95 protein-coding genes, 4 pseudogenes and 1 riboswitch (2 of these 100 running past the window's edge) are annotated in these 115,343 nt (G+C 71.4%); of the genes and pseudogenes, 35 read left to right on the forward strand and 64 right to left on the reverse strand.

Features of this window, described 5'->3' with window-relative positions; genetic code table 11:
* Window positions 1–4,526: the 3' portion of an ATP-dependent helicase gene (locus tag ACFHWY_RS04385; protein WP_416578782.1), read on the forward strand. Its footprint begins 43 nt before the window's first position; 4,526 of the gene's 4,569 nt are visible here — the last part of the coding sequence; its start codon lies off the left edge, out of view; the stop codon is at window positions 4,524–4,526.
* A 17-nt stretch (window positions 4,527–4,543) separates the two neighbouring features.
* Here ACFHWY_RS04385 and ACFHWY_RS04390 read toward each other — a convergent pair whose 3' ends face one another.
* Entirely contained in the window at window positions 4,544–5,119 is a 576-nt protein-coding gene (locus ACFHWY_RS04390) for a hypothetical protein (RefSeq protein WP_416578783.1), read from the reverse strand.
* A 98-nt stretch (window positions 5,120–5,217) separates the two neighbouring features.
* On the opposite strand from ACFHWY_RS04390, the gene ACFHWY_RS04395 reads away from it, so the two are divergent.
* Together ACFHWY_RS04395 and ACFHWY_RS04400 are read left to right on the forward strand one after the other, a co-directional pair.
* Complete coding sequence (locus ACFHWY_RS04395; protein ID WP_416578784.1) at window positions 5,218–6,141, forward strand: SAM hydrolase/SAM-dependent halogenase family protein; 924 nt, start codon at window positions 5,218–5,220, stop codon at window positions 6,139–6,141.
* A complete protein-coding gene (locus tag ACFHWY_RS04400) occupies window positions 6,134–6,376 on the forward strand; it encodes a CPCC family cysteine-rich protein (protein WP_416578785.1) in 243 nt (80 codons plus the stop codon). Before ACFHWY_RS04395 ends, ACFHWY_RS04400 begins: the two co-directional genes overlap by 8 nt.
* A gap of 86 nt (window positions 6,377–6,462) precedes the next feature.
* Here ACFHWY_RS04400 and ACFHWY_RS04405 read toward each other — a convergent pair whose 3' ends face one another.
* A complete protein-coding gene (locus ACFHWY_RS04405) occupies window positions 6,463–7,659 on the reverse strand; it encodes a hypothetical protein (RefSeq protein ID WP_416578786.1) in 1,197 nt (398 codons plus the stop codon).
* A gap of 108 nt (window positions 7,660–7,767) precedes the next feature.
* Here ACFHWY_RS04405 and ACFHWY_RS04410 point away from each other — a divergent pair, with 108 nt between their 5' ends.
* Both ACFHWY_RS04410 and ACFHWY_RS04415 read left to right on the forward strand, forming a co-directional pair.
* A complete protein-coding gene (locus tag ACFHWY_RS04410; protein WP_416578787.1) occupies window positions 7,768–8,568 on the forward strand; it encodes a DNA-formamidopyrimidine glycosylase family protein in 801 nt (266 codons plus the stop codon).
* Between the two features lie 271 nt (window positions 8,569–8,839).
* The gene (locus ACFHWY_RS04415; RefSeq protein ID WP_416578788.1) at window positions 8,840–12,496 is read left to right on the forward strand and encodes a hypothetical protein; all 3,657 of its coding nucleotides are present in this window, start codon (window positions 8,840–8,842) and stop codon (window positions 12,494–12,496) included.
* Between the two features lie 111 nt (window positions 12,497–12,607).
* Here the strand turns inward: ACFHWY_RS04415 and pspM are convergent, their stop codons facing one another.
* The 7 genes from pspM to ACFHWY_RS04450 all read right to left on the reverse strand — a co-directional run bounded on the left by pspM (window position 12,608) and on the right by ACFHWY_RS04450 (window position 18,764).
* Window positions 12,608–13,387, reverse strand: a complete 780-nt coding sequence (gene pspM / locus ACFHWY_RS04420; RefSeq protein WP_416578789.1) for a phage shock envelope stress response protein PspM — start codon at window positions 13,385–13,387, stop codon at window positions 12,608–12,610.
* Window positions 13,388–13,409: 22 nt separating this feature from the next.
* Entirely contained in the window at window positions 13,410–14,276 is an 867-nt protein-coding gene (locus ACFHWY_RS04425) for a PspA/IM30 family protein (protein ID WP_416578790.1), read from the reverse strand.
* Window positions 14,277–14,459: 183 nt separating this feature from the next.
* Window positions 14,460–14,918: a helix-turn-helix domain-containing protein gene (locus ACFHWY_RS04430; RefSeq protein WP_416578791.1), complete on the reverse strand. Its 459-nt coding sequence runs from the start codon at window positions 14,916–14,918 to the stop codon at window positions 14,460–14,462.
* A 126-nt stretch (window positions 14,919–15,044) separates the two neighbouring features.
* Window positions 15,045–15,569: a CinA family protein gene (locus tag ACFHWY_RS04435; RefSeq protein ID WP_416578792.1), complete on the reverse strand. Its 525-nt coding sequence runs from the start codon at window positions 15,567–15,569 to the stop codon at window positions 15,045–15,047.
* Window positions 15,570–15,624: 55 nt separating this feature from the next.
* Window positions 15,625–16,215 (reverse strand): CDP-diacylglycerol--glycerol-3-phosphate 3-phosphatidyltransferase, encoded by a 591-nt coding sequence (pgsA, locus tag ACFHWY_RS04440; RefSeq protein WP_416578793.1) that lies wholly within the window; start codon window positions 16,213–16,215, stop codon window positions 15,625–15,627.
* Window positions 16,216–16,286: 71 nt separating this feature from the next.
* Window positions 16,287–17,783 carry a 30S ribosomal protein S12 methylthiotransferase RimO gene (gene rimO / locus ACFHWY_RS04445; protein ID WP_416578794.1) on the reverse strand — a complete coding sequence of 499 codons (1,497 nt, stop codon included), beginning with the start codon at window positions 17,781–17,783 and terminating at the stop codon, window positions 16,287–16,289.
* A 57-nt stretch (window positions 17,784–17,840) separates the two neighbouring features.
* Window positions 17,841–18,764: an ornithine cyclodeaminase family protein gene (locus ACFHWY_RS04450; RefSeq protein WP_416578795.1), complete on the reverse strand. Its 924-nt coding sequence runs from the start codon at window positions 18,762–18,764 to the stop codon at window positions 17,841–17,843.
* A gap of 90 nt (window positions 18,765–18,854) precedes the next feature.
* A riboswitch (guanidine-III (ykkC-III) riboswitch) is annotated at window positions 18,855–18,922 on the forward strand.
* Between the two features lie 55 nt (window positions 18,923–18,977).
* Between ACFHWY_RS04450 and ACFHWY_RS04455 the strand changes: the two genes are divergently transcribed.
* Complete coding sequence (locus ACFHWY_RS04455) at window positions 18,978–19,292, forward strand: DMT family transporter (protein WP_416578796.1); 315 nt, start codon at window positions 18,978–18,980, stop codon at window positions 19,290–19,292.
* 81 nt (window positions 19,293–19,373) lie between these two features.
* Window positions 19,374–19,601 carry a hypothetical protein gene (locus tag ACFHWY_RS04460; protein ID WP_092373759.1) on the forward strand — a complete coding sequence of 76 codons (228 nt, stop codon included), beginning with the start codon at window positions 19,374–19,376 and terminating at the stop codon, window positions 19,599–19,601.
* Between the two features lie 17 nt (window positions 19,602–19,618).
* Here the strand turns inward: ACFHWY_RS04460 and ACFHWY_RS04465 are convergent, their stop codons facing one another.
* A complete protein-coding gene (locus ACFHWY_RS04465; RefSeq protein ID WP_416578797.1) occupies window positions 19,619–22,066 on the reverse strand; it encodes a DNA translocase FtsK in 2,448 nt (815 codons plus the stop codon).
* 112 nt (window positions 22,067–22,178) lie between these two features.
* On the opposite strand from ACFHWY_RS04465, the gene ACFHWY_RS04470 reads away from it, so the two are divergent.
* Window positions 22,179–22,658: a YbjN domain-containing protein gene (locus ACFHWY_RS04470; protein WP_416578798.1), complete on the forward strand. Its 480-nt coding sequence runs from the start codon at window positions 22,179–22,181 to the stop codon at window positions 22,656–22,658.
* Window positions 22,659–22,771: 113 nt separating this feature from the next.
* The gene (locus tag ACFHWY_RS04475) at window positions 22,772–24,262 is read left to right on the forward strand and encodes a YbjN domain-containing protein (protein ID WP_416579015.1); all 1,491 of its coding nucleotides are present in this window, start codon (window positions 22,772–22,774) and stop codon (window positions 24,260–24,262) included.
* A 53-nt stretch (window positions 24,263–24,315) separates the two neighbouring features.
* On the opposite strand, the gene ACFHWY_RS04480 is transcribed toward ACFHWY_RS04475, so the two are convergent.
* From ACFHWY_RS04480 to ACFHWY_RS04505, 6 genes are all read right to left on the reverse strand, one after another.
* Window positions 24,316–25,500 (reverse strand): S1 family peptidase, encoded by a 1,185-nt coding sequence (locus ACFHWY_RS04480; RefSeq protein WP_416578799.1) that lies wholly within the window; start codon window positions 25,498–25,500, stop codon window positions 24,316–24,318.
* Window positions 25,501–25,669: 169 nt separating this feature from the next.
* Window positions 25,670–27,361 carry a ribonuclease J gene (locus ACFHWY_RS04485; RefSeq protein WP_416578800.1) on the reverse strand — a complete coding sequence of 564 codons (1,692 nt, stop codon included), beginning with the start codon at window positions 27,359–27,361 and terminating at the stop codon, window positions 25,670–25,672.
* A 50-nt stretch (window positions 27,362–27,411) separates the two neighbouring features.
* Window positions 27,412–28,338, reverse strand: coding sequence for a 4-hydroxy-tetrahydrodipicolinate synthase (dapA, locus tag ACFHWY_RS04490; protein ID WP_416578801.1), 927 nt, complete (start codon window positions 28,336–28,338; stop codon window positions 27,412–27,414).
* A 46-nt stretch (window positions 28,339–28,384) separates the two neighbouring features.
* Window positions 28,385–29,128, reverse strand: coding sequence for an FAD-dependent thymidylate synthase (gene thyX / locus ACFHWY_RS04495; RefSeq protein ID WP_416579016.1), 744 nt, complete (start codon window positions 29,126–29,128; stop codon window positions 28,385–28,387).
* 55 nt (window positions 29,129–29,183) lie between these two features.
* The gene (locus tag ACFHWY_RS04500) at window positions 29,184–29,780 is read right to left on the reverse strand and encodes a DUF2752 domain-containing protein (RefSeq protein WP_416578802.1); all 597 of its coding nucleotides are present in this window, start codon (window positions 29,778–29,780) and stop codon (window positions 29,184–29,186) included.
* Window positions 29,777–31,006 carry a winged helix-turn-helix domain-containing protein gene (locus ACFHWY_RS04505; protein WP_416578803.1) on the reverse strand — a complete coding sequence of 410 codons (1,230 nt, stop codon included), beginning with the start codon at window positions 31,004–31,006 and terminating at the stop codon, window positions 29,777–29,779. The genes ACFHWY_RS04500 and ACFHWY_RS04505 overlap by 4 nt, the downstream gene beginning before the upstream one ends.
* A 78-nt stretch (window positions 31,007–31,084) precedes the next feature.
* On the opposite strand from ACFHWY_RS04505, the gene ACFHWY_RS04510 reads away from it, so the two are divergent.
* Window positions 31,085–31,636 carry a GNAT family N-acetyltransferase gene (locus ACFHWY_RS04510; protein WP_416578804.1) on the forward strand — a complete coding sequence of 184 codons (552 nt, stop codon included), beginning with the start codon at window positions 31,085–31,087 and terminating at the stop codon, window positions 31,634–31,636.
* On the opposite strand, the gene ACFHWY_RS04515 is transcribed toward ACFHWY_RS04510, so the two are convergent.
* Window positions 31,535–32,815, reverse strand: coding sequence for a glycosyltransferase family 87 protein (locus ACFHWY_RS04515; RefSeq protein ID WP_416579017.1), 1,281 nt, complete (start codon window positions 32,813–32,815; stop codon window positions 31,535–31,537). The two genes, ACFHWY_RS04510 and ACFHWY_RS04515, sit on opposite strands and share 102 nt — an antisense overlap.
* A gap of 35 nt (window positions 32,816–32,850) precedes the next feature.
* Between ACFHWY_RS04515 and ACFHWY_RS04520 the strand changes: the two genes are divergently transcribed.
* Window positions 32,851–33,432, forward strand: a complete 582-nt coding sequence (locus ACFHWY_RS04520; protein WP_416578805.1) for a GNAT family N-acetyltransferase — start codon at window positions 32,851–32,853, stop codon at window positions 33,430–33,432.
* A gap of 12 nt (window positions 33,433–33,444) precedes the next feature.
* Here ACFHWY_RS04520 and dapB read toward each other — a convergent pair whose 3' ends face one another.
* The 6 genes from dapB to truB all read right to left on the reverse strand — a co-directional run bounded on the left by dapB (window position 33,445) and on the right by truB (window position 40,727).
* Complete coding sequence (gene dapB / locus ACFHWY_RS04525; RefSeq protein WP_416578806.1) at window positions 33,445–34,218, reverse strand: 4-hydroxy-tetrahydrodipicolinate reductase; 774 nt, start codon at window positions 34,216–34,218, stop codon at window positions 33,445–33,447.
* 114 nt (window positions 34,219–34,332) lie between these two features.
* On the reverse strand, window positions 34,333–35,688 hold the full coding sequence (locus ACFHWY_RS04530) for a M16 family metallopeptidase (protein WP_416578807.1): 1,356 nt from the start codon (window positions 35,686–35,688) through the stop codon (window positions 34,333–34,335).
* Window positions 35,689–35,788: 100 nt separating this feature from the next.
* Window positions 35,789–38,167 (reverse strand): polyribonucleotide nucleotidyltransferase, encoded by a 2,379-nt coding sequence (locus ACFHWY_RS04535; protein ID WP_416578808.1) that lies wholly within the window; start codon window positions 38,165–38,167, stop codon window positions 35,789–35,791.
* A gap of 223 nt (window positions 38,168–38,390) precedes the next feature.
* Window positions 38,391–38,660, reverse strand: coding sequence for a 30S ribosomal protein S15 (gene rpsO / locus ACFHWY_RS04540; protein WP_416578809.1), 270 nt, complete (start codon window positions 38,658–38,660; stop codon window positions 38,391–38,393).
* 174 nt (window positions 38,661–38,834) lie between these two features.
* Entirely contained in the window at window positions 38,835–39,764 is a 930-nt protein-coding gene (locus ACFHWY_RS04545) for a bifunctional riboflavin kinase/FAD synthetase (protein WP_416578810.1), read from the reverse strand.
* A gap of 78 nt (window positions 39,765–39,842) precedes the next feature.
* Complete coding sequence (truB, locus tag ACFHWY_RS04550) at window positions 39,843–40,727, reverse strand: tRNA pseudouridine(55) synthase TruB (RefSeq protein ID WP_416578811.1); 885 nt, start codon at window positions 40,725–40,727, stop codon at window positions 39,843–39,845.
* Window positions 40,728–40,869: 142 nt separating this feature from the next.
* On the opposite strand from truB, the gene ACFHWY_RS04555 reads away from it, so the two are divergent.
* Complete coding sequence (locus tag ACFHWY_RS04555) at window positions 40,870–41,190, forward strand: hypothetical protein (protein ID WP_416578812.1); 321 nt, start codon at window positions 40,870–40,872, stop codon at window positions 41,188–41,190.
* Here the strand turns inward: ACFHWY_RS04555 and ACFHWY_RS04560 are convergent, their stop codons facing one another.
* From ACFHWY_RS04560 to rimP, 10 genes and pseudogenes are all read right to left on the reverse strand, one after another.
* Complete coding sequence (locus ACFHWY_RS04560; protein WP_416578813.1) at window positions 41,191–42,543, reverse strand: MATE family efflux transporter; 1,353 nt, start codon at window positions 42,541–42,543, stop codon at window positions 41,191–41,193.
* Window positions 42,544–43,080: 537 nt separating this feature from the next.
* Entirely contained in the window at window positions 43,081–43,290 is a 210-nt protein-coding gene (locus ACFHWY_RS04565; RefSeq protein ID WP_416579018.1) for a DUF6186 family protein, read from the reverse strand.
* On the reverse strand, window positions 43,290–43,697 hold the full coding sequence (locus ACFHWY_RS04570; RefSeq protein ID WP_416578814.1) for a hypothetical protein: 408 nt from the start codon (window positions 43,695–43,697) through the stop codon (window positions 43,290–43,292). Before ACFHWY_RS04570 ends, ACFHWY_RS04565 begins: the two co-directional genes overlap by 1 nt.
* A gap of 63 nt (window positions 43,698–43,760) precedes the next feature.
* A complete protein-coding gene (locus ACFHWY_RS04575; protein WP_416579019.1) occupies window positions 43,761–44,825 on the reverse strand; it encodes a DHH family phosphoesterase in 1,065 nt (354 codons plus the stop codon).
* Between the two features lie 20 nt (window positions 44,826–44,845).
* Window positions 44,846–45,340: a 30S ribosome-binding factor RbfA gene (gene rbfA / locus ACFHWY_RS04580; protein WP_416578815.1), complete on the reverse strand. Its 495-nt coding sequence runs from the start codon at window positions 45,338–45,340 to the stop codon at window positions 44,846–44,848.
* A 143-nt stretch (window positions 45,341–45,483) separates the two neighbouring features.
* Window positions 45,484–45,777 carry a DUF503 domain-containing protein gene (locus ACFHWY_RS04585; RefSeq protein WP_416578816.1) on the reverse strand — a complete coding sequence of 98 codons (294 nt, stop codon included), beginning with the start codon at window positions 45,775–45,777 and terminating at the stop codon, window positions 45,484–45,486.
* 91 nt (window positions 45,778–45,868) lie between these two features.
* Window positions 45,869–48,844: a translation initiation factor IF-2 gene (gene infB / locus ACFHWY_RS04590; RefSeq protein WP_416578817.1), complete on the reverse strand. Its 2,976-nt coding sequence runs from the start codon at window positions 48,842–48,844 to the stop codon at window positions 45,869–45,871.
* A gap of 93 nt (window positions 48,845–48,937) precedes the next feature.
* Window positions 48,938–49,268 (reverse strand): annotated as a pseudogene (locus ACFHWY_RS04595) (YlxR family protein).
* 16 nt (window positions 49,269–49,284) lie between these two features.
* The gene (gene nusA / locus ACFHWY_RS04600) at window positions 49,285–50,328 is read right to left on the reverse strand and encodes a transcription termination factor NusA (RefSeq protein ID WP_416578818.1); all 1,044 of its coding nucleotides are present in this window, start codon (window positions 50,326–50,328) and stop codon (window positions 49,285–49,287) included.
* On the reverse strand, window positions 50,325–50,978 hold the full coding sequence (rimP, locus tag ACFHWY_RS04605; protein ID WP_416578819.1) for a ribosome maturation factor RimP: 654 nt from the start codon (window positions 50,976–50,978) through the stop codon (window positions 50,325–50,327). The genes nusA and rimP overlap by 4 nt, the downstream gene beginning before the upstream one ends.
* 169 nt (window positions 50,979–51,147) lie before the next feature.
* On the opposite strand from rimP, the gene ACFHWY_RS04610 reads away from it, so the two are divergent.
* The 7 genes from ACFHWY_RS04610 (at window position 51,148) to ACFHWY_RS04640 (ending at window position 57,658) form a co-directional block, all read left to right on the forward strand.
* Window positions 51,148–51,654: a hypothetical protein gene (locus ACFHWY_RS04610; RefSeq protein WP_416578820.1), complete on the forward strand. Its 507-nt coding sequence runs from the start codon at window positions 51,148–51,150 to the stop codon at window positions 51,652–51,654.
* Complete coding sequence (locus ACFHWY_RS04615) at window positions 51,651–52,076, forward strand: ferritin-like domain-containing protein (protein WP_416578821.1); 426 nt, start codon at window positions 51,651–51,653, stop codon at window positions 52,074–52,076. Before ACFHWY_RS04610 ends, ACFHWY_RS04615 begins: the two co-directional genes overlap by 4 nt.
* 75 nt (window positions 52,077–52,151) lie before the next feature.
* Window positions 52,152–52,733 (forward strand): PadR family transcriptional regulator, encoded by a 582-nt coding sequence (locus ACFHWY_RS04620; RefSeq protein WP_416578822.1) that lies wholly within the window; start codon window positions 52,152–52,154, stop codon window positions 52,731–52,733.
* 65 nt (window positions 52,734–52,798) lie between these two features.
* Complete coding sequence (locus tag ACFHWY_RS04625) at window positions 52,799–53,539, forward strand: ABC transporter ATP-binding protein (protein WP_416579020.1); 741 nt, start codon at window positions 52,799–52,801, stop codon at window positions 53,537–53,539.
* Complete coding sequence (locus ACFHWY_RS04630) at window positions 53,536–56,259, forward strand: FtsX-like permease family protein (protein WP_416578823.1); 2,724 nt, start codon at window positions 53,536–53,538, stop codon at window positions 56,257–56,259. Before ACFHWY_RS04625 ends, ACFHWY_RS04630 begins: the two co-directional genes overlap by 4 nt.
* A gap of 70 nt (window positions 56,260–56,329) precedes the next feature.
* Window positions 56,330–56,875 (forward strand): nitroreductase/quinone reductase family protein, encoded by a 546-nt coding sequence (locus ACFHWY_RS04635; protein ID WP_416578824.1) that lies wholly within the window; start codon window positions 56,330–56,332, stop codon window positions 56,873–56,875.
* 63 nt (window positions 56,876–56,938) lie between these two features.
* Window positions 56,939–57,658 carry a nucleotidyltransferase domain-containing protein gene (locus tag ACFHWY_RS04640; RefSeq protein WP_416578825.1) on the forward strand — a complete coding sequence of 240 codons (720 nt, stop codon included), beginning with the start codon at window positions 56,939–56,941 and terminating at the stop codon, window positions 57,656–57,658.
* Here the strand turns inward: ACFHWY_RS04640 and ACFHWY_RS04645 are convergent.
* Together ACFHWY_RS04645 and map are read right to left on the reverse strand one after the other, a co-directional pair.
* A complete protein-coding gene (locus tag ACFHWY_RS04645) occupies window positions 57,655–58,371 on the reverse strand; it encodes a VIT1/CCC1 transporter family protein (protein ID WP_416578826.1) in 717 nt (238 codons plus the stop codon). The genes ACFHWY_RS04640 and ACFHWY_RS04645 overlap by 4 nt on opposite strands.
* Window positions 58,368–59,225 (reverse strand): type I methionyl aminopeptidase, encoded by an 858-nt coding sequence (gene map, locus ACFHWY_RS04650; protein WP_416578827.1) that lies wholly within the window; start codon window positions 59,223–59,225, stop codon window positions 58,368–58,370. The genes ACFHWY_RS04645 and map overlap by 4 nt, the downstream gene beginning before the upstream one ends.
* Before the next feature lie 93 nt (window positions 59,226–59,318).
* Here map and ACFHWY_RS04655 point away from each other — a divergent pair, with 93 nt between their 5' ends.
* Complete coding sequence (locus ACFHWY_RS04655; protein WP_416578828.1) at window positions 59,319–59,633, forward strand: STAS domain-containing protein; 315 nt, start codon at window positions 59,319–59,321, stop codon at window positions 59,631–59,633.
* A 12-nt stretch (window positions 59,634–59,645) separates the two neighbouring features.
* Here ACFHWY_RS04655 and ACFHWY_RS04660 read toward each other — a convergent pair whose 3' ends face one another.
* The 7 genes and pseudogenes from ACFHWY_RS04660 to pcaF form a co-directional block, all read right to left on the reverse strand.
* Window positions 59,646–63,296: a SpoIIE family protein phosphatase gene (locus ACFHWY_RS04660; protein ID WP_416578829.1), complete on the reverse strand. Its 3,651-nt coding sequence runs from the start codon at window positions 63,294–63,296 to the stop codon at window positions 59,646–59,648.
* Window positions 63,297–63,464: 168 nt separating this feature from the next.
* Window positions 63,465–64,232, reverse strand: coding sequence for a 3-oxoacyl-ACP reductase (locus ACFHWY_RS04665; protein ID WP_416578830.1), 768 nt, complete (start codon window positions 64,230–64,232; stop codon window positions 63,465–63,467).
* Between the two features lie 57 nt (window positions 64,233–64,289).
* Window positions 64,290–64,628, reverse strand: a pseudogene (locus ACFHWY_RS04670) (aldehyde dehydrogenase family protein); the annotation flags it as partial.
* A 130-nt stretch (window positions 64,629–64,758) separates the two neighbouring features.
* Window positions 64,759–66,123, reverse strand: a complete 1,365-nt coding sequence (locus ACFHWY_RS04675) for a glutamine synthetase family protein (protein WP_416578831.1) — start codon at window positions 66,121–66,123, stop codon at window positions 64,759–64,761.
* 19 nt (window positions 66,124–66,142) lie between these two features.
* On the reverse strand, window positions 66,143–68,299 hold the full coding sequence (locus ACFHWY_RS04680) for a putative bifunctional diguanylate cyclase/phosphodiesterase (RefSeq protein ID WP_416578832.1): 2,157 nt from the start codon (window positions 68,297–68,299) through the stop codon (window positions 66,143–66,145).
* Between the two features lie 4 nt (window positions 68,300–68,303).
* Window positions 68,304–69,122, reverse strand: a complete 819-nt coding sequence (locus ACFHWY_RS04685) for an SAM-dependent methyltransferase (protein ID WP_416578833.1) — start codon at window positions 69,120–69,122, stop codon at window positions 68,304–68,306.
* A 128-nt stretch (window positions 69,123–69,250) separates the two neighbouring features.
* Entirely contained in the window at window positions 69,251–70,453 is a 1,203-nt protein-coding gene (gene pcaF, locus ACFHWY_RS04690; protein ID WP_416578834.1) for a 3-oxoadipyl-CoA thiolase, read from the reverse strand.
* A gap of 106 nt (window positions 70,454–70,559) precedes the next feature.
* On the opposite strand from pcaF, the gene ACFHWY_RS04695 reads away from it, so the two are divergent.
* Entirely contained in the window at window positions 70,560–70,871 is a 312-nt protein-coding gene (locus ACFHWY_RS04695) for a hypothetical protein (RefSeq protein WP_416578835.1), read from the forward strand.
* Window positions 70,864–71,589 carry a DUF998 domain-containing protein gene (locus ACFHWY_RS04700; RefSeq protein WP_416578836.1) on the forward strand — a complete coding sequence of 242 codons (726 nt, stop codon included), beginning with the start codon at window positions 70,864–70,866 and terminating at the stop codon, window positions 71,587–71,589. Before ACFHWY_RS04695 ends, ACFHWY_RS04700 begins: the two co-directional genes overlap by 8 nt.
* A 60-nt stretch (window positions 71,590–71,649) precedes the next feature.
* Here ACFHWY_RS04700 and ACFHWY_RS04705 read toward each other — a convergent pair whose 3' ends face one another.
* From ACFHWY_RS04705 to dxr, 5 genes are all read right to left on the reverse strand, one after another.
* Complete coding sequence (locus ACFHWY_RS04705) at window positions 71,650–75,423, reverse strand: ATP-binding cassette domain-containing protein (RefSeq protein ID WP_416578837.1); 3,774 nt, start codon at window positions 75,421–75,423, stop codon at window positions 71,650–71,652.
* 115 nt (window positions 75,424–75,538) lie between these two features.
* Window positions 75,539–76,378 (reverse strand): GNAT family N-acetyltransferase, encoded by an 840-nt coding sequence (locus tag ACFHWY_RS04710; protein ID WP_416578838.1) that lies wholly within the window; start codon window positions 76,376–76,378, stop codon window positions 75,539–75,541.
* 81 nt (window positions 76,379–76,459) lie between these two features.
* A complete protein-coding gene (gene ispG / locus ACFHWY_RS04715) occupies window positions 76,460–77,632 on the reverse strand; it encodes a flavodoxin-dependent (E)-4-hydroxy-3-methylbut-2-enyl-diphosphate synthase (RefSeq protein ID WP_416578839.1) in 1,173 nt (390 codons plus the stop codon).
* Between the two features lie 9 nt (window positions 77,633–77,641).
* The gene (locus ACFHWY_RS04720; protein WP_416578840.1) at window positions 77,642–78,892 is read right to left on the reverse strand and encodes a M50 family metallopeptidase; all 1,251 of its coding nucleotides are present in this window, start codon (window positions 78,890–78,892) and stop codon (window positions 77,642–77,644) included.
* Complete coding sequence (gene dxr, locus ACFHWY_RS04725) at window positions 78,892–80,103, reverse strand: 1-deoxy-D-xylulose-5-phosphate reductoisomerase (RefSeq protein WP_416578841.1); 1,212 nt, start codon at window positions 80,101–80,103, stop codon at window positions 78,892–78,894. The genes ACFHWY_RS04720 and dxr overlap by 1 nt, the downstream gene beginning before the upstream one ends.
* A 400-nt stretch (window positions 80,104–80,503) precedes the next feature.
* On the opposite strand from dxr, the gene ACFHWY_RS04730 reads away from it, so the two are divergent.
* Window positions 80,504–81,703: a pectate lyase gene (locus ACFHWY_RS04730; protein ID WP_416578842.1), complete on the forward strand. Its 1,200-nt coding sequence runs from the start codon at window positions 80,504–80,506 to the stop codon at window positions 81,701–81,703.
* A gap of 194 nt (window positions 81,704–81,897) precedes the next feature.
* On the opposite strand, the pseudogene ACFHWY_RS04735 reads toward ACFHWY_RS04730, so the two are convergent.
* The 4 genes and pseudogenes from ACFHWY_RS04735 to ACFHWY_RS04750 all read right to left on the reverse strand — a co-directional run.
* Window positions 81,898–82,053 (reverse strand): annotated as a pseudogene (locus ACFHWY_RS04735) (IS5/IS1182 family transposase); the annotation flags it as partial.
* A gap of 292 nt (window positions 82,054–82,345) precedes the next feature.
* Window positions 82,346–84,565 (reverse strand): cellulose binding domain-containing protein, encoded by a 2,220-nt coding sequence (locus ACFHWY_RS04740; RefSeq protein WP_416578843.1) that lies wholly within the window; start codon window positions 84,563–84,565, stop codon window positions 82,346–82,348.
* Window positions 84,566–84,937: 372 nt separating this feature from the next.
* Window positions 84,938–85,135 carry a DUF397 domain-containing protein gene (locus ACFHWY_RS04745; protein WP_416578844.1) on the reverse strand — a complete coding sequence of 66 codons (198 nt, stop codon included), beginning with the start codon at window positions 85,133–85,135 and terminating at the stop codon, window positions 84,938–84,940.
* Window positions 85,125–86,006: a helix-turn-helix domain-containing protein gene (locus ACFHWY_RS04750; protein WP_416578845.1), complete on the reverse strand. Its 882-nt coding sequence runs from the start codon at window positions 86,004–86,006 to the stop codon at window positions 85,125–85,127. Before ACFHWY_RS04750 ends, ACFHWY_RS04745 begins: the two co-directional genes overlap by 11 nt.
* Before the next feature lie 204 nt (window positions 86,007–86,210).
* Here ACFHWY_RS04750 and ACFHWY_RS04755 point away from each other — a divergent pair, with 204 nt between their 5' ends.
* From ACFHWY_RS04755 to ACFHWY_RS04765, 3 genes and pseudogenes are all read left to right on the forward strand, one after another.
* On the forward strand, window positions 86,211–86,465 hold the full coding sequence (locus ACFHWY_RS04755) for a hypothetical protein (protein WP_416578846.1): 255 nt from the start codon (window positions 86,211–86,213) through the stop codon (window positions 86,463–86,465).
* Window positions 86,462–86,708, forward strand: a pseudogene (locus ACFHWY_RS04760) (DivIVA domain-containing protein). The gene ACFHWY_RS04755 and the pseudogene ACFHWY_RS04760 overlap by 4 nt, the downstream one beginning before the upstream one ends.
* Window positions 86,709–86,930: 222 nt before the next feature.
* A complete protein-coding gene (locus ACFHWY_RS04765; protein WP_416578847.1) occupies window positions 86,931–87,062 on the forward strand; it encodes a hypothetical protein in 132 nt (43 codons plus the stop codon).
* A gap of 341 nt (window positions 87,063–87,403) precedes the next feature.
* Here the strand turns inward: ACFHWY_RS04765 and ACFHWY_RS04770 are convergent, their stop codons facing one another.
* On the reverse strand, window positions 87,404–89,143 hold the full coding sequence (locus tag ACFHWY_RS04770) for a cellulose binding domain-containing protein (protein WP_416578848.1): 1,740 nt from the start codon (window positions 89,141–89,143) through the stop codon (window positions 87,404–87,406).
* A 337-nt stretch (window positions 89,144–89,480) separates the two neighbouring features.
* Between ACFHWY_RS04770 and ACFHWY_RS04775 the strand changes: the two genes are divergently transcribed.
* Window positions 89,481–90,767: a LacI family DNA-binding transcriptional regulator gene (locus ACFHWY_RS04775; protein ID WP_416578849.1), complete on the forward strand. Its 1,287-nt coding sequence runs from the start codon at window positions 89,481–89,483 to the stop codon at window positions 90,765–90,767.
* Between the two features lie 52 nt (window positions 90,768–90,819).
* Here ACFHWY_RS04775 and ACFHWY_RS04780 read toward each other — a convergent pair whose 3' ends face one another.
* The 3 genes from ACFHWY_RS04780 to ACFHWY_RS04790 form a co-directional block, all read right to left on the reverse strand.
* Complete coding sequence (locus ACFHWY_RS04780) at window positions 90,820–91,233, reverse strand: RICIN domain-containing protein (RefSeq protein WP_416579021.1); 414 nt, start codon at window positions 91,231–91,233, stop codon at window positions 90,820–90,822.
* An 81-nt stretch (window positions 91,234–91,314) separates the two neighbouring features.
* A complete protein-coding gene (locus tag ACFHWY_RS04785; RefSeq protein WP_416578850.1) occupies window positions 91,315–93,882 on the reverse strand; it encodes a M14 family metallopeptidase in 2,568 nt (855 codons plus the stop codon).
* Window positions 93,883–94,208: 326 nt separating this feature from the next.
* On the reverse strand, window positions 94,209–97,478 hold the full coding sequence (locus ACFHWY_RS04790) for a VWA domain-containing protein (protein WP_416578851.1): 3,270 nt from the start codon (window positions 97,476–97,478) through the stop codon (window positions 94,209–94,211).
* A gap of 229 nt (window positions 97,479–97,707) precedes the next feature.
* Here ACFHWY_RS04790 and ACFHWY_RS04795 point away from each other — a divergent pair, with 229 nt between their 5' ends.
* Window positions 97,708–98,577, forward strand: coding sequence for a YhjD/YihY/BrkB family envelope integrity protein (locus ACFHWY_RS04795; RefSeq protein WP_416578852.1), 870 nt, complete (start codon window positions 97,708–97,710; stop codon window positions 98,575–98,577).
* 94 nt (window positions 98,578–98,671) lie between these two features.
* A complete protein-coding gene (locus tag ACFHWY_RS04800) occupies window positions 98,672–100,270 on the forward strand; it encodes a phytoene desaturase family protein (RefSeq protein WP_416578853.1) in 1,599 nt (532 codons plus the stop codon).
* A 70-nt stretch (window positions 100,271–100,340) separates the two neighbouring features.
* On the opposite strand, the gene ACFHWY_RS04805 is transcribed toward ACFHWY_RS04800, so the two are convergent.
* Entirely contained in the window at window positions 100,341–101,915 is a 1,575-nt protein-coding gene (locus ACFHWY_RS04805) for a Rieske 2Fe-2S domain-containing protein (protein WP_416578854.1), read from the reverse strand.
* Window positions 101,916–102,102: 187 nt separating this feature from the next.
* Between ACFHWY_RS04805 and ACFHWY_RS04810 the strand changes: the two genes are divergently transcribed.
* Window positions 102,103–102,324, forward strand: a complete 222-nt coding sequence (locus ACFHWY_RS04810; RefSeq protein ID WP_416578855.1) for a DUF2631 domain-containing protein — start codon at window positions 102,103–102,105, stop codon at window positions 102,322–102,324.
* Between the two features lie 132 nt (window positions 102,325–102,456).
* Here ACFHWY_RS04810 and ACFHWY_RS04815 read toward each other — a convergent pair whose 3' ends face one another.
* The 8 genes from ACFHWY_RS04815 to ACFHWY_RS04850 form a co-directional block, all read right to left on the reverse strand.
* On the reverse strand, window positions 102,457–103,587 hold the full coding sequence (locus ACFHWY_RS04815; RefSeq protein WP_416578856.1) for a DivIVA domain-containing protein: 1,131 nt from the start codon (window positions 103,585–103,587) through the stop codon (window positions 102,457–102,459).
* 31 nt (window positions 103,588–103,618) lie between these two features.
* Window positions 103,619–104,770 carry a 23S rRNA (adenine(2503)-C(2))-methyltransferase RlmN gene (gene rlmN, locus ACFHWY_RS04820; RefSeq protein WP_416578857.1) on the reverse strand — a complete coding sequence of 384 codons (1,152 nt, stop codon included), beginning with the start codon at window positions 104,768–104,770 and terminating at the stop codon, window positions 103,619–103,621.
* 104 nt (window positions 104,771–104,874) lie between these two features.
* A complete protein-coding gene (locus ACFHWY_RS04825; protein ID WP_416579022.1) occupies window positions 104,875–106,182 on the reverse strand; it encodes a phosphatidate cytidylyltransferase in 1,308 nt (435 codons plus the stop codon).
* A 209-nt stretch (window positions 106,183–106,391) separates the two neighbouring features.
* Window positions 106,392–106,949 carry a ribosome recycling factor gene (gene frr, locus ACFHWY_RS04830; RefSeq protein ID WP_416579023.1) on the reverse strand — a complete coding sequence of 186 codons (558 nt, stop codon included), beginning with the start codon at window positions 106,947–106,949 and terminating at the stop codon, window positions 106,392–106,394.
* 80 nt (window positions 106,950–107,029) lie between these two features.
* Window positions 107,030–107,797: a UMP kinase gene (gene pyrH, locus ACFHWY_RS04835; RefSeq protein ID WP_092373634.1), complete on the reverse strand. Its 768-nt coding sequence runs from the start codon at window positions 107,795–107,797 to the stop codon at window positions 107,030–107,032.
* Between the two features lie 150 nt (window positions 107,798–107,947).
* On the reverse strand, window positions 107,948–108,775 hold the full coding sequence (gene tsf / locus ACFHWY_RS04840; RefSeq protein WP_416578858.1) for a translation elongation factor Ts: 828 nt from the start codon (window positions 108,773–108,775) through the stop codon (window positions 107,948–107,950).
* A 133-nt stretch (window positions 108,776–108,908) separates the two neighbouring features.
* Entirely contained in the window at window positions 108,909–109,889 is a 981-nt protein-coding gene (gene rpsB / locus ACFHWY_RS04845; protein WP_416578859.1) for a 30S ribosomal protein S2, read from the reverse strand.
* A 304-nt stretch (window positions 109,890–110,193) separates the two neighbouring features.
* Window positions 110,194–111,015, reverse strand: a complete 822-nt coding sequence (locus tag ACFHWY_RS04850; RefSeq protein ID WP_416578860.1) for a hypothetical protein — start codon at window positions 111,013–111,015, stop codon at window positions 110,194–110,196.
* Between the two features lie 195 nt (window positions 111,016–111,210).
* Here ACFHWY_RS04850 and ACFHWY_RS04855 point away from each other — a divergent pair, with 195 nt between their 5' ends.
* From ACFHWY_RS04855 to ACFHWY_RS04875, 5 genes are all read left to right on the forward strand, one after another.
* Window positions 111,211–111,570: a YraN family protein gene (locus ACFHWY_RS04855; RefSeq protein WP_416578861.1), complete on the forward strand. Its 360-nt coding sequence runs from the start codon at window positions 111,211–111,213 to the stop codon at window positions 111,568–111,570.
* Complete coding sequence (locus ACFHWY_RS04860) at window positions 111,570–113,087, forward strand: YifB family Mg chelatase-like AAA ATPase (RefSeq protein WP_416578862.1); 1,518 nt, start codon at window positions 111,570–111,572, stop codon at window positions 113,085–113,087. The genes ACFHWY_RS04855 and ACFHWY_RS04860 overlap by 1 nt, the downstream gene beginning before the upstream one ends.
* Window positions 113,084–114,259: a DNA-processing protein DprA gene (locus ACFHWY_RS04865; protein WP_416578863.1), complete on the forward strand. Its 1,176-nt coding sequence runs from the start codon at window positions 113,084–113,086 to the stop codon at window positions 114,257–114,259. Before ACFHWY_RS04860 ends, ACFHWY_RS04865 begins: the two co-directional genes overlap by 4 nt.
* An 81-nt stretch (window positions 114,260–114,340) precedes the next feature.
* On the forward strand, window positions 114,341–115,261 hold the full coding sequence (locus ACFHWY_RS04870) for a tyrosine recombinase XerC (RefSeq protein ID WP_416579024.1): 921 nt from the start codon (window positions 114,341–114,343) through the stop codon (window positions 115,259–115,261).
* A gap of 80 nt (window positions 115,262–115,341) precedes the next feature.
* On the forward strand, window positions 115,342–115,343 hold a 2-nt sliver of the coding sequence (locus ACFHWY_RS04875) for an aminotransferase class V-fold PLP-dependent enzyme (RefSeq protein WP_416578864.1). It continues 1,183 nt past the right edge of the window; a 2-nt sliver of its 1,185-nt coding sequence is all that appears in the window; only part of the start codon is in view: it crosses the right edge, with 2 bases visible at window positions 115,342–115,343; its stop codon lies off the right edge, out of view.

Here is a 115,343-nt window from a genome sequence, read left to right on the forward strand (position 1 = left end):
GTCGGGCGACCCGGGAGTGGTTCGGCGCGGCGTTCGCCGCGCCCACGGCGGCACAGGTCGGCGCCTGGGACGCGGTCGCCGCCGGCCGCCACGCCCTCGTCGTGGCGCCCACCGGTTCCGGCAAGACGCTGGCCGCGTTCCTGTGGTCGCTCGACCGGCTCGCCCGCGAACCCACACCGGCCGACCCGAGGCACCGGTGCCGGGTGCTCTACGTCAGCCCGCTCAAGGCGCTCGCGGTCGACGTCGAACGCAACCTGCGTGCTCCCCTCACCGGCATCCGGCAGGCCGCGACCCGCCTGGCGCTGCCGCCGCCGCAGATCACCGTCGGCATGCGTACCGGGGACACCCCCACCGACGAGCGTCGGGCCTTCGCCCGCACCCCGCCGGACGTGCTGATCACCACGCCGGAGTCCCTGTTCCTGCTGCTCACCTCCGCTGCCCGGGACTCGCTGCGCGGGGTCGAGACGGTAATCGTCGACGAGGTGCACGCGGTAGCCGGCACCAAGCGCGGCGCCCATCTCGCACTCTCCTTGGAGCGCCTCGACGAGCTGCTGCCCGCCCCGGCTCAACGGATCGGCCTCTCCGCCACCGTCCGGCCGCTGGACGAGTGCGCCCGTTTCCTCGGCGGCGGCCGTCCTGTCGAGGTGGTCGCCCCGACAACCGCCAAGACGATCGAGGTCAGCGTCCAGGTACCGGTGGAGGACATGACCCGCCTCGACGAGCACGACACTCCGCAGGACGAGCTGACCGCCCCCCGGTCGGCCTCGATCTGGCCCGCTGTGGAGGAACGGGTCTTCGGGCTGATCCGGTCCCACCGCTCGACCATCGTCTTCACCAACTCCCGGCGCAGCGCCGAGCGGCTATGCGCCCGGCTCAACGAACTCGCCGCCGAGGAGCAGACCGAGGCGGAGCCGGCCACAACCGGTCGGGCCACCCGGCTCCCAGCGGAGCTGATGGCCCAGGCCGGCGCGGTGGCCGGCGTGCCGCCGGTGATCGCCCGGGCGCACCACGGCAGCGTCTCCCGGGAGGAACGCCAGCACATCGAGGAGTCACTGAAGGCAGGGCAGTTGCCGGCGGTGGTGGCTACCTCCAGCCTCGAACTCGGCATCGACATGGGCGCGGTCGACCTGGTCGTGCAGATCGAGGCACCGCCCAGCGTGGCCGCCGGCCTGCAACGTGTCGGCCGGGCCGGGCACCAGGTCGGCGCGGTGTCCCGGGGTGTTGTCCTGCCCAAGCACCGGGGCGACCTGCTCTCCTGCGCCGTAGTCGCCGAGCGGATGGCCGACGCCGCCATCGAGGAGCTGCGACATCCACGCAACCCGCTGGACGTCCTCGCCCAGCAGATCGTCGCGATGGTCGCGCTCGACCGGTGGCGGGTGGACGACCTGGCGACTGTCGTCCGGCGCGCCGCGCCCTTCGCCGAACTGCCCGAATCCGCGCTGCACGCCGTGCTGGACATGCTCTCCGGCCGCTACCCGTCGACCGCCTTCGCCGAGCTTCGTCCCCGGCTGGTGTGGGACCGCACCACGGACGTGCTGACCGGCCGCCCAGGTGCCCAGCGGCTCGCGGTTACCAGTGGCGGCACCATTCCCGACCGAGGGCTGTTCGGTGTCTTTCTGGCCGGCGCGGAACGCGCCGCCCGAGTGGGCGAGCTGGACGAGGAGATGGTCTACGAGTCGCGAGTCGGCGACGTCTTCCTGCTCGGCTCCTCGTCCTGGCGGATCGAGGAGATCACGCCGGACCGGGTGCTGGTCTCCCCGGCCCCCGGGCAGGCCGCCAAGATGCCGTTCTGGAAGGGCGACCAGCCCGGCCGGCCGGTCGAGTTGGGCCGGGCAATCGGCACCCGGGTCCGCACGCTGCTGCGTCAGGGCGACGAGGAGGCGATGGCCACGCTGCGCGCCGCCGGGCTGGACGACTGGGCCGCCGGAAACCTGATGGCATACCTGCGCGAGCAGCAGGCCGCGACCCGTGCGCTGCCGGACGACCGGACGGTGGTGGTCGAGAGGTTCCGCGACGAGCTCGGCGACTGGCGGCTCGCCGTGCACAGCGTCCTGGGGGCCCGGGTGAACGCGCCCTGGGCGTTGGCCATCGGCCGGCGGCTAGCCGAGCGGTACGGGGTGGACGCGCAGGTGATGCCCGCCGACGACGGCATCGTGGTACGCCTGCCGGACACCGCCGACACGCCACCCGGCGCCGACGTGGTGGCGTTCGATCCCGAGGAGATCACCCAGCTGGTGGAGGAGTCGGTCGGCACCTCGGCCCTGTTCGCCGCCCGCTTCCGGGAGTGCGCCACGCGCTCGCTGCTGTTGCCCCGCCGTGACCCGCGTCGCCGCCAGCCGCTCTGGCAGCAGCGGCAACGCGCCGCCCAGTTGCTGGACGTGGCCCGCGAGTTCGCCGACTTCCCGGTCACGCTGGAGGCGGCTCGGGAATGCCTACAGGACGTCTTCGACCTGCCAGCCCTGACCGAGGTGATGCGTCAGCTCGCCGGCCGACGGGTCCGGCTCGTGGAGGTGGAGACGACCCGGCCGTCACCGTTCGCCCGCTCGCTCCTCTTCGGCTACGTCGGCGCCTTCCTCTACGAGGGCGACGCGCCGCTGGCCGAACGGCGGGCCGCGGCACTCGCCCTGGATTCGGCGCTGCTCGGCGAGCTGCTCGGCCGGGTCGACCTGCGTGAACTGCTCGAACCAGCCGTGCTCACCGAGACCGAGCGGCAGTTGCGGTGGCTGACTGCGCAGCGCCGGCCCCGGGACACCGAGGACGTGATCGAGCTGTTGCGGCAGCTCGGCGACCTCAGCGCCGACGAGCTGGCCGAACGCGGCGCGCCCGAGCAGTGGCTGACCGAACTGGCCGCCGCCCGACGGGTGCTGCGGGTCCGCATCGCCGGGCAGGAGCGGTGGGTCGGCATCGAGGACGCCGGCCGGCTGCGGGACGCGCTGGGTGTTGCCCTGCCGGTGGGTGTCGCGCAGGCGTACCTCGAACCCGTGGCCGACCCGCTCGGTGACCTGGTCGCCCGGTACGCCCGCACCCACGCCCCGTTCGCGGCCACCACCTGCGCGGCCCGATTCGGGCTCGGGGTCTTCGTGGTGGAGCAGGTGCTGCGCCGCCTGGCCGCCACCGGTCGGGTGGTCTCCGGCGAGTTCACGCCGGACACGGTCGGCGCCCAGTGGTGCGACGCAGAGGTACTGCGCCTGCTGCGCCGCCGCTCCCTCGCCGCGCTGCGCCGGGAGATCGAGCCGGTGCCACCCCGGGCGCTGGCCACCTTCCTGCCCCGCTGGCAGCAGGTCGGTTCCGCGGCCCGAGGGGTTGAGGCGGTCGCCGCCGCCGTGGAGCAGTTGCAGGGTGTGTCGGTGCCGGCCTCGGCACTGGAACGCCTGGTGCTGCCCGCCCGGGTCGCGGACTACTCCCCCGCGCAACTCGACGAACTCTGCGCCAGCGGCGAGGTGCTCTGGACCGGCGCGGGAGCGATCTCCGGCGGGGACGGCTGGGTCAGCCTGGCGTACGCCGACTCCGCCCCGCTGCTGCTCCCGCCACCGAACGACGCGCTCGCCCGCACGCCCCTGCACGACACGGTGCTGGACGCCCTCGACGACGGTCAGGCCCTGTTCTTCCGTCCCCTGGCCGACCGGGTCGGGGCCACCGACGACGCCGAGCTGACCGCCGTCATCTGGGACCTGGTCTGGGCCGGCCACCTCACCAACGACACCCTTGCGCCGTTGCGGGCCGTGATCGGTGCCGGTGGCGCCCATCGCGCGCGCCCGGGCGTCGCGCGCGGCCGCTACCGGAGGCCGGGAAGGGTCGCGCTGCCCAGCCGCAGCGGCCCGCCGACGGTGGCCGGCCGCTGGTCGCGACTACCGGACCGAGACACCGACGCGACCCGCCGCGCCGCCGCGCTCGCCGATGCGCTGCTGGAACGACACGGCGTGCTGACCCGGGGCGCGGTCATGGCCGAGCAGGTGCCTGGCGGCTTCGCCGCGGTCTACCCGGTGCTGGCCGCGCTGGAGGAGCGCGGCGCGGCCCGCCGGGGATACTTCGTCGACGGACTGGGCGCGGCACAGTTCGCGGTGCCTGGCGCGGTGGACCGTATCCGTGCCCTGGCCGAGCCGGTCGGCGGCGGGCGCGCTCGGGGCGGCGCCACGGTGGTGCTTGCCGCCACCGACCCGGCGAACCCCTACGGCGCGGCGCTGCCCTGGCCGGAGCGGGCGATCGACGCCGGAGACGACGCGGCGCCGCAGCCGGGCACCGGCCACCGGGCCGGCCGCAAGGCGGGAGCCCTGGTGGTGCTGGTAGCGGGTCAGCTGGCGCTCTACGTGGAGCGGGGCGGGCGCAGCATCCTCTCCTTCACCGACGACGAGCAGGCGCTGACCTCAACCGGCAGGGCGCTGGCCGACGCGGTCCACTCCGGCGCGCTGGGCCCGATATCGGTGGAGCGCGCCGACGGCGATCCCGTTCGCTCGTCGCCGCTGCGCGACGCCCTCACCGCAGCCGGTTTCCGAACCACCCCCCGCGGCCTGCGCCTGCGCCCCTGATGGATCACTTCCGCAGTTCAGCGGAGGGTGTCGAGGGTCTTCTCATAGCGGCGGCGGTCGGTGGGCGGCGTCCGCGCCGAGGGGTAGTTGAGCACCACCGTGCCGCTGCGGTACGCGGCGCCATTCCACCGCTCGGCCAGGTCACCGGCGCTGCTCTCGTCCGGGAATACGTACACGGCAACGTCGGTGGTGACGACGAGTTCCGAGCAGCCCAGCCCCAGCCCGTCCGGTCCACACTCCACGGACCGGTCCCGGGGGTCGGCCACCCTGAGCCCGGCGGCCCGAAAGGCCGCGACGACCTCTCCGGCGGTCGGTGCGCCTTCCTGGCGTGGCGGCAGCACCACCGGTGGTGGGCTGGGCGGACGCCGTTCGGTGTCGCCACCGGCGGTCGGGCCGTCCGCTCCCGCTCTGGTAGACGGTGGTGCGTCGGCGGCGCCCGGCCCGGTCGGGTCCACCTCGCCCGCCGACGGGACCGCCTCGGTCGACGCGGCGCCGGCGGGCGAACTCGGTCCCGCCGGCTGCTCCGGGTCACCACCGCAGGCGGCGAGCGTGGCCGTCAGCAGGACGACGACGGGCAGGATCCGATGGCTCACTCCTGGCAGTCTGCCCAACCCACTCCGTCACCGGCAGTAGCCGGTCGGTCAGGCGCAGTGTCGCGTATCCGGCAGGACGACGCGTACGATCCGGTGCCGTGACCAGCAGCGCCGCCAGCAACGCCCGGGGGCCGACCGGGGTTGTCTCGATCACCACGGATTACGGGCTCGCCGACGGGTTCGTGGCGGCCTGCCACGGAGTGATCGCGCGGCTCGCGCCCGAGATGCGGATCATCGACGTGACCCACCTGGTGCCGCCGGGTAACGTCCGCCGGGGCGCGACGGTGCTCGCGCAGACCGTGCCGCACCTGCCGTCCGGGGTGCATGTGGCGGTGGTCGACCCGGGCGTCGGCACGACGCGGCGGGGCGTCGCGCTGGCCACGCCCGGCGGGCTCCTGGTCGGGCCGGACAACGGCCTGCTGCTCGACGCCGCCGAGGCCCTCGGCGGGGTGACCGGCACGGTGGAGCTGACCAATCCGCGTTGGCTGGCGTCTCGGGTTTCGGCCACCTTCCACGGTCGGGACGTCTTCGCGCCGGTCGCGGCCCGACTGGCGCTGGGCGCACCGCTGGCGCAGGCCGGCCCGCCGGTCGACCCGACGACGCTGGTGCGGCTGCCCGACCCGGTGGTCCGGCGAGAGCCGGACGGGTTCGTCGCCGAGGTGCTGACGGTGGACCACTTCGGCAACGTTCAGCTGGCCGCCCCGGCCGACCTGCTGGCCCCGCTGCCGGCCCGGCTCCTGGTGCGGCCGGAGCCCGACCAGCCGGTACAGGCGGCCGACGGCGGGGAACGGGAGTTGGCGGCCGTGCACGGGCGTACGTTCGCCGACGTGCCGGTGGGCGCGCTGGTGGCACACGTGGACTCGGCCGGGAAGGTCGCGCTGTCGGTCAATGGTGGACACGCCGTCGACCTACTCGGGGCAATCCCGGGTACGCTGCTGCGGGTCCGGGTCATGGCCTCCCTCGATGCGGACCCGCGCCACGCGGAGGAAACGTCTACTGTGGAAAGCTGTCGAAGTGGATGATCGCTGGGTTCCCGCCGCCTGCCCCTGCTGCGCGTACCGGACCGGCGGCGGCACCTGTCCGGTCTGCTTCTGGACAGACGACGGCCAGGCCGACGCGGACGCCGACGTGGTCCGCGGCGGGCCCAACGGGGATCTGAGCCTGTCCCACGCTCGACTCAACTTCGCTGTCTACGGCGCCTGCCACCCCCGCTACCAGGAATCGGTTCGGGCACCCCGGCCGGATGAGCTGCCCTGACCCGGCGCTGACCGGACACGAGGGTTACCCGCGGGCGGCAGACCGGGCCGGCGGGGAGGAGCCGGCCCGGCCTGCCGCGGCCCGGTTCAGCAGACCGGCACCGACCCACCCCAGACCGCCGAGATGTACGCGTGGCTGACGAACTGCCCGCTGGTTAGCCGATTCCACCGGTTGGTGGTGCGGTACGGACCGGCGATCGTCTGCCCGGTCACGTAACACTGGAGCGGCACGTTGGCGTGCTGGGCGGCCAGGCCCCGCGTCGCGTAGCCGGTGCCGGGGCCGGCCCGCACGTTCAGCGGGCCGTCGCCGACCACACCACGTGCGCCTGTTCCGGTCCACAGGTACGCCACGTCGACCCAGGCGTTCGTGGTCAGCTGCAACCCGTCCCAGAACGTCCCGTCGGCGAGGTCGACGCCGGCCGGGTTCAGCACCACCCGGCCGAACTGGTCCCGCCCGCCGTTGTAGCCGTTCTGGTAGGCCGCCTGCGCCTGCGGTCTGCCCCGGGGCAGGTCCTTCCAGTTCTCCCGCACCCCGCTCGGGTTCCAGTAGTCGTCGCGGGTGTTCCATGGTCCGACGTCCCAGACGGGCGCGTACTCGCACCGGCTGCCGCTGGTGGTGCAGACCCGCAGGGTGTAGTCGCCGCTGTTGCGCGGGGAGAGTCCCCGGCGCGAGGGCAGCGCCACGAAGTGGTCGCGGGTGCGGACGGTGTGCCCGTTGGCGGTCACCTCGCCGACCAGGCCGATCCGGGTCGCGTACACCCGGTAGGTGAGGCCGGGGGTGGCGGCGGTGGCGGTGACGGTGTCGGCGGTGAGCCGGACGGCGCTGACCTGGGTGGTGGCGCCGTAACGGCTGCCGGTGAGCACCACCCGGGCCTGTACCCGGCGGACCGGCTGGTCGAAGACCGCCGCGGGGACGGCGTCCCGCCACTCGGACCAGCCGATCGCCCGCCAGCCACGGACCTGGACGCTCGCGGTGGCGCCGGATCTGGTGGCGGCGGTGACCTCGGCCCGGATCCGGGTCGCCGGGCGGCGGAGGTTTCGCGGGGCGACCACCAGCATGCCCTCGGCGACCGCGCTGCGCCGGGCCGGCACTCCGGGCGGCCGGGAGTCGGCCAGCCGGAGACCGGTGCGGGTGTACCGCACGTTGACGTCGTCGGCGTCGACGACGGACAGGTCGGCGGCCCAGCGGTCGGCGCGGGCGGCCGACGCGGACGTGGGGTGCAGGGACACGGCGAGGGCGATGGTCAGGGCAAGAGCCAGGACGTGGGTACGGGGATAATTCATCTGCATTCTCCTCAGAACTCCCCGATAATGCCCATATAAGTAGATCGAAGAGAAGCACCGTACAAATGGTGATACACGTGAATCCGCTTCAAGTGGGAGAATAGTGCGGTGCCCGAAGGTGACACCGTCTGGAACACCGCCCGTGTCCTGGAACGCGCGCTGGCCGGGACCCGCCTGACCGGCAGCGACTTCCGGGTGCCCGCACTGGCCACCACCGACCTCACCGACTGGACGGTGCGCGAAAGCGCCAGCCAGGGCAAACACCTGCTGCTCCGGCTGGACGCCCCCGCCGGCACCGGCGAATCGCGATGGACGCTGCACTCGCACCTGCGGATGGACGGCACCTGGCGGGCGTACACAACGGGCGAACGCTGGTCGGCGCGGCCGGCGCATCTGATCCGGGTGGTGCTGCGCGCCCCGGTCGCGACCGCCGTGGGCTACCACCTGCACGAGGTGACCCTGGTACCCACCGCCGAGGAGGGGCGCCTCACCGGCCACCTCGGCCCCGACCTGCTCGGCGTCGGCTGGGATGCGACCGAGGCCACCCGCCGGCTGACCGCCCACCCCGACATCCCGATCGGTGTGGCCCTGCTCGACCAGCGCAACCTGGCCGGCATCGGCAACCTCTACAAGTGCGAGGTGCTGTTCCTGCGCGGCGTCCATCCCCGCACACCGGTACGGGACGTGCCCGACCTGACCGGTCTGGTCACGCTGGCGCAGGCGCTGCTGGCCGCCAACCGGGGCCGGTGGACGCAGAGCAGCACCGGATCCCTACGGCACGGCCAGACCAGCTACGTGTACGGGCGACGGGCGCAGCCGTGCCGGCGCTGCGGCACCGCCATCCGCAAGGAGGACCTGGGCGAACGGGTCACCTACTGGTGCCCCACCTGCCAGCCCGGCGCGCCTTGACCGGCTCGCGCCACCGCAACCTGAAGCCACTGCCGTGGATCTTCCACGTGGCGGTCTGGGCAGGTCCGATGCGGTAAACGGCCCGTCACCCGACCGGACCGGAGTGGCGCGGACAACACGCCGCAGCATCGGCAGATTAGGACGACTGGGCCCTTCCTAACCGACCACGCGCGTCGCATGCTGCGAATGACGGCTCACGGAACGTCACACCGCCCGCCCGCGCCGCCACGTCGCCGGTGGTGGCCGTCATGCCCCGATCCCCGGGAGAGCCATGGCTGTGTTCCGCAGACTCCGGTCGACCTGGCTGGTCCGCGTCACCCGCACCCACGTCGACCCCGACCGCCCGGCCGAGCCCGACGACGACACCGTACCGACGTCGGCACCAGCCCGGGTGCCGGTCCAGGCACCGGCGAGCCCGGAACCGATGCCGGCGAGCCTGGATCCGGCGGCGGCCCCCCGCTGCTTCGGCCCGGTGCCGAACCACGCTTTCAGCCCGCTGCCGGTCCTGGGCGACGACGGCGCGGTACTGGCCGGCACCGGACTGCGCAAGTTCGTCGACCCACTGCCCGGCCTGGGCGCTCTGGGTCAGACCCCGCTCGGCGCCCACCTGCCCGTCGCCGTGCCGGACACCATCACCCACCCCGGCTGCGACTACTACGAGATCGGCCTACAGGAGTACGCGCAGCGCCTGCACCGGGACCTGCCGGCGACCCGCCTTCGCGGCTACCGGCAGCTGAACCTCGGCACTGACGTCGACGGGCACAACACCGTCGCCCCGCCACCACGGCCCTGGCATCTCGGCCCGGTCGTGCTGGCCCGCCGCGGCCGGCCGGTGCGGATCAAGTTCATCAACCAGCTTCCCGCCGGCCCGGCCGGCGAGCTGTTCCTGCCGGTCGACCCGACCGTGCCCGGTGCCGGCGCCGCTCCCCTCGACGGGCCGGCGCCCTTTCCGCAGAACCGGGCGGTGCTGCACCTCTGCGGCGCACACACCGGCTGGATCAGCGCCGGCAACCCCTGGCAGTGGATCACCCCGGCGGGTGAGATCACCCCCTACCCGACGGGCGTCAGCCTGGCCCACGTCCCCGACATGGCCCACCCCGGGCAGGGCGCCACCACGCTCTACTTCCCCAACGAACAGAGCGGCCGACTGCTCTGGTTCCACGACAACACCGTAGGGCTGTCCCGGTTGACCATCCACTCCGGCCAGCTCGCGCTCTACCTGCTCACCGACAAGGCCCAGGAGGGGCTGGTCGGCGAGGGGCTGCTACCGGCCGACGAGCTGCCGCTGGTCTTCGAGGACAAGACGTTCGTGCCGGACGACGCCCAACTCGCCACCCAGGATCCGACCTGGGACCGGGACCGCTGGGGATCGCGCGGCGCCCTCTGGCACCCGCACGTCTACCAGCCCCGGCAGAACCCGCACCGGATCGACGGGCGCAACCCCACCGGCCGGTGGGACTACGGACCGTGGTCACGTACGGCGCCGGGCCTGGGCCAGGACCTGCCCGCCGCCGCGGTACCCAACCCGCACCATGATCCGGTCACCGACCCGGACGAGCCGCCGGAGGTGCCGGGTGTGCCGCACCCGAGCGCGGTGCCGGGCGCGTACGGCGACACCGTGCTGGTCAACGGTGCCGCCTACCCGTACCTGGAGGTGGAACCCCGGCTGTACCGGTGGCACATCCTGAACGCCTGCACCGACCGCTGGCTCAATCTACAGCTGTACCGGGCCGCCTCGGACGCGCCGATGTGGACACCCGACGGCCGGCTGGCCGATGCCGATGCGGGCGAGGTGCCGATGGTGGACGCGGCCCGTACGCCCGGCCGGCCGGTCGGCTGGCCCACCGACGGTCGGTCCGGTGGCGTGCCGGACCCGGCAGCGGCCGGCCCCGAGATGCTCCGGATCGGCAACGAGTGCGGCCTGCTGCCGGCACCCGTGGTGGTCCCGAACCAGCCAATCGGCTTCCGGTACGACCGGCGCGACCCGACCGTGCTCAACGTCGGCGGTCACGCACTGCTGCTGGCCCCCGGCGAGCGGGCCGACGTGCTGGTCGACCTCGCCACGGTCACACCCGGCAGCACACTGATCCTCTACAACGACTGCCCCGCCCCGCTGCCCTGCTTCGACCCCCGGTACGACCAGCACACCGGCGGGCCGGACCGCACCGCCGAGGGCGGCGCGCCGTCCACCCTTCCCGGGTACGGTCCGAACACCCGCACCCTGCTGCAACTGCGGGTGGCGGGAACACCGGCGGAGCCGTACGACCACGACCGGCTGCGGGAACGACTGCCCGCCGTGTACGCGGCCAGCCAACGTCCCCCGGTGGTGCCCGCCGCGGCGTACGACGCCTGCTTCGGCACCACCTCCGGCCCGACCCGGATGCCGGTGCACGCCGCCTCCGTGGAGTTCATGGCGCCCAGCGGTGCCGCACCGGTGAACCTGCCGCTGGAGGTCAAGGCCGTGCAGCAGGTCTTCGAACCCGGCCACGGCCGACTCACCGGCCGACTGTGCGTGGCGCACCCGCAGGCCGGACCGCTGCACGGCGGCGCCATCCCGCTCGGTCCCGCCGACCCGCCGACCGAGGTGCTGCACGTCTGCGACCCGGCCGTGGCGGTCGGCGCGCCCGGCGACGGCAGCCAGCTCTGGCGGGTACGCGGCGCTGGCCGGCAGAGTCATCCGGTGCGCTTCGACGGGCTGGACGTGCAGGTGGTCGGCCGGGTCGGTCGGGACGGCACGATCCGGCCGCCACACCCCGGCGAACTCGGCTGGAAGCAGATCGTCCGGGTGGATCCGGGCGAGGACGTGTTACTCGCACTGCGACCCGAGGCACCGGTCCTGCCGTTCAAGATCGGGGACAGCGTACGGCTGCTCGACCCGAGCCGTCCGGCGGGCACCCGGCTCGGGTCCACACCGGTCAGCCCGGTCGACGGACGGCCGGCGGCCGGGGTCAACCAGTTGGTCAACCTGGGTTGGGAGTACGGCTGGTCGAGCGGGGCGGCCGGCCACCGGGACCAGGGCATGTACCGGCCGTTGGTGGTTCGCGTCTCGCCCCGGGCACCGACCGGGCTCACCGCCGCCCCCGCCCCCGGCTCGGCGACCGCCCTGCCCGCGATCACCCTGGCCTGGACCGGCAACGGCTACGGCATCCGCCCACCGGCCACCAGCCACCTGTTGCAGCGCGCCACCGATGCGACGTTCGCCAACGGGCTGACCACGATCACCGTGGCGGCCACGGCGACCCGCTACACCGACGCGACGGTCACTCCCGGGGTCACCTACCACTACCGGATCCGGACGGAGAACTCGGTCGGCTGCTCCACCTGGTCGAACAGCATCCCCGCGTCGGTTCAGCTCACCGCACCGACCAGGCTGACCGCGGCCATCCCGCCGGCCGCGCCGCTGCGGGTCGCGCTGCGCTGGGCCAACCGGTCCTTCGCCACCGGGATCGACGTGCAACGGGCCACCAACCCGACCTTCACCAGCGGGCCGGGCACCACCGCGATCAGCGTCGGCGACACTTACCTCGACCCGGCGGTCGCACCCGACACCACGTACTACTACCGGGTGCGCACCACCTACCTCGGCACCGCCTCACCCTGGTCGACGGTGGCGACGGCGAGCACCCCGGCCGCTCCCGGCACGCCGACCTCGGTGAGCGTCGCCACCAGCGCACCCGGCCCGGACACCGCAACGGTGGTCCTGGGGTGGGCGGCCAGCACGCCCGCCGGCCAGGGCACCGGCTTCACCGTCGAACGGGCGTTGGACCCGGCCTTCAGCCGTGAACTGGCGACCTTCACGGTCACCGGTCGAGGCTTCACCAACACCGGCCTGACCCGTGGCGTCACCTACCACTACCGGATCCGCTCGTTCAACGTGGTCGGCACCTCCCCGTTCACCGGCAGCATCCCGGTAACCACCCCGAACTGACCGGGCACGTCCCGCGGCCCGTCATTGGTCGTAGCGGTACCGACAACGGCCAGCGCCGTCGATCCAGGTGTCGCACCGCATGCTTCGTTGCCACCGGTGGTTTGGCCGGTGTCAGGGAGCGGCAGCGGGACGGCCCACCGCGCGCAGCTCGGACAGCGCCGAAGCGAAGCCGTGCAGCAGGTCCGTGGCCTCGGTGAGCCGGGCGGCGGCGGGATGTTCCTGCTCCGGCCGGTACTCCTGCGCCAGGTAGCCGGCGCCAGCAACCACCAGCCGTTCGTAGGCAGCCACCCCCGACTCCAACTGCCTGGTCAGCGCCTGGTGCGCCTCGGCCAGCGGTGCTTGGGCATCGACCGGCGCGATCCGGGCCGCGCGTTCCACGCTCGCCACCCGGTTCGCCAGCTCACGCAGCGACCGCTCGGCTGTGGCGGCCTCGGCGACTGCCGGCTCGGCCAGACCGGTCAGCCGGCCAGACATCCCCGCCATCGTCGATGCCGCCCGGTCCAGGCGCTCCCACGGCTGCGCCGCGCTGGTGCCGCGCAACGCGGTTCTGCCCCTGGCCCGGCGTACCTCGGCCACCACGCCGGCCCCGGCCGGCAGCCGCTCCACGGCGGCGACCAGCCAGGCCCGGGATCGGGCGGCGGCCTGAGCCGGATCGAGCGCGGGCGGGGCAGGTTGCGCGGCCAGTGCGCGTAGGTCGACCCAGCGCCAGCTCGCCAGCGCGGTCGCGGCACCCGCGGCAGCGGCCCAGGCTGCGTCGGCCAGCCCGATGCCGGCGTACGGGGTCAGCACGATCGTCGCGCCGCTGAGCCCGCCGGCCAGTACGCTCCACCGACGCGCGGAGCGACGCAGCCTGCTCAGCCGCCGGAAGTAACGGGTGCGCTCGTCTGCCACGTCGGCTCCTCGACCGCTGCGCTCAGCCGGCGGCGGTGCTGTCGCCGGTGCCGCGATCGCGGCTCATGCTGGCCCTGATCTCGTCGAGCCGGGCGACGGCCGGGTCACCGGTCTGCGCCGCCGGCTGGTCGGCTGCGGCAGCACGCTCGGTGCCCGCACCAAGTTGCTCGCCGGCCAGGCTGGCCCGGATCTGGTCGAGTCGGGCCGACCCGGCGGTGTCCAGGGTGGCCTTCTGAATCTCCAGCATCCGACTCTCCGTCGAGTTCCCGGCGAGTTCAGCGCGGCCCATCGCGTTGGCGTAGCGGCGCTCGATGCGGTCGCGGACCTCGTCCAGGGTGGGAGTGCCGCCGGGGGCGGTGAGCGCCGACATCGACTCCAGCGAGGCGGCCACGCTCTCCTGCATCTTGGCCTGCTCCAGTTGGCTGAGCAGCTTGGACCGCTCGGCGAGCTTCTGCTGGAGGATCATCGAGTTGTTCTCCACCGCCCGGCGGGCCTGCCCGGCGGCGCCGAGCGCCTGGTCGTGCAGGGTCTTCAGATCCTCTGCGGACTGCTCCGCGGAGACCAGTTGGGTGGCCAGGGCCCCGGCAGTCTGCTCGTAGCGCCCGGCCTCCGTCTCGTCACCCTTGGCCCGGGCCTGATCGGCCAGCACCAGAGCCTGGCGGGCGTTGGCCTGCAACCGCTCGACATCGGACATCTGCCGAGACAGCTTCATCTCCAACTGGCGCTGGTTGCCGATCACCGCGGCGGCCTGCTGGACAAGCGCCTGGTGCTGCCGATGCGCCTCGTCGATCGCCTGCTGGAGCTGCACCTTGGGGTCGGCGTGCTCGTCGAGTCGGGCGCCGAAGAGCGCCATCAGATACTTCCAGCCCTTGACGAACGGGTTCGCCATCTCCGCGGTATCCCCTCAATCACGTCGCTGCACCTGCCCGACCCGGCGTCCCAGCTCGGCCACCGGCGATGGTGCAACCATCGTCCCAGCCGGGCGCCAGTACGACATCCCGTACCGACGAGAGGAGACGTCGCGATCAACCCTACGCGGCGGCGGTCACCTCGACCATCGGCCCGCGACGTCTCAGGCGGCGCAGACCACGTCCCGGTCGCTGCGGTCGGCGGCGGAACGGACCCGGGAACTGCGCAGGGTTGCCTTGAGCGGAGATTCCTGGCGTGCGGAAACAGCGACCGAGCCGTTCGAGGTGACCTGACGCACCCCCCGGCCCGTGGCCTTGTGCGTCCCGGCGACGACCGACGACGAATCGGCCGGCTCGTCCTGTACCGGCACCAGCACGCCCGGCAGCTGCTCGGCGAACGCGACCGTGTCGCTGACCTCGCGCAGCAGCTCGGAAAGGCGGGCACCCAGCGCGTCGCAGATCGCGGCGAGCAGTTCGCTGGAAGGTTCCTTGTGGCCGCGTTCGATTTCGGACAGGTAGCCAAGGCTGACGTTGGCGGCGGAAGAGACCTCACGCAGTGTGCGGTGCTGCCCCTGCCGGCGCGCCCTCAGTGCGTCACCGATCACCCGGCGTAGCAGGACCATCGCACCTCCCCTGAGGGACACAGTTCGCCCGGCCATCCGGTCCGGTGATGCCACCGGGCTCCGGCTGTCGAAGCTTTCCCGCAACCGTACCCGCTGCGCGCCGCCACGACATCCCACCCCGCCCGGCTACCTTACGACGGGTCCTACGGTGCCCGAGAGTTGGACGTGCTCGGCGAGCAGGCGCAGCGCCTCGGTCACGGCGGCACCGCGGACGCGGTCCCGCCCGCCCACCAGGTCGAGCTGCCGCACCTCGCTGCCGTCCGGGCCGGCGACGGCGACGAAGACCAGCCCGACCGGCTTGCCGTTCTGCGGCTCCGGGCCGGCCACCCCGGTGGTGGCCAGGCCCCAGTCGGCCCCACAGCGTCGCCGCCCGCCCTCGGCGAGCGTCGCCGCAACGTCCGAATCGACCGGGCCACGCTCGGCGAGCAGTGCCGCCGGTACGCCGGCCAGCTGCTCCTTCAGCTCGGTCGCGTAGACCACCAGCCCACCGCGGTAGACGGCGCTCGCGCCGGCGATCTCCACGATCGTGGCGGCCAGCAGCCCGCCGGTCAGCGACTCGACGGTGGCGACCGTCTCCCGCCGCTCGCTCAGGCGGTGCACCACCCCCGCCGCCGCGCTGCCCATCGCCCCCTCGGCCTCTCGAACACCCATGATCTGCATCTTTCCCGATTCCGGCGCCGCACGCGCCGGAAGGCCGATCGGGCGGTCAGCGTCGGACGCGGCGCAGACGCAGTGCCTGGGCGATGTAGTCGAAGCCGGTGACCACGGTCACCGCGACCGCCGCTGCCATAATCCAAGGACCGATCGCGGCGAGCGTCGCAGGCATCGGCCACAGGTACCAGGTGATGGCGAGTATCTGCAACGCGGTCTTGACCTTTCCGCCGCGGCTCGCGGCGATCACGCCACGCCGGATCACCCAGAACCGCAGGGCCGTGATGCCCAACTCGCGTGCCAGGATGACCACCGTCACCCACCAGGGCAGCCGGTCGTACCAGGACAGCAGGAGCAGAGCCGCACCGGTGAGTGCCTTGTCGGCAATCGGGTCGGCCACCTTACCGACCGCGGTGACGAGCCCGAACCGGCGGGCGATCCAGCCGTCGACCAGATCCGTCGCCGAGGCGACCGCGAAGATCACGCAGGCGATGATCTGCCACCCGCCGTGTGCCATGCCCGAGACGACCACCGAGGCCGCGAAGACCGGCACCAGCAGCAACCGCAGCGCAGTCAGGCCGTTGGCGGCGTTGACCACGGGCACCCGCGCCACCACCGGCACCGTCGACTCGGCCCCCCCGGTCACCTGCTCGCTCCCCTCCGCTGGCGCACCCGGCACCGCACGTCGTGTCTCCCCCGCCTCGTCCCGGTCCGCCGTCACCGCGCCGCGCCGGGCGCCGCCGAGATCATCTCCTCCGGCACGGCGATCAGATCCACGCCCTCGGTACCGGTCACCGTGGCCCGGACCAGGTCACCTGGGCGCAACGCGGCCAGGTCGACCCCGCCGCCGTCCGGCGCGACCAGCGTGGTCGAGCCGTCCACCTCCGGCGCCTGGTGCGCGGCCCGACCCTCGACGACTGCCCCGTCGACGGAGTCGACCAGCACCTCCAACGTCGAGCCGAGGCGATCCTCGGCCCGCTGCGAACACAGCTCGTCGGCGAGCGCGCTGAGATTGTCGTACCGACGCTTCACGGTGGCGGCGGAGACCTTGCCGGACAGCCCGGCGGCCTCGGTACCGTCCTCGTCGCTGTAGTCGAAGACGCCGATCGCGTCGAGCCGGGCCTCGGTGAGGAACCGGACCAGCTCGTTGACGTCGGCACGGGTCTCGCCGGGGAAACCGACGATGAAGTTGCTCCGCGCCCCGGCCAGCGGTGCCAGCGCCCGCGCGGACGCCAGCAGCTCCAGAAAACGGTCGGTGGAGCCGAAACGTCGCATCCGGCGCAGCACCGGCTCACTGGAATGCTGGAACGACAGGTCGAAGTACGGAGCCACACCCGGCGTGCCGGCGATGGCCTCGACCAGCCCGGGCCGGGTCTCGGCCGGCTGGAGGTAGCTGGCCCGGACCCGGACGATGCCCTCGACGGCGGCGAGCTGCGGCAGCAGCTTCTCCAGCGCACGGGGGTCGCCGAGATCCTTGCCGTATGACGTCGAGTTCTCGCTGACCAGGACCAACTCCCGGACGCCGCTCTTGGCCAGCCACTCGGCCTCGGCGAGCAGTTCGTCCGGGGTACGGGAGACGAAGGCCCCCCGGAAGGCGGGAATGGCGCAGAACGCACAGCGCCGGTCACAGCCGCTGGCCAGCTTCAGCGAGGCCACCGGCCCGTTGTCGAGCCGGCGGCGCAGTACCGTCCGCAGGTGCGCGGGGGTGTGCTCGTCGACGTCGACGTCGCGGCCGTGCCCGGGCAACGAGACCGCGCTGTCGCGGCGCGCGACCGGGGTCAGCGGCAGCAACTCGCGCCGGTCGCGCGGGGTGTGCGCGGCGAACTCCTGGCCGGAGACGACCGCGCCGAGCCGGGCAGAGATGTCCGGGTAGTCGTCGAAGCTCAGCACCGCCTGGGCCTCCGGGAGGCTGTCGGCCAGCTCCCGGCCGTACCGCTCGGCCATGCAGCCGGCGGCGACCACCTTCGCGCCGGTGTCGGCGGCGGCGAGCAGTGTCTGGATGGAGTCCTGCTTTGCCTTCTCCACGAACCCGCAGGTGTTGACGACCACCACGTCGGCGCCCTCGCCGTCGGTCGTCACCTGCCAGCCGTCGGCATGCAGGCGGGCGGCCAACTCCTCCGAGTCGACCTCGTTGCGGGCACAGCCCAGGGTCAACAGGGCGACCCGGCGACCGTCGGCGCCGGAGTTGTCAGTAGGGGAGGTGGCAGCCACCATTCGAGGGTACCGGGAGGCGCAGGCGGCTCCGGCAACGGCGGGTGCGGCCGGGACGACCTAGCGTGCCGGGGCGAGGATCCCGACCAGGCGGTCGAGGAGGAAGACCTCGGTGCCGGCCAGGCCGACAGAGCAGAAGACGGAAACCTGGTCCGCGTCGGTGCGGCCGGACGTCGCTCCGGCCAGCATCGCGCCCAGGTCGCACAGCCGGGACGCGTACGGCGGCTGCGCGGCGAGCATCGGGGGCGTGTAGGACATCGCCTGCGCCAGCGAATCGCTAGCCAGCACGGCAGCGGCGTCCAGCAGATCGGTGTCGAACTCCGAGCGGTCAAGCTGCTTGAAACCGACCGCGTTGACGTGCGTACCGGGGCTCAGGTCGGCGGTGGTCAGCACCGGCTCCGGGCTGGTGGTGGCGAGAACCACCACGTCCCGGTCGCGCACGGCCGCCCGGGCGGTGCGCACGGCGCGAGCCGGAATACCGAGTTCGGCCCGAACCCTGGCGGCGAACGCCTCCCGCCGCGCCGAGGAGCGGCTGTACACGGTCACCTCACGCAGCCGCCGCACCGCCGTCGCCGCCCAGACCTGGGTCCACGCCTGGCCACCGGCGCCGATCACCCCGACGGTGGCCGCGTCCGGCCGGGCCAGGACGTCCACCGCGACCCCGCCCAACCCGCCGGTACGCCGGGAGCCCAACTCGACACCCACGGCCACCGCCCGCACGGCGCCGGTGCGCCCGTCGTGCAGCACCACCACCTGCTCGCTCTCCGGATGCCCGAACGTGTCGTACGACCGGTAGCCGTACCACTGTCCGACCAGGTGCCCGGCGGTGAGCATCAGCCGACCGCCGCCGAGCGGCGCGGCGGCCCGGGGCGGTGCCACCAGCCGACCGTCGTACGCGGCGAGGAGGGCCTCACGCATCGCGTCCACCGCGGTCGGGGCGTCCAACGCGGCGGCTACCGCCGGGTCGGAGATGAGCACGGTCATGGATACATCGTGCAGGGTGAAGCAAGGTTGAGGTCCATCACGGGTGAGCCAACTCACCCCGGCACAGTTCCTCCCGGTGCTAGCGTCGGCCGCGACGGCTCTGCGCGGCCGTCCCGGACGAGTCGCGGGCGTACCCGGTCAGGTCAAGACGCCCCGTGCGTTGACCCGACTCGTCCCGGCCCCGGTGGCCGGGCCCACCGAAGAGGTGAACCGATGGCCTGGATCGTGCTGGTAATCTCCGGACTTCTGGAGACGGCGTGGGCGATCGCCCTGGACCGCTCCGCCAGTTTCACCCGCCCGCTTCCCTCGGCGGTCTTCGTGATCACGCTGCTGCTGAGCATGGCCGGCCTGGCGTACGCGTTGCGGGAGATTCCGGTCGGCACCGGGTACGCGGTGTGGGTCGGCATCGGGGTGACCGGCACCGCCCTGGTGGGGATGCTCGTGCTGGGCGAGTCCGCCGGCCTGGCCCGGATCGGTTGTCTGTTGCTGATCGTCGCCGGCGTCGTCGGCCTCAAGATCTACCACTGACCCGACCCGCGTCGAGGGCGTGGCGAACGTCCGCAGGGTAGACAGGGACGGCAGACGCAGACTCACCCACCGGAGGAAGACATGGCCACCAGCACCGTCCGCTCGACCAGCGCCGCCCGCATCTGCACCATCGTGGGCTTCGTGTGCGCGGTACTCGCGCTGCTGCTCAACCCGATCCTCTTCGGAGTCATCGGTCTGGTCCTCGGCGTCGTCGGCGCGGTCCTCGGTGACAAGCCGCTCGGCTGGTACGCCGCTGCGGCCAACGTGGTCGCCATGGTGTTGAGCATGCTGATCCTCAGCGCGCTCTGATCTTTGGCTCCGCACGCTCAGTCACCACTACCCCGCATCCCTGCCAGGACTTCTTCCAGTTCGTCCGGCTTGACCAGCACGTCGCGGGCCTTGGAGCCCTCTGACGGGCCGACCACGCCCCGGGTCTCCATCAGGTCCATCAACCGGCCCGCCTTCGCGAAGCCGACCCGCAACTTTCGCTGCAGCATCGAGGTCGAGCCGAACTGCGAGGTGACCACCAGTTCAACCGCCTGCACCAGCAGGTCCAGGTCGTCGCCGATGTCCTCGTCGATTTTCTTTCTGGTGTCCTGCGCGGGGGCCAGCACGTCCGGGCGGAACTCCGGCTCACGCTGGTCCTTGCAGAACTTCACCACGTCGTTGATCTCGCGCTCGGTGACCCAGGCACCCTGGATCCGCACCGGCTTCGAGGCGCCCATGGGCAGAAACAGCCCGTCTCCCCGGCCGAGCAGCTTCTCCGCGCCGGGCTGGTCGAGGATGACCCGGGAGTCGGCCAGCGAGGAGGTGGCGAACGCCAGCCGGGACGGCACGTTGGCCTTGATCAGGCCGGTCACCACATCGACCGAGGGACGTTGGGTCGCCAGCACCAGGTGGATGCCGGCAGCCCGGGCAAGCTGGGTGATCCGCACAATCGAGTCCTCGACGTCGCGCGGGGCGACCATCATGAGGTCGGCCAACTCGTCCACGATCACCAAGAGGTACGGGTACGGACGCATCTCGCGCTCGCTGCCCGGCGGCGCCTTGATCTCGCCGGTGCGCACCTTCCGATTGAAGTCGTCGATGTGCCGGACCCCGTTCGCGGCGAGATCGTCGTAGCGCATGTCCATCTCGCGGACGACCCACTCCAGCGAGTCGGCCGCCTTCTTCGCGTTGGTCACGATCGGGGTGACCAGGTGCGGGATCCCCTCGTAGCCGGTCATCTCGACCCGCTTCGGGTCGATCAGCAGCAGCCGCACCTCGTCCGGCGTCGCCCGGGTCAGAACGGACATCAGCAAACTGTTCAGGCAGCTCGACTTGCCCGCGCCGGTGGCCCCCGCGATCAGGATGTGCGGCATCTTCGCCAGGTTGGCCACCACGTAGCCGCCCTCGATGTCCTTGCCCAGCGCGACCACCATCGGATGGTGGTCGCTGGTGGCGGCACGCGACCGGAGCACGTCACCGAGCGCCACGTTCTCCGGGTCCGTGTTCGGGATCTCCACGCCCACCGCGCTCTTGCCCGGGATCGGGCTCAGGATGCGCACGTCCGGCGACTTCACCGCGTACGCGATGTTGCGGGAAAGCTGGGTGATCCGCTCGACCTTGACCCCGTGACCCAACTCGACCTCGTAGCGGGTCACCGTCGGCCCCCGGGTGAAGCCGGTGACCGCCGCGTCCACGTCGAACTGGTCGAAGACGCCGGTCAGCGCGGCGATCACCTCGTCGTTCGCCTTGCTGCGGGTCTTCGGCGCGGACCCGCTGCCGAGCAGGTTCGCCGGCGGCAGGGTGTAGTCGCCCGCCAGCCCCGTCAGCGCGAGCTGTTCGGCCCGGGTCGGCGCGGGCGAGTGCTCCGGCGGCTCGGCCGGCTTGCGGCTCGCCGGCACCCGCGACGGCGCCTTGCGGGGCAGGACAATGGTCTCCTGCAGGTCCATGTCGTCCAGCTCGTCGGACCCGTCCGGCTCGACCGCCGGCGCGGTGCGCTTCGCCGGCCGCCGTCGGAGCGGCGCGGCGGAAGCCTCCTCCGTCTCCGACCCGCCCTGCCCGACCACGGCACCGGCGAGCAGTCCGAGCCGCTCGGGAATCTTGTTGATCGGTGTCGCGCTCACCACCAGCAGCCCGAACACGAGCAGCAGGATCAGCAGCGGCACCGCCACCCAGGCGGTGACCGCGCGCTCCAGCAGACTGCCGACGCCGGCGCCGACCAGCCCACCGGCGAAGTCCCGCTCGCCCGGCTCGGTTGGCTGCTGGCCGATGTGCAACAACGCGGCGGTGGCGACCAGCATGGAACCCCAGCCGACCAACCCCCGCCCACGGTGTTCTGGGTCTTCGGTACCGCGCATCAGCCGCCAGGCCCCGATGCCGAGCAGCACCGGCACCACGATGGAGATGGCGCCGAGAAAGAGACGAACCGTGTCGGCCAGCCGGGCGCCGAGCGGCCCGGCCGCCGAGAACCAGATCGCGCCCGCGCCGAGCAGGGCAAGCCCGATCAGTAGCAGACCAGCCCCGTCGCGGCGGTGCTCAGGGTCGAGGTCGCGGGCCGACGCGGCATGCCGTCCGGCGGCACGCACCGCCCAGCCGGCTCCGTGAGCCACGCCCATCCACAGTGCCCGGATCGCCCGCCCGGCGTACACGGCGGGGCCCGGTCCCCGCGCCGAGGCGCGGCGCCGGGCCGGCGCACGGGTCTTCTTGGCCGGTTGACGGGCACGACTGTTCGTGCCGCCGCGCGGCGACGCGCCGCGCCGCCGACTCGCCTGAGGGGTACGGCCCGCCATAGCATCACCGTAACGGCGGGCCCGGCGATCAGCCGGTCTTCCTGGTCGCTCCGCGTGTCGCAGCGCGGCCCCCGCCGCCGACCGTGATATCTGCCTGGCGAGGGGGTGTTCCATGAGGTCGCCGGAGTTCGAGGACCGCCCGGAGGACCCGTTCGCCGGGTGCCCGTCGGTGCTGCGGCCGTTGACCAACGAACTCGTCGTCGCGGTACTGGCCACCCGGGGACACGCGGTGACCACCAACGCGGCGGGTGAGCTCGTCGGCCATTGGGCGGAGAGCCACATCTGGTTCCTGCTCGCCGGCGACGCCGGGGAGCTGCTCCAGGTACGCACCATCGCCACCCGCACCTTCCCGGTCGAGCAGGTGCCCTCGCTGCACCACTTCTGCAACACCTGGAACCGTGACCGGTTCTGGCCCAAGGCGTTCCTGCACGTCGCCGACGACGGCCAGGCCCGCGTCTGTGGCGAGGTCATCGCCGACCTGGAACGGGGAGTGACGCCGCACCAGCTCGACCGGCTGCTCGACCGGGGCATCTCGACCGGTTGCCGGCTGGCCGCCGAGGTGGGCCGCCTGGCCGGAACGGCGCATCCGTGACCGGGCCGGCGGCGAGCGGCGGCAGGGGTCGCGGTGATGCGCGTGCCGCCAGGCCACTCGGCGGGCCGCGGACCGGACGTGCCCCCGGCGACGCGCTGACCGATGCCCGGGACATGCCCGACGGCGAGTCGCGCATAGCCGAACTCGAGCGGGTCGCCGCCCTCGCCGACGCGACGGGCGATCGACGGATCGCACTACAGGCGTGGTCCGAGCTGGTCGAGACGTACCTGCGTGGCGGCGAGCGATGGCGACTGTTCGAGCCCGTCCGGCACTGCCTCGACGCGGCCCGGTCCGACGCCGACACGCTGCGTAGATACCGGCGGTATGCGGTCGAGGCACTGCTCGGCAGCCCCCGGATCGGCCTCGACCAGGCCCGGAGCGTTCTGGACGGCCTGGCCGACGAGGCAAGTGCCGGCGTGGCGGGCAGCGCCCTGGTCGCTCAACTGCGCTGCCGGATCGCCGACCAGGCGGGCGACGAACCCGCCGCCCGGGGCTGGCTGAGCCAATGGCGGACCAGCCCGGCCGATCCCGCCGGCGGTTGCCCGGACTGCCTGCCCGTACGCCAGGCCGAACTGCTCGACGGCTGGGGCGACTGGGTGGCGGCGCTCGACACCCTCGCGCCCCTGCTCGATGGCCCGGCCCGGTGCACGGCGCAGCCCGAGGCCGCCCTGACCGCGGCGTTGCTGCCCTGGCTGCGGACGGGCGAGGCGGAACAGGCGGCACGGGCGCACGTGCTCGCCTACCGCCGGCACCGTGCCGAGCCCGACGGGTTCAGCTACCTCGCCACGCACCTGCGCTTCTGTTCGCTCGGCGGCCACCTCGACCGCGGACTGGAGATCGTCGTTGCCCAGCTGCCCCGGCTGGAGCAGCCGCACGAGGACCTGTCGGTGATGGAGTTCGCCACGGCGGGCGCACGAATCTGCCTGTTGACGGCCGATACGGGCGGCGACCGGTCGGTACGCCGCCCCGGCTACCGAGGGCAGGCGGCAGCGGAGGTCACGGTGAGCCAGCTCGGTGGCGAACTGCTCGCCCTCGCGACCGGCCTGGCCGGCAGCTTCGACGCCCGCAACGGCACCGGACACCAGTCCGGCCGGATGGCCTCCTGGCTGAGGGAACGCCCGCTCGCCGCGCCGGTGCCGCTGCCCGCCGACGAGGAGCCCGAGCCGACGGACGGCGCCGAGCAGCCGGCCGTGGACGAGGTCGACGCGCTGACCACCGCGATGATCACAGCCGCCCTGGATGAACGGGGCTACGGTTACACCCTCGACTCCGCCGGCACCGTGCTGGGACGCTGGGGTGACGCGGTGATCCAGTTCCGGCGAGCCGGAGAACGCCGGGACATCCTGCACGCCCGGGTGGTCGCCGGGCGTCGGCTACCGGCGGCCCGACGAGCCGAGGCGTACGCGTTCTGCAACGGATGGAACCGGGACCGGCTGCTACCCAAGGCGTACGTGCACGATCCGGGCGACGGCGAGTTGGTGCTGGCCGGCGAGGTGACCACCGACCTGGCGGACGGGGTGGCGCCGATCCAGGTGACGGTGCTGGTGGACGCCACGGTCCGCACCGGTCTGGCCTACGCGGAGGCGGTCGCCGCCCTTCCCTGATGCCTGGTCGCCGGGCCCGGCCGGGTGATTCCTCCCCGGCCGGGCCCGGACGCTCAGCGCCGGCTGCCTAGAGCCCGGAAGTTCTGCGTCGTGATCAGCGTCAGGTTGTTGCGTTGCAGGATCTCGTTGACCGGCTGGTAGAACGTGCTGCCGCCACGCACGCAGTCACCCGAGCCACCGGAGGTGACACCCTGGGCCTGGTTGCCCGAGATCCACGAACCGCCGGAATCACCGGGCTCGGCACAGACGTTGGTGCGAACCAGACCACCGACCAGTCCCTCCGGGTAGCGGACGGTGGCGTTACGGGCCTGGACGACGCCGCAGCGGACCCCGGTCGTGGAGCCGGAACGGCAGATCGACGAGCCGACGGGCACCTCCTGCGAGCCGGCGACCCGGGCGACACCGCCCCGGAAGTCGGTCACCTCGGGCAGCACCGTGGTGTCGTTGTTGACCTGCACGACGGCCCAGTCGTCCCCGGGGAAGGACGAGGCCCGGAAGACGCCCTGTGCCGCACCGTCGGGGCCGGTGGTCCGGTCACCGGCCCGCCCGCAGTGTCCCGCCGTGACGAAGCCACCGGCCACCGCGAAGCCGACCGAGCAGCGACCGGTTCCGACGAGGAACGCCTCGCCGCCGCGCACGTCGGCGAAGAGCCGGGGCTGCTCCTCGACGGCCATCCGGACTGTCTGCCGGGACACCCCGACGCGGTCCACGAAACGCCAACCGGCTGCCTCCGCGCCCGGCTCGGCGAGCACCACGACCGCGTTCGAGGCGACGTCGACGTACCAGCCGGAAACCTGCTCGGCCCGGGCGGCGGCACGATCCATCCGGCTCTTGACCGCGTCGAGCTGCCCGACCCCGCGATCGACCACCTTCGGCACCGCCCCGGCGGCCCGTACCCGCTGCGTCTGCTCCGGGTCGGTCACGGCGACGTTGAGTTCGCCGCCGTCGGCGCTGAGCCAGCTACCGCCGTAGGCCACACCGAGGTCGGACCGGAGCTGGCCGACCACCCCGCTGGCCCAGCGTTCGGTCTTCAGGCGTGCGGCCACCTGCGACTCGTCCAGGCGCAGGTCCCGGCGCATCGCCTCGACCAGTTCCTGGTCCGCGCCCGCCGCCGCCCGGCTCTGCGGCGCGCTGCCCGGTCCGGCGCCGTCACCGGCGAACGACGGCAGGGTCACCGCTACCGTCGCGCCCACCGCCGCCACCACGACACCGATGGCTGTCAATCGTCTGCGGTCCATTCGCCATGCTCCTCCCGGCCCGCGTGGGTACGCCTGCCGGATCGGAGTACGGGCAGGCGGCCCGAACGGTTGAAGGGAACCGCAACCGAATTCATCCGTGAACGGCGATGGACCGCCGGACGCGGAGTCCAGCGGTCCATCGCCGTCGGGTCCGGCGACCCGACGAACCTCAGACCTCGACGACGGTGGGGACGATCATCGGGCGACGCCGGTAGGCGTCGTTGACCCACCGACCCACCGTGCGTCGGACGATCTGCTGCAGCTGGTGGGGGTCGGTGATCCCGTCCGCCGCCGCCCGGTTGAGAGCCTCGGTGACCAACGGAAGCACCGGGTTGAACGCCTCCGGGTCCTCGGAGAACCCCTTGGCCGACACGGTCGGACCAGCGACCACCTTGCCGGTCACCGAGTCCACCACGACGGTGGCGGCGATGAACCCACCGTCACCGAGCATGCGCCGCTCGGTGAGCAACGACTCGCTGACGTCACCGACGGCCAACCCGTCGACGTAGACGTAGCGGCTCTTGACGTGCCCGACCACGCTGGCCCGCCCCTCCACCAGGTCGACCACGTCGCCGTCCTCGCAGAGCACCACCCGATCGGCCGCCACCCCGGACTCGATACCCAGCCGGGCGTGCGCGCGCAGGTGCCGCCATTCGCCGTGCACCGGCATCAGGTTGCTGGGCCGGACCACGTTGAGCAGGTAGAGCAGTTCGCCAGCGGGGGCGTGTCCGGAGACGTGCACCTTCGCCACGTCCTTGTGCACCACCACCGCCCCGGCCCGGGCCAGCCGGTTGATCACCCGGTAGACGGAGGTCTCGTTGCCCGGCACCAGCGAGGAGGCCAGCACCACGGTGTCGCCGGGGGCGATGGTGATGTGCCGGTGGTCGCCGCTGGCCATCCGGCCCAGGGCGCTCATCGGCTCGCCCTGCGAACCGGTTGACATCAGCACAATCTGCTCCGGCGGCATCGACGTCGCCTCGTCCAGCCCGACCACCAGGCCGGCCGGGATGTTCAGCAGGCCCAGGTCCCGGGCGATGCCCATGTTGCGGACCATGGAGCGGCCGATCAACGCGACCTTGCGATCGTGCTCGAACGCCGAATCGAAGACCTGCTGGACCCGGTGCACGTGGGAGGCGAACGAAGCGACGATGATCCGGCCACGCGCCTTCGCGAAGATCGAGTCGAGGACCGGTCCGATCTCCCGCTCCGGGGTGACGAAACCGGGGATCTCCGCGTTGGTGGAGTCCGACAGCAGCAGGTCCACGCCCTCGGCGCCGAGCCGGGCGAAGCCGGCCAGGTCGGTGATCCGGCCGTCCAGTGGCAGCTGGTCCATCTTGAAGTCGCCGGTGTGCAGCACCAGCCCGGCCGGGGTACGGATGGCCACCGCGAGGGCGTCCGGGATCGAGTGGTTGACCGCGAAGAACTCGCACTCGAACGCCCCTAGCCGCTCCCGACCACCCTCACGCACCGTGAGCGTGTACGGCTGCATGCGCCGCTCAGCCAGCTTCGCCTCGACCAGCGCGAGGGTGAACTGCGAGCCGACCAGCGGGATGTCGGGTTTGTGGGCGAGCAGGTAGGGCACCGCACCGATGTGGTCCTCGTGACCGTGGGTGAGCACGATCGCCTGGATGTCGTCGAGCCGGTCAAGGATGGGAGCGAAGTCGGGCAGGATCAGGTCGACCCCGGGCTGCTCGACGTCCGGAAAGAGCACACCACAGTCGACGACCAGCAACTTCCCGTCGTACTCGAAGACGGTCATGTTCCGGCCGATGGCGCCGAGCCCGCCGAGCGGTATGACCCGCAGCCCACCTTCCGGCAGCGGCGGGGGGAGTTGGGCCTCCTCGTTGTGCGCCTCGGTCACGCGTTCACCTCATTCTGGGACGCCGTCACCGGCGTCCATCGTTTCTTTGATCATTCGGGTAGGGGTAGGCCCGCCGCCGCGCAGTCGGCACGCAGCTGGGCGACCTCGGCGGCGGTGGCCTCCACCAGCGGAGGCCGGACCGGACCGGCCGGCAGGCCCTGGGCGACCAGGCCCGCCTTGACCAGGATGGTGCCCTGGGTGCGGAAGATGCCGGTGAACAGTGGCAGCAGCCGGCGGTGCCCCGCCAGCGCGGTCGCCGTGTCTCCCGCGTCGAACGCCTCGATCATCCGCTTGGTCTCGACGCCGGTGAAGTGGGTGGAGGTCCCCACCACGCCCACGCACCCGACGGCCAGCGCGGGCAGGGTGAGCACGTCCTCGCCGCTGTAGTACGCCAGATCGGTCCGGCTGGTCACCCAACTGGTCGCGGTCAGGTCGCCCTTGGCGTCCTTCACCGCGACGATCCGACCGTGCTCGGCGAGCCGGACCAGCGTCTCCGTGGCGATCGGCACGCCGGACCGGTGCGGGATGTCGTAGAGCATCACCGGCAGCCCGGTCGCGTCCGCCACCGCCGTGAAGTGACGCAGCAACCCAGCCTGTGGCGGCTTGTTGTAGTAGGGCGTGACCACCAGCAGCCCGTGGGCGCCGGCCTTCTCCGCCGACGCGGCCAGCTCGATCGTGTGCCGGGTGTCGTTGGTGCCGATCCCGGCCACCACCCGGGCCCGACCGCCGACGGCCTCCACGACCGCCCGGATCAGGCGTTCCTTCTCCGCGTCGGTGGTGGTCGGCGACTCGCCGGTCGTGCCGTTGACCACCAGCGCGTCGTTGCCCTGCTGGCTGACCAGATGATCCGCGAGCCGGGCCGCCCCGTCCACGTCGAGCGCGCCGTCGACGGCGAACGGGGTCACCATGGCCGTGAGCACCCGGCCGAACGGGCGGGAGGCCGCCCGGATCGGGGCGTCAAGGTGGTCGTGCGTCATGGTGACAACCTATCGGACGGCCGGCAGCCGGCCACCGGGGAAGGGGTTACGACCCCTGGGCGTGCGGGCTGTGTGCGACCTCGCTGCCGTCCGGCAGGGTCACGATGGTGAAATCGGCGAAGACGTTCGGCGCGACCCGCTGCAACTGCCGCAGGCACTCCACTGCCAGCTCGCGGATCTCCACGTCGGCGTGTTCGGTGGCGCGCATCCCGATGAAGTGCCGCCAGGCCCGGTAGTTGCCGGTGACCACGATTCGGGTCTCGGTGGCGTTCGGCAACACCGCTCGGGCGGCCTGCCGGGCCTGCTTGCGCCGCAGCGTTGGGTTCGCCACGTCGGCGAAGCGCTGTTCCAGCCCCTCCAGCAGGTCGTTGTACGCCCGCACACTGGTCTCGGCCGCTTCGACGAACCGCTTGTGCAGCTCCGGGTCATCGGCGATCACCGACGGCTCGACCATCGCCGCGTCGCGCTCCGGCACGTACCGCTGGGACAGCTGCGAGTACGAGAAGTGCCGATGCCGGATCAGTTCGTGGGTGAACGACCGGGACACCCCGGTGAAGTAGAAGCTCACCGAGCCGTGCTCCAGCACCGAGAGGTGGCCGACCTCCAGGATGTGCGCCAGGTAGCCGGCGTTGGTGGCGGTGGCCGGGTTGGGCTTCTTCCAGCTCTGGTAGCAGGCCCGCCCGGCGAACTCGGCGAGCGCCTGCCCCCCGTCGGCGTCAGTCGACCACGGCACGTCCTGCGGCGGGTCGAAGTGGGTCCACGCGACGAGCTTGACCTGCGGCTGCACCATCTCCGGCATTCCTGCGACTGTAGTAGGGCGGCTGCGCCGCCCCGATGGCGGGTGGTTAGACGTAGAAGGCGGTTAAGGGGGGCCAGGGCAGGTTTCGTACCACCGAGAACGCCAGCCAGGCGGCCAGGAACCCGCTGATCAGCTTCGGGCCGATCCGCAGCTCGGGCAGCCGCCACCCGAACGCCTGCTTGCCGGCCCAGGCGACGAAGAGGTACGCCAGGAAGGGCAACGCGAAGACGAAGAGGAAGTGGTGTCGGGCCGCGGCCGGCAGGTCGGCGTTGAGCACGTACCAGAGGGCACGGGTGCCGCCGCAGCCCGGACAGTCCAGCCCGGTCGTCAGCTTGAGCAGACAGGTGGGCAGGGCGTCCGGTGCGGAGCGGGTGGGGTCACTGAGTAGCGTGTAGCCGATGCCGGCGGCGACACAGCCGACCGCGGCCAACGGAGCCACCCAGCGTGGAGTGCGGTCGTAGAGCCGCGCCACGAACCGGGTGAGCCGGTCGGACTCGGCCACCGGGTAGCCGGCGGGATAACCCACCGGCCAGTTGGCGGGCGTCTCGGGCGGCGCGCCCCCGACCGGCCACCGCGGCGCGGCCGACTCGCTGGCGGGCGGCGGCTCGGCGGCGGCTCGGTCAGCGCTCGTCACGCCGCTCACCGTACACCGGCCACGCCCAGCAACGCGGCGGCCAGCGGGGCGGCGAGGTCGCCGGCGACCGGTGGTGCCACCGCGTCCAGGCCGAGCCAGCCGGCCAGCCGGTACAGCTCCGCGGCGAGCGCCGCGGCGGTCTCCCCCGGGTGGGCGACCGGCTCCACCCAGGCGGCCGGTACCCGCAGCACCCCGGCCCTGCGGTCCGCCTTCAGGTCGACCCGGGCAGTGAAACGCTCGTCCTGGCGGAACGGCAACACGTAGTAGCCGTACACCCGCTGTGGCGCCGGGACGTAGATCTCGATGCGGTAGCTGAAGTCGAACAACCGCTCAGTGCGAGCACGCTCCCAGACCAGTGGATCGAACGGGCTGACCAGTGTGTTGCCGCGCACCCAGCGGGGCAACAGGGCCTCGGCGTGCACCCAGGCCGGTTGCCGCCAGCCCTGCACGGCGACGGGCCGCAGCTCACCGGCCTCCACAAGGTCGGCGACGGCCTGCCGGGTGCCGGCCACCGGCAGCCGAAAGTAGTCACGCAGCTCCGGCTCGGCGGCCACGCCGAGCGACCGTGCCGCGATGCCAACCAGCGTGCGGTACGCCTGCGCGTCGCTCGGGGTGGGAGCGTCGAGCACCTCGGCCGGCAGCACCCGCTCGGGAAGGTCGTAGCGGCGGGCGAACGAGGTGGTGCGCTGGGCCGCACACACCTCGCCGGCCCAGAAGAGGTATTCCAGCGCCTGCTTGACCGCAGACCAGTTCCACCCCCAGTTGCCGGTCTCGCGGGGCGCGTCGTGCTCGATCTCGGCGACCGTCAGCGGTCCCCGGGCCGCTACCTCGTCGCGTACCCAGGCGACCAGGGCGGGCTGTTCGGCGGCGATGCGACGCATCCCACCCCATGCCTCGGCCTGCGCCCGCGCCATCCGCCAGCGCAGCGCCGGATGCAGGCCGACCGGGACCAGCGACGCCTCGTGACCCCAGTATTCGAACAGCTCCCGGGGGCGTCGGTAGGCCGCCGAGTCGAGCAGCGTGGTCGGATAAGGGCCGAGCCGGCTGTAGAGCGGCAGGTAGTGCGCCCGTTGCAGCACGTTGACCGAATCCATCTGGATCAACCCGATCCGGTCGAGCACCCGGCGCAGGTGCCGGCGGGTGGCAGCCCCGGTGGGCGCCGGGTCGGCGAAGCCCTGTGCGGCCAGCGCGATCCGCCGGGCCTGGGCGAGCGAGAGCGATTCCGGTGCGAGCATCGCAGGGAGGCTACGTCAGGCGTCCGACATCGGTGCGGACGCTGGACCTACGGCCCGTCACAGCCTAGAACTACTTGCATGCCCACCATCCGCCGCGAGGAGCCCGACGACGCCGAAGCGATCGCCCGGATCCATGTCAGCGGCTGGCAGGCCGGCTACGCCAGGATAATGCCGGACGAGGTGTTGGACCGGCTCAACCCGGTCGCCTGGGCACAACGCCGTCGCGCCCTCGGCACCGCCGATCCGGAACATCCGTTCACCACCCTGCTCGCCGAGGTGGACGGTCTGCCTGCCGGGTTCACCACGTACGGCCCGTACCGCAACAACCAGGACCGGGGCGACCTCGACCAGGCCTGCGGCGAGGTGGTGGCGATCTACGTCGCGCCCGCCCACTGGGGCGACGGGACCGCGCGGGCCCTGTTCGCGGCGGCCCGGTCGGGTCTGCGGGCGCGCGGCTGGACCGAGTACCGGCTCTGGGTGCTGGCGGACAACGCCCGGGCCCGCCGGTTCTACCAGCGGGCCGGACTGTCACCGGACGGCGAGCGGTCGACCTATCCGCTGCCACTGTCCGGCGGACGTCCCCCGATCGGGCTGGTCGAGCTGCGCTACACCGGCCGGCTCGACGGCTGAACCCGGAGCGGGCGACGCCGCACCGCGCACCGGCAGGAAAGCCAGCAGCGCCAGGCTGATCCAGACATAGGTGTTGCTGAACAGGAAGCCGTCCACGCCGGTGAAGTCCTTCTCCCACGCCCAGACGATCCGGCTGATCAGGAAGGCGTACCCGACTGTCGCGACGGTCAGCAGGGCGCGACGTCGGCGGCTACCGGGCGGCGCGGCCATGCCGTTGTCCACCAGCAGCAACACCCCCGGCAGCAGCCAGACCAGGTGGTGCACCCAGGTGACGGGACTGACCAGACACATCACCGCGCCGGTCAGCGCCAGGCCCGTCGCCTCGTCGCCGGCGCCCGCGGCGGCCCGGGAGCGCCACACCCACACCGCCAGCGTCGCGACGACCAGTAGCAGCCAGGCCACCGTGCTCGGGCTCTGCGGGTCGAGCCGGGCCACCATGCCACGCAGCGACTGGTTGGAGACGAAGGCCAGTTCGCCGACCCGGCCGGTGTTCCACAGCGCGGTGGTCCAGAACTCCCGTGAGGCGTCCGGGAAGAGCGCGGCGGCTAGCACCGTCGCGCCCGTCGCGACGCCCGTAGCGGTGACCGCCGCCCGCCATCGTCCGGTGACCAGCAGGTAGACGACGAAGATGCCCGGTGTGAGTTTGATCGCGGTGGCCAGGCCGATGCCGATGCCGGCCCAACGGCTGCCACCCGGCAGCAGCCGGAGCAGGTCCACCGCCACGAGAAACAGCAGCAGCGTGTTGACCTGGCCGAAGTTGATGGTCTCGCGCATCGGCTCGAAGGCGGCGGCGAGGCAGAGGGCCACCGCGAAGGCGAACCAGCGGGTCCAGCCGGCCCGGCGCGACACCGGGTCCAGCAGCCACCAGATGAGCACCGCGCTGGTCACCACGCCCGCGGCCACGCTCAGCACGATCGCCGCGTGCCAGGACAGATACGCCATCGGCAGCATCACCAGCGCGGCGAACGGCGGGTAGGTGAAGCCGTACTGGGTGCCGGGCTTGAGGTAGTCGTAGATCTCCCCGCCGTCGTGCACCCACCAGACCAGCGCACCCCGGTAGACCTGTAGGTCGAAGAAGCCGTGCCGGACCGCCGCAACCGACAGGAAGGCGGCGACCGCCACGGCGAGCACGAGCACGAGCACGACCTGCCCGACCGTCCGCCTGGCACCCTGCGCCAACGTCGCCTCCCTCACCCTGCGTAGGCTGTCGTGCCATGAGTCTCGGGTACGTCCGCCCGGCGCGTCCCGAGGACGCCGCCGAGATCGCCCGCATCCAGCTAGCCACCTGGCGGGTCGCCTACCGACGGCTGCTGCCCCGGCACGTGCTGGACGGCCTCGACGAGGCGTCGCTCGCGCAGCGCTGGGACGCCTCGGTACGCCAGCCGCCCGGCGACACCCACCGGGTGCTGGTCGCCGTCGAACAGGCCGAGCAATCGTATCTGGTGGGGTTCGCCGCCTCCGGCCCGGCCGACGCCGAGGCGCTGGCCCCGAACGAGCCCGCCGACGGGCTCGGTGCCGACGTGGTCGCGGTTACCGACCTGCTGGTGGAGCCGCGTTGGGGCCGGCGCGGGCACGGCAGCCGGCTGCTCGCCGCCAGCGTCGACCTGTGGCGGGAATCCGGCTTCGACCGGGCGGTGGCCTGGGTGTTCGAGGGGGACCCGGCGTCCCGGAAATTCCTCGGCACCGCCGGCTGGGAGCCGGACGGGGCGGGACGCGCGCTGGACGTCGACGACATGCTGGTGCCGCAGCTGCGCCTGCACGTGGCGGTGCGCACCGAGCCGGCCGAGGCCCCCTGACCGCAGGCCCACTCAGTCCAGCAGGGCGTCTAGGCCGAGGGTCAGGCCCGGCCGGGCGCGCACCGCCCGGACCGCCAACAACACGCCGGGCATGAACGAGACCCGGTCGTACGAGTCGTGCCGGATGGTCAGCGTCTCGCCGGTGGCGCCGAAGAGCACCTCCTGGTGGGCGACCAGCCCGGTGGCCCGGACGGCGTGCACGCGTACCCCGTCGATGTCGGCGCCGCGGGCACCGGCGACCTCTGTGGAGGTGGCGTCCGGCACCGGGCCCAGCCCGGCCTCGGCGCGGGCCGCCGCGATCAGGCGGGCGGTGTGGGCGGCGGTGCCGCTGGGCGCGTCGAGTTTGCGCGGATGGTGCTGCTCGACGATCTCGACCGACTCGAAGTGACGGGCCGCGCGCGTGGCGAACTGCATCATCAGTACGGCGCCGAGACCGAAGTTCGGGGCGATCACCACGCCCACACCGGGCCTGTCGGCAAGCCAACCGCGTACCCGCTCCAGCCGCTGCTCGGTGAAGCCGGTGGTGCCGACCACCGCGTGGATGCCCTGCTCGATGCACCAGTGCAGGTTGTCCATGACGACCTCCGGCGTGGTGAAGTCGACGACCACCTCCGCACCGGCGTCCGAGACGTCACCCAACCAGTCGCTCTGGTCGACCGACGCCACCAGATCCAGGTCGGTGGCCGCGTCGACGGCGTTGCACACCTCGCTGCCCATCCGGCCGCGGGCACCCAGCACGCCGACCCGGATCGCCTCGGTCGCGCCCTTCTCCTGCTGCTCAGTCACGCGGCACAACCTATCCCAATCGGAAAGCCTCGTGCCGCGTGACCGACCCAGTTGCCCAGCGATGGCGGCAACTGTCGGCACGGGTCACCGCCATTGCGGCGGACCAGTGTCGATCTAGAGCCGGCCGGTGAAGTCGCGGTCGGCGAACGGGCCGACCACCGCGAGGGACATCGGCAGGTTCAGCAACTCGGCGGCGAGGGTGTTGACGTCGTCGAGGGTCACCGCGTCGACCCGGTCGAGCAGCTCGTCGACGGGAATCAGGTCGCCGTAGAGCAGTTCGCCCTTGGCCAGCCTGCTCATCCGCGATCCGGTGTCCTCCAGGCCGAGCACGAAGGCCCCCTTGCTCATCCCCTTGCCCCGGGACAGCTCCGCCTCGGTGATGCCGTGCGCGGCGGTACGGGACAGCTCGGCGCGGGTCAACTCCAACACCTCGTCGACCCGACTCGGTGCGCAGCCGGCGTAGACGCCGAACAGGCCGCTGTCGGCGTACTGGCTGGCGTAGGAGAAGACGGAGTACGCCAGCCCGCGACGCTCGCGGATCTCCTGGAACAACCGGCTGGACATGCCGCCACCGAGCACGTTGTTCAGTACGCCGAGGGCGAAGCGACGTTCGTCGAGCCGGTCGATGCCCGGGCAGCCGAGCACGACGTGCGCCTGCTCGGTCTCCTTCACCTCCACCACGGTGGTGGCCGCTCGGGTGCGTACCGCCCGGGTGGCCGGCCGGTACGGCGCGGGCGCAGCCGGGTCGCTGTCCAGCGGGGTGCCGCGCAGCGCCTCACGGACCAGCCGCACCACGGCCGCGTGGTCGAGGTTGCCGGCGGCGGCGACGACGATCTGCGGCGCGACGTAGCGGCGGCGGTAGAAGCCCTGGATCTGCCGGCGGCTCATCGGGGTGACCGTCGCGGCGGTGCCGGAGATCAGCCGACCCAACGGGTGGTCACCGTAGACGGCCCGGGCGAAGAGGTCGTGCACCTCGTCGCCGGGCTCGTCGTCGTGCATCGCGATCTCCTCAAGGATCACGCTGCGCTCGGTCTCCACGTCGGCCGGTTCCAGCAACGAGTCGGCGACCAGGTCGCACATGACGTCAATGGCCAGGGGTAGGTCCTCGTCGAGCACCCGCGCGTAGTAGCAGGTGTATTCCTTGGTGGTGAAGGCGTTGGTCTCCCCGCCGACCGCCTCGATCGCCGACGAGATCTCCAGTGCGCCACGCTTGTGGGTGCCCTTGAACAGCAGGTGTTCCAGGAAGTGGGCGGCGCCGGCCTGCGGGTTCGTCTCGTCCCGGGAGCCGACCGCCACCCAGATGCCGAACGAGACGCTGCGCATCGTCGGGATCGCCTCGGTCAGCACGCGCAGCCCGCTGGGCAGCACCGTACGGCGCACCGTGCCGCCCAGCGGATCGTCGCTCAGGGTTCTGGTCACCGCCCGGGTCGAACCGCCGGCGGAGCGGAAAGTCCCGGTGGCGTTGCTCACGACAGCCTGCTTTCGACGGGGAGTGCGGGTCCGGTGTGACAGACCGGCCGGGGCGACGGCGTCGCCCCGGCCGGTCTGCGGAACAGTCGGATGATCAGGATCAGCTGTGCCGGGTGCGACGCCGCGGACGGGTGTCGCCGTCGCCGCCGTCACCCTCGCCGCTCTCGCCGCCCTCGCCGCGGTCGGGACCACGGCTGCCGCGCTCACCACCACGGTCACCCCGGTCACGCGGACCGCGGTCACCGCGGTCCCGGCCGGCGGGCCGCTCCCCGGACGCCTCGGCGGCGGCCGGCGCCTCGGCGCCCTCCGGACGGACCTTGTCGAGGTAGATCTTGCTGCGCTGGTCGATGTCGGCGATCTCCACCTCGACCCGGTCGCCGACGTTGAGGAAGTCCTCGACCTTCTCGACCCGCTTGCCGTCGCCCACCTTGGAGATGTGCAGCAGGCCGTCGCGGCCCGGCAGCAGCGAGACGAACGCGCCGAACGGCGCGGTCTTGACCACGGTGCCGAGGAACCGGTCACCGACCTTGGGCAGGGTCGGGTTCGCGATCGCGTTGATCCGCTCGACCGCCGCCTGCGCCGACGGGCCGTTGGTGGCACCGACGTAGATGGTGCCGTCGTCCTCGATGGAGATGTCGGCGCCGGTCTCGTCCTGGATGGCGTTGATGGTCTGACCCTTCGGCCCGATCACCATGCCGATCTTGTCGACCGGGATCTTCACGGTGGTGACCCGTGGCGCGTAGTCGGACATCTCAGCCGGCGTCTCGATCGCCCGCTGCATCACGTCGAGGATGGTCTGCCGGGCCTCGTGGGCCTGCTGGAGCGCGGCAGCCAGCACGTCGGACGGGATGCCGTCGAGCTTGGTGTCGAGTTGCAGGGCGGTGACGAAGTCACGGGTCCCGGCGACCTTGAAGTCCATGTCGCCGAACGCGTCCTCGGCGCCGAGGATGTCGGTCAGCGTCACGTACTGGGTCTTGCCGTCGACCTCGTCGGAGATGAGGCCCATGGCGATGCCGGCCACCGGCGCCTTCAGCGGCACACCGGCGGAGAGCAGGCCCAGCGTCGAGGCGCAGACCGAGCCCATCGAGGTGGAGCCGTTCGAGCCGAGCGCCTCGGAGACCTGCCGGATGGCGTACGGGAACTCCTCGCGCGAGGGCAGCACCGGGATCAGCGCCCGCTCCGCGAGCAGCCCGTGACCGATCTCGCGCCGCTTCGGCGAGCCGACCCGCCCGGTCTCCCCGGTGGAGTACGGCGGAAAGTTGTAGTTGTGCATGTAGCGCTTGCGGTTCTCCGGGGAGAGCGTGTCCACCATCTGCTCCATGCGCAGCATGTTGAGCGTGGTGACGCCGAGGATCTGGGTCTCGCCGCGCTCGAACAGCGCCGAGCCGTGCACTCGTGGCAGCACACCGACCTCTGCGTTCAGCGACCGGATGTCGCGTGGGCCGCGGCCGTCGATCCGAACCTGCTCGCGGAGCACCCGATCGCGGACCTCGGACTTGGTCAGCGACCGGAAGGCTGCGGATAGTTCCTTCTCGCGGCCCTCGAAACGGGCGCCGAGATCCTCGGCGACCCTGGTCTTGACCCGGTCGAGGGCCTCCTCGCGATCCGCCTTGCCGGCGATCTGGAGCGCGGCGGCGACCTCGGCGCGGGCCAGGTCGGTCACCGCCTCGTAGACGTCGTCCTGGTAGTCCAGGAACACCGGGAATTCGGTGGCCGGCTTGGCGGCGACCTCGGCCAGCTCGCTCTGCGCCCGGCACAGCTCGCGGATCGAGGGCTTCGCGGCCTCCAGGCCGCTGGCCACGATCTCCTCCGTCGGCGCGGTCGCGCCACCGGCGATCAGGGTCACCGCGTTCGGCGTCGCCTCGGCCTCGACCATCATGATCGCGACATCGCCGTCGGGTAGCGCCCGACCGGCCACGACCATGTCGAAGGTGGCCCGGGCCAGCTCCTCCAGCGTCGGGAAGGCGACCCACTGCCCGTCGACATGCGCGACGCGGGTAGCCCCGATCGGGCCGGAGAACGGCAGGCCGGAGAGCTTGGTGGACATGGATGCGGCGTTGATCGCGATCACGTCGTACGGGTGCGCCGGATCCAACGCGAGGATCGTCGCCACGATCTGGACCTCGTTGCGCAGGCCCTTGGCGAACGACGGACGCAGCGGCCGGTCGGTGAGCCGGCAGGTGAGGATGGCGTCCTCGCTGGGCCGGCCCTCGCGACGGAAGAACGAGCCGGGAATCCGACCGGCTGCGTACATCCGCTCCTCGACGTCGACGGTCAGCGGGAAGAAGTCGAGAAACTCCTTTGGCTGCCGGCTCGCGGTGGTGGCGGAGAGCACGACCGTCTCGCCGAGCTGGGCGATGACGGAGCCGGCGGCCTGCATGGCCAGCCGGCCGGTGGAGAAGGTGATCTCACGGGTGCCGAACGACCCGTTGTCGATCACGGCGGTACGGGCTTCGGTGCCGAGTTTGGTCTCGGTCATGGTGTGGCAATGCTCCTTCGCATCGGGGGCTACGACGCGGAAGCTGTACGGACGGCCGGTCTTCGATCGAAGCGCCCGGGACCGCCGGCGAGATGCCGGGGTGCCCGGGGGCCACTACCGGAGACCGGTACGCCGACGGCTCCCCCTGTCCTGGTTGTCGCGGCCCGTTTCTCAGGTGGGACGCCAACGGGGGAGTGGCCTGGTGGGCCACTCCCCCGTCACGTCACCGACGCAGGCCGAGCCGCTCGATGAGCGACCGGTAGCGGTTGATGTCCTCTTTTTGGACGTAGTTGAGCAGCCGACGGCGACGGCCGACCAGCAGCAGCAGCCCACGGCGGCTGTGGTGGTCGTGCTTGTGCGCCTTCAGGTGCTCGGTGAGGTCCGCGATCCGCTTGGTGAGGACCGCGACCTGCACCTCGGGCGAACCGGTGTCGCCCTCGACGGTCGCGTACTCTTCGCGGATCTTGGCCTTGGCCTGCTGATCGAGCGCCATGTTCTCCCTGTTTCAGTGGGTTGGATCAATGCTGTCCATCGGGCCGGGCTAGGGCACCGGCGATGGCCGGTCCTCGCACCCGCGGCGTCGAGCAGGCAGGCGAGGCCCCACGTCGGTCAGCCGACGTCCCAGCCAGCCTACCAGCAGCTCGTCCGGATCGTCCGGACGAGGCCGTCAGCCCAGCGCCCGGCGAGTCCGCTCGACGTCCTGGCCGATCTGGGCGATCAACGGCTCGATCGAGTCGAATCGCACCTGCCCACGCAGGTGCGCCACGAAGTCCAGGGCGAGCCGCTCGCCGTACAGGTCACCGTCGAAGTCCAGGGCGTACGCCTCGACCCGGCGCTCCCGGCCGGAGAAGGTCGGGTTGGTGCCGATCGAGACGGCGGCGGCAAGGGGCTCCCGCTGTCCGCGACGGATCATCCGGGCGGCGTAGATGCCGTCGGCGGGCACTGCGGCGTACCGGTGGCAGAGCAGGTTGGCGGTGGGAAAGCCGAGCTCCCGGCCACGCTGGTCGCCCCGGACGACCACACCCTCCAAGCGGTGCGGACGGCCCAGCGCGGCAGCCGCCGCGGCCACGTCGCCCGCGTCGACGCAGGATCGGATGTACGTCGAGGAGAACACCGTCCCGGACTCGGCCACCAGCGGTGCACCCTCGACGGCGAAGCCGAACGTGCGGCCGAGCCGCTCCAGCAACGCCACGTCACCGGCCGCCCGGCGGCCGAACCGGAAGTTGTCGCCCACCACCACCAGCGCGGCGTGCAGGTGCTCGACCAGCACGTCGTGTACGAACGCCTCGGGCGTGATCCGGGAGAACTCGGGCGTGAACGGCACCACGCAGAGCACGTCGACGCCGAGCGTCTCGACCAGCTCCGCCTTGCGGGCCGGCTCGGTCAGCACCGCGGGATGGGAACCTGGCCGGACCACCTCGGCCGGATGGGGATCGAAGGTGAGCACCACCGACCGCACGCCGAGGTCGCGGGCCCGGGAAACGGCGTGCCCGATGGCCGCCTGGTGCCCCTTGTGCACGCCGTCGAAGACACCGATGGTGACGACGGACCGCCCCCAGCCACCGGGTGCCGCGTCGTACCCCCGCCACCGCTGCATGCTGCTCCTCCGCTGTTTTCCGCCCCGGCGCCTCGCGGCGCTCGCCGGTCGACGCTCACCCGCCCGTGCCTCCGGCTGTCACGCCGGGGCCAGCACGACCTCCGCGCGAGCCCGACCGGCCCGCTCGCTGACGATAGCGACCAACCCGCCCGCCGGATCGAAGACCGCGTACGGCCCGGTGCGCCCGACAGCGTCGAGCGGACCACCGTGGGAGAGCACCTTCGTCTCGTCGGCGGTGGCGTCCCGGCGCGCGAAGAGGCGTTCGGCCGCGCCGGCGAGCGGCAGGCCCACCACCTCGGGCGCGCGCCGCTCCAACTCGTCGAGGGTGACGGCCTCGGCCAGGGTGAAGCCGCCCACGGCGGTCCGGCGCAGCGCGGTCAGGTGCCCGCCGACACCCAGTGCCAGGCCGGCGTCGCGGGCGATCGCCCGGATGTACGTGCCGGTGGAGCAGGCCACGTCGACGTCGATGTCCACGACGTCGGGCTGGTCGCGCCGGAGCGCCAGCACATCGAGTCGGGACACGGTGACCCGTCGGGCCGGCAGGTCGACCGGCGCACCCTCGCGGACCCGCTTGTACGCCCGCTGGCCGTTGATTTTGATGGCACTCACCGCGCTGGGCACCTGGTCGATCTCCCCGGTCAGCGCCTCCAACACGGCCCGGATCGCCTCGTCGGCAACCGTCGCGGCGGGCGTGCTGGCGACCACGTCGCCCTCCGCGTCGTCGGTGACGGTGGCCTGACCCAGTCGGATGGTGGCGGTGTAGCTCTTGCCCGCGCCGATCACGTACGTGAGCAGGCGGGTGGCCCGGCCCACGCCGATCACCAGCACCCCGGTGGCCATCGGGTCGAGCGTGCCCCCGTGGCCGACCCGCCGGGTACGGGCGAGCCGGCGGATCCGCGCCACCGCGTCGTGCGAGGTGATGCCGCCGGGCTTGTCCACCACGATCAGACCGTCTGTGCTCACGACGTGCAAGCCTGCCAGACCCGCCCGGCGGGCCGAGCACCGGACGCCAGGCCCGAAAACGGATGCGCCCAGGGGCACCACCCTGCGACGATAAGGTACATCGGCGTCGATGCCTTGCCACAGATGTCACGGGGAGAACGAGATGACCACGGACGGCGACACCGCCAGCAAACGACAGGCCGACGAACGGGTGCGCCCGCGCACACCCGGGCAGCCGAGCGCCCTGCCCGACTGGATGCGCGACCCGCCGCCGCCAGGGCGCACGCTGGGCGTACGGCTGGCCGATGCCGTCGCGGCGCTGCCCGGGGCCGGAAGGATCCGGCGCCGCTGGTGGATCTGGCAGCAGCGGGAGCGCCTCGCCGAGCGGTACCCGAACGCCGTGAAGATCATGGCCGTGGTCCTCTCGTTCGTGGTGATCCTGCTTCTGGTGCTGTCGGCGCACGCCCTCTACGGCCTCGCCTGATCACACCCGGGCCTCAGCCGGCCGAGTTTGGGGCCGGACCGCACCGGTCACCGCCCAGGCACCGGTACGCAGCCGCAGCAGCAGTCCGACCAGGCGGAGCACGATGAACAGCATCAGTCCGGCCCAGATGCCACCGAGGCCGAGATCGAAGGCGTGGGCGAGCCAGATCGCCGGGAGGAACCCGCCCAGCGCGCCCGCCACCGTGAGGTTGCGCAGGTAACGGATGTCGCCCGCGCCGATCAGTACCCCGTCGAGGGCGAACACCACACCGGCCAGCGGCAGCATCGCGGCGAACCACGGCCACGCCACCAGCGCCTGCTCGTGTACCGCCGCATCGGAGCTGAACCAGGTCGGCACGATGCCGGCGCCGACCGCGGCGAGCACGGCGAACCCCGTACCGCAGATCGCACCGAGCCGGCCGATCCGCCACGCCAGCGTACGAGCCGCCGCCTCGTCACCTGCACCGAGCGCCGCCCCGACGAGTGCCTGCGCGGCGATCGCCAGCGCGTCGAGCACCAGCGCCGCGAAGAACCAGAGCTGCACGGCGACCTGGTGGGCACCGACCGCGGCGGCGCCGAACCGGGCGGCCACCGCCGTTGCGGACAGGAAGCTGGCCTGGAAGGCCACGCCCCGGATCAGCAGATCGCGGCTGAGCACCAGTTGCCGGCCGATGACCCGGGGGCGCGGCCGAAGCGCCACCCGCTCGGCCACCAGCGCTGCGGCGAAGAGGACGCCGGAGAGGGTCTGCGCGATGGCGTTCGCCACCGCCGAGCCGATCAGCCCCATGCCCATTGGGTAGACCAGCACCGGGCAGAGAACCGCGGACAGCAGGTTGGGGCCGACGACGAAGACCAACGGCCTCCGGGTGTCCTGCACGCCGCGCAACCAGCCGTTGCCGGCGGCGGCGAGCAGCAGGCCGGGTGCGCCGAAGGCGGCGATCCGCAGCCACTGGCCGGCGGCGGCGCCGACCTCGCCGCCGCCGGCCAGTGCACCGGTCAGGGCACCGCCACCGAACTGCATGCCGATGACGACGAGGATCCCGACGCCGAGGGCCAGCCAGGACGACTGGACGCCCTCGGCCACCGCGGCGGCGCGATCGCCGGCTCCGTACCGGCGGGCCGCCCGGCCGGTGGTGCCGTACGCGACCACCGTGCCCAGCCAGGCGGTGAGGGTCATCACCGTCCCGCCGACCGCCACGGCGGCCAGCGGCACCCGGCCCAGGTGGCCGACGACCGCGGTGTCGACGAGAACGTAGAGGGGTTCGGCCGCGAGGACCACGAGGGCCGGCAGCGCGAGCGCGGCGATCCGGCGCGGCGACGCGACCCGGTCGGCGGCCAGGGCGGAGCGGTTCATCGGTGCTGATGGTGGCACGCGATACGTAAGGGGAGCAAGCTTGTCGGCTACTTACCAGCCGGAGCGGCCACCGCCGGAGGTGCGGGCTGCGGACCCGGGCCTGCGGTACGCATCTTCAGACCGACGGGGGCGGTGACGCCGGGCACCCGGGACGGCTCGGGCGTCACCGCCGTTCGGGTACCGTCACTGACGGGTGTCCATGGAGGTCTGCAGGGCGCGGCGGGCCTGCTCCCGGGCCTCGTCGGTGGTCTCGGGCTTGGGCTTGGCGGGCATCGGTGACCCCTTCCAGGGCGTGCCGCCGGACGTGGCGGCGCATCACGGGCGGTGTTACGACAAGCGCCCGGACCGGTCTCCGGGGTCACCGGAGCGGCGGATGGGCGGCGTGGCGGCCCGGGTCGGTCGACCCTGGAAGGAGGCGACGCCGGGTATGGCTGCGCCCCTTGACCTGCGCCGAAAGCGGCGCCGACCGTTTCCCAAGCTATCGTTCAGGTCCACATGGTGCGCGCTGTTCCCGCGATTTGGACCGATCGATCACCGTCACCGGGCCAGGAAGTGCCAGCCGATCCACCACCAGAAACCGAACAGCCCGATCCGGCCCACCGGTACCGGACCCACCTCATACCGCATGACGTACGCACAAACCTCGCCGAGCGTCGGGATCCGGGAGCCCTCTCGCCGGGCCAGCCACTCGACCAGCGCGAACAGCGCCAAACCGACCAGGAACCCACCGATGGCCAGGGCCCGCATCATCGCCGCACCAGTCCCCAGAACGCCGACAGCCACACCAACCAGGCCGCGGAACGGACCAGACGATCGTCCAGCAACGGATCGGCCAGCAGCGAGAAGGTGGGAAAGTCGTCACCGGCCGCCGCGAAAAAGGTGACACCTTCGAAGATCCCGAAGACCAGTACCGGCAGCGTCCACCAGACGGCGCCCGAACCGAGCCGTTGCGGTGCCGGAGCGCCCTGCACCCGCCTGGTGAGCCCCAGCCAGATGAGCACCCCGCCGGTGCCGAAGATGTAGAGGTTGGCCTCCGTCGAAAAGGACGCGAAGCGGCCACCGACCAGCGAGAGCGCGACGAGCACCGGTACGCAGACGACCGGACGTTCCCAGGTGCGAGGGGTCTCGACGGTGAGATCGTGGGGCTGCTCCATAATCCGATTCTCTCCACCCTGTCCAGGTGCTGAAAGGTCGACTCCCCGGAGCCTGCCCTGAAACTACCCCTGCGGGTCGATACCGCCCTCCGGCGCGGCCACGGCCAACTCGGCCCGAATCTGCTCCACCACCTCGTCCACAGTGCCGCGACCGGTGAAACCGGCGGCGAGCCGATGACCACCGCCGCCCAGCGCGACCGCCACCCGGCTCACGTCCGTCGCGCCCTTGCTGCGCAGCGAGACCGCCCACACGTCCGGGCCGGTCTGCTTGACCACGCAGCTCACGTCGGCCTCGGCGGTGCAGCGCACCGGGTCGATCAGCGCCTCCAGCACATACGGCCGCTGATCGTGCCGGTCCAGGTCCTCCAGGGTCGCGTACGTCCAGACCAGGCCCTGCCCGGCGGCTGCCTCCGGCTCCAGCCGGGCCCTGCCGAGCACCTCGCCGAAGAGCCGCACCGCACCGAACGGTCGACTGTCGAACACCCGCCGGGAGATGTCGCCCGGGCTAATCCCGGTCGCCAGCAGGCGGGCCGCCATCTCGTGCACCGCGGGGGTGGTCGCGTCGAACCGGAACGAGCCCGTGTCGGTGCTCAGCGCCACGTACAGGCACTCGGCGATGTTGGGATCCAGAGGTACACCGAGCCGCTCCAGCAACTGCTCGGCGACGACTGACGTCGCCGCCGCCTCCGGGTCGACCAAGTTCACATCACCGAAGCCGGTGTTGGAGGCGTGGTGGTCGAGCACCAGCGCGGTGCCCGGTCCGGTCAGCCGGTCGGCCAACTCACCTAGTCGTGAGTCGCTCGCCGCGTCGAAGCACACGACCAGGTCCGGCTCCGGGTGAGCCTCGGCCGCCGGCACTAGCAAATCCAGCCCGGGCAGCCCGCCCAGCGGTTCGGGTACCTCCGGCGGGCCGGGAAAGGTCGCCTGCACCTCGTGTACGCCCAGCCGCCGCAGCCCGAGCCCGAAGCCGAGCATGCTCCCCAGCGCGTCGCCGTCGGGGTTGACGTGGCAGATCAGCAGCACCCGACCTTCGGCCGGCAACTGCCGTACGGCGGCCACCGCGGCGACCCAGTCGACCTCGGTCGGCCCGGCCGGCGAGGGTTTGGCCGCGTCGACCTGGGCTGTCAGCGCGCTCGCCGCGGCGGCGGTCACCGCCGGTCACCGCCCCGGGCGTCGCCCGCCTCCTCGGCCGGATCGGCGACGGCGGTGCCATCGCCGTCCTCGTCCTCGTCGAGGCGGTACGGCTGCGGCTCACCGGCGTACTCGGCCCTGGCCGCGAGGCGCTGCACCTCGGCGTCGGCGTTGCGGGCCGCGGCCAGCAGGTCGTCGATGTGCTTGACCTGGTCCTGCACGTCGTCCATAACGAAGGTCAGGGTCGGCGAGTGCCGCAGCCCGAGCGCCTTGCCGACGGTGCTGCGCAGCATGCCCCTGGCGCTGTCCAGCGCGGCGGCGGTGCCCGCCTGGGCCGCCGCGTCACCGAGCACGGTGTAGAAGACCGTGGCGTCGCGCAGGTCGGCCGTGATCCGGGCATCGGTAATGGTGATCATGCCGAGCCGCGGGTCCTTGATCTGGCTTCGCACCACCGACGCGACCAGTTCACGCACCCGCTCCGCGTGCCGGCGCACCTTGGCCTGATCCGTCATTTCCGCTACCTCCACGGCGTCCCGCCGCCGACCCGGGGCCGGTGACGTCAGCGTCACCGGAGCCCGCACCGACCCCAACACCCCGAACCCTACCTGCGCCGCCCTCGCTGCCGCGCGGGGCAGCAGGGGCGGCGCCGACGGCCTCAGTCGTCGCCGCCGTGCAGCCGGCGACGCACCGACAGCAGCTCGACCTCCGGCCGAGCGGCCACCAGACGCTCGCAGGAATCGAGCACCTCGCGGGCGTGCGCCGCCTCGGCGGCCACGACCGCTACCCCTATCTCCGCCCGCCCGTGCAGGTCGAGGGCGCCCACCTCGGCGGCCGACACGTCGAAGCGGCGCAGCGCGGCGACGATCGGCCGTACGTACGACCTCTTGGCCTTCAGCGACCGGGAGTCGCCCGGCAGCAGCAGATCGAATACTGCGGTCTCCGTATACATCGTCTGCGGACACTACCCGTACCCCGCCTCACATGATCAAGGGGTTTACGCCGATCGGCGTAAACCCCTTGATCAGTGCGTCACCGCAGGATCAGGCGCGAACCTTCTCCCGCATCTCGAAGGTCTCGATCACGTCGCCGGCCTGGACGTTGTTGTAACCGCCCAGAGTCAGACCGCACTCGAAGCCCTCCCGTACCTCCGTCGCGTCGTCCTTGAACCGCTTGAGCGAGCTGATCGTGAGGTTGTCCGCCACGACCGCCCCATCGCGCAGCAGGCGCGCCTTCGCGTTACGCCGGATGACACCCGACCGGACGATGCAGCCGGAGATGTTGCCGATCTTGGACGAGCGGAACACGTCGCGGATCTCCGCGGTGCCCAGCTCGACCTCCTCGAACTCCGGCTTGAGCAGGCCCTTGAGCGCTGCTTCGATCTCCTCGATGGCCTGGTAGATCACGGTGTAGTACCGGATCTCCACGCCCTCGCGGTCGGCCATCTCGCGGACCTTGTTGGAGGCCCGCACGTTGAAGCCGATGATCGTGACCGGCTCGGACGAGGCGCTCGCCAGCATGACGTTACTCTCGGTGATCGCACCGACACCCCGGTCGAGGACCTTGAGCTGAACCTCCTCGGGAATGTCGAGGTTGAACAGCGCGTCCTCCAGGGCCTCCACCGAACCGGAGACGTCACCCTTGAGGATGAGATTGAGCGACGTCTTCTCGCCCTCCTTGAGCTGCTCCATGAGCGTCTCAAGGGTGGCCCGGCCACGGGAGTTGGCGAATGCCGCCGCCCGCCGCCGCGCCTGGCGCTGCTCGGCGATCTGCCGCACCGTGCGGTCATCCGCAGCAGCGAGGAAGGTGTCGCCCGCGCCCGGCACCGCGGTCAGGCCGAGGACCATGACCGGACGCGCCGGCCCTGCCTCGGCGAGCTGGTTGCCGTTCTCGTCGAGCATCGCGCGAACCCGTCCGTGGGCCCCACCGGCGACGATCGAGTCGCCCGCCCGCAGAGTGCCCTTCTGCACCAACACCGTCGCCACCGCACCGCGGCCCTTGTCAAGGTGTGCCTCAATGGCCACACCCTGCGCCGGCCCGTCGACCGGAGCGGTCAACTGCAGCGACGCGTCGGCGGTCAGCAGCACCGCTTCGAGCAGTTCCTCGATGCCGATGCCGGGTTTGGCGGCCACGTTGACGAACATGGTCTCGCCGCCGTACTCCTCGGCGACCAGGCCGTACTCGGTCAACTGCTGGCGGACCTTGTCCGGGTTGGCCTCCGGCCTGTCGATCTTGTTGACCGCGACCACGATCGGCACCTCAGCCGCCTTGGCGTGGTTCAACGCCTCGATCGTCTGCGGCATCACGCCGTCGTCGGCCGCGACCACCAGGATCACGATGTCCGTCACCTGGGCACCACGGGCACGCATGGCGGTGAACGCCTCGTGGCCCGGGGTGTCGATGAAGGTCACCGCACGGTCCTCGCCCTCGTGTGGGACGTGGACCTGGTAGGCACCGATGTGCTGGGTGATGCCTCCGGCCTCGCCGGCCACAACGTTCGCCTTGCGGATCGCGTCGAGCAGTTTGGTCTTACCGTGGTCGACGTGACCCATGACGGTCACCACCGGTGCCCGGCTGACCAGGCGCTCCTCCGCCACCGCGGCGTCGAGGTCGATGTTGAACTGCGCGAGCAGCTCACGATCCTCGTCCTCGGGGCTGACGATCTGCACGTTGAAGCCGAGGTGCTCACCCAGCAACAGCAGGGTGTCGTCGGAGCACGACTGGGTCGCGGTGACCATCTCGCCCAGGTTGAACATCTCCTGGACCAGCGAACCCGGGTTAGCGTTGATCTTGTCGGCGAAGTCCGACAGCGAGGCGCCACGGGAGAGCCGGACCACCTGACCCTGACCCCGGGGAGCGCCCGAGCTCATGGTGGGCGCCGACAGGTTGTCGAACTCCTGTCTGCGCTGCTTCTTGGACTTGCGGCCACGGGTCGGCTTGCCACCGGGACGCCCGAAGGCACCCGCGGCACCACCGCCACGGCCACGGCCACCGCCACCGGGGCGACCGCCACCACCGGACGGTGCACCCGGACGGAATCCGCCGCCCGCGCCACCACCAGGACCGCCACGGTAACCACCGCCACCGCCGCCACCAGGACCGCCACGGTAACCACCGCCACCGCCACCAGGACCGCCACGGTAACCACCGCCACCGCCACCACCCGGACGGCCAGCACCGCCACCGCCACCACCACCAGGGCGGCCGGCTCCTCCCTGCCCGCCAGGACGACCGGGACGCTGGCTCGGCATCGATGCCGGGCTCGGCCGCGGCGGCATCGATGCCGGGCTCGGCCGCGGCGGCATGGACGCCGGGCTCGGCCGCGAACCACCGGCACCGGCGGCTGGCGGCCGCTGGCTGCCCTGAATGCCGAAGGGGTTGTTACCGGCGCCGCGCGCCGGCGGACGGCCCTGCCGGCCACCCGGACCCGGGTTGGGCCCACCGGGCCGACCCGCGGCCGGAGAACCCGGGCGGGGCGGCATGGCGCCGGGACCGGGTCGGGGACCCGGCCGGTTGCCATCGTCGGCCGGCGGCTCCCGGCGGACGTTCTCTCGCTGCTGCTGGCGGGCGGCCTGCGCGGCCTTGACCGCGGCCTCCTGTTCAGCCTTCAGCGCGGCGGCACGCGCCTCGGCGGCGGCCACCTCGATGTCGTGAGCACTCGCCGGCTTGGCGACCGGGGCCGCCGGCGGCGGCGGACCGGGCACTGGGCCCTTCGGCTTCGGCCCAGGCGCCGTCGGACGCCGTGGCGGCATCGGCTTGGCGGTGATCCGGGGCTCGCTGGAGGTCGGCGACGGGGTCGGGGCCGCCGTCGGAGCCGGTGCGGCCGACGGCGCAGCCGTCGGAGCACCAGGGCCGCCCGAGGCGACGAACGCGGTACGCAGCCGCCGGGCGACAGGCGCCTCGACGGTGCTCGACGCGGACTTGACGAACTCGCCCATTTCTTTCAGCTTGGCGAGAACGGTCTTACTTTCGACCCCGAGCTCTTTTGCAAGCTCGTGTACGCGGGCCTTACCTGCCACTGCACTCCTCACTCCGAGGTCGTGCGGGCAGCACCCGCAGCGACCTCACTCCTGCACTTGAAGCCTGGTCATTTCTGGGACTTCATCGTGTGCTCATGTCGGTCGTCCTACCTTGCTAGCGACCCTCGCCCGGTCGGGTGACCGGACGTGGTGGTTGACGCGTCAGGTACTCCGCGAGGGCCCCGTCATCCGGAACCCCGGCGACCCGCAACGCGCGCCCGAAGGCACGTCGCCGCGCTGCCTGCGCGAAGCAGGCCGGATCTGGATGCAGGTTCGCTCCCCGACCCGGCAGACTGCGGGCCGGATCGACTCGAAGGCTGAAGCCAGCCTCGTCACCAACCGCGACGATCCGCAGTAGTTCACTGGTCGCCGCCCGCCGTCGACAACCCACACAGGTGCGTTCCGGCAGCGCGCGTCGTACCACTGGTAGGAGTCTACCCCTAGGTGCCCGACACCGCTCCGCCCGGTTCCCGGACGTGATCAGCGCCGGGCCGGCCGGCAGGCCCAGCCGGTTCGGCGTCGGAACGGATGTCGATCCGCCAACCGGTCAGCCGGGCAGCAAGCCGGGCATTCTGCCCCTCCCGCCCGATCGCCAGCGACAGCTGGAAATCGGGAACGGTCACCCGGGCGGCTCGATTGGCCAGATCGACCACCTCGACCCGCAGCGCCTTGGCCGGGGAGAGCGCGTTACCGACGAAGGTGCCCGGATCGTCCGACCAGTCGATGATGTCGATTTTCTCACCGTGCAGTTCGCTCATCACCGCCCGGACCCGCTGCCCCATCGGCCCGATGCAGGCGCCCTTGGCGTTGACCCCGGGCGTCACGGACCGGACGGCGATCTTCGTGCGGTGACCGGCCTCACGGGCGATCGCGCCGATCTCGACCGTGCCGTCGGCGATCTCCGGCACTTCCAGGGCGAAGAGCTTCTTCACCAGGTTCGGATGCGTCCGGGACAGGGTGATCTGCGGACCGCGCATCCCCTTTGCCACGTGCACCACCACCGAGCGGATCCGCTCGCCGTGGGTGTACCGCTCGCCGGGCACCTGCTCGGACTGCGGAAGCACACCTTCCAGCTTGCCGAGGTCGACGGTGACGATGCCCTTCTCGGCCCGCGCCTCGTGCGCCTGGACCACCCCGGTGACCAGGTCGCCGTCGCGGCCGACGTACTCACCGAAGTGCGCCTCGTCGGTGGCCTCCCGCAGCCGCTGGAGAATCACCTGCTTGGCGGTCATCGCGGCGATCCGGCCGAAGTCGTGCGGGGTGTCGTCCCACTCCCGCAGCACGGCACCTTCGGGACTGGACTCCTGGGCGTAGACCAGGGCCGCGCCGGTCTTGCGGTCGATCTCCACCCGGGCGTGCGACTGCGCACCCTCGGTGTGCCGGTACGCGGTAAGCAGCGCGGTCTCGATCGCTGCGAGGATCGTGTCGAACGGGATCTCCCGCTCGCGCTCCAGTGCGCGCAGCGCCGCGAGGTCGATGTTCACCTCTCCTCGTCCTCCACATCGTCATCGTCATCGTCGAGGTCTTCTGATTCGGCCAGCTCGTCGAGGCGGTTGAACTCGACCTGTACCCGACCCGGGCCGAGATCGGCATAGGCCCACGCCGCGCGGTCCGCGTCGGTTTCCAACACCACCCGCTCGTCGTCGGCCGCCGCCACCCGTCCGGTGACCTGCCGGTCGCCGCCAGCCCGATCGCCGGGCCCGTCGGACGGCACGCCGCGCACGGTCACCCGGACCAGCCGGCCGACGTTGCGGCGCCAGTGCCGGGGCAGCGTCAGTGGACGGTCCACCCCCGGCGAGCTGACCTCGAGCTGGTACTCCCCGGCGACGATGTCGCCGGCGCTCTCCTCGGCCGCGTCGAGCGCCGCGGAGACGGCCCGCGAGACGTCGGCCACCGCGTCCAGGTTGATCCCGCCGTCGGCGTCGACGATCAGCCGCACCACGTGCCGACGGCCCGCCCGCGAAACGGACAGGTCCTCCAGGTCGTAGCCGGCGGTGTCGACCACCGGGGCGATCACTTCACGCAGCCGCTCGCGGCGGGCGGCGAGGTCGCCACGGGGGACCTGACCCGTCCGCGGAGCCTGACCACTGCGGGGTCGCCCCGTCGTTCTGGTGGCACGGCCACGCTGCGTCATCTGTCGGACCTTTCCCCTGCTCGCCAGCGTCCATGCCGGCACGCCACCGGGGCGGACGCGCCGGAGGCTGCGCAGAGCGTAACGCGCCGCCGCGACGACGGCCCTAGCGGCGCACCGACGCCACCGCCGTACGCCGGCCGTGGCGATGGTGTTGACTTGTCCAGTGGCAATGGACAGATCGACTCGACAGGACGGATCGTCCGAGCTTTCCCGACGCGCGGCGCTACGGGCCGGTGCGGTCCTGGCGTTCGGCGGCGCGGCCGTGCCGTTGGCCGGTTGTGGCCTGCTAGACCGCGACGAACCGCCACCGCGGCCGGACCCGCTGGCTCCCCTCATCGACGAGGCGCTGCAGCTCGCCACCGGGCTACGGGCGGCCGCCACCGCCCACCCCGACCTGACCGACCGGCTCGTTCCGCTCGCCGAGTCGCACGAGTCTCACGCCACGGAACTCACCCGGCTGGTCGGCGCCACGGCCGCCACGCCGTCCGGCTCCGCCGTGGCCTCCTCCGCCGCCCCGTCGGCCGACCCCTCGGCCACGCTGACCGCACTGCGGCAGGCGGAGCGCGCCGGCCGGGACGCGGCGGCCCGGGCCTGCGCCGCGGCACCCGCCGAGCGGGCCGCGCTGCTCGGATCCGTCGCCGCGGCACGCGCCACCCACCTGGAGGCACTGCGATGAGCACCGAGGCGCTCACCGGAGCACTCACCGCCGAGTACGCCGCGATCTGGGCCTACGGGCCCATCGGGGTACGGCTGGTCGGCGCCGAACGCAAGGCCGCCGCCGAGGCGGAGGCCGCCCACCGGAGCCGACGAGACGTCCTGGTGGTGCAGCTGAGCACCGGCTCCGGCACCGTCCCGCCGGACCGGGCCGGCTACGCGCTGCCCTTCCCGGTGATCGATCGGGCCAGCGCGTTGCGGCTCGCGGTGGCGGTGGAGGAACGCACGGCGGCATTCTGGCGGGCGGCCCTGCCGGCCAGCACCGGCGCCGAACGGGACCGGGCCCTGGCCACCCTGACGGAGTACGCGGTCCGGGCGACACGTTGGCGGCGCACTGCCGGGATCACCCCGCTGACCGTGCCATTCCCGGGTCGTCCCGCCTGAAGCGGGCAGCCGAGGTAGGCGCGGTCACACCCGCCCGGTTGCGGATGGCATACCAGGTATGCATACTCCGGTTCCATGTCCATCCGTCACGGCCTGCTCGCCCTCCTCGAACGCGGGCAGATGTACGGCTACCAGCTACGGGCCTCCTTCGAGGAGTCGACCGGCTCGACCTGGCCGCTGAACATCGGGCAGGTCTACACCACGCTGTCCCGGCTGGAGCGGGACGGACTGGTGCGCTCCCTGCCCGAGAGCGAGACCGGCCAGCGGCCCTACGAGATCACCGACGCCGGGCGGGCGGACCTGACGCTGTGGTTCGCCACCCCGATCAGTCGCCACGACCGTCCCCGGGACGAGTTGGCGATCAAACTGGCGCTAGCGTTGACCACCCCCGGGGTCGACGTCCGCTCGGTGGTGCAGACCCAGCGGACCGCGACGATACGTACGCTCCAGGAGTTGACCCGGTTGAAATACTCCAGCGGTAGCTCCGACGAGCTGTCCTGGCGGTTGGTGCTGGACGCCATGGTGTTCCAGGCCGAGGCCGAGGTTCGCTGGCTCGACCACTGCGAGACCAGCCTGGTGCGGCACCGCCCCCCGGCCGCTGGCCCAGCGCCCCGCTCCGAGGCGGTGGGCCCCAGTGGTGAGGAGGCACGGCGGTGAGTACCGCAGGCGGGCGAGTGCCGGCATCGTCGGACCAGGACGCCACGTCCGGAACACCCGGCCCGGTGACCTCCGGTCCCGGCGGCGGTGCGGTGCTCGACCTACGTGACGTGCACCGCACCCACGGCAGTGGCCCGGCGGCGGTGCACGCCCTGCGCGGGGTGAGCCTGCACGTGCGCCCCGGCGAACTGGTCGCCGTGATGGGCCCCTCCGGTTCCGGCAAGTCCACCCTGCTCACCCTGGCTGGCGGGCTGGACAGCCCGACCACCGGCGAGGTGTACGTCGAGGGGCAGCCGTTGCACGCCCTGGACCGCCGTGGGCTGGCGCGGCTGCGCCGCCGACGAATCGGCTACATTTTCCAGGACCTCAACCTCATCGGCAGCCTTACCGCGGTGGAGAACGTCGCGCTGCCCCTCGAACTGGACGGGTCGGGGGTCCGCCAGGCCCGCCGGCTGGCGCTGGACGCGCTGACCGAGGTGGGCATGACGGAGCTGGGCGACCGGTTCCCGGACCAACTCTCCGGCGGCCAGCAGCAGCGCGTCGCCATCGCCCGGGCACTGGTCGGGCAGCGCCGCCTCGTGCTTGCCGACGAGCCGACCGGAGCGCTGGACTCGCAGACCGGCGAGGCGGTGCTGCGGTTGCTGCGCCGCCGCGTCGATGCCGGTGCCGCCGGGGTGCTGGTCACCCACGAGGCCCGGCATGCCGCCTGGGCCGACCGGGTGCTCTTCCTGCGCGACGGCGTCACGGTCGACTCGACCGCCCCGCTGGCCGGCGTCGAGTCCCTACTCAGCGGCAGCGGCCGGTGAACGGCGACCCACATCCACCAGAACGTGGGGCGCGGCTGGCCGAGGCGGCCGGGTCGTGGCGCGCCGCGCTGCGCATCGCCCGCCGGGAGGCGCGGCGGGCACGCGGGCGGACCGCCCTGGTGCTAGCAATGATCATCCTGCCGGTGCTGGCCATGAGCTTCATCGCGGCCAGCGTGGACATGGCGCGGCTGACACCGACCGAGGCGCTGAACCGCCGACTCGGCAACGCCGACGCGGAGCTGCGGATGGTCGGCGACGGACCGGTGGAGCAGGACGCCAACGGCGACAGTTGGGCAACCACCGGGGACGGCCAAACCTTCCCGGGTCTGGTCACCACCGAACAGGTCACCGCGCTGCTGCCCGCCGGCAGTCGACTCCTTCCCGTCCGCCGCTGGGTGCCGATCGCCGTCTGGCAGTCCAACCGGATCCGCGACCTCAACACCACCGTGGTCGACCTGACCGACCCGATCGGTCGCGGGTTCGGTCGGATCCACCGCGGTCGGGCACCGGCCACCGATGACGAGATCGCGGTCAACCCAGCGGCCCGGCGCAGCCTCGGTGTTGATCTCGGCGACCGGATCGACGCCGGGCACGGTAGGCGTACCTGGACGATCGTCGGCGTGGTCGAACTCCCCGAGCAACTGGACGCGATGGCCATCCTGCACCCCGCCGGGGCACCCCCGCCGCAGTCGCGCTCCGAGGGGGTGTTCCTGGCCGATCTGCCCGGTCCACTCAGCGACGACCTCCGCCGGCAGTTGAACGCCGAAGGTGTCGTGGTCAGCACCCGGGTGCCCGGCTCGGCCACGTCGGGCAGCGGTACCGCCGGCTCGATCGTCTCGGGCATGGCGGTGGAGGAGGTCAGCATCGGATTGCTGGTCGGTGGGCTCGGCCTGCTCGAGGTGGTGCTGCTGGTCGGGCCGGCGTTCGCCGTCGGGGTCCGCCGTCGGCGGCGGGAACTGGCGCTGGTCGCGGTTGCCGGTGGCGATGCCGCCCAGCTCCGCCGGGTGGTTCTCGCCGACGGCGTGGTGCTCGGCTGCGTCGGCGCCGTCACCGGTGTCGCGCTCGGCGTGGCCGCCGCGTTCGCCGGCCGGCCAATGGTCGAGCAGTTCGTCTTCCAGCAACGGTTCGGCGGGTACCGTGTCTGGCCGGCGGCGCTGGTCGCGATCGCCCTGGTCGCGGTGCTGGCCGGGGTGCTGGCCGCGCTGGTACCGGCCTGGACGGCCGCCCGCCAGGACGTGGTGGCCGGGCTCGCCGGCCGACGCACCGTGCCCGTGCACCGGCGCCGGTGGCTCACCACCGGGCTGCTGTTGGCCGCCAGCGGGACAATCGTGGCCGCGGTCGGCGCCGCGCTGACATCGCAGGCGGTCATCCTCGCCGGCCTCGTCGTAGGCGAACTGGGACTGGTCTTCGCCACCCCGACGTTGGTGGGTCTGCTGGCACGGCTCGGCCGGTTCCTGCCGCTGGCTCCCCGGATCGCGGTACGCGACGCCAGCCGCAACCGCTCCTCGGCCGCGCCGGCCATCTCCGCCGTGATGGCCGCGGTCGCCGGCAGCGTCGCCCTCGGCCTCTTCCTGGCCAGTGACGAGGCCCGCAGCGAGCAGCGGTACCGCCCGGTGCTGCCGGAGCAGATCGTGATGGTCGGCACCAACTCCGCACCGGGCGTCACCACACTGCCCGGTCTCGCCGAGATCGCCGACCCGGCCCGCGCACACCTCGACGCCGCCAGCATCACCCCGATGGTGACGGCCGGCTGTCAGCCGGAGTTCGACGCCTGCCTCGTCACCGCGACGATGCCCGCCGGACGGGCCTGCCCGTGGCAGCCGTTCCAGGCGATCAGCGCCGCCGACCAGCGCCGCGCCCGCGCCGACGCCCGGTGCCGGGGTCACGCCGACGACTACTACGGCAAGTATTCTCGGGTCGCCGTTGACGAGGGCGAGGTGCTGCCGTTCCTCACCGGTGCCGCGCCGGGCGAGGTGTCCGCCGCCGCCGCCACGCTGCGAGCCGGTGGCGCGGTGGTGACCAGCCCTCTGTTCCTGCGCGACGGCCGGCTGGATCTGCGGGTCGAGTACAACGACGAGGCACGGCCGGCGGACACCGCAACGGTGCCCGGGTACCACCTGGAGAGCGGGCTCGGCCAGCACTGGCTGATCCTCTCCCCCGCCGCGGCCGACCGGCTCGGCCTGACCACGTGGCCGACGGGGTGGGTGATCGAGACGACCGGGCAGGTGGGGCAGGAGCGGCTGGACCAGTTCATCGCCGCGACCCGCCCGCTCGGGCCACTGTCGCTGGACACCGACCGCAACGGCTCCGGTGATCCCCGCCCGCTGCTCCTGCTGCTGGCCGCGGTCTCCGCCGTGGTGACCGTGGGCGCCGCGGGCATCGCCACCGGCCTCGCGGCGGCTGAGGGACGCGGAGACCTTTCCACCCTCACCGCAGTCGGCGCCGGTCCGGGTCTTCGCCGCCTGCTCTCGCTGTGCCGGGCCGGCGTGATCACGGTGCTCGGCTCGGCGTTGGGCATCGTTGCCGGCGTCGCGGTCGCGGTGATCGTGCTGACCTTCACCAACCAGCGGTACACCGACAGCTGGCCGATCGAACCGCCGTACCCGCTGGTGATCCCCTGGCTCCCGTTCGCCGTGCTGATCGCGGTACCGCTGGTGGCGATGGCCGGCGCGGCGCTGTTCACCCGCTCGCGTCCACCGGTCGAGCGACGCCTTGACTGACCGCGCGGAAACCGCGTCCGCGACCGGTCGGCCCCTGTTGCGGCGTGGCCCACGACGGCAGACTGTCCAGGTGTCCGTTCTGCGCAGCGTCACCCGTCGGGCTGGTCGTCACCGCTGGTTCGGCACCGCAGTCCGGCTGTTGGTCCCAGCCGACCGCGTCCTCGGGCGACTTACCCGCGGGCGGGTGGTCGCGCTCGGGCTCGTGCCGTCGCTGGTGATCACCACCACCGGTCGGAAGTCCGGCCAACCCCGCAGCAATCCGCTGCTCTACGTGCCTGACGGGGACGCGTACGTGGTGGTCGGATCCAACTGGGGTCAGCCACACCAGCCGGCCTGGTCGCTCAATCTGCTCGCCGAGCCGCGCGCCGAAGTGGACGTCGCAGGTCGCCGGATCCCGGTCCGCGCCGAGGTGGCCGCCGGCACCGAACGGGACCGGCTCTGGCGGTTGCTGGTTGCCGAGTGGCCGGCGTACGAGGTGTACGTGGAACGGGCCGGCGGCCGGGAGATCCGGATCTTCCGGCTGGTGCCGGCCGGGCCAGGCGGCACCAGACGACGCGACGGGTCTGGCGGTTCGGACGGGCGCGGCGGTTCGGACGGGCACGACCACCCGATCTAGGGTGGAGCGACCGGGTGGTCGCTCCCGGCTACGGGTTCCGGCGGTGATCGCGGGGTGGTCGGCGTGGACGGTGGTGAGCAACACCGGGACGGTCCCCGGTGGGAGGTGGCCGGACGGGTCACCGCCGCGATCCGACGGCGGTTTCCGGCTGAGATGCTCGCAGTCGCGGTGCACGGCCCGCTGGCCCACGGCGACGACGACGGTGGTGGCGACGGCGAGGTCGGGTTGCTGGTGGTCACCTACCGGCCCGCCACCGGGCCACCGTCGGCGACCCGACGGGTGGACGGCGTGCTGGTCGACCTGACCGTGATGGCCGCCGAGGAGCGCCTGCACCAGGCCCGGCAGTTGACCTCCCGCTGGCCGCTGACGGCTGACCGGTACCTGACCACCCAGGCACTGCACGACCCGACCGGATGGCTACGCTCCCTGCGCGACGAGCACCTCGGCCGGCTGGCCCGGGCCCGCCCGGCCGAGTTCACCGCGGCCGCCCGCAGGGCGTGGTGCCGGGGCAGCGCCGCGCACTGCCGGGCCACCCGGCTGGCGGAGTGGTACGAGACCGACCAGGCCCTGTTGATGCTCGGTTCGGCCAGGCTCGCCGCGGCCACGGTGAACGGCCTGCTCAGCCGGACCTACTTCCGGGATCCGGGCGACGCGGTCCGACGGACCGGGCTGGCCGCGGCGGACATGACCGAGGTGGGCGCGGTGCTGGCCCGCCAGTCGGCGGAGCTGGCCGCGCGGGGTCGCCCGGTGGACGGCACCGTCGACGACCTCCTCGACGGCTAGCCGAAGCTGCCCTGCACGCCGATCAGCATGCCGATCAGGTAGGTCGCCGCCGCGGCGGCGGCGCCGAGCAGCAGCTGACGCAGACCGCCGGTCCACCATCGGCGGTCGGTGAACCGGGCGACGACCGCTCCGGCCAGGAAGAGCCCGAGCCCGCCCACCGCCAGAGCCAGCGCCAGGCTGGTCGCGCCGAACAGGTACGGCAGCAGAGGCACCAGCGCGCCGAGTGAGAAGCAGAGGAACGACGAGAGGGCCGCGGTCCAAGGATCGGGCCGCTCGTCGAGGTTGACGCCCAACTCCTCCTGCACGTGCACCCGCAACGCCTGTTCCGGGTCCTTCCGCACCACCTCGGCCACCTGGACGGCGAGATGTTCCGGTAGCCCGCGGGCCATCCACATCTCGGCCAGTTCCCGGGCTTCGGCCTCCGGGTGGCGCTCCAACTCCTGCCGTTCCTTGGCCACCTCGGCGGCGAGCTGCTCGTTGGCCGAACGGACGCTGGTGTACTCGCCCAGCGCCATCGAGATCGCGCCGGCGACCAGCCCGGCGGTGCCGGTGAGCACGAGGGTGCGGGGTGAGACACCGCCACCGCCGACGCCCGCGATCAGCGCGATGTTGGTGACCAGTCCGTCCATCGCGCCGAACACCGCTGGCCGCAGCCAGCCGCCGGACACGTCCGCGTGGTGGTGTTCCCGCAGCGCGGCAGGGGTGTCCGTCACGGCAGGGTGAGGATCTCGCGGCCGTCCTCGGTCACCAGCACGGTGTGCTCGAACTGGGCGGTCCACCGGCGGTCCTTGGTGACCACCGTCCAGCCGTCGTCCCAGAGGTCGTACTGGTAGGTGCCGAGAGTGATCATCGGCTCGATGGTGAAGGTCATTCCTGGCTCCATCACCTCCGTGGGACGCGGGCTGTCGTAGTGCGGCACGTAGAGTCCACTGTGGAAGGCCTCGCCGATGCCGTGGCCGGTGAAGTCACGGACCACGCCGTAGCCGAAGCGTTTGGCGTACGACTCGATGACCCGGCCGATCACGTTGATCTGTCGACCCGGGGCGACCGAACGGATGCCCCGCATCATCGCCTCGTGGGTCCGTTCGATCAGCAGCAGGGCCTCCGCGCCGACCTCACCGACACAGAACGTCGCGTTGGTGTCGCCGTGCACCCCGCCGACGAACGCGGTGACATCGACGTTGACGATGTCACCGTCGGCCAGCACGGTCGAGTCGGGGATACCGTGGCAGATCACCTCGTTCAGGCTGGTGCAGCAGGACTTCGGGAACCCCCGGTAGCCCAGGGTCGACGGGTAGGCGCCGTTGTCGATCAGAAACTCGTGCACCACCCGGTCGATCTCGTCGGTGGTCACGCCGGGCTTGCAGTGCTCGCCCGCCAACTGCACCGCCTGGGCGGCGATCCGCCCGGCGACCCGCATTTTCTCGATCGTTTCCGGGGTCTGCACATGTGAGCCCTGCCAGGGGCGGGGTGCCTTCTTGCCGACGTACTCCGGCCGGGCGATGGAGGCGGGCACCGGCCGCCACGGTGAGAGCGTGCCGGGGGTCAGCGGCGCACGGACGGTCATGGCCCAAGCCTATCGCCGCCAGTTCGGTGACCCCACCATTGCCCGCACCGGGGGGTTCTTGCCCCACCCGAGGCACTGTGTCAAGGTGTCTGCGTGGATCAAGGGGGAGCACCTCCCGACTTTTCTGCCAGCGCGCAGACCGATGATGATCACCTCAGCGTGGTGGTCACCGGTGAGGTCGACATGGCGACCGCCGACAGCATGCTCGAGACCGTGCTGCGCGAACCGGCCGCCCGGGTCACGCTGGACCTACGCGCGGTGACCTTCTTCGACTCGGCGGGCATCCACGCGGTGGTCCGGCTCGCCGGCCACTATCCGGGCGCGCTGACGGTACTACCGTCTCGGCAGGTCAGCCGGGTACTGGAGATCGCCGGACTGAGCACCCAGCCCTGGCTGCACCCCGCCTGAGCACGCCGCCGGCTACGGGCCCAGCCGCCGACGCAGGGTGACTTGCGTACCCTCGGGGGTCCGGTCGACCGACAATTCCCCGAGTGCCCGGATCAGCGACAGCCCGCGGCCCCGGAAGCCCGACTCGACCGATTGACGCCACCGCCCGCTGTCCCGCACGGCCGCCACCACCGTGCGGCCCTCCACCTTCACCTCGATGTCGATCGTCGGCTCCGCCGGGTCGACGGGATGCTCGATGGCGTTCGCGGCCGCCTCGGAGACCACCACGGTGAGGTCGAACCGGTCCGTCTCACCGACCCCGTGCGCGAGCAGGAAGTCCTCCAGCCGCTTGCGCAGCAGGCTCAGCCGGGCCGGATCGGCGGGCAGCCGCAGCGCGAACCGGTTGAGTTCGGCCGCCTCCAGCGCAAGCACCGCCACGTCGTCGCGCCGGGGCCGGTCGACGACCCGCTCCACCACCGCGTCGACCAGATCCGCGACGTGGTCTGCGGGCCGCGAGGCGTCGGCGCGAAGCTGGGCCAGGGAGGCGTCGATGCCGAGCTGCCGGTCCTCGATCAGGCCATCGGTGTAGAGCAGCAAACGGTCACCGGCACACAGCTCACCGGAGACCGTCTCGTACCCTGTGCCGGGGATGGCCCCGACGGGCGGCCCGAGCGCGCGGTCATGCAGGAACGCCACATCGTCGCCGCGGACCACCAGCGGAGACGGGTGTCCCGCGCTGGCGTACCGCAGCCGCCCCTGGCGCGGGCTGAACCAGAGGCAGAAGACCGTCGCGAAGGAACGTGACTCGACCGATCCCACCAACCGGTTGAGCCGGGTCAACGATTCGCCCGGATCGAAACCCTCCAGCACGTACGCGCGCAGCGCGTTACGCAGCTGCCCCATGGCTGCCGCCGCCGGCACCCCCTTGCCGACCACGTCTCCGATGATCAGCACTAGTTCGTCGTCGTCCCGGGCAATCACGTCGTACCAGTCGCCGCCCACCTCGACGTCCGCGCTGCCGGGCAGGTAGCGGCTGGCGACCACCGCTCCGGGCAGCTGGGGCAGGCTGCGGGGCAGCAGACTGTGCTGCAGGGTGGTGGCGATGCGGTGCTCGGCCTCGTAGAGCTGGGCGTTCTCCAGCCGCACGCCCACCAGCCGGGCGAGCTGGGTCAGCGCAGCCTCCTCGGTGCCGGCACCCTCGGCCACCGGACGCCACACCCGCAACTCGCCGAGCCGCTGGTCCGCCACGCCGGTCAGCGGCAGGACGAAGGACGGCTCAACCGAGGTGGAGCCGCCGGCGTCGGCCTCGTAGTGGACCTCGCCAGCGGACACCACGACCCGGACGGCCTCGGCGAGGCTGAGGGCGTGCTGGGCGGCGACCTGGAGCACGCCCGACGTGGAGCGGGCGGTGTTGACCGCGACCGCCGCGTCGGCGAGGGCCCGCAACCTACGGATGAGCTGGTTGCGCAGCTGGCCGAGCTCCATGTTGGCGCGAACCCGGGCGATCAACTCCTGCCCGGAGAAGGGCTTGGTCAGGTAGTCGTCGGCACCGGCCGACAGCCCGGCCACCTCCTCGGCTGAGCCGGCACGGGCAGAGAGCAACACGATCGGCACGTACCGGGTGCGCGGGTCCGCCCGCAGCGCGGCGACCAGGCCGAACCCGTCCAGCCGAGGCATCATCACATCGGTCAGCACCAGGTCGAAGGCGGTGTCGGTGGCCAGTCGGAGGGCATCGACACCATCGGTGGCGGTTTGCACCTCCCACCTGGGGGCCAGCAACCCGGCAACGTGTTCACGCAGATCATGGTTGTCGTCGACGACCAGGATTCGGCCGGCCGGGGCGGGGTCGACGGCGCGACGCGACGCAGGGGCGGGACCGGCGGTCCACTGCTCGGTCTCGGCGACGAAGAGCCCGGCCTGCCGCAACTCGGGTGCGACGGTGTCGTCGGTGTCGGCGATCCGGTCCGCCGGGAGGTGACCGGAGCCGAACGGCACGGTGACCGTGAAAATGCTGCCGACCTCGATCCGGCTGGTGGCATCGACCCCTCCGCCGTGCATCTCGACCAGTTCCCGGACCAGGGCCAGACCGATCCCGGTGCCCTCGTGACTGCGCGAACGCGCCCCCGGCACCCGGTGGAACCGCTCGAAGATGTGCGGCAGTTCCGTCGGCATGATCCCCACGCCGGTGTCGGACACCTCAAGGCGGGCGGCGCCGTCGACCTCCCGGACCCGAATGGTGATCTCGCCGTCGAAGGTGAACTTCAGGGCGTTCGACACCAGGTTCAGGACGATCTTCTCCCACATGTCCTGGTCGACGTAGACCGGTTCCGGTAACGGCGGGCAGTCCACCGTCAGTCGCAGCCCGACCCGCTCGGTGGCCGAGCGAAACGTGCTGGCCAACCGGGAGGTGTAGCCGGCCAGGTCGGTAGGCTCGTAGTGTACGGCCAGCCGGCCCGACTCGAGCCGGGAGAAGTCGAGCACCGTGTTGACCAGCTTGAGCAGCCGTACCGCGTTGCGGTGCATCATTGTCAGCGGCTGCGTGTAGTCCGCCGGCAGCGCCGGATCGGCGAGCAGGTCCTCCAGTGGGCCGAGCACCAGGGTCAGCGGGGTACGGAACTCGTGGCTGACGTTCGCGAAGAAGTTGGTCTTCGCCAGGTCCAGGGCGGCCAGCTCGGCGGCCCGGGCCTGCTCCTGCTCGTACGCCCGCTGCTTGCCGACGGCGCGGGAGATCTGCGCGGCCACCAGCTCGAAGAAGGTCCGGTACTCGTCGGTGAACGGCAACCGCCTGGCCGCCCCCAGCACCAGCACCCCGGCGGGGTCGTTGGTCGCGCTCACCGGCAGCACCACCGCCTCGTCGGCGGTGTCGGGCGGCACCTCTCCGAGCAGGTCGGCTGCGGCGACCAGCTCGCCGCTGCCTGCCGTCGCCACCTCGGCCAGTCGGGCGGGCGCATCGACGGGGGCGCTGTCCGCACCGCTGCTACCGGCCAGCCGCAGTTGCCCGTCACTCTCGCGCAGATAGAGCATCGCGAACGGCACGTCCGCCCGGTGCCGGGCGAGCACTTCGGCGGCGACCCGGCCCAGCTCCGTACTGCTGCCCGGGTCGGCCAGTTCCGAACCGAGTTCGGCCAGGGTACGCAGCCGGCGTTCGCCGAGCACCCGGCCGGTGGTCTCGCTACAGATGCAGAGCACACCGTTGATCGACCCGTCGGTGTCCCGGATGGGGTCGTAGGAGACGTCGAAGTACACGTCCTCGACGAAGCCGTGCCGTTGGAGCAGGAAGTGGCGGTCCTGGGCCTGGTACGCCTCGCCGTGGCGCATCACGCCGGTCAGCAGCGGCCCGAGCACGTCCCAGGTCTCCGCCCAGTGCTCCCGGGCGGGCTGTCCCAGCACAGCGGGGTGCTTGTCGCCGATGGTCGGCCGGTAGGCGTCGTTGTAGAAGGCGCGCAGTTCCGCACCCCAGAACATGGCGATCTGCGCCTTGGAGGCAAGCATCGTGCTGATGACATTGCCAAGGGTATTGGGCCAGCGGTCCGGGGTGCCGAGTGGGTTGTCCGACCAGTCGTGGTCGCGCAGCAGGGAGCCCATCTCGCCGCCGGCGTCGAACGCCGCCGCGAGCAGCGGAGAGGTCGTGCTGGCCACCACGGACGGATGGCTACCGTCCGCACCCCCCTGGGCCGAGTTCATGCAGCCTCCCGGCCGTGTCCGCGCCGCTTCTGATCATCTTTCGTGACACGCCTTCTACCCAGCCGGATCCGCACCGTAACGCAAACCGTCGTTCGGACGCTGGTGGACCCGGCCCGGCCGCTCGACCGATCGCGGCCACAGCGAGTAGACCTTCCCGTGTCGCCAGGATCACAGCGGAGTGACGTACGCGCCGGTGATCCCACCGTCGACAACGAACTGGGCGGCGGTCATGAACGAGGCGTCGTCGCTGGCCAGGAAGGCCACCGCGGCGGCGATCTCGGTCGGTTCGCCGAAGCGTCCCATCGGCACGTGCACCAGCCGGCGGGCAGCCCGCTCCGGGTCGGCCGCGAACAGCTCCCGCAGCAACGGCGTGGCCACCGGCCCGGGGCACAGGGCGTTGACCCGGATGCCCTCCCGGGCGAACTGCACACCCAACTCCCGGGTCAGCGCCAGCACACCACCCTTGCTCGCGGTGTACGCGATCTGCGACGTGGCCGCGCCCATCAGCGCCACGAACGAGGCCGTGTTGATGATCGAACCCCGGCCCTGCCGGCGCATGTGCCCGATCACATACTTGCAGCAGAGGTAGACGCTGGTGGTGTTGACCCGCAGCACCCGCTCCCAGGCGTCCAGCCCCGTGTCGAGGATCGAGTCGTCGTCCGGCGGGGAGATGCCGGCGTTGTTGAACGCGATGTCCACCCGCCCGTACCGTTCGACGACACCGTCGAAGAGGTCACGTACCGCCGTCTCGTCGGCCACGTCCGCCGCGACGAAGTTGCCGCCCACCTCGTCGGCGGCCCGTGCGCCGGCCTCGGCGTCGATGTCGACACAGACCACCCGGGCGCCCTCGGCGGCGAACCGCCGCACGGTGGCCAACCCGATGCCGCTGGCCGCCCCGGTCACCACGGCCACCCGGTCCTGCAACCGTCCCTGCATGCTCACTCCTCGGTGCTGATGAACACGTTCTTGACGTCAGTGAACGAGTGCAGGGCGGACGTCCAGCCCGCCCGGCGCCGGGATCTGCCGGCCGGTGAGCCGCTCCGGCGCCCCCGCGTAGTAGTCCAGCACGTCCCGTACGTTGCCCGCCTCCCAGCGGGCGTTGCCGATGGTGTGTCCGGCGTTGCTCACCTCCAGCCGGGCCAGTTCCTCCAGGTGCCCGTCCACCACGGCGGCGAACCGCCGCAGAAGCCGCGCCCGATCTCCCGCACCGACCTTGCGCCACTGCTCGTACGCCGCCACCGCCCGCGAGATCGCCTCGTCCACCTCCTCGACAGAACTTTCGGCAACCTCCCGCAACACCACCCCCCTAGCCGGGTCACGAACCCCACTCACCCGCCCCACCCCATCCCGTCCCTTCCGCTGCTCGTCGATGATTTAGCCGTGGCACCACGACCGCATGATCGGGGGGCGGGATGGTGGGCGGGGTGGGCGGGCCGGCGGACGAGGGGATGGGCGGGCCGGGTTAGAGGCGCTCGAAGCCACGGACCAGTTCCCAGTCGGTGACGGCGGCGTCGAAGGCGGCGAGTTCGACGCGGGCCATGTTGGCGTAGTGGACGGTCACGTCATCACCGAAGGCGTCGCGGGCCACGGACGACGACTCCCAGAGGGTGAGGGCGTCGCGGAGGGTGCCGGGGACCCGTTCGGCCGCCGCGTCGTCGTAGGCGTTGCCGTCGCACTCCGCGGCCAGCTCCAACTCGTTCTCGATACCGTGCACCGCCCCGGCCACCAGCGCGGCGATCGCCAGGTACGGATTGACGTCCGCGCCCGGCACCCGGTTCTCCACCCGCAACCCCTGCCCGTGCCCCACCACCCGCAGCGCGCAGGTGCGGTTGTCGGTGCCCCACCGCAGCGCGGTCGGCGCGAACGAGCCCGGCTGGTAACGCTTGTAGGAGTTGATGTTCGGCGCGAAGAGCAGACTCAGCTCCCGCATCGTGGCCAGCAGCCCGGCGAGCACCCGCTGCCCGGTCACGCTCAGGTGTGCCGGGCCGTCGCCCAGCATCGCCGAGCCGCCGGCGGCGTCACGCAGCGAGAAGTGGATGTGGCAGGAGTTGCCCTCCCGCGCGTTCGGCTTGGCCATGAAGGTGATCGACATGCCCTCCTGGGCGGCGATCTCCTTCGCCCCGTTCTTGTAGATGACGTGATGGTCGGCGCAGGCCACCGCCTCGTCGTACCGGAAGGCGATCTCGTGCTGGCCGAGGTTGCACTCCCCCTTGGCGCTCTCCGGGGTGAGCCCGGCGCCCGCCATCTCGGTGCGGATGCGGCGCAGCAGCGGCTCGACCCGGGCGGTGCCGAGCAGCGAGTAGTCCACGTTGTACTGGTTGGCGGGGGTGAGTTCACGGTAGCCGCGCTGCCACGCCTGCTCGTACGAGTCACGAAACAGGACGAACTCCAGCTCGGTCCCGGCGTACGCCGTCAACCCGTGCGCGGCGAGCCGGCCCAACTGGCGGCGCAGGATCTGCCGGGGCGACGCGGTCACCGGCCCGCCCCCGCCCAACCACTCCAGGTCGGCCAGGAGCAGGGCGGTGCCGGGCTGCCACGGCACCCGGCGCAGGGTGCCGAGATCCGGCTTCATGGCGAGGTCGCCGTACCCGCGTTCCCAGCTCGACATGGCGTACCCGTCGACGGTGTTCATGTCGACGTCCACGGCGAGCAGGTAGTCGCACCCCTCGCTGCCGTGCGCGACCACCTGATCGAGGAAGAAGGGGGCGTGGAACCGCTTGCCCTGCAACCGTCCCTGCATGTCGACCAGGGCCAACGCCACCGTGTCGATCTCCCCCTCGGCGACGGCGACCCGCAGCTGTTCCAGCGTGAGCGGTACTTTTTTCATTCGCGAGCCTGCCCCTTCCTCATCTCGGGCCGCGGAGCCGGGCGACGATCGCCTCCGGCGGGCCCGGTGGGGCGAACAGTCGACCCTGTGCGGTGTCGCAGCGTAACGCCCGCAGTCGCTCGGCCTGCGCCTCGGTCTCCACCGCCTCGGCGGTCACCCAGAGTTCCAGCGCGTGCGCCAGCCGTACCAGGGCGTCGACGATCCGCTCGTCACGATGGTCGGCGTCGTCCGGCTCGTTGTGCCGGATGCCCTCGACGAACGGCCCGGCCAGCTTCAGGCAGGTGATCGGCAATCGGCGCAGGTACGCCAGATTCGAGTATCCGGTGCCGAAGTCGTCCACGGCCAGCCGGACACCCAGCGCGGCGAGCCGGTACAGCGTCCGCAGCGGTTCTCCCGCGGAGCCCATCACCGCGCTCTCGGTGAGCTCCAGTTGCAGCAGTTCCGCTGGAAGGCCGGTGCTGGCCAGCGCGTCGGCCACGGTGTCGACGATCGCCGGCGCGTCGGCCTGACGGGCGGCCACGTTGACGCTCACCACCAGCTGGGCGGCGGGGAACTCGGCATGCCACCGTTGGGCGTCCTGGCAGGCCTGCCGCAGCACCCACTCGCCGAGACCGACGATCAGACCGGTCTCCTCGGCGAGCCCGATGAACCGGTCCGGGCCAATCAGCCCCAGCTCCGGATGCTGCCAGCGGACCAGCGCCTCGACGGCCGTCATCCGGCCGTCCAGCAGGGACACGATCGGCTGGTAGTGCAGCACGAACTCGCTGCGTTCCAGAGCTGCCGGCAGCCCGGCGGCCAGGGCCGACCGGGCGCTGTCGCGGGCGCTGCGCTCCGGGTCGTAGACCGCCCACCGGCCGCGCCCCTCCGCCTTGGCCCAGTAGAGCGAGGCGTCGGCGGCCTTCATCAGCTCCGAGGAGCTGGGGCCGGCGAGCTCCGAGTCGACGATGCCGACGCTCGCCGATACCACGAGCTGCCGGCTGCCGACGCACACCGGCGCGCAGACGGCGGCCAGGGCCGTCTCCGCCACGGCGATCACGTCGTCCACCGTCGAGACGCCGTCGACCAGGACGACGAACTCGTCGCCACCCATCCGCGCGACGAGGTAGCCCTGTTCGGCCACGCAGTCGGCCAACCGCCGGGCGATCATCACGAGCAGCCGGTCGCCGAGGTCGTGACCCAGACTGTCGTTGATCGCCTTGAACCCGTCGAGGTCGAGGAAGCAGACACCGACCCGACCCGACGCGTCGGGCTGGCCCACCAGGCGATCCAGCGTGTCGAAGAACTGCGTACGGTTCGGCAGGCCGGTCAGCGGGTCGTGTAGCGCCTGGAAACGCAGCCGTTGCTGCATCTCGTACCGCTCGGTGATGTCCTCGATCACGGCGACGGTGAACCGGGGCCGGCCGTCGTCGTGGCGGATCAGGGAGACCGCCAGGTCCGTCCAGACGGCACTGCCGTCCTTGCGGTAGTAGCGTTTCTCGACGCGGGCCCCCTCGTGCTTGCCCTCGATCAGCTCCCGGTACAGCTCCCACATGCCGGCCGCGTCGTCGGGATGGAACAGCGTCGCGACGTTTGTCTGCCGCAGCTCCTGCACCGCGTAGCCGAGCATGTCGGCGAGGGACTGGTTGACGTCGATGATCGTCCCGTCGACACCGGCGATGCCGATGCCGATCGCCGCACCACCGAAGACCGCCCGGAACCTGGCCTCGCTGTCGCGCAGCGCCTCCTCGACGGCGTCCCGGGCCTGCCAGGCGGAGCGGGCGATGCCCTCCTGCTGGACGAAGGTCCGGTCGCGCAGCGCCCCGGCGAAGCCGGCCGCCAGGCCGCCCTGCGCCGCCACGATCCGCTCCGCGAGCCCGGGTGGTACGACCGCGACACCGAGGACTTCCCGGGCGAACCGATCACCGAGCGTACGCACCGTCCACTCGATCACTGCCGGCTCGGTGAGGTGCGCCACCACCAGGGCCTGCCCGACCTCCTCGGCCACCGGAGTCACCGGTTCGACGGAGAGCAGCAGCTGCGCCAGCCGGACGCTGTGCCCGAGCAGCATCCGCTCGGTCTCGGCCGCGCTCAGCGGCACGAAACCGAGCCGGCGTACCGCCCGGGCCCAGTCGGCGGCGTACCGCTGGGCGCCGGCCGGATCGACGGCGGCTTCACCGTAGGCGCCGACGGCGGCCATCGGATCAGCCGGCGGGCCGGTCGTTGCGGGCCACGCCACCGAATGCGCCGAACCGCTGCGCGTCGGCCGCCGCCTCGGACGGCGAGTCGGGGCGCCACAGCTCCATGTGCACCACGCCCGGCTTCAGGATGGTCCAGTCACCGAAGAATCCGGTGATCTCGGCGCGTGAGCGGAGCGTGATCTCGGTGGCGGTACGTGCCGACAGCCGCTGCGCGTCCAGCATCTCCTGCGGCTGGTCCTCGAAGGTGGAGTGCGAGATGACCAGGTGACTGCCGGGGGCGGCGGCAGCCCGCAGGGTGGCCAGGATGTCGCCCGGGCGGTCGGCGTCCGGGACGAAGTGCACCACCCCGGCGAGCAGGATGCCCACCGGCCGATCGAAGTCGAGCAGGCCCAGCCGCCGGGCTTCGACCAGGATCCGCTCCGGGTCGCGCAGGTCGGCGTGGATGACGCCGGTCAGGTCGTTGCCGGCGAGCAGATCCCGGCTGTGCGCCACCGCCACCGGATCGATGTCGACGTACACCACCCGGGCCTTCGGGTTGGCGGCCTGGGCGACCTCGTGCACGTTGCCGACGGTGGGGATGCCGGAGCCGATGTCCAGGAACTGCTCGACGCCGGCGTCGAGCAGCGCCCGCACCGCCCGGCGCAGGAACTCCCGGCCGGCTCGCATGGTCGCCGGCAGGTCAGGTGTCATGGCCGCGATCTGCCCGGCCAGCTGCCGGTCGATCTCGAAATTGTGGGCCCCGCCCAAGAAGTAGTCGTACACCCGAGCCGCGCTGGGCCGGGAAAGGTCGATCCCGCCGGGAAGTCCGTTCGGCTGCTGCACCGGTTGCACCTCAAGTCGTCGCCGCGGCTCCTGTGATGCTGCCCACTCTAGGCTCATACATCATCCGGAGGGAGATCCACATGGCTCTTTTCTGATCTCCGACCGGTGGCGGCGGGGTCCGACCGGGATCAGGCGGCTTCCAGGAGCAGCGCGATGCCCTGCCCGACGCCGATGCACATGGTGGCCAGGGCCCGTCGCCCGCCCCGGCGGCGCAGTTCCAGCGCGGCGGTGAGCGCCAGCCGGGCGCCACTGGCGCCGAGCGGGTGGCCCAGGGCGATCGCGCCGCCGTTCGGGTTGACGTGCTCCGCGTCCTCGGGCAGGCCCAGTTCCCGAAGCACCGCGACCGACTGGGCGGCGAACGCCTCGTTCAACTCGATGACGTCGACGTCGGCCAGAGCCAGCCCCTGCCGGTCGAGCAGCCGGCGGGTCGCCGGCACCGGGCCGATGCCCATCACCCGTGGCGGTACGCCGGCCGACGCCGCGCCGGCGATCCGGGCCAACGGGGTGAGGCCGTACCCGGCGACGGCCGACTCCGAGGCGACCAGCAGGGCCACCGCACCGTCGTTGACGCCGGAGGAGTTGCCGGCGGTCACCGTGCCGCCGTCGCAGAACGGGGTGGGCAGCGCGGCGAGCTTCTCCAGCGAGGTCTGCCGGGGATGTTCGTCGGCCTCGACCAACCGGGTCTCGCGCCGACCGGCCGGCACGGTCACCGGCACGATCTCCTCGGCGAGCCGGCCGTCGGCCTGCGCCCTGGCGGCACGCAGCTGCGAGCGGTACGCGAACTCGTCCTGCGCGGGCCGGTCCACGCCGTACTCGGCGGCCACGTTCTCGGCCGTCTCGGGCATCGAGTCGACGCCCCAGCCCCGCTCCATCAACGGGTTCACCAGCCGCCAGCCGATGGTGGTGTCGTACACCTGCGCCGACCGGGAGAACGCGGCGGTCGCCTTCGGCGTCACGAAAGGCGCCCGACTCATGCTCTCCACACCGCCCGCGACCATCAGGTCGGCTTCGCCGGCGACGATCGCGCGGGCCGCGGTGGCGAGCGCGTCCAGGCCGGAGCCGCAGAGCCGGTTAACCGTGCTGCCGGTCACCTGCTCGGGCAGCCCACCGAGCAGCGCCGCCATCCGGGCCACGTTGCGGTTGTCCTCGCCGGCCTGGTTGGCGCAGCCGAGCACCACATCGTCGGTGCGGGCCCAGTCAACCGAGGGGTGGCGGACGACCAGCTCCCGGATGACGTGGGCGGCCAGGTCGTCGGGGCGTACGCCGGCCAGCGCACCGGCGTAGCGGCCGATCGGGGTGCGGACACCGGCCACCAGGTATGCCACGGTCATGGGAATTCCTTCGAGGGTGAGAAGGCGGCTGCGGGCGGGTCCACCGGGTCCACGGGGACTCACGTTCGACCAGGATATCGCCGGCCGGTGCGGATAGGTTGTCGACATGGCACCAGCCCAGTTCAGCGCGGAGACCAGCGGCGGCGGCGCGTTCGTCCGGCAACCGAACCGGTTCACCGGGCGGGTCACCCCGCACTCCACCTCGCCGCCGGGCGGTGGGCCGGACGAACAGGACCGCTGGCCACTGGAGCCGGGCCGGTACCGGCTGATCCGGTGCCGGGCCTGCCCGTGGGCGCACCGGGCGCCGATCGTGCGAAACCTGCTCGGGCTGCGAGAGGCCGTCTCGCTGGGCACCCCCACGCTGGTCCCCTTCGACGCGGCCCCGCACGGCTGGACGACGCCGCACGGGCGTGGCTGAGCCGGGCCGCCGGTCTGTGCGGCGCTCCGCCGCGCTGGTCGCCGCGCTCTGCGTGCTGGCCGGTACGGCCGCGGTGACACTCGCCGTGGTCGCCGGCCCGGGACCGGGCCTGACCGGGTACGTCAGTGAGGCCGGTGTCGCCGACAGCGGCTACGCCTGGACGTACCGGTTCGGTGTGTTCGCCCTGGCCGGTGCGCTGCTGCTGCTCGCGGTCGCGCTACGGGCCGGCGCGCCGCACTACGACGACAGGGCGCTGCGGGTCGCGGTGGCGCTACTCCTGGCGGCCGGCCTGTGCACGGTCCTGTCCGGGGCGGTGACGTGCAGCGCGGGCTGCCCGCTTCCCCCGTTCGAGCGGGCCACCGTGGCGGATCTGGTGCACGGCACGGCCAGCATCGCCGCGTCGGCGGCGGCGGTCTTCGCGATGCTGGCGTTCGCCTTGTCGCCGGTGGCGCGACGTCCGCTCAGGCGGACCGGCTTTGTCGCGGCGGCGGTCTCCCTGCCCGTGGCGGGCGCGGTCGGCCTGGCGATGCTGCTGGTCGGCCGAAGCCCGCTGGTCGCGGTGCTGGAGCGGCTGCTGCTGGCGGTCGCCGCTGCCTGGGCCCTGGCCACCGCCGGAGTGTTGGCGGTGCGCGACCCCACCGCACTGGCGGTGCGCGACCCACAGGTCGCCGCTGCCCCGGCGGCCCCGCGCCATGGGGAGGATGACGCGGCGGTCTGACCACGGTGGCACCGGCTGCCCGGTAACGGGCAGCCGGGCGAGCGGGCGACCGGGCCGGGTTCAGCCCGCCAGATGCCCCCAGCACCGCTCCAGGTCGCACCAGGGGCCCTGGGCGGCGACCGTGCCGCCGACCAGCACCACCACGTGGTCGGCCCGCACCAGCGCGGCCCGCTTCGACGTGGAGCCGACGACGGTGACGCCGCCTTCGCGCAGGGCCTGCCACAGGGCGAGTTCGGTGGTGACGTCCAGCGCGGAGGAGACGTCGTCGGCCACCAGCAGTTCGGTACGCGGTGCCAGCGCCCGGGCCAGCGCCAGGCGCTGCAACTGCCCGCCGGACAGCCTGGTGCCCTTGTGCCCGATGAGCAGGCCCAACCCGCCGCTGGTGCCGGCCAGGTCGTGCTCCAGCTGGGCGGTCGTCACCGCGTGCGCGGCGTCCACCCGATGCCCGAGGGTGATGTTGTCGGCGATCGTGCCGGAGAGCACCCGGGGCAGCTGACCGACGTAGCCGACCTGGTTGGGGCGCAGGAACAGCTCTGGTTCGGTGACCGGCTCACCGTTCCAGGTCAGCTGCCCGGTGTGCGGGGCGATGCCGGCCAGGGCCCGTAACAGCGAGGACTTTCCCGCGCCCACCGGGCCGACGACCAGCACCAGTTGCCCGCGCTCCACGGCCAGGTCGACGCCGCGTACGGCAACGGTGCCGTCGGTGTGTCGGACGCCGAAGTCGACCAGGTCCAGCCGCCGCAGCGGGGTGCGTGGCGCCACCGGCGGGGCCGGGGCCGTGCCGGCGGCCAGATCGACGCCGGGCAGCTTCGCCGAGTACGCCTCGATCCCGGTCATCTGTGCCGTCCGGCGGGTCCACACCCGCGCCGACGGCACCTGGGAGATCAGGGACGCGGTGGTCCAGGCGAACCAGCGTGCCGCGCCCAGCGTGGCGACCGCGACGAGCGTCGCCCCGGCGCTGAGCCCGCCGGTCAGGAAGAGCGCCCAGACGCCGATCGGGAACAGCCCGCTGGCCAGCGAGGGAGTGGATCGGGCCCAGACCTGCACGGCGATCTCCCGGCGCTGCCGGTCGCTGCGTACCGCGTCGAGGTCGGCCAGGTGGGCCAGCACCGGCCGGGTTGCCCCGGCCAGCTTCACCGTCCGGGCCGCCGACAGGGTGGAGACCAACGCGGTGGCGAACGCCGCGCGCGCGGCGACAGTGTCCCGGGCCGCGCGTTCCAGCCGGTAACCGAAGGCCGTCGCAACCACACCGGAGAGCACCATCGTGCCGAGGAAGAACAGCCCCGGCACCACGCTGCCGGTGATCAGGGTCATGGCGACCAGCAGGAGCACGCCGACCGTCTGGTCCAGCACGTTGTCGGCGAGATGCACCACCCGTTCGGTGTCCCCGCCCTGGGCCACCACCTCGGCCGGGGTGTGCCGGCTGACCCGACGCGGCCCGGTCTGGCCGTGTACCAGGCGGGCGCTGATCCGCAGCATCTGCCGTACCCACCAGGCCGGGAACCACAGGTGGGTCCAGTAGTGCGCGGGGATGGCGAGGATCAGCCCGGCCGCGATGCCCAGGGCCGGCAGCCAGGGGTCGCCGGTGCCGTCGATCACGTCAGCCCAGAGCCAGGACAGCACCGGTCCGTCCAGACTCAGGACCGCCAGGACCGCGAAGATGCCCACCGCCGCAGCGCCGTAGCGGGGGTCGTTGAGACAGAGCCGGGCGATCTCACGCAGGGTCCGCGCCCGGGACGCCGGCCGCCGGTCACCGCTGGTCTCACCGCCGGCTGCGGTGCCGGCTGCGGTGCCGGCTGCGGTGCCGGCTGCGGTGCCGGCGGTGCGGCCGCCGGGCTTCGGGCCGCCGACCTCTCGCACGCCGGGCTCCCGGCCGTCGGCCGGCTCGACCGGCTCGGGTCCCACCATCGGCACGGGGTCGTCCTCGGCCGGGGCCCCTGCCTCGACACCGCCCGGAGCGGGCCGCTGATGGCCGGCCGTCGTTCGGGTTCGGTCGCCGTCGCCGGTCGAGCCGAGCACCCGGCCGCCGTCGTCGACGACGCCTGTTGCGACCGAGGCGCCGGCCGCGACCGAGGTGTTCGCCGCACCGACCAGTGCGGGTTCGTCCCAGATCCGCTCGGCGCCCGACCCGGCCAGCAGCTCGGCGTCGGCGTCGTGCGCGCCGGCGTGGCTGGCGGCGAAGAGTTCGGCGAAACGGCGCGAGAGAGCCAACGGCGCGGCCTCGACCACCGCGCCGTCGGCCAGCACCACCACCTCGTCACACCGGCTCACCGACGACAGCCGGTGCGCGATGACGATGCCGATCCGGTCGCGCAGCAGCCGTTCGGTGGCTTGCTGCACCCGAACCTCGGTGACCGGGTCCAGCCGCGCCGTGGCCTCGTCGAGGATCACCACGTGCGGGTCGCGGACCAGGATCCGGGCGAAGGCGACCAGCTGCTCCTGGCCGGCCGAGAGCACGTGACCGCCCTCACCGAGTCGGGTGTCCAGGCCGGCGGGCAGCTCGGCGAGCCAGCCGGCCAGGCCCAACTCGTCCAGGGCCCGCGCGGCGGCACCCAGCAGCTCGCGGTCGAACAGCGCCACGTTCTCGGCGACCGTGCCGGCGAGGATCTCGGTGCGCTGCGGCACCACCGCGACCCACTGGCGCAGCCGCTCCACATCCAGTTCGAGCACGTCGCGCTCGCCGAGCAGGACCGTTCCCGGCGGTACGTCGACCGCCCGGGTGAGCACCTTGGCCAGCGTCGACTTGCCCGATCCGGTCCGGCCGACCAGCGCGTACGAGCGGCCCCGGACGAAGGTCAGGTCGATCTCGCGCAGTGCGGGGCCCCGGGCGACGTCCGGACCGGTCACCGGATAGTGGTAGGTCAGGTCCCGGATGCTCAGATCAGCGTCGACGGGGGCGGCACCGCCTACGGGTTCCTGCGGTGCGTTCTGGAGCAGCTGCACCCGGCCCCAGGCGCCGAGGGCGTACTGCACCTCCGGCACCATCCGGCTGACGTGTTCGACGGTCATGCCGAGGGCGAGCGCGAGCAGCCAGATCGCGGTCATCCGAGCGGCGTCGACCCGGCCGGTGTTCAACGCCCACACCCCGCCGAGCACGACCACCGCGACGCCGGCCCGGGCCACCCCGGCTGCGATGGTGTTGACCTGCGCCGACATCCGCCACACCAGCAGGCCGCGGCGCAGCACCTCGGCCGCCCGGCGGGCATACAGGCGCAGCACGTACGGCCGGGCCAGGCTGGTGCGCACGTCGTCCTGGCCGTGAATCGACTCCTCCATCACCGCCGCCAGGTCCGACCAGGCCGCCTCCTCGTGCATCCGGGCCGGGGCGATCCGCGCGGCGGGCCCCCGCAGGGTGAACGCGAGCAGGATCACGAGCAGCAGCATGCCGGCCCCGGCCGGCCACCAGACGGTGAAGGCGACCAGCGTCGACAGCAGGCCGACGGCCAACGCCTGGGTCAGCCGCACCCCCGGTCCGCGGACGCCCGAGGCGACGTCGTACACGTCGCCGTCGATCCGGTCGAGCATCTCGCCGACGGGCGTGGTCTCCAGGGTGGGCACGGGTTGACCCAGCGCCACCCGGCACAGCCGGCGACGCAGGTCGGCCGACCAGTCGGCGGTCACCCCGGCCATCACCAGGCTGACCACCAGGTCGCTGGCGACGGCCACCACCAGCGCCACCGACAGCACCACGAAGAAGCCCACCGAGCGGTGCACCAGCACCGGCCCGGCGAGCGCGGCGGTGGCCGCCTGGCCGACGCCGCCGAGGACGATGAGCACGAGCACCAGAGTCATCCGGCGGGAGGAGGTGACCCACAGATCACGGAGCAGGCGCACGGGTCGTTTCCTCCGGTTTGGTGACGAAGGTTCGAGCCTGCTCGGCCCGACCACCCGAATCAACGCATTTTTGTTGGCAGACCCGGCCGGCACCTCGACGAATGCCGGGCGGGTCTCAGAAGAGCACGGTCGCCAGCGTGCCGACGGTGCGGAAGCCGCAGCGTTGGTAGACCCGCCGGGCGGGCACGTTGAAGTCGTTGACGTACAGGCTGACCGTGGGAGCGACCCGCGTCAACGCGTCGCGGATCACGGCCGCCATCGCCGCGGTGGCGATCCCCCGGCCCCGCCACTCGGGTGCCACCCAGACCCCCTGGACCTGCGCGGTGCGCCGGGTGACGACCGCCAGTTCGGCCTTGAAGACCACCCGGCCGTCGATGATCCGGGCGTACGCCCGACCGGAGCGGATCATGTCGGTGACCCGACGGCGGTACCCGCGCCCCCCGTCGTCGAGCAGCGGGGAGACGCCTACCTCCTCGGTGTACATGGCCACCGCCGCCGGAAAGAGCAGGTTGAGTTCGCTACTTTGCACCCGGCGTACCCGCGGGTCGACGGGGATCGCCGGCAGCGCGTCGACGGCCAGCAGCGGCTGGTTCGGGCGTACGTCGCGGGCCGGCCCCCAGGCGCCGGCGAGGCGGTCCCAGAGTTGCAGCACGGCGTCGGCGCGCCCGACGATCGAGGAGCAGATCCGTGCCTCGCCGGAGAGCAGGTCGGCGAAGGCGGCGACCGCCTGCGGGCCGGCCAGCACGGGGGTGAGGTTGCCGCCGAGCCAGCAGACTGATTCGAGTTGGCGGCGCGAGCCGTACCCGAGCACCCGCCCCTCGGCCCGCCACCACGCCAGCCCACGTGCGGCGATCCGCTCCGCGACCTGCGCGCTCACGTACGGGTCGAGGTCCAGCAACCGCTCGACCACGCGACGTTCCGACTCCCCGAGTTGCCGCACCGGCGCCGTCAGCACGGATACCAGCCTGCCAGATCCGTTGTCACTGTGTCGGCAGACGGTGACCCCCACCCGGACGACCCCACCCGTGGGCCAGGTTCAGTGCACGGTGACGGTGGCGCCGGGGAGCAGTTCGCGTAGCTCGTCGGGCAGTTCGGCGCCCATCTCGTCGGCGATCCGCAGCGCCTCCTCGATCAGGGTCTCCACGATCTGCGCCTCGGGCACGGTCTTGACGACCTGCCCCTTGACGAAGATCTGACCCTTGCCGTTGCCGGAAGCCACTCCCAGGTCGGCCTCGCGTGCCTCGCCGGGGCCGTTGACCACGCACCCCATCACGGCGACCCGCAGCGGCACCGGCAGCCCTTCCAGGCCGGCGGTGACCTCCTCGGCCAGTTTGTAGACGTCCACCTGGGCGCGTCCGCAGGACGGGCAGGAGACGATTTCCAGGCCCCGCTCGCGCAGCCCCAACGACTCCAGGATCTGGTTGCCGACCTTGATCTCCTCGACCGGCGGCGCGGAGAGCGACACCCGGATGGTGTCGCCGATCCCCTCGGCCAGCAGCGCGCCGAAGGCGACCGCCGACTTGATGGTGCCCTGGAACGCCGGCCCGGCCTCGGTGACGCCCAGGTGCAGCGGGTAGTCGCACTGCTCGGCGAGCTGCCGGTAGGCGCGGATCATCACCACCGGGTCGTTGTGCTTGACCGAGATCTTGATGTCCCGGAAGCCGTGCTCCTCGAACAGCGAGCACTCCCACAGCGCCGACTCGACGAGCGCCTCCGCGGTGGCCCTGCCGTACTTGGCGAGCAGCCGCTTGTCCAGCGAGCCGGCGTTGACCCCGATCCGGATCGGCACGCCCGCGTCGCCGGCCGCCCGGGCGATCTCGGCGACCTTGTCGTCGAACTGGCGGATGTTGCCCGGGTTCACCCGTACCGCCGCGCAGCCGGCGTCGATCGCGGCGAAGACGTACTTCGGCTGGAAGTGGATGTCCGCGATCACCGGTATCTGCGACTTGCGGGCGATCGCCGGCAACGCCTCCACGTCGTCCTGGCTGGGCACCGCCACCCGGACGATCTGGCAACCGGACGCGGTCAGCTCGGCGATCTGCTGAAGGGTGGCGTTGACGTCGGAGGTGAGGGTGGTGGTCATCGACTGCACGGACACCGGCGCGCCACCGCCGACCGGCACCGCACCGACCATGATCTGGCGGCTGGCCCGCCGGGGCGCGAGCGGCGGCGGCGGTACGGGGGGCATACCGAGGCTGACAGCGGTCACGTCACACACTCACCTTGAGAAGATCGAGATCGGGTTGACCACGTCCGCAGTGATGGTGAGCAGCGTGAACGCGCCACCGATCAGGATCACCGCGTACGTGACGGGCATCAGTTTGAAGTAGTCGACCCGACCTGGGTCGGGCCGGCGTAGCCGCGCGTACACCCAGGATCTGGCCCGTTCGAACCAGGCGATGGCGATGTGCCCGCCGTCCAGCGGAAGCAGCGGCAGCAGGTTGAACACCCCGATGAAGAAGTTCAGCGAGATGAACAGCATGACGAACAGTTCCCAGGCGTCGTTGGCGACCGCCTCGCCGCCGAGGATGCTGGCGCCGACCACGCTGATCGGGGTGTCGATGTCCCGCTCGCCGCCGGTGATGGCGGTCCACAGCGCGGGGATCTTCTCCGGGAGCCGCTGCAACGCCTGGCCGGTGGCCACCGCCATGTCGCCGATGAAGTCGCTGGTCGCGCCGATCGATTCCACCGGGCCGTAGGAGACCAGGCCCGGGGTGGAGACGACCAGGCCGACGCCGAGCGCGGAGACGTCGCCGACCGGGCCGTCGGCGTCGTCGATCGGCGGGCGCTTGGTGGTCGCCAGGACGGTCTCGGCGGTGCCGGGCTGACCGTCGCGCTGGTATCCGATCGTCGCGGTGCTACCGGGGGTGGTGGTCCGCAGCGTGGTGAGCAGGTCGCTGTAGCTGTTGACCGGGGCACCGTTGATCGAGGTGATCCGGTCGCGGTCCTGCAGGCCGGCCGCCGCGGCCGGGCTGGGCGCGTCAGCGGCGGCGCAGGCCCGGTAGGTGGTGTCCGGCAGGACGCAGTCCTGGAGGGCGATCACCGCCGGCTCGGCGCGGAACTGCTCCTCGGTGCTCGGGAAGGCGGGGTTGGGCAGGCCGAAGGTCATCGCCGCCAGCCAGGCCGCGAAGATCGCCAACCCGAAGTGGGTGATCGACCCGGCGGACATCACGATGGTGCGCTTCCACACCGGGTAGCGCCACATGGCCCGCTTCTCGTCGCCGGGCTCGACGTCGTCGTCCTGCGGCGTCATTCCGACGATCTTGCAGAAGCCACCGAGCGGGATGCCCTTGAGGCCGTACTCGGTCTCGCCCCGCCTAAACGAGAAGATGGTGGGACCGAAGCCGACGAAGTAGCGGGTGACCTTCATGCCGAAGGCCTTGGCGGTGACCATGTGGCCGGCCTCGTGCAGGCTGACCGAGACGAGGATGCCGAGGGCGAAGAGAACCACCCCGAACGCGAACGACATCAAGCTCCTTCCACCGCAGCAGCGATGATCTCCTGCGCGTATCCGCGCGCCCACGACTCGGCTTCGAGTACGTCCTCGACGGTACCCGGTTCGTCGAAGTCGGGAGCGTCCTCCAACACCCGCTGTAGCGTGTCGACGATGCCGAGGAAAGGCAGCCGTCCGGCGACGAACGCCGACACGCACTCCTCGTTGGCCGCGTTGTAGATCGCTGGCCGGCAGCGCCCCGTCGCACCGGCCGCCTTGGCCAGCGCCACCGCCGGGAACGCCGCGTCGTCCAGCGGCGCGAACTCCCAGGTGTGCGCCGTGGTCCAGTCGACGGCGGCGGCGGCCTCGGGCACCCGGTCGGGCCAGCCCAGACCGAGCGCGATCGGCAGCCGCATGTCCGGCGGGCTGGCCTGGGCGAGCGTCGAGCCGTCGACGAACTCCACCATCGAGTGGATCACCGACTGGGGGTGCACCATCACGGTGATGTCGGCGTACGGCACGTCGAACAGCTCGTGCGCCTCGATCACCTCCAACGCCTTGTTGACCATGGTCGCCGAGTTGATCGTGACGACCGGCCCCATGTTCCACGTCGGGTGCGCGAGGGCCTGCTCGGGTGTGACGGCCGTCAGCTCGTCGCGCCGCCGGCCCCGGAACGGCCCGCCACTGGCGGTGACGATCAGCCGGCGCACCTCGCCCCGGGTGCCGCCGCGCAGGCACTGGGCGAGCGCCGAGTGCTCCGAGTCCACCGGGACGATCTGCTCCGGCCGGGTCACCGCCGCCCTGACCAGCGAGCCGCCGGCCACGAGGGACTCCTTGTTGGCCAGCGCGAGGGTACGCCCGGCGCGCAGCGCGGCCAGGGTCGGCGCGAGCCCGAGCGAGCCCACCACCCCGTTGAGCACCACGTCGCACGGCCACTGCGCCAGCTCGGTCATCGCCTCCGGCCCGGCCACGATCTTCGGCAGCTTGAACTCGCCGCTGGTCCAGCCCTGCCGGCTCGCCTCCGCGTAGAACGCGAGCTGGAGGTCCTGCGCGGCGGACGCCTTGGCCACCCCCACCGCCTCGACGCCGAGTTCGAGGGCCTGGGCGGCGAGCAGACCGATGTTGCCACCGCCGGCACCGAGCGCCACCACCCGGAACCGGTCCGGGTCGCGCCGCACGATGTCGATGGCCTGGGTACCGATCGAGCCGGTACAACCCAGCAGCACAAGATCGCGGGGGGAGGTCACGGCGACCATTGTTCACCACGCCCGCTGCATGACGGGAAGGGCACCTTGTCGACACCTGCGGTCGTGCAAGGGCACCTCTCTTGACGCATCGAACAGATGCGCCACGTTCAGGCTGTGACGTGGCCAGGTGCGGCAGCCCGCATCAGGCGGCCCCGAAACGAGAGTCGTCGAGAATTCGTGGACGGTGCGGCCCATGCGCTTCTCGCGACGGCGTTGGGTTTCGCTGATGCGTGCGTGGCGACCTCTTCGATGAGGTCGGTCACCTCGCATGCCATATCGGGCTTTCATGGGTAAAGACGGATGGCTCGGGCGCACCCCTTGCCCCACCGTAAATCGATCTCTATGGTTATCGGAAAGCGCTTTCCTGCGCGAGGTGCTCCTGCTTGAAAGGTGAAATCGGATGAGACGCAAAGTCGCCACGCGGTGGCTGACCAGCGGAGCCACTGCGGTCGCAGGCGCCATCGTCGCACTGGCGTTGCAGGTGCCCAACGCCTCGGCCGCCACGAACCTGAGCCTCGGCGCCGGCGCCGACGGCTCCAGCAAGGCCAGTGGTACCAGCTATGGCAACGTCATCGACGGCAATACCGGCACCTTCTGGTCGCCGAGCGGCTCGACCGGCACGATCTCGGTCAAGTGGGGAAGCGCCACCACGGTGTCCTCGGCCGTCATCGTGCAGGCCTCAGGCGGCGGCTCGATCAGCGCCTGGCAGCTCAAGAACCACGACACGGGCTCCGTCCTGGCAAGCGGCAGCAGCGCCCCGAGCACCATCAACTTCTCCTCGACGTCGCTGAAGAAGATCTCCTTGGTCATCACCAGCGCGTCCGGCACCCCGCGGATCGCCGAGTTCGAGACGTATTCCAGCGGCGGGTCGACCCCTACGGCCAGCCCCACCAGCAGCCCAACGGCCGGCCCGACCGGTAACCCGGGCACGCCGACCGGTGCGTGGCCGTCGTCAGCCGGCTCGGTGAAGATCTCGGGTACGGTCAGCGTCTCCGGCACCTTCGACGGCGGGATGAAGACCTACTGCTGCGTCGGCGACGGTGGGCAGGGCGAGTCGCAAGACCCGATGTTCAAGGTCGCCAACGGCGGCACGCTGCAGAACGTCATCCTCGGTTCGCCCGCCGGTGACGGCGTGCATTGCGAGGGCACCTGCACGCTACGCAACGTGTGGTGGAACGACATCGGTGAGGACGCCGCCACCTTCAAGCAGACCAACGGCGGCACCTCCTACGTCATCGGTGGCGGCGCGCGCAGCGGCAGCGACAAAGCCTTCCAGCACAACGGAAACGGCACCGTCAACATCTCCGGCTTCTACCTCAAGGGGTCCGGCAAGCTGTACCGTGCCTGCGGCAACTGCTCCACCTCGCACACCCGCCACGTGCGTATCGACAACGTCCTCGCCGACGACATCGACATGCTCGCCGGCATCAACAGCAACTGGAACGACACCGCGACTATCACTCGCGTGGTCGTAGTCGGCTCGGCCACCATCTGCGGCAAGTACAAGGGTGTGGCCAAGGGCAGCGAGCCCAGCTACCTCGGTGAGGGCTGGAACGACGCCAACTGCAAGGTCAACAGAAGTGACGTCACCTTCCGGTAGTCACCAGGCACCTCGTTCGCGAAGCGGCACCCGCCTGAGGCGGGTGCCGCTTCCGGCGCCTGACCGAGCAGCTTGGTGTGCGTCAGAGCCCCGCAGCGCCTCTCCACCACCCAGTGCCGCGTCCACCCTCGGTCATGGTGACGCTCGGATATGTGACGTTGAGCTGGTCCAGGACTTTTGCGGCCAAAGATCTACTTCGCGGTGTCGGTTCCGTGTGTCGCGGTCGGTGGGTTGGTGGACGCCTTCACGCTCTGTGTATCGATAACAGCGGCGGTGGGCTGCGGCGCTCTAGTAGACCGTGGTGTGTGGCGGAAGTCGTGGGGAAGGTACTTCCACGCGATCCCGGTCCGGTAGGCGCGGCGAGCAGTCACCGCAGAAATCCACTCTGGACGGAGTGGGCAGGCGACACGGACGGCGATTCACGGTCAGCTCTACGTCAGACGGAATCTGGTACGTAAGGCGTGATGAACCAGGCGTCGACCGACCCATCGGGGGCGGAGTCGTAGCCACCCAAACCGTAGAGCGGCAACATGGGGCACCCCGCAAAGGGGCGATAGCGGATACCGGGTTGTCGAATGCCCTTCCACAGCGCCCCGTTCGGCCGGCACCGGTGCTGGAGGGCCACCGGTGCCGGCCGGACGGTCAGGCGACCGCGCAGGTGGTGCCGTTGAGGGTGAACGAGGATGGTCGACCGGTATTGCCGGTGTGGTTGGCCTGGAAGCCGATGTCGGCTGACGAGTTCGGGGCGATGGTGCCATTGTAGGAGGCGTTGCGGGCGGTGATCGACCCGCTCGTCGGGGAGTAGGTGGCGTTCCAGCCGCTGGTGATGGTCTGCCCACCGGGCAGCGTGAACGCCAGCGTCCAGCCATTGACCGTCGTGGTGCTGGTGTTGGTGATGCTGATAGCGGCGGTGAGCCCGGTGTTCCATGCGTTGACCGTGTACGCGACCCGGCATCCCGCCGTGGGCGGCGCCGTGGTGGGCGGCGCCGTGGTGGGCGGCGCCGTGGTGGGCGGCGCCGTGGTGGGCGGCGCTGTGGTGGGCGGCGGGCTGCCGTTACCCCTGACCAGCACGCCCACGCTCACCGGGCCGAAGCCCAGCCCCGTGGCCGGATCGGTCGCCCGGTAGGTGAAGCTCGCCAGCCCACTGTGGTTCGTCGTCGGGCTGAAGCGGGCGGTACGGCCGTCACCCAGCAGGGTCACCGTGCCGTTGCTACCGGATGCAACGGTGAAGTTCAGATTCGACCCGCCGTTGAGGGCTCGTAGATCCACGTCCACCGAGCCGTTCCGATCGACCACCGCGTGGCCATCGGCCAACCAGTTCAGATAGTTCTCCAGCATCGTGTAGCCGGCCGCGTCGGTGTTGTTCCGGTCCGCCGCATTGTTCGGGTTGAGCCCGAAGGTCTGCTCCCAATAGTCCGGCATGCCGTCACTGTCCGTGTCGGTGGGTGCCGGCTCCGAGACCAGGGTGGGCCAGCCGCCGACGTCGGAGACGTTGTTGATGATCCTCCCGTTCTGCTGGCGGACAGAGTCGACGATGCGCTTGTCGACCGCATCGCGACGCCATGGCATAGCGCCGCCCTGGGCCAGCACCCGCGCGTACGCTGTGCCCGCGGAATCGGTGGTCACCGGCGGGACGGGCCACTCGCTGCCCTGCCTGGCATAGTTTCCACAGAACATCCCCCACCCGGTGTCGCTACCGTCGACCCGGCCGTTCTTGTTCAGGTCGATCATGTTGCCCGACTGGTAGTTCCGCAGACTGCCACCGCTGTCCATGGCACACGTCGCGGTCGAGTTCGGCCCGGCCACCAGGTAGTTGTTGACGTAGTTCAGCTCGATCCTACCGTCGTCGGAGCCGCTGTAGCCGGCCGCGTAGCCCCAGTTGGAGAACACGTTGTTGCGCAGGTCCAACCGGAAGCCCGGATCGGGAGCGTCGGTGCCCGGACGGGGGTTGCGGCTGGCATTGTTCGCCCACAGGTTGTGGTGCCAGGAGTACGTGGTGTCGTGCGCGGAGGCAATGATGCTGCCGAACGCGTGGTTGGCGCGGTTCAGCGCCTCCGAAATGATGGTGTTCTGCACCGTCAGGTTCTGGACGTCGCGGCTGGCTGATATCACCTCGTCCGAGCCCCACGACGCCGACACATGGTCGACAATGATGTCGCGACCTGACGAGATCCACATGCCGTCGCGCGAGTCATTCGCGCCGGTACGCAAACGAATGTGACGGATAACCACGTCACGGGCCCCGTTGCCGATGCCGATGGTGTAGTTGCGGATCGCGATCCCGTCGCCGGGCGCACTCTGGCCCGCGATTGTGATGTTCGACCTGTTGATCCCGAGGTTGGAGTTGAGCGCGATCGTGCCCGAGACCTTGAACAGGATCGTCCGGCCACCGGCCGGAGCACCGTCGAGGCCGGCCCGTAGCGACCCCGTCCCGGAGTCGGCGAGCGTGGTCACGTAGTAGACGTCACCGCCGCGACCGCCTTTGGCATTGGCGCCCGCCCCCTCCGCTCCTGGGAAGGCGAGCGGGGTTGCCGCCGCAACGGGCGCCGCGTCCACCGCCGCGCCCGCTCGTGGCGCGGCGGTGGACGCGACACCGAGCGCCGAACCGACGGCGACCACCATCGCCACCGCCGTGAGGCCAGCCCACCGGCGGCTCCGCCGGTTGATCGACAGGCATTCGACTGCTTTCATCCTTACCCTCCTATGAGCTGCACACACATGACGTCGAGATTCGCCGGGACGGCTGAGAGACGAATTCCGGCTATTCGTCCCGGTGGACGGCCTGTGATCGCGCACCGCTCGTAACGAGCGGCCAGCCCGGGCGATCTCGGCCGTCATCTGCGGCGCCACGGGAAAATTCATTCGCCAATATCGATGTCACCGCAGTCAAAAATTTAACGTCTGTCGATGACTCCTGTCAAGATGCCGACATACGTCCGAAATGGCGGTCGGGGCCGGGCGCGAAAGGGCGCCACCCGCTCGTCACCAAAGAGTCCGAGTGGCCCACATCTTGACCTACTTACTCCGCACAGACCGCCCGGAAGGCTGAGATCCGTGAGATAGCCCAGGCGCCACTCAGCATCGATCGGACAAAATACACGGAGCAGGCAAAGCATGCCGTCAAGCTGACACCAGCGGAATGATCTCACCGGATGCGGGAGAGCGAAACCACGCCACCTGGAGCAGGTTCCGGTACCGACCAGTCCGCGCGGCACCGGAACCTGCCACGGCGCCTCAGGCGCGAGAGTGGAAGCAACCCGCGCGGGTGGCGGCGACGAACCGGATCCAGCTCGTCACGTCGAAGCTCAGCTCGGCGCCCTGCCGGTGCTTGCTATCGCGTACGCCGACAGCGTCGGCGAACCCCGCCACCTCCACGCAGTCACCGTTGCTGCCCGACCGAGCCGACGTGCGCCAGACCCCGTCACGCTTCATTGGTCATCTCCTTCGCGATCGCCGTGATCAGCTCACGGGAGTCGTCAACGTCGAGCGCCCGCCCACCGAGCGAACGCCACGCTTCCTCGTAGGTCTGAATCTCGTGCGGCTTGTCGAGGTAGACCGCGCCGCACGGACCGTCCATGTAGATGGTGGTCGGCTCCGGTTCGCGCACATCGGTCGGGAAGTCGAGCATGGTGAAAGCGCCGGTGTCGCCCCAGCGAAACAGCCCCGCGCGTAGAGGCAGCACCCGAAGATCGACGTTGTGCCGCTGCCCGGTCACCACCAGGGCGTCGAGCTGCCGGGCCATCGCTGCCGGGTTGCGAAGCGGCCGGCGCAGCACCGCCTCGCTCAGGATCACCTCCAGATACGGTGCCCGGGGCACCGCCCGCGCAAGCAGTCGCTGCCGGCGCAATCGGACGTCCACCTTGGCCTGTCGCTCTGCCTCACTCAAGTCCGGCTGGTCGAGGGCGATGATCTCGGCCATGTACTCGACCGTCTGTAACAGGCCGGGTACCAGGTCGGCCTCGTACTTTCGGATCTTGGTAGCGGCGGCTTCCAGGCCGACGTAGAGCTTGAACCAGTCCTTGATCGCCTCCCCGTAGCTGTGCCACCAGCCGTGCGCCTTGGTCTCCCGGGCCAGCGACCGCATGGTCTTGATCGTCTCGCGACCGACGCCGTACACCCGGCACATGGCCTCCACGTCGTTCGGGTGCATGGGGACCTGGCCGGTTTCGTAACGCCAGATTCGCGGCGTCGACCATTCCAACTCCTTCGCTGCCGCCGCCACCGTTACGTGCGCGTTTTCGCGAAGTTCTCTCAAATACCTGCCGAGTTGCCTACGCGGGACGGTGCTTCCCGGGTCGTCCACGTCATCTCCTCTGCTGTTGTCGCGTAAGGCACCTCATCCCTTGGTTCGCATTCTCTCGCAGAACATTGCGGTAAACCAGTGGTCAACTGACCATCGTGGATGACCAGCCAATCCCCCTGGCAGGTCACGGTCGGGGCGGACGCCTCCCACGGACCTCATCCCGGCGTCCGCTCCGGCCCCCGCAACCGTTCCACAAAGGAAACCATGAATCCGATCGACGAGGCCCTCGGCGAGATTCCGTTGCCTCCGTACATCAGCGCCGAAGATGTCACCTTCGCCCTCCGGGCGATCAGGGTGCACGCCGCACAACATTGGCCCGAAGGCCCGCTCTGCCGCAACGACCGGGCACCCCACCCGTGCCGGCTGCACCGCTGGGGCCGCCGCGTCCTCGCCCAACGCGGCCTCACCGACCAGCAGATCCAGACGATGCTCGCCGCACAGGAAGCCGCCCACCCATGATCTACCTGATCGGGGAGCGCCCGCTCCCCCCAACAGATCCGCGCCGCCACCTTCGACACCCGCTGGCGCGGCCTCGACCCGGCCCAGGTGCACACCTATCTCAACCGGCTCGCCGACGAGTTGGAGCGCCTGCACCGCGACCTGACCACCGCCAACACCGAAGCCGAACGCATCCGCCAGGCACTACGGCAGTGGCAGTCCCGCCAGGCCGCCCACCGCCACCACCGCCCGGCGTCACGATGAGCGCACCCCACTGGATCATCCACCTGCCCACCAGGCTGACCAGCCTCGAAGAGGCCACCGCCCTCGCCGTCGCCCTCCGCGACTCCCTCGGCCACCTGACGGTCATCGAACTCCAGGGCCGCCGACAACGGCACGAACTGGCCAGCTGCCCGGGATTGGACCAGAGACGTCACCTTCAGCGAGGACCACCCCCAGCTCAGGACCGGTACGGCCCCACGCGACATGGCAGCCTTCCGCAACCTGGCTCTGAACACCTTCCGCCTCGCCGGACGCGCCTACACCGCCCACGCTCGCCGCGACCTCCACGACCGCGCCGACACCTTCGCCGTCTACAGCATTGTGCGCAAAACATGATCAAACCGGGCATAGGGAAACGTGACTGGATACGTACCTGATATGGGTACGCGGGGGTGGGGGTCCAGGGGTTGCCGGAGGCGGCCTGGATGAGGGTGTCGCGGATGTCGATGCCTTGCCGGGTTGCGGTGGCGATGTGGCTGCGGATCGCGGCGAAGTGTTCGACGCAGATAGTCGTCGCGGCGGTCGCGGAGCCGGACGAACAGGGCTTGGTATTCGCGTTCCTGGGTACGCCACGCGCGCCTGACCCGACGACAGACCGGAAGGCCCTCGGGACGGTTGCCGAGGGCCTTCCGCCGTCCGGGCCGCCCGCATGTCGCGGACGGACCCAGCGAGCACTCTCAGTGCGTGAGTACGACCGTGGAGATGGTGCGGGCACCGACGTTGACGGTGACCTGCCCGCCGTTCACACCAGTCGACTGGCTGGCAGCGCTAGCGGTCCGCGAGGTGAGGAAGTGCTCCGCGCGGCTGACGCCCTGCGGCACCTGGATCACGGCGTTATTGATCGCGTTCGATGATCGGTTGAGGATCACCAGCGTGGTCTTCCCACCGCCGCTGTAGGCGGTCACCTCCAACGGCGAAGCCTTGGAACTCTTCGTCAGGCCGACCCGCTGGTAGCCGGGGCGGACATACTTCGAGTACTGCGAGAACGCGTACCCCCGCTTGAGCGGGGCACCCGCAGTGGTGCCGTAGGCCGACTCACCGTCGCCGATGAAGGAGTAGAAGCGCTTGCCGTACCACCAGATGTAGGCACTCCAGTTGGCCTCCATCAACCGGTGCACCGTACGCATGATGTCGTCGAGCGTCTCGTCCCAGACCGCCTGGTTGCTGGGGTTGCCCCAGATGTTGGCACCGTTGCCGTCGGCCTCGTGACGGTTCCACTCGGTCATCCACACCGGCTTGTTGTGCTGGGCGGCCAGCGGGTAGGACTTCATGCGGCCCTGACTCTCCAGCCCGTACAGGTGGCCGCCGATGTAGCCGACGTTGTTGCGCGCGGCCGCGTCGTTGAGGGTCGGGTCGGTGTAGCTGTAGTTCATGTTCACGGCCTCGGCGACCATCAGCTTCGTGTTCTGCACCCTCGAACCGTGATCACGAACGAAGTTGCGCAACTCGGTGCCGTTCCAGTCCATCGAGTCATAGTTCGGATGCCAGTCCGGCTCGTTCTGCACCGAGGTGACATCGATCGTCACGCCCTGGTTGCGCATGTACTGGACATAACTGTTCAAGTGGTTGGCGTAGTCGTCGTAGTAGTCGGTCCGCAGCTTGCCGCCGTTGATCCGGCTGTTGTTCGTCTTCCACGCCGCTGGCGCCGTCCACGGCGACGCGAGGAACTTGACGTTCGACCCGTACGACTCCGCGGTCCGCAGGGCGTTCACGTGCTGCGACCATTCGCTGGAGACCGGCGAGATGCCGGTCCGCAGGATGGACAGGCCGAACTGGTTGGCACCCATTCCGACCAGGGTCTGCGTGTCAGTCGTCGACCACGTGCTGTTGCCCCAGATCCAGGTCGCCGCCCCGAACCCGTCGATCGACTGGTACCTGGTGTTGCTGTTCACCGTGATGTCCGGCGTGCCGGTCGGTGGCGGGGTCGTCGGTGGCGGGGTCGTCGGCGGCGGAGCGGTCGTCGGCGGCGGAGCGGTCGTCGGCGGCGGGGTCGTCGGCGACACACCGCCGGTACACGCCACCCCGTTCAACGCGAAGCTGGTCGGATCGGGGTTGCTGCCGGTCCACGAGCCGTTGAAGCCGAATTCGGTCGTGCCGTTTGTCGGTATCGAACCGTTGTAGCTGACATTCCTGGCGGTGACCGCCGCACCGCTCTGGGTCAGGGTCGTGTTCCATGCCTGCGTGACGGTCTGGCCGGCGCCGAAGGACCAGGTCAAGGTCCAGTTCGACAGCGGGTCACCCAGATTGGTGATGGTGACGCCGGCACCGAAACCACCCGGCCACTGCGACGACACGGCGTAGTTCACCGAGCAACCGGCGGCCGCGGAGGCCGGCAGCGCCACCGCCACCGCCGCCGATGCCATTAGCACGGTGCCGGCCGCCACGGAGGCGACGCTTGGCACTCTGAGCTTCCTCATGAACTTTCTCCTAGAATTGGGATGCCAACCATGCATCCTGTTTGCTCGACTGTGCGCACGCGTCGACCCACGTCAGGGAGCCCGTGAGGTTCGTCCCGTTCGCCCGCGGGACCCTGCTGCGCGCGCACCAACATCAACTACGAGTTGACGCCCCGCCCGCATCGAGTTTGGACGGCTGATGAGAGCGGCCAAGGTGCCCGTTTCCCCGACCGCGCCCGACTCCTAAACAATGAGCATTATCTATCTAAACAACCATGACTGACAAGACATGGATAACAGACGATATGGAGCCGCTCCACAGACAATTCATGGAGCTATCCTCTGCTACCTTTGCTCCATGCCTGGCGCCGCTTCCCGCAACGTTCGGGGCGAGATCGAGAGACTACCCAGCGGATCGTTTCGCGTGCGGGTCTATGCCGGCGTCGACTCGGCCACTAAGAGGCGACGCTACCTGACGGAGGTTGTCTCCGCCGGTCCGACCGCGCAGCGCACAGCCGAGGCCATCCGCAGGCGCCTCGTGGGCGAGGTCGACCAGCACCGAGCCGAGGCTGCCGCTGGCGGAGGTGGTCGACCGAGGGCGACCGAGGGCACCGTCCCCGTCCGCCGCCACGAACGCGTACCGGGCGAGATAACGGTGGCGGCGATCGCGCGGCAGGCCGGAGTGTCCACGACGACCGTCTCCAAGGTACTCAATGGCCGGCCCGGCGTGGCGCCACGGACCCGCCAACAGGTGGAGGCCGTGCTGGGTGAACATCGCTACCGCCGCCCAGACACGTCGGCACGGACGGCGAGTATCGAAGTGGTCTTCCACGGCATGCTGAGCAACCTGGCGATCGCCATGATGCAGGGCGTCGAACAGGTGTGCTCCGCGCAAAATCTTTCCGTCGGCTTCACCGACGTGGTGCACCGTTCCTCCGGAGGCCGGTCCTGGGCCCATGACCTGCTCGCACGGCGCCCGATCGGCGTCATCGCCGTGCACCTGGCGGTCCCTCTTGAGCGGCATGCCCTGCTCGCGACAAACGCGACACCGCTAGTCGCACTTGACCCGACGGGCGAACCGGCGCATTCGGTCCCCTCAGTCGGGGCCACCGACTGGAGCGGATCGTTGGCCGCCGCACGGCACCTGCTCCACCTCGGCCACCGCCGGATCGCCACCATCACCGGGCCCGCCGATCGACTGTGCGCACAAGCGCGCCTGGACGGCATCCGCGCCGCCATGGACGCGGCCGGCACACCGTTGGACGGCCGGCTCATCCGCGTCGGGCAGTGGTTCGCGTTCGAGGACGGCCTCGACCACGGCCGCGAACTGCTCCGCCTCACCGATCCACCGACAGCCATCATGTGTGGCAACGATCTGCAGGCGTTAGGAGTCTACGAGGCCGTTCGGCGGGCTGGTAGGAGAATCCCCGACGACCTGAGCGTGGTCGGCTTCGACGACATCTCAGCCACTCGATGGTGCGGCCCGGCCATGACCACGGTACGCCAGCCCTTCGCCGAAATGGGCGCTGCGGCGGCGAAGACCGTCCTGTCCCTGGCGGCCGGGCAGCAGCTCCCGCACGATCGCGTCGAACTCCCGACGACCCTCATTGTTCGCGACAGCACGGCACCTCCGGCGACCCGCTGACGACACCGCGTCCATGCTCGACGCGCCCCGAGCGCGAGCGATCCACCGGGTGTCAAGACCCTGGAATCGTGGAGGACTCGGTTATGCGGTCTGGTTCTCCAAAACGCGCATAATTAATCGTGCCGGTCGCACCGTCACATCGCTGCAATCGCACGGCCGAACCCGCAGTCGTGGCGGCTGGCTGGACACACCAGTCGTCGTACCCGGACAGGGTGCCCAGGTTGGCATTGTTCTGGCTTGGGACCGGGATGAAACTCCACCGCTGCGCCATGGTGCTGTTGCACGTGTACACCTGGATCGGCCGGTTGGACTCCGACGTGCCGGCACTCAGGTCGATGCACTTGGCGGCCAGGCCTATGTACGCGGTGCGGCCCTTGGCGCCCGAACCGGCAATCCGCTCGACCTGGCCGGTGGAGGTCCGGCCGGTCAGGTCCCGCTCGACCAGCTTGGTGCGGTTGCCGAGCAGGTCGAGCGGCTGACCGAACGGCGACGGGCCCGAGCAGCGAAGTTACTGCCCAGGCCCGCCGCCGGGAAGCCGCTCGCTATCTCACGATCCGTTCCACCACAGGGCGTTGGCGACCTGCGGGTACAGGCCCTCGGGGTGGGCCCGGAAGAGCGGCTCGGTGCCGAACAGGGTCACGCTCGCGCCCCTCGCCACGCCGCTGACCACCACTGGCTGGCCGGCGGCGGCCTCCTGGCCGCCCCAGTGGCCGGCGAGGAGGAATCCCTCGCCGGCGAGGCGCTGGTCGACCCGGACGTCGACACCGACCCGGGTGAAGTACTGCGGCGCGTCGACGAACGCTGTCGGCAGCGCGTGACCGGTGATCGGTGAGGCCGGGTCGTTCTCGACCGCCACGATGCCGTTCGCGTCGCTGCGGCCGGCCGCGACGGTCACGTCGAGCAGGCCACCTCGGTCGTTGAGCTGTGTTCCGGCGGCCCCACGCCCCACGACGGTCCCGCCGCCGGCCAGCCACCGCTCGAAAGCCGCGCTCTGCGTGGCGTTCAGGCTGAGCGGGTTGAACGCCGTCGTGGAGACGAAGAGGGCGTCGATGTCGTCGAAGGACACCGATCCGGTGTTGACCGCGGTGTGCGTCACCGAGATCGGTTCGAAGCCCATCTGCCGCAGGGCGAACACCTCCCCCGCGTTGGCCGCGACACCGAGCCGGGTCGGTGACACCGGCGTGGCGCCGCGTACCTGCGCAGGGGTGAGCCGGGTGAAGTCGACACCGTGGGTCTCGGCGACCCGACGCACGACGGGGGCGTCCCCCCGCACGACGAAGGTGCCCTCGGCGGTCCGGGACAGCTTGACCCCGTCGGCGAGCAGTTCGTTGACCGCCTGGACGCCGGCCACCGAGTTGACGGCGAGGCCGTGGTACGCCGGCCGGCCCGACGGTACCGATCCGGTGGCGCCGGCCCCGGTGACCCGGCGCAGATCTCTGAACATGAGGGTGACGTCCCTGGTCACCCGCCGCACCGTCGCGCCCCAGAGATGCCCGTGACTCCAGGCCGAGATGTCGTACATCGCGTCGAAGTCGCTGGTGACGTCCCGGCCGACCGCCAGCAACGCGTTCGCCAGGCCCCGCTTGGCCTGGCGCATGTCGACCACGTAGGAGCCAGACTCGTAGCGCGACCCGTCGAGTTTGAACGGTCGGGAGGCGCGGTGCACCGTCAGGCCGTTGTCGATCATGAACTGTACGAGTCGAGCTGCCGCGGTCTCGCTGCGCTGGCCCGCGCCGGCCGGGATGACGTACGCCCGGGGGAAGCTCTGCGGGTGGGTCCTGGCGTTGTCGCCACCGGCGAGCGAGATGGCGAGCGGGTCGTCGATCGGTCGCGTCGCCGCACCGGCCACCCCCCGCCGGAACCACTCCAACTGGGTGGTGAGCAACTGCGTCCGGTTCTCGGTGGCGTAGCCGAGATTGCCCCGGATCGCCGCCACCGCGACCGCGGTGTTGATCCGGGTACGTTCGTGCCGATCCGCCTCGGTCAGGTTGCCCCGAGGGTTCAACGGCACCTCGACGGTGTGGCCGATGGTGCCGTGGTACATCGCGTACATCGGGGTGAAGATCGGCGGCCAGTCGTCCCAGCCCTGCGTCCGGTCCCGGAACGGGATGTCGATGCGGCGGCTGCCGTCCGGGTTCACACAGCTGGCCCGGGTCTCGCCGGTGGCGAGGACGGCCTGCTCCATGGCCAGCCCGTTGCGCAGCGCGTGCCTGATGTACAGGTCGTACTCGTAGTTGTCGCCATGCGGGCCGGTGGCCGGCTCGATCAGCGTGCACGAGACGTACCCGTGGATGTCCAGCATGGTCAGCGGGCTGTAGCGGACGAGTTGCGCACGCACCGCGCGGACCTCGGGCTGCGCGGCGGTGATCTGGTCCCGGTTCATGTCGAAGCCGTTGGCGTTGGCCCGGGTCGCCGCGACCCGGCCGTCCGGATTGTTCGTGACCACGAAGGCGATCACGTGCCGGTCGAGCATCCGAATGACCTCGGGATCGGTGGAGAAGGCGAGATCCTGGAGCACCTGGAGGCTGGCGTCGGTGCCCTCCCACTCGTTGCCGTGGATGTTGTTGTTGACCAGCAGTGGGGTGCGCCACGAGTCGTACCCGCCGGCCCGGACCTTGGCAAGCGCCGCACGCGGATCGCTGAACCGCAGGTCGGACAGCTGCTGCCACTTCCTCCACTCGGTGTCGCGCATCGGCGCGGTCGCCACCACCAGGTGCAGGTCGCGGCCGAGCACGGACTGGCCGATGACCTCCACGCTGATCCGCCGGCTCTGCTGGAGCGCACGCAGCGCGGCCGGAATGTCGTGGTAGGCGATGAGGTTCATCGGGATGGACGCGTCGCTGTGATCCACCGGCACGTCCCGGATGACGTCGTTGCGCGGCTTGCCGGGCAGCTTCGCCGGCGGCGCCGACGGCTGGTGCGGCTTTGCGCCCTGGGCGCCGGCAGCAGCCAGGCCGGGACCGGTGTCGAACGGCAGGTCGGTGTCGGACTGGCCGCGCGGCGAATCCACCGCGCCGGGAACAACCGGGTCGTCGGGCGCTGCGGCGGCGGTGCTGGTCGGTCCGAAGAGGAGGACGGCGGCGAGTAGGGCTACCAGTGGTCGTCGAACATCCACGCGCATACCTCGTTTCGAGGGCGGGGCGCCCGGCTGGCGACTCGTGATCGCCGGCGCCATGATTGGCTGTTCTACCAGCGACAGTCATCGAAGTCGATAGCCGCGGCGCCAGCCGGCACCACTACCAGGCCAGCCCGCGGCGAAGATGCTCACGCGATGCCTGAACGGCCAGTTCGCCGCCGGTACCGCAGAGACGGCCGGGCAGGTGAGCCATCCGCCAACGCACCTGACAACCCGACCGACACACCCGGATCTCGGACCGGGTAGGCGGACCGGGTCGGCGCTGCGTGATCCGCTGCGCCGACCCGGTCGTGCTCACCGATCCGTCAGGCGATCACCGACCGCCTCCTCAGCCAGATGACCAGCAGGACGCCTACGACCACGGCCAGCAGCCCCCCGCCGACCATTCCGGTCAGTTTCATTCCGGTGACCGGCAGATGCTTCTTCAGCCGGTTGTGGAAGGTGCAGGTGATGTTCTGCCCGTCGGCTGGCGTCACCACTCCATGCACCACCGGCACCGTGGTGTCCGTACCGGTGAGGACACACTTCGGCGGTCCCACCTGCTCGTACCCCTTGGGTCCACCGGACTCCGAAAGCCGGTAGCCGATACCGACCTGGACCTCGACACCGGTCACCGCAGGACTGCCGGAGGTACCGCTGATCGGCGTGGCCGCGTTGACCGGTGCGGCGGTCAGCGTCCAGTCGGTCGGCTTCGCCGCACCGTGCCACACCTGCTTGACCAACGTCAGGTGGGCTGCACCTGGGTCGACCTGCCCGTTCCGCCAGGTGCAGGTGTAGCTGATGCCCTCGATCGGGGTCAGGATGTCATCCGGCGTCGGGATCGGCTCACCTGTTTCGTTGTTCACACACGACACCGGTCCGACCTGCTCGTAACCCGACGGACCGTCGGTCTCGCTGAGTTCGTACTGGACGCCCGCCGTGGTCGCCACGTCGGTCACCGACGACTCGCCGCTGCGTCCGCTGACCGGTGTCAAACCGGAGCCGGGCGGCGGAGTGGCGTTGAGCAGCCAGTCCTGTGGTGCTGCGGTCCCACCGAACGGGTTTTCCACCTCTTTGACCAGGGTGAGTCTCGCTTCACCGGGCGGTGGTTCGAGCTGCCGGTTACGGAAGGTGCAGGTGATGTCCTGCCCGAAGTTCGGGGTCAGCACACTGTCCGGCGTCTGCACCGGGGTCTGGGTCCCGGTGAGCAGGCACTGGACTTCCCCGACCTGTTCGTACTCCGGTGGGCCGTCAGTCTCGCTCAGGGTGTAGGCCACGTTCGGGTTCACCTCGGCCTCGGTGACCGCAGGCTCACCGCTGCGACCGGTGACCGGCGCGGCCGTCGAACCAACCGGCGGCAGCGCGTTCAACACCCAGTCCTGCGGGGTGGCCGTCCCACCGAAGGCGCTCTCGACGTCCTTCACCAGGGTCAGCCTGCTGGCCTGCGCCTGGTTGGTCGCGGCGCAGACGGCCGTCTGACCGATCTGGACGGCCACCGTCCCGTCGGCGCCGTCGAAGGTGCCGCCGAGTGATCCGTCGCGCATCAGCAACTGGCAGTCCCAACTGCCGGTTGCCGGCGGTGTGATCACCGCACCGTCGACAACGGTCTGGGTGAACCCGGGAACGGTGCTTTCGCCGAGCGAGTAGACAACCACCGGTGTCACCTCACCGGTGACCCCCGAGGTGCCGCTGAACAACGGATCCATCGACCCGGGCGGAAACGCGTTGAGCGTCCACGCCGTCAGCGGTGGCTCCGGCAGCCCGTACGGGTTGTCGATCACCTTGTCCAGCCGCAACTGGGTCGTACAGGTCACGGTGTTGGTGACCTCGTAGGTGTTCAGGCCCGAGGCCAACGTCTGCTCGCCGAGGTCTCCGCTGGCCACGTTGTCGCAGCCTGGTGGAAGCAGCTGAAGGTTGATCTCCTCGGCGATGGTGACGGTCTGACCGGCGTCGAAGTCCGTGTACTCCACACCCCAGGCCGGCTCCACGATGCCGGTCAGCGACAACGCCGCCTCGAACTGCGGGTCCTGGTCTGGGTCCTGGAACGACTCACCGTTGATCACCCAGGTCTTGTTAACCACGACGGAGGCGAGTGGATCGGGTGCCTGGTTGAGGATCACGCAGCTGACGATCGCGTCCGCGCTGGCGGCGACGGTGAAGCCGAGGGCACCGCTGTTGGTGACCGTCGCCGGTACGCCGTTCGCGGTACAGGAAGCGTTGTTGCCGGCCTGCTGCACAAGCGTGAATCCGGGCTGAAGCGTCTCGGCGAGAGTCACGTCCCGAGACGGCTCGCCGGCAAGGTCGACGTCGAAGCTGAGCGCTCCGGTGGCGTCATCGGTCACCCCGCTGGCCGGGGTCACGCCGGGGTCACTCGTCGAGATCGTCCAGCCGCCCGCCGGCTGGGCGTCGTCCGGCGTACCGCCGAAGGGAATGACCTTCTTCACCACGCTGATCGTGCCAGCGCAGGTCTCCAACGCCAGTTCGCGCAGGAGCGGGCCGAGTTCGTCGGCCCCGGTCTGGTAGTAGTCGGAACCGGCCACCGGGCCGGAGATGGCGGCGAGGTTGTTGGTGGATCCGCTGACACCGTCACCCACACCGAGCACGATCATTCGAGTGCCGTCGGCTTTGACCGCGTTCGCGGAGAAGATTCCACTCTCCAGCTCGATGAAACGGGTGAAACCGCCTGTTCCTTGCACCGGCGGCGGCCCGTACACCGTGGGATTCCCGTCGGTGATCATGATGACCGCGTCGTAGTCGAACGGCGCGGCGGCGATCTGGAACAGCCCCTGGTCCCAGTTGGTCGTGCCGCCGGCGGTGAGTCCGTCGATGGCTGCTTTCACAGTGTCCGCACCGGAAGTGGCGGAGACCGGCGTGGGGTTCAGCACGGCGTCGGCCTCGGTGGCGAACGAGTAGACGGCGATCTCCGACGGTGTGCCGGTGAGAGCATCCACGTAGCCGTTCGCGGCGGCCTTGACCTCGGGCAGGTCGCCGGTGATGGAACCGGACACGTCGATCAGGAGCGCGATGTGCAGACCACACTGCCCGGGCAACGGCGGGTTGTCCCGGGCGTCGGTCCAGATCGGCCCTCGTGCGGTCAGGTTCGAGTCGCCGGTGGTCTCGACCGGGAACTCGTACGTCTGGTCGTTGGCGACCGCGCCGGTGAAGACTCCGTTGTAGACCACCGGCGAGGTGCTGATGCCGCCGACGTCCAACTCCTCGATCAGCCGCCAGCCGGCCGGCGCACTCCGTTCGATGATCCAGTAGCCCTGGTCGGGTCCGGTGCGGCCGGGTACGTCCACGCCGCACGTGCCGGTGACGTCGGTGGTGCATGACGCCTCCGGGATGTCCCCCGGGTCGGGGCGGGTGCCGCTGACGCCCGCATAGAAGTCGAAGGTAGCTCCGGCAAGCGGTCCGACCGTCTGCTCACCGGTGCGATCACCGCCCTTGTTGACGATGAGCGTCGTCTCGGTCGGGCTCGCCGCCCAAGCCGGCGCCGGCTGCGACCCGACCAGTGGAAGTATGGCGCCCGCGAGAGCCAGCGCACCGACCACGCTCCCCCAACGACGGCCCGTACCCGTGATACTGAGACTGAACATCCACAAACCCCCGTACGCCGTGGGACGGCGAGATAACGACCTGCTCCTGTGTCCAGGTCACGCCGTGCCAGTATTAGGGGAGATTGTCCGGTTATGTGGTTGTTCTGGAATCAGGAATTTCTTTCGGTTCCGCATACCGGACGGCTGGCGAGGCCCGGCCCCACGGGCCGTGCGCCGCCGCCGACCGACGCTACGGTTGCCGCAGCGGACGACGGGGAACTGGAACGCGGTGAACGGTGTGTGGGAGCGGACGACACGGATCACCCGGGGGGCCTTCCGGCCGGTACGTGGCCGAGACCTGTCGCTGCACGCCGCCGCGATCACGTTCTACGGAGCGATCGCCGTGGTGCCGATGGCCCTGCTGGCGATCTGGTTGACCACGCTGCTGGCCGGAGCCGGACGGGTACGCCGACTCACCACGTACGCCGTGGAGACGCTGCCGGACGACATCGGCGCCCCCGCCGCGGTGGCCGCGCTGGTCGAGGCCGGGGTCGGCCTGACACCGTGGCTTGCGCTGGCCGCGCTGCTGCCCGCGTCTCTGTACGGCGAGGGGCTGCGCCGAGCGTTCGTCTCGGTGGCCGCCCCGCGCTCCGACGAACACCTGATCGGCTGGCGGGGCCGGCTGTTGCTGCTGCCGCTGCTGGCGCCGGCCCCGGCACTACTGCTGTCGATCCTGCTGGCGCTGCCGACGACCACCGAACTGGTCCAGCGGGGAGGCTGGGCCGGCGCGCTCGGGGTGGTGCTCTCGTTCCTTGCGGTGTGGCTGGTGCTCACGCCGGTGCTGATGTGGGTGTTCCGGGTAGTCGGCCCGGCGTCGCCGGACTGGCTCTCCACGCTGGGCATGGGATCGTTCACGGCGGCGAACCTCTCCGGATTCCTGCACGGTTTCGTGCTGTTCGCCTCGCTTCCGCTCGACCTGGGCCTACCCTTCGGTGACCTGGAAGAGGTCGGTGCCGCCGTGGCGATCCTGCTCTGGCTCTACCTTTTCCACGTGATCGTGCTGGCCGGCTACTCCGCCACCCTGGCGCTGTCCAACTGGCGGGCTGCTCGCCGCGTGGACGGAGCCAGTCAGCGACGCGAAGGGCCGATTACCTCATAGGTGATGCCGCCGGAGCCGGGCGGTGATCTCCGAGGAGGACTTCGCACCAGCAGAAGGGTGCAAGATCGGCGGGGTGCGGGGTTAGGGTGCGGAGATGACGGGTGGTGAGGTTCCGGGCCGGGCGGACGTGGTCATAGTCGGCTCCGGGCACAACGGGTTGGTCTCCGCGATCCTGCTGGCCCGCACCGGGCTGGACGTGCTGGTACTGGAGGCAGCCGACGTGATCGGTGGGGCCACCCGCACCGAGAACCCGTTTCCCAGGGTGCCCGAGCTGCGCCATTCCACCGGCTCCTACCTGCTCGGGCTGATGCCACCGGAGCTGCTGGCCGCGCTCGATCTCCGGATCCCGGTGCTGCGCCGTGACCCGCACTACTTCCTGCCCACCCCGGGTGGAGCCGGCTCACCGTACCTACTGTTCGGCGCCGACACCGCGGCCACCCGCCGGCAGCTCACCGGGTTCTTCTCCCCGGCCGACGTGGCCGCCGACGACGCGTTGCAGGCCGAACTGGCCGCGCTGCGTGAGGATCTCGCCCCGGCGTGGCTGGCCGAGCCGCTGCCCGTGGAGGAAACCGCGCAGCGCTACATCCGGCCCGAGCTGCGGGACGACTTCGTGGACCTGGTCCGCGGCTCCGTCGCCGGCTACCTGGCCCGCTTCGACTTCCGCTCCGAGCTGCTGGTCAGCATGTACGCGGTCACCGACGGCCTGTCCGGAGTCAACGCCGGCCCGGACGACCCGGGCACCGGGCACAACTTCCTGGTGCACAACATGTGCCGGCTGCCCGGTTCAGGCGGCACCTGGATGATCTCCGAGGGCGGCATGGGCACCGTGTCGCGCATCTTCGCCGACGCCGCCCGCGCCTCCGGGGCCCGGATCGTCACCGGCACGCCCGTCACCGCGATCACCCTCGACCGCAGCGCCGCCACTGGGGTGGTGTTGGCCGACGGGCGGGAGATCGGCGCCGAGGTGGTGCTCGGCGCCTGCGACCCGTACCGGCTGATGGAGCTGCTGCCCGACGGCACGCTCCCGACGACGCTCACCGAGCGGATGGCGGCGGTAAGACGCACCGGCACCACCCTCAAGCTCAACCTGGCACTACGTGGCCTGCCCCGCTTCTCCTGCCTCCCCGAGGGCACGGCGAGCCCGTTCGGCTCCACCATCCACCTGCTGCCCGGCTCGGCGTCGCTGACCGGCGGCACCGGCGAACCGCCGATGGCGGCGCTACGCGCCATGTGGGCCGACGTGCAGGCCGGGCGGCTGCCCGAGGAACCGACCATCGAGTGGTACCTGCACACCACCGTCGACCCGTCGCTGGCCGACCCGGCCGGTCACCACTCGTCGGCGCTGTTCGTCCAGTCGGTGCCGTACGAGCTGGCCGGCACCACCTGGGATGCCGCGTTGCCCGGCTACGTGGAGCGGCTGATGGCGATCTGCGAACGCTACGCCCCCGGTACCGACGACCTGATCGTCGACGCGGTGCCGCTGCCGCCACCCGCTATCGAGGCGCACTTCGGCATCACCGGCGGGCACATCCACCACGTCGACAACACCATCTCCTTCGCCGACCGGATGCCGTACGCCACCGGCCTCGACGGGGTGTACGCCGGCAGCGCCGGCTGTCACCCCGCCGGCAGCGTGATCGGCGCCGCCGGCCACAACGCCGCCCAACGGATCCTCGCCGACCTCGGCCGCTGAGCTGTAGAGAGGTGGCCCTTGCTGACGCCTCGCGTGGCAGAAGGGCCCCCTCCTGACCCGTGCTAGGCGCTCAGCCAGCCGACTGCGGAACCTCGGCCTCCTCGCCGACACGGTGTGCGCGAACCTTGTGCCCGACACTGGTCAGGCAGCGCCCGCTGGGCAGGTCGAAACGCCAACCATGCAGCTGGCAGGTGAGCTGGTCGCCGTCGACGATGCCGAACCGGCTGAGGTCGGCCTTCAGGTGCGGGCAGCGCCGCTGCACCACCCAGTCACCGAGGGTGATGTCCTCGGCGTCGACGGCCCGCTCGTGCTCGTCGTACCAGCCCTCGGCGTACTGGAGACGCTCGGTGGACAGGCACTTGAAGAAGGCGTACACGAACTCGTTGTACTGGCCGATCCGGGCGGCCGAGAACCGGCAGGACAGAAAAAGCGAGTTGACCCAGTCCACCTCGCCGATGTGCAGCAGGTGCTCGACCAACGCCCGTTCGGTGCGGAAACGGTAACGAACCTTCTCGTCGGCGTACGGCCGCACCTGCTTGCCGGGAAAGTCGACCACGATCGACTCGACGCTCTCATCGTCGTAACCGACCAGGTCGAAGCGGACCGGGCCACCGACCCCTTTGGCCAGGTAGATCGACTCGTCGAGCAGCGGCTCGATGCGCCGCTTCAGCTCCTTGAGCACGTCGACCTCGGGATGCCGCCAGGACGCCTTCTCCGCCTCGATGATCGGCCGCTTGCGCTCGCGCATCTCCTCAAGGTGAGCGACCTTGTTGGCGAAGAACTCCTCGACCGGCACCGGATGCGTGGTGCTCGCGCCGTCCACGGTGATCTCACTGACGCTGCCCGGCAGCAGCACGATGCCGTTGGTGCCGCCGACCTTGGCGTACTCGGACAGGAACACCGACTGGTCGGGGAAGATGTTCCCCTCGTCGCCGTGGATGTCGTTGAACTGCCACAGCTCGTCGTCGAGGAAGCACGGCGGACCGGCGATCGGGAAGACGTGATCGGCCTTTAGGTCGTCGATGTAGCGCCAGGTGCGGTCGAACTGCCGGTCCCGCTTCTGTTTGCCGAACGCGGTCTTCGCGGCGTTGGGCAACTCGTAGACCATCGGATACCAGATCGCCCCGGAGAACTGCAGCAGGTGGGCGTGCACGTGGCCCAGCTCGGCGAAGACGCCCAGGTCGGTCGGACGGGCGTCGTTCTGGTTGAGCAGCCGGACGCCGTCGTACTCCACCCAGAGCGACGAGTCACCGATGGGACCGTCGGTCGGGCTGGTCAGCGCCTGGATCATCACCTTCAGGCCGCCGTCCAGCTCGACGATCTCCTCGTTCCGGGTCTTCAGGAACTTCGTGAAGCCCAGCTCGCGGAATTCGTCCTCCATCTCCGAGGTGGGGAACTCGGGCAGCAGCACGGTCGCGGACTTCGACACGTACCTCTTGAGGTGGGCCGCGTCGAAGTGATCCCGGTGCAGGTGGGAGACGTACAGGTAGTCGACGTCTCCGAGGGTCTCCCAGTCGAGCTGGGAATTGTCCGGGAACGGAAACCAGGAGGCGAAGTAGGCCGGGTTGACCCACGGGTCGCACAGGATGCTGCCCGCGGCCGTGTCGATCCGCATGCTCGCGTGCCCGGTACCGGTCACTCGCACCGCAACTCCCCCTCAAAAAGACAATCAAGGTGTACGCCCGAACGCTACCGGAGGCGGTCTGGTCCCCGCCCCGCGACGCCGGTAGTGCCCCTGCACCCACCTGGGGAGGTCCAAAGGCCCTGGACCGGAACCCCTGCACGGGACGTGCCAGACTAGCTGGAGATCCGTTCGCGAGGAAGGACCGACAGTGGCAGGAAGCGAGCCGGTAACGGCGCCAGACCAGCACAAGCCCGGGCACCGCAAGGCCGGGCGGATCGGCGCGGTCCTCACCGCGCTCGTGCTGCTGGCAATGCTCTGCGGTAACCACGAGGGCAGGGTCGAGGACATCTGGCTGATCGGTCTCGCCGCGCTGCTGCTGCTCATCGTGATCGGCGACGTGGTGCTGCGCCGCAACGGCCTGCGCCCCTGACCCGTACCCCGGCCACCGGCTCGCGGCCTGCCGCGAGCCGGTGACATGCGACGAGGGCCCGCCCGTGGATCCGGGACGGGCCCTCGTCGCGTCGCCCGGTGGGTGATTTCACCAAGCGCCTGACCGTGTTGCTCAGCGGCCGAAGAGGATGTCCTGCGCGTTCTTCAGCGCGGCGTCGACCTCGGCCTCGAAGTAGCCACCCTGCACCAGCCCGAAGCGGAGCGTGTCCAGGTCCTTCGGGTTCACCGGCATCTGGTTACGCCCGGCCATGCCGCCGAGCAGACTCTCGAAGAACCGATCCACCTGGTCGGGGTCGTACCCACTGCCGAAGCGGCGGACCTGGAAGCTACGCCGAATCTGGTCCACCCGGTAGAGGTCACTGCCGGGCGGGCCGGCCATCGGCGGCCCGCCCATGGCCGGAGGACCCGCCATCGGCGGTGGCCCGCCCATCGACGGTCCGCCGAGCGCCTGCTGCGGCAGGCTGGGCGGCGGCCCCGCCGGGCCGCGACGCGGGTCCCGGTCCGGCAGCCGCATCTCGGCGGTCATGTCGGTACGGCCATGCCGGCCCGCCTCGAAGCCGTCGAAACGCTGCCCGTCCGGGGGACCGTAGCCGCCCGGACCCTCCGGCGGGCCGTACCCACCGGGACCGGCAGGCGGGCCATACCCACCGGGACCCTCCGGCGGGCCATACCCACCGGGACCCTCCGGCGGGCCATAGCCGCCGGGACCGGCAGGCAGGCCACGCGGCGGGGGTCCACCGGGGTGACCCATCGGCCCACCGGGACCCATCGGGCCGGCAGCGCCACGCGGCCCGTCGTAGCCACCTCGGGGAGCGTCGTAGCCACCGGCGAAAGCACCGGTCGGCTCGTCGTAGCGGCCGTAGGGTCCGCCCTGTGCCGGCATCGGCCGCGGCGGCACCGGCGGTTGAGGCACCGGGGACATGCCACGGTCCTCGCGCATGCCCGGCCCCATCCGGTCCGGCGGCCCCATCCGAGAGTCGCCGCGACCCGCCGCTACACCGCGCTCCTCCAACTCGGCCAACTGCCGCTCGACCCGGTCGAGGTGCAGGTCGACCTGCCACTCGTCGTAGCCGTTGAAACGAACGCGGAAGACGACGTCGTGGACCTCCTGCGAAGCCACCGGGGCACCGACCGGCTGGCCAGCGAGGGTCGCCTCGACCCGGTCCAGGAAGGCGTCCACCTCATCAACCTTGTATCCCCGGCGGAGCGCCTTACGCCGGAAACGCTGACCCTGACTCGCCACTATGTCTCCTGGTCTCGTTCGCCACGCCCGGTCACGCCGACATCTCCCCGGCCTGGTCGGTGCCCTGGTCCTCCGCGGCGGCCAGCTGCCCACACGCTCCGTCGATCTCGCGACCTCGGGTATCCCGTACCGTGGTGGACACCCCGGCGTCACGCAACCGCCGGACGAACTCCCGCTCGACCGGCTTCGGGCTGGCGTCCCAGCGGCTGCCCGGAGTCGGGTTGAGCGGGATCAGGTTCACGTGGGCCAGCTTGCCGGCCAGCAGCCGCCCGAGCAGGTCAGCTCGCCACGGCTGGTCGTTCACGTCCTTGATCATCGCGTATTCGATCGACACACGACGCCTCGTGCGGGCCGCGTAGGCCCACGCTGCGTCCAGCACCTCGCACACCTTCCAGCGCTGGTTCACCGGCACGAGTTCGTCGCGCAGCTCATCATCGGGGGCGTGCAGCGACAACGCAAGGGTCACGGAGAGGTCTTCGCTGGCCAGTCGGTGGATGGCAGGCACCAGCCCGACCGTGGAAACGGTGATGTGCCGCTGTGAGAGGCCGAGGCCCTCCGGTGCCGGCGCGACGAGCCGGCGGATCGCGGCGATCACCCGGTTGTAGTTCGCCAGCGGCTCGCCCATGCCCATGAAGACAACGTGCGAAAGCCTCGGCGGCGAGCCCGCGACCACGCCAGAGGCGGCCACCCCCGCCAGGTACACCGCCTGGTCGACGATCTCGGCGGTGGAGAGGTTACGGGTCAGGCCGGCCTGGCCGGTGGCGCAAAACGGGCACGCCATGCCGCAACCGGCCTGGCTGGAGATGCAAACGGTGACCCGGTCCGGGTAACCCATCAGCACGCTCTCCACCAACGCACCGTCGTGCAACCGCCACAGCGCCTTGCGGGTCGCCCCGTCGTCGCAGGCCAGCTCGCGCACCGGAGTGAGCAGCCGGGGCAGCAGCTGGTCGGCCAGGCGCTCACGGGACACCGCCGGCAGGTCGGTCATCTGCGCCGGGTCGCGGACCAGCCGGCCGAAGTAGTGGGTGGAGATCTGTCGAGCCCGGAACGCCGACTCACCCAGCTTCGTGACCAGCTCCTTGCGGCCGGCAAGGTCGAGATCGGCGAGGTGCTGCGGGGGCATCGCCGCCCGACGCGCGCCGGGCGCGTCCGGGTCGGCCGGAATCAGGGGAAGGCTCGTCATGGCCCGTCCAGTCTGGCATGCTCGGCCAGGAACGCACCCCTGCGGAGGCTCCGGATCCGCCCCGGCCACCTGCCCGCCCCGGGTACGCCGACGTCGACCATGGCTCAGTTCACCGCCGGAACGAAGACGACGAGCAGCAGGTACGCGGTCGGCACGGCGAACAGGACGGAGTCGAGGCGGTCCATCAGGCCGCCGTGACCGGGCAGCAGACTACTCATGTCCTTCACGCCGAGATCCCGCTTGATCATGGACTCGGCGAGGTCACCGAGGACCGCGGCACCCGCGACCGCCATCCCGAACACGGCGCCCCACCAGGGGGCCACGTCGAACAGCAGCCAGAGCAGCAGGGCACTGCCGAGGGCAGCGGCGCCGACCGAACCGGCGAAACCCTCCCAGGACTTCTTCGGGCTGATCGTCGGGGCCATCGGGCGCTTGCCGAAGTTGGCACCGGCCGCGTACCCGCCGGTGTCGGAGAGCACCACGGCGACCAGCGTCACCAGCACCCGCAGCGGCCCGTCGCCGGGGGACGCCGCGAGCAGGGCGGCGAAGCCGCCGAGGAAGGGCACGTACACCGCGGTCATGGTCGCCGCGGTCATGTCCCGCCGAAGGTTGCGGGTGCCATCACCCAGCCGCCAGAGCAGCGTGCCGGCCACCGTGACCAGCAGCCCCAGCAGCAGCGCGTCCGGGCCGGCGAACCAGGCCAGGGTCACGGTGAGGACACCGCCCGTGATCAGCGGTACCAGCGGCACCTCGGCTTCCTGGCGGCGCACCGCACGGGACATCTCCCAGATCCCCACGCCGAAGGCGGCCGCGAGCACCAGCAGGAACGCCGGGGTGTACAGGAACAGGGGCAGCAAGACCGCCGCGCCCAGGGCCGCCCCGACCGAGATCGCCGCAGGAAGGTTCCGCCCGCCGCGGCTCGCGCTCTGCTGGTTGGGCGGCCGGCCGGCACCGGCCCGGCGCCGACCACGGTGGCCTCGCCCCGGCGGCTCCTGCGGGTCGGGGCCAGGTGCGCCGGATTCCCACACACCGTCGGCCGGTACGGCGGCGAGTTGGGTGGTGGGGGCGTCGTCGTGGTCCCGGCCGTCGCCGAGGCGTACCGGCGGAATCTGTGCCGTGGGGGCGTCACCGGGGCCGAAATCAAGGCGCCGGTTGCGACCGTGCGGGGAACTACCGCTCTCCCGCGGGCCAGGCCCGCCCCGTTCGTCGAACGGACCGTACCGGTCCCGGTCAGCGGGACGGTCGGTCTGCCCACGGGTGTTCGGCTCGGCGTACAGCTCAGTACCGGGCTGTCGGCCACGGGCCCACGGGCCCGGTTCGACGTCCGGGTCGGGCCAGGGCAGCGAGGCGGACCGGTCCGGGCTCTCCCAGCCGCGTGCCTCGGCGCCGCCGTAGGGGTCGAGGTGGGACATCACACACCAGACGGGAGCAGCACGAGGTCCACGACTTGACACACAGCCACTACCATCCCCTACCCGCGCGAGGCGCTCCGTCTGATTTGCCGGTCTGTCGGCTGGCCGATCCCCGCCGTTCACCGCCGGGTCGCCGGGAATCGTGCCGAGCCTACTGCACCCACCCGGCCGACAGGACGCACCAGTACCGCCACCGGGTGGGTACCGGGTCAGACCTCCAGGAGCTCGGCTTCCTTGTGCTTGACCAACTCGTCGACGTGCGCCACGTAGCGCTGGGTCACATCGTCCAGCTCCTTCTCGGCGCGACGACCCTCGTCCTCGCCGACCTCGCCGTCCTTGACCAGCCGGTCCAGCTCTTCCTTGCCCCGGCGCCGGATGTTGCGGATGGCGACTTTCGCCTCCTCACCCTTGTGCCGGGCGACCTTGATCATGTCGCGGCGACGCTCCTCGGTCATCTGCGGGAGCACGATACGCAGCTGGTTACCCTCGTTGTTCGGGTTGACCCCGAGATCCGAGTCGCGGATCGCCTTCTCCATGGCGTTGATCTGCGAGTTGTCGTACGGCTTGATGATGGCCATCCGAGGCTCGGGAACACCGACCGACGCCATCTGGGTCAGCGGCGTCGGGCTGCCGTAGTAGTCCATGATGATCTTGGAGAACATGGCGGGAGTGGCACGGCCGGTGCGGATGGCACCGAACTCCTCCTTGGCGTGCTCGACCGCACGCTCCATCTTCTCCTCGGCCTCGAGGAGGGTGTCGTCGATCACCGCTCTCCTCGCCTCCTTCTTGTGCTCGTCGTGGGCTTGTCGGGTCACGGGGACCGCCGAGATCGCCGTCGGCGGTCGGCTCAGGTGGTGATCAGGGTGCCGATCTTCTCGCCGCCCACCGCCCGGACGATGGTGTCGTCGCCCTGCGCGCCGAAGACCAGCATCGGCAGGCCGTTCTCCATGCACAGACTGAAGGCCGCCGCGTCGGCGACCCGAAGGTTGCGCCGCAGCACCTCGGAGAAGGTGATCGAGTCGAACTTACTGGCGGTCGGGTCGACCCGGGGATCGGCCGTGTAGACGCCGTCCACCCCGTTCTTGCTCATCAGCACCACGTCCGCGTGGATCTCCAGCGCACGCTGGGCCGCCACGGTGTCGGTGGAGAAGTACGGCATTCCCGCGCCGGCTCCGAAGATGACCACGCGACCCTTCTCCAGGTGGCGGATCGCCCGCAGCGGAATGTACGGCTCGGCGACCTGGGCCATCGTGATGGCGCTCTGCACCCGGGTCTCGATGCCCTCCTTCTCCAGAAAGTCCTGGAGGGCGAGGCAGTTCATCACGGTGCCGAGCATGCCCATGTAATCCGCCCGGGCCCGGTCCATGCCCCGCTTCTGCAACTCCGCGCCCCGGAAGAAGTTCCCACCACCGACCACCACGGACACCTGCACGCCCCGGCGCACCACGGTGGCGATCTGCCGGGCGATGGCCTGCACGACATCCGGGTCGACGCCGATCGCGCCGCCGCCGAACACCTCGCCGGAAAGCTTGAGCACCACCCGCCGGGCCCGGCCGGGCGGTGGTGCCGTCGGATCGTCCGCCGCCAGCGTCCGGTCACTCACAACCTGCGTCATCCGCCCGTCCTTCCCCCACTGGCGCGCCCGGGTGCGCGTGCCTGCCGTTGCGACCTTATGGGACGAGGAGGCCGCGGTGTCTGTCGCGTACACCGGCGGCCTCCTCGTCTTGTCGTTGCTCAGCCAACGGGCGCGGCGCGCCCGGTCGGCTCAGGCCTGGCCGACCTCGAACCGCACGAAGCCGGTGACCTCGACGCCGGCCTCGGCCAGCACCTGCTTCACCGTCTTCTTGTTGTCGGTCACCGAAGACTGCTCCAGCAGGACGAAGTCCTTGAAAAAGGAGTTGACCCGGCCCTCGACGATCTTCGACAGGGCGGCCTCGGGCTTGTTCTCCTCACGGGCGGTCTGCTCGGCGATGCGCCGCTCGGACTCGATGACCTCGGCCGGCACCTCCTCGCGGGTGAGGTACTGCGGGCGCATCGCGGCGATCTGCATGGCGGCGCCACGCGCATCCGCGTCAGCCGCCTCGTCGCTCTTGCCGGTGTACTGCACCAGCACGCCGACCGCCGGCGGCAGGTCCTGGGCCTTGCGGTGCAGGTAGACCGCGACGGTGCCGTCGAGCTTGGCGAACCGGTTGAGGACCAGTTTCTCGCCGATCTTGGCGGACTGCTCCTGGACCAGGTCGGCGACGACACGTCCGTCCATCTCGCTGGCCAGCAACTCCTCGGCGTTGCTGACACCGGCGCGCCCACCGTGTTCGACCAGCTGCTGCGCCAGCGCGATGAAGCTGTCGTTCTTGGCGACGAAGTCGGTCTCGCAGTTGAGCTCGAGCAGCGCCTTACCGGAGTGCGCGACCAGACCGTTCGCGGCGGTCCGCCCGGCCCGCTTGCCGACGTCCTTGGCGCCCTTGACGCGCAGGATCTCGACAGCCTTGTCGAAGTCGCCCTCTGCCTCGGTCAAGGCGTTCTTGCTGTCCATCATGCCGGCGCCGGTCAGGTCGCGGAGCTTCTTGACGTCCGCGGCGGTGATCTGGGACATGGCTCTCTCTTCGGTATTGAGACTGCGGTGGAATGGTCTGGGTGACGGTTACCCGGTTCCGAGAGGTTCGTGCCCGGTCTATCCGCCGCCGGCCACCGTCAGAAGAACGGACGGTGGCCGGACGGCGACGCGGTCACTGACCGGAGACGACTGCCTGCTGCTCAGTGGTCGGCTGCTCAGTGGCCGGCTGCTCAGTGGTCGGCTGCGCGGTGACCGGCTCCTCAGTGGCCGGCTCGGCCGCCGGCTGCTCAGTGGCCGGCTGCCCGGTGGTCTCAGCCGCCGGCTGCGCGGTGGTCTGCTCGGCCGCCGGCTGCTGCTCGTCGGCCTTCTTCGGCTCCTCGAGCAACTCACGCTCCCACTCGGTCAGCGGCTCGTCGGTGGCGACGCCCGCCTCCGGCTTCCCGTCGCCACCCCGGCGACGGCCGGAGCGGGCGATCAGGCCATCGGCGACGGCAGCGGCCACGACCCTGGTCAGCAGCTCCGCCGAACGGATCGCGTCGTCGTTGCCCGGGATCGGGAAGTCGACCTCGTCCGGGTCACAGTTGGTGTCGAGCACGGCGATCACCGGGATGCCCAGCTTGCGGGCCTCGTCGACGGCGATGTGCTCCTTCTTCGTGTCGACCACCCAGATCGCGGCCGGAAGCTTCTGCATGTCCCGCAGACCACCCAGGGTACGGGTCAGCTTGATCTTCTCGCGGGAGAGCTGCAGGGTCTCCTTCTTGGTGTAACCGGCGGCGGTGCCGCTCAGGTCACCGAGAGCCTCCAACTCCTTCATCCGCTGGAGCCGCTTGTACACGGTCTGGAAGTTGGTCAGCATGCCACCGAGCCAGCGGTGGTTGACGTACGGCTGACCGACCCGCGTCGCCTGCTCGGCGATCGCCTCCTGCGCCTGCTTCTTGGTGCCGACGAAGAGGATGCTGCCGCCCTCGGACACGGTGTTGCGCACGAACTCGAACGCCTTCTCGATGTAGTCGAGGGTCTGGCGCAGGTCGATGATGTAGATACCGTTGCGCTCGGTCATGATGAAGCGCTTCATCTTCGGGTTCCAGCGCCGGGTCTGGTGCCCGAAGTGAACGCCGCTCTCCAGCAACTGACGCATGGTCACGACGGCCATGGTTGGTACTCCTTGCGGTCCCTGGTTTGTCCCGCCCGGCCGGCGGCCGGGCGGCCTGGTGCCCGGTCGTCGGCCATGATGAGCCCGATCAAGATCGGGACCAGGGAAGCCGCCGCCCCACGACGACTCGTGGGGAGGGCACGCGAGGTCGACCGCACAAGGCGGTCGCCAGTCGATTAGTGTACGCGCCTTCCCCACCACCTGACGTTCGGGTGTAAGGAGGGGCCGTTGTTGAGGCCTGGCGTAGGGGAAGGCCCCTGCCAACGCCGGAAGATCGGGCCAGCCCACCTCGGAACACGGCGACTCAGCCGGCGGCCAACGCGGCGACCGCGAAGAGCGCCAGCCCGACGGTCAGGTAGGCCGTCGGTGGCCGCAGCCAGCCCCGCGCGCCGTCAACCAGCGAGAACCCGGTGGTCCGCAGCCCGTAGAGGCCGGCCGCGAAGATCGGCAGCCCGCAGACCAGGAACGTGCCCGCCAGCACGTCGCTGGTCGACACCGGGTCCGCGGTGACCCCGTGCAGCAGAACCTGCAGGGCGGGCAGCTCGAAGATCACCACCAGCACGGCGAACAGTACGGCGAGCACCGGCCGCCGCGTACGGTAGACGCCGTCACCGGCCGGCAGACCTGACTGAGCGCCGGCCGCCTGGTACCCGGCCTCGCCCGCCGGCAGGTCTCCCCGAGGGGTCACCGGCGGCATCGGCCCGGTCGGCTGTTCCAGCGGGCCGTGCCCCTCCGACCCGCGTCGGTCCTCGACGATCGGATACCCGGCCAACGTGCCGGCCCGGGTCGGATCGCCCGCCTGCGCCGCGCCGCCGACCGGGCTCGGCTCCCGGGCAGCCCGCCGGCCCGGGCGATCGGTCGGCAGCTCACCGGAGACCTCCGGGTCGGTCGGGTCCAACCGTCGCGAGCGTGACGCTCGGTAGCGATCGGCTTCCGGCCCGACGTTTCCGAGTGGATCCGTCAGGCCGAAGCGGCGCGGTGGCCCGTACCGGTCGTCGTCACCCCGCTGCTCCGGCGCCAGCCGCGACTCATCGTCGCGGTACCGCGTATCCCCCGAACCATGGTCGCGTTCCCCCGGGAACCAGTGCGGCTCCTGGTCATCGGCAAAGCTGCGTCGTCCGTCCACGTCCGGCACCGTATTCGACCAACCGGGTCGCCCGCCATCCGAGGCCCCCCTGACCAGCCAGAAGACTCGCTGCGGCACCGCCGGCCATAGCACACCAAGAACTTGATCGTCCGTCCTTCCACAGCTGCGTCGTTGTCCACAGGCCGCCGGTGCCGGGGTCGCCGCAGCACCGCGTACGGGGGCAGGGTGCCGGGCATGACCAAGCGGAACCAGGCGGTCGGCGGGTACGGGGAGCGCTGCGCCGTGCGGCACCTCGTCGAGACGGGGCTACGCCCGGTGGCCCGGAACTGGCGCTGCCCTTCGGGAGAGATCGACATCATCGCCTGGGACGGGCCGGTGCTCGCCTTCTGCGAGGTGAAGACGCGTAGAAGCGCGACCTTCGGCACCCCCGCCGAGGCCGTGGTGCCACGCAAGGCACGGCGGTTGCGGCGGCTCGCCGCCGCATGGCTGGTGGCCACCGGCACCACCGCCGACGAGCTCCGCTTCGACATCGTCTCGGTTGTGCTGCCGCGCCTCGGGCGGGCCCAGGTCGAGCACGTCAAGGGCGCGTTCTGATGAGCTACGCCAGGGTGCTCTGCGTCGGCCTGGTCGGGGTGACCGGCCATCTGGTGGAGGTGGAGGCCGACCTCGCACCCGGCCTACCGGCGGTGGTCATCTCAGGATTGCCCGACACCGCGCTGCACGAGGCACGGGACCGGGTCCGCGCAGCGGTGGTCAACTCCGGCCAGCGGTGGCCCAACCGGCGGATCACCCTCAACCTGCTCCCGGCGACCCTGCCCAAGTTCGGCTCGGCATTCGACCTGGCCATCGCGGTGGCGCTGCTCGGCGGCTCGGGCGAGCTGCCGCTGCTGCCGCTGGACGGCGTGGCCGTCCTGGGCGAGCTGGGCCTGGACGGCGCGGTGCGGCCGGTCCGGGGGGTGCTACCGATGGTCGCCGCAGCGGCCCAGGCCGGCGTCCGACGGGTGATCGTCCCGGCCGGCAACGCGGCCGAGGCCGCGGTCGTGCCCGGCGTGCTGGTGCGAGGCGTGGACACCCTGCACCGGCTGGTCAGCTTCGTCCGTGACGGTGCCCCGCTGATCGAGCCGCCGGCCGACGACCCACCCCCGGCCGTCACCGGACCCGACCTCGCCGAGGTGGCCGGGCAGGGCGTCGGCCGGCGGGCCCTGGAGCTCGCCGCCGCCGGTGGGCACCACCTGGCACTGATCGGGCCACCGGGAGCCGGCAAGACCATGCTCGCCGAGCGCCTGCCGTCGATCCTGCCGCAACTGGAGGACGACGCCGCTCTGGAAGTGACCGCACTGCACTCGATCGCCGGGCTGCTGCCGGCGGCGGGACGGTTGATCCGCCGGCCGCCGTTCCAGGCCCCGCACCACACCGCGACCGTCTCGTCCATCGTCGGCGGCGGATCGGGGCTGGCCCGGCCGGGAGCGATCTCACTGGCCCACCGTGGGGTGCTCTTCCTCGATGAGGCACCGGAGTTCAGCAAGGCGGCGCTGGAGGCGCTGCGCCAGCCGCTGGAGCGCGGACGGGTGTTGTTGAGCCGCAGCCGGGGTGCCGCCGAATACCCGGCCGGCGCGCAGCTGGTGCTCGCGGCCAATCCGTGCCCATGCGCTAACCCGGCCGGCGACGATCGCTGCGAGTGCGCCCCACTGGCCCGGCGCCGCTATCTCGGTCGGCTCTCCGGTCCGCTACTCGACCGGATCGACCTGCAGGTGCGGCTGCAACCGATGCGGGCCGCCGAGCTGATGGAAACGGCGGCTCCCGAGTCGTCCGTGCTGGTCGCCGCGCGGGTGGTCGAGGCCCGCCAGACGGCGGCCCGACGCTGGGCGGAGCTGGGTCGGCGGCTCAACGCCGAGATTCCCGGCCCGGACCTGCGCCGGTTGCCGTGGCGGCTGCCGGGCCGGGACACCGCCGAGCTACGGACGCGGCTCGACTCCGGGTCGCTTTCCGCGCGCGGCTTCGACCGTGTCATCCGGCTCGCCTGGACGATCGCCGACCTGGACGGGCGGGCGCGGCCGGACAAGGAAGACATCGGCGAGGCCATCGTGCTCAGGACGGGAGAGGCTGCGTGAACACGCATGAGGAGCTGGCGCTGGCGCGGGTGGCGTTGACCTGGCTGGCCGAGCCGGGCACCTGGTCGGTGTATCGACTGGTCGACGAACTCGGCGCGGTGGCCGCCCTGGACCTGCTGCTGGACGGCGGGGCACCGCAGGAGCGGCTGCGCGACGCGGTAGCGGCCCGTAGCCGGGCCGGTGACGCCCGGACAGTCGCCACCGAGGCTCTGGCACGCGCCGACCGACTCGGTGTGCGGGTCGTCATTCCCGGTGATGACGAGTGGCCCGCAACGGTGGAGCATCTACGCACGCTGCACCTGCGCGACGCCCGCCGCCGGGTCGACCAAGAGACCGCACCGCCGCTCTGCTTCTGGGTACGCGGGCAGTGGCCACTGGCTGAGGCAATGGACCGGTCCGTGGCGGTGATCGGTGCCCGCGCGGCCACCCCGTACGGCACTCACATCGCCACCGAGCTGGGCTACGGTCTGGCCGATCGGGACTGGACGGTCGTCTCCGGTGGCGCGTTCGGCATCGACGCCGCCGCGCATCGGGGTGCGCTGACCGGTGGCGGGCTGACCGTCGCGGTGCTCGCCTGCGGCGTGGACCGCAGCTATCCGATGGGCAACGCGGCACTGTTCGAACGGATCGCCGACACCGGTCTGCTGGTGAGCGAGTGGCCGCCGGGTGCCGAACCGCTGCGCCCGCGATTCCTCATCCGCAACCGGGTGATCGCGGCGGGTACTCGAGGGACTGTGCTGGTGGAGGCGGCGGCCCGCAGCGGCGCGACCCAGACCACCCGGCGGGCCATCGCCCTGCATCGGCCGGCGATGGTGGTGCCGGGCCCGGTCACTTCGGCGATGTCGGTGGGTGCGCACGAGTTGCTGCGGGAGGAGCGGGAGTCGCGGCTGGTGACCGGCCTCGCCCAGGTGCTGGAGGAGGTCGGCCGGATCGGCGAGTTGGCGCCGGTGCCACGCGGGCCGGATCGGCCCACCGACCTGCTCGACGACGAGGCGGGCTCGATCGTGGAGGCGATGCCGCGACGCGGTCGGATCGGGGTGGACGACCTCGCCGCGCGGGCCGGCCTGCCCGTCCGCACGGTGCTGCGCAAAATGTCCATGCTGGAAGAGCTGACCCTGGTGGTGCGCCGCGACGACGGCTACGCGCTGGTCGTACCGACGCACCGGCCGTAGGGTGAATCCGTGCGGAGGACCGGCGCGGAGAATCGGGACACCCGCGGCACCCGGGTCGTGCACGCGACGCTGCCGGAGCCGATGCGGGACACGGTGGACGAGTTCGCCGGCCACCTCGCCTCGGTTCGCGGCCGATCGGAGCACACCGTTCGGGCGTACGTCGCCGATCTCGTCTCCCTGTTGGATCACGCCCGACGGATGGGCTGCACCGAGTCGCACGAGCTGACCCTCGACACGGTGCGCAGCTGGTTGGCCAGGCAGCGGACGATGGGCGCGGCCCGCTCCACGCTGGCACGACGGGCGGCGGCGGCGCGGACCTTCAGCGCCTGGGCCCACCGGGGTGGCCTGCTGCCCAGCGACGTCGCTGCCACGCTGGCCAGCCCTCGGGCGCAGCGGACGCTGCCCGCGGTGCTGCGTGCCGAGCAGGCGGCACGGCTCGTCGAGACGCCGGTCGCCGAGACGGCCAGCACACCGACCCCCGCCGATCCGGGCGGCACGGCGATGCTGCTACGGGACCGGCTGCTGCTCGAACTTCTCTACGGCACGGGGGTACGGGTCAGCGAGGCGTGCGGGCTCGACCTGGCCGACCTCGACCAGGACCGACGCGTGGTCCGCGTACACGGCAAGGGTGGGAAGGAGCGAGCGGTGCCGTACGGGCTGCCCGCCCAGCGGGCCCTCGACGGGTGGCTGCGGCACGGGCGGCCGGTGCTGGCGGTTTCCGAGTCCCGCGATGCGCTGCTGCTCGGCGCCCGGGGCGGCCGGTTGCACCCGACGACCGCTCGCCGAATCGTCGGTGGGTACGCCGAGACGGCGGGGCTGCCCAGGACCAGCCCGCACGCGCTGCGCCACTCGGCCGCCACCCACCTGCTCGAAGGTGGCGCGGATCTGCGGGTGGTGCAGGAGCTGCTGGGGCACTCCTCGCTGGCCAGCACGCAGGTCTACACCCACGTCTCGGTCGAACGGCTCCGGGCGGCCTACCGGCAGGCCCATCCACGAGCCTGACGACCCCGTGAGCGGTGAAACGGGTCCCGACGGTTGAGCGTGAGCCGCCAGCGCACGTGGCCGACGGGTACGATCATCGGGT

Origin of the sequence: Micromonospora sp. LOL_024 (assembly GCF_048060415.1) — a bacterium.
Lineage (GTDB): Bacteria > Actinomycetota > Actinomycetes > Mycobacteriales > Micromonosporaceae > Micromonospora.

What these genes read in the sequence shown, in the direction of transcription:
- ACFHWY_RS04405 (WP_416578786.1), bottom strand. Translation starts at nt 7,659, where the DNA reads ATGAATTATCCCCGTACCCACGTCCTGGCTCTTGCCCTGACCATCGCC.
- ACFHWY_RS04415 (WP_416578788.1), top strand. Translation starts at nt 8,840, where the DNA reads ATGGCTGTGTTCCGCAGACTCCGGTCGACCTGGCTGGTCCGCGTCACC.
- ACFHWY_RS04425 (WP_416578790.1), bottom strand. Translation starts at nt 14,276, where the DNA reads ATGGCGAACCCGTTCGTCAAGGGCTGGAAGTATCTGATGGCGCTCTTC.
- ACFHWY_RS04430 (WP_416578791.1), bottom strand. Translation starts at nt 14,918, where the DNA reads ATGGTCCTGCTACGCCGGGTGATCGGTGACGCACTGAGGGCGCGCCGG.
- ACFHWY_RS04435 (WP_416578792.1), bottom strand. Translation starts at nt 15,569, where the DNA reads ATGGGTGTTCGAGAGGCCGAGGGGGCGATGGGCAGCGCGGCGGCGGGG.
- rimO (WP_416578794.1), bottom strand. Translation starts at nt 17,783, where the DNA reads ATGGTGGCTGCCACCTCCCCTACTGACAACTCCGGCGCCGACGGTCGC.
- ACFHWY_RS04450 (WP_416578795.1), bottom strand. Translation starts at nt 18,764, where the DNA reads ATGACCGTGCTCATCTCCGACCCGGCGGTAGCCGCCGCGTTGGACGCC.
- ACFHWY_RS04455 (WP_416578796.1), top strand. Translation starts at nt 18,978, where the DNA reads ATGGCCTGGATCGTGCTGGTAATCTCCGGACTTCTGGAGACGGCGTGG.
- ACFHWY_RS04460 (WP_092373759.1), top strand. Translation starts at nt 19,374, where the DNA reads ATGGCCACCAGCACCGTCCGCTCGACCAGCGCCGCCCGCATCTGCACC.
- ACFHWY_RS04465 (WP_416578797.1), bottom strand. Translation starts at nt 22,066, where the DNA reads ATGGCGGGCCGTACCCCTCAGGCGAGTCGGCGGCGCGGCGCGTCGCCG.
- ACFHWY_RS04470 (WP_416578798.1), top strand. Translation starts at nt 22,179, where the DNA reads ATGAGGTCGCCGGAGTTCGAGGACCGCCCGGAGGACCCGTTCGCCGGG.
- ACFHWY_RS04475 (WP_416579015.1), top strand. Translation starts at nt 22,772, where the DNA reads ATGCCCGACGGCGAGTCGCGCATAGCCGAACTCGAGCGGGTCGCCGCC.
- ACFHWY_RS04480 (WP_416578799.1), bottom strand. Translation starts at nt 25,500, where the DNA reads ATGGACCGCAGACGATTGACAGCCATCGGTGTCGTGGTGGCGGCGGTG.
- dapA (WP_416578801.1), bottom strand. Translation starts at nt 28,338, where the DNA reads ATGACGCACGACCACCTTGACGCCCCGATCCGGGCGGCCTCCCGCCCG.
- thyX (WP_416579016.1), bottom strand. Translation starts at nt 29,128, where the DNA reads ATGGTGCAGCCGCAGGTCAAGCTCGTCGCGTGGACCCACTTCGACCCG.
- ACFHWY_RS04505 (WP_416578803.1), bottom strand. Translation starts at nt 31,006, where the DNA reads ATGCTCGCACCGGAATCGCTCTCGCTCGCCCAGGCCCGGCGGATCGCG.
- ACFHWY_RS04510 (WP_416578804.1), top strand. Translation starts at nt 31,085, where the DNA reads ATGCCCACCATCCGCCGCGAGGAGCCCGACGACGCCGAAGCGATCGCC.
- ACFHWY_RS04520 (WP_416578805.1), top strand. Translation starts at nt 32,851, where the DNA reads ATGAGTCTCGGGTACGTCCGCCCGGCGCGTCCCGAGGACGCCGCCGAG.
- ACFHWY_RS04535 (WP_416578808.1), bottom strand. Translation starts at nt 38,167, where the DNA reads ATGACCGAGACCAAACTCGGCACCGAAGCCCGTACCGCCGTGATCGAC.
- rpsO (WP_416578809.1), bottom strand. Translation starts at nt 38,660, where the DNA reads ATGGCGCTCGATCAGCAGGCCAAGGCCAAGATCCGCGAAGAGTACGCG.
- ACFHWY_RS04545 (WP_416578810.1), bottom strand. Translation starts at nt 39,764, where the DNA reads ATGCAGCGGTGGCGGGGGTACGACGCGGCACCCGGTGGCTGGGGGCGG.
- ACFHWY_RS04555 (WP_416578812.1), top strand. Translation starts at nt 40,870, where the DNA reads ATGACCACGGACGGCGACACCGCCAGCAAACGACAGGCCGACGAACGG.
- ACFHWY_RS04560 (WP_416578813.1), bottom strand. Translation starts at nt 42,543, where the DNA reads ATGAACCGCTCCGCCCTGGCCGCCGACCGGGTCGCGTCGCCGCGCCGG.
- ACFHWY_RS04565 (WP_416579018.1), bottom strand. Translation starts at nt 43,290, where the DNA reads ATGCGGGCCCTGGCCATCGGTGGGTTCCTGGTCGGTTTGGCGCTGTTC.
- ACFHWY_RS04570 (WP_416578814.1), bottom strand. Translation starts at nt 43,697, where the DNA reads ATGGAGCAGCCCCACGATCTCACCGTCGAGACCCCTCGCACCTGGGAA.
- rbfA (WP_416578815.1), bottom strand. Translation starts at nt 45,340, where the DNA reads ATGACGGATCAGGCCAAGGTGCGCCGGCACGCGGAGCGGGTGCGTGAA.
- ACFHWY_RS04585 (WP_416578816.1), bottom strand. Translation starts at nt 45,777, where the DNA reads ATGTATACGGAGACCGCAGTATTCGATCTGCTGCTGCCGGGCGACTCC.
- rimP (WP_416578819.1), bottom strand. Translation starts at nt 50,978, where the DNA reads ATGACGCAGCGTGGCCGTGCCACCAGAACGACGGGGCGACCCCGCAGT.
- ACFHWY_RS04610 (WP_416578820.1), top strand. Translation starts at nt 51,148, where the DNA reads ATGGACAGATCGACTCGACAGGACGGATCGTCCGAGCTTTCCCGACGC.
- ACFHWY_RS04615 (WP_416578821.1), top strand. Translation starts at nt 51,651, where the DNA reads ATGAGCACCGAGGCGCTCACCGGAGCACTCACCGCCGAGTACGCCGCG.
- ACFHWY_RS04620 (WP_416578822.1), top strand. Translation starts at nt 52,152, where the DNA reads ATGTCCATCCGTCACGGCCTGCTCGCCCTCCTCGAACGCGGGCAGATG.
- map (WP_416578827.1), bottom strand. Translation starts at nt 59,225, where the DNA reads ATGACCGTCCGTGCGCCGCTGACCCCCGGCACGCTCTCACCGTGGCGG.
- ACFHWY_RS04660 (WP_416578829.1), bottom strand. Translation starts at nt 63,296, where the DNA reads ATGAACTCGGCCCAGGGGGGTGCGGACGGTAGCCATCCGTCCGTGGTG.
- ACFHWY_RS04665 (WP_416578830.1), bottom strand. Translation starts at nt 64,232, where the DNA reads ATGCAGGGACGGTTGCAGGACCGGGTGGCCGTGGTGACCGGGGCGGCC.
- ACFHWY_RS04675 (WP_416578831.1), bottom strand. Translation starts at nt 66,123, where the DNA reads ATGAAAAAAGTACCGCTCACGCTGGAACAGCTGCGGGTCGCCGTCGCC.
- ACFHWY_RS04680 (WP_416578832.1), bottom strand. Translation starts at nt 68,299, where the DNA reads ATGGCCGCCGTCGGCGCCTACGGTGAAGCCGCCGTCGATCCGGCCGGC.
- pcaF (WP_416578834.1), bottom strand. Translation starts at nt 70,453, where the DNA reads ATGACCGTGGCATACCTGGTGGCCGGTGTCCGCACCCCGATCGGCCGC.
- ACFHWY_RS04695 (WP_416578835.1), top strand. Translation starts at nt 70,560, where the DNA reads ATGGCACCAGCCCAGTTCAGCGCGGAGACCAGCGGCGGCGGCGCGTTC.
- ACFHWY_RS04720 (WP_416578840.1), bottom strand. Translation starts at nt 78,892, where the DNA reads ATGTCGTTCGCGTTCGGGGTGGTTCTCTTCGCCCTCGGCATCCTCGTC.
- ACFHWY_RS04730 (WP_416578842.1), top strand. Translation starts at nt 80,504, where the DNA reads ATGAGACGCAAAGTCGCCACGCGGTGGCTGACCAGCGGAGCCACTGCG.
- ACFHWY_RS04740 (WP_416578843.1), bottom strand. Translation starts at nt 84,565, where the DNA reads ATGAATTTTCCCGTGGCGCCGCAGATGACGGCCGAGATCGCCCGGGCT.
- ACFHWY_RS04745 (WP_416578844.1), bottom strand. Translation starts at nt 85,135, where the DNA reads ATGAAGCGTGACGGGGTCTGGCGCACGTCGGCTCGGTCGGGCAGCAAC.
- ACFHWY_RS04755 (WP_416578846.1), top strand. Translation starts at nt 86,211, where the DNA reads ATGAATCCGATCGACGAGGCCCTCGGCGAGATTCCGTTGCCTCCGTAC.
- ACFHWY_RS04765 (WP_416578847.1), top strand. Translation starts at nt 86,931, where the DNA reads ATGGCAGCCTTCCGCAACCTGGCTCTGAACACCTTCCGCCTCGCCGGA.
- ACFHWY_RS04770 (WP_416578848.1), bottom strand. Translation starts at nt 89,143, where the DNA reads ATGAGGAAGCTCAGAGTGCCAAGCGTCGCCTCCGTGGCGGCCGGCACC.
- ACFHWY_RS04775 (WP_416578849.1), top strand. Translation starts at nt 89,481, where the DNA reads ATGCCTGGCGCCGCTTCCCGCAACGTTCGGGGCGAGATCGAGAGACTA.
- ACFHWY_RS04790 (WP_416578851.1), bottom strand. Translation starts at nt 97,478, where the DNA reads ATGTTCAGTCTCAGTATCACGGGTACGGGCCGTCGTTGGGGGAGCGTG.
- ACFHWY_RS04800 (WP_416578853.1), top strand. Translation starts at nt 98,672, where the DNA reads ATGACGGGTGGTGAGGTTCCGGGCCGGGCGGACGTGGTCATAGTCGGC.
- rlmN (WP_416578857.1), bottom strand. Translation starts at nt 104,770, where the DNA reads ATGACGAGCCTTCCCCTGATTCCGGCCGACCCGGACGCGCCCGGCGCG.
- ACFHWY_RS04825 (WP_416579022.1), bottom strand. Translation starts at nt 106,182, where the DNA reads ATGTCCCACCTCGACCCCTACGGCGGCGCCGAGGCACGCGGCTGGGAG.
- pyrH (WP_092373634.1), bottom strand. Translation starts at nt 107,797, where the DNA reads ATGACGCAGGTTGTGAGTGACCGGACGCTGGCGGCGGACGATCCGACG.
- tsf (WP_416578858.1), bottom strand. Translation starts at nt 108,775, where the DNA reads ATGTCCCAGATCACCGCCGCGGACGTCAAGAAGCTCCGCGACCTGACC.
- rpsB (WP_416578859.1), bottom strand. Translation starts at nt 109,889, where the DNA reads ATGGCCGTCGTGACCATGCGTCAGTTGCTGGAGAGCGGCGTTCACTTC.
- ACFHWY_RS04855 (WP_416578861.1), top strand. Translation starts at nt 111,211, where the DNA reads ATGACCAAGCGGAACCAGGCGGTCGGCGGGTACGGGGAGCGCTGCGCC.
- ACFHWY_RS04860 (WP_416578862.1), top strand. Translation starts at nt 111,570, where the DNA reads ATGAGCTACGCCAGGGTGCTCTGCGTCGGCCTGGTCGGGGTGACCGGC.
- ACFHWY_RS04870 (WP_416579024.1), top strand. Translation starts at nt 114,341, where the DNA reads ATGCGGGACACGGTGGACGAGTTCGCCGGCCACCTCGCCTCGGTTCGC.